The following is a 110,780-nucleotide window of genomic DNA, read 5'->3' as shown; positions in this document are numbered from 1 at the left end:
GCGCGGGTCATTGCATGGAACCGGCGCGGCTTGCCGGGGCTGGTTGCCGCCACGGCCATCGCCAGCTACTGGATGCTTCCGGTCGCACTGGATCTTGCCGTGCTCGATGCGCGCTGGTCCGTTGCGAAAGTGGCGAGCATGATCGCGGCTGGCGCCGCGCTCGGTATGTCCTGGCCGCGTGCCGGGATCGTGCTGCAGGCATTCTTCGCGATCAACTGGAGCGCGATGACGCTGGTGGCGGGACTGCTCTACCAGGACGCGCCGCAACAGCTTTGCAGCGTGTACCTGGCGGATCAGCAAGGTGCGGCAGGACGCGCGCTGGTTGTCTTTGCCGCGGCCGGGCTGGCGGCCTGGATGGTCTGCGTGATCCGCAGGCTCGGCCGCGACGAGGGCGGATTGCGGATCTGAGGGCCATCGATCAGCCGCGGGCGGCCTCGGCTTGCTGTCTGCGCAGGGCGATCGCCGGGTTCTGGTAGACCGCCGTCTTGAACGGTTCGAAGCCGACGCGCTCGACCACATCGATAAAGCGCTCTGCATCGCTGTCGCGCATGGCAAGGTAGCTCTGGATCAGTAGCTCGATGACCTCGGGGATCTCGTCGCGTGCGAACGACGGCCCGATGATGCGGCCGATCGCTGCGCCGGAAGGCCCGCCCTGGCGTCCGCCGATCGTGACCTGGTACCACTCTTCACCGGCCTTGTCGACGCCGAGGATGCCGATATGGCCCACGTGATGGTGCCCGCACGAATTGATGCAGCCGGAAATATTCAGGTCCAGTTCGCCGATCTCGTAGAGATAGTCGAGATCGTCGAAGCGCTGCTGGATTGCTTCGGCCAGCGGGATCGACACGGCATTTGCCAGCGAGCAGAAGTCTCCGCCGGGGCACGCGATGATGTTGGTGAGCAAGCCGATATTGGGCGTAGCCAGGTTCCACGTCTGCAGCTGTTGCCACAATTCATGCAAGCGCGTGCGGCGCACGTCGGCGATGATCAGGTTCTGCTCATGCGAGACGCGCAGTTCGCCGCTGCCGTAGCGGTCGGCGAGGTCGGCCGCGGCTTCCATCTGGTCGGCCGTGATATCGCCGGGCGGCGTGCCGGTTGCCTTCAGCGACACCGTGACGGCGGCATAGCCGGGAACGCGGTGCGCATGCACGTTGCTGCGCAGCCAGCGCGCATAGCGAGGATCGGCCGCGGCAAGCGATGGGTTCGGGTCTTCGTCGTTGGCTGCGGAAGGCGCGTAGTCCGGGGTGGTGAAGCGCATGGCGATCTCGCGCACGAAAGCGGCGTCGACCGTATCGGGACCGCCGCGGATGCCTTGCCAGTGTTCGTCGACCTGTTGCGCGAAGACTTCCGGCGTGAGGTCTTTCACGAGGATCTTGATGCGCGCCTTGTACTTGTTGTCGCGGCGGCCATGCAGGTTGTAGACGCGCAGGATGGCCTGCAGGTAGGTCAGCAGGTCGGACCAGTGCACGAATTCCCCGATCACCTTGCCGACCATCGGCGTGCGGCCCATGCCGCCACCGACCCAGACGCGGAAGCCCGTTTCGCCATCGCGCTCGACGGCCTGCAGGCCGATGTCATGCACGCCCACCGCGGCGCGGTCCGTGCTAGCGCCGCTCACGGCAATCTTGAACTTGCGCGGCAGGTAGGCGAATTCGGGATGGAGCATGGACCACTGCCGGATGATTTCGCACCACACCAGCGGGTTCACCACTTCATCGGGCGCAATGCCGGCGAAGTGGTCGGTAGTGGTGTTGCGGATGCAGTTGCCGCTGGTCTGGATCGCGTGCATCTGCACCGTTGCCAGTTCGGCCAGGATGGCCGGCGCGTCTTCCAGGCGCGGCCAGTTGAACTGCATGTTCTGGCGCGTGCTGAAGTGGCCGTAGCCGCGATCCCAGCGCCGCGAGATTTCCGCAAGCTTGCGCAGCTGCCGCGAGACCAGCATGCCGTAAGGGATGGCAACGCGCAGCATCGGCGCATGGCGCTGGATGTAGAGGCCGTTCTGCAGGCGCAGCACGCGGAACTCTTCCTCCGAAAGCTCGCCGTTCAGGAAGCGCGCGGCCTGGTCAGTGAACTGCGCAACGCGCTCGTCGACCAGTTGCTGGTCCGTGGAATCATAGAGGTACATGGGGGCTGGTCTCGCATCGCTCTGGGCCTACCACGCCGGCAGGCGTGGACCAGACTCAAGGCTAGCGATGAGCCCCTCCCGCGCACAGCAGCAGTCGGGTGCTTTTTTTGCCGTAGCAGTGCGGGAGTTCAGCCCCAGTGCCGCACGCGACCTGTATCCACGTGAACGAAATCCTCTTGCGCATAGAAGCCCACACCACCAACGCCGAGCGACATGGCGGCATCGCGCAAGTCCGCCAGCGCCACGCCGGGGAGGCGGATGTCGATGGCCTTGCCGTCCATATGCAGGCTGTGCTTCGCGACGCCGCCACCGCCCGTGCGGCGCAGCCGCGCGTTGGTGAGGGGACTGCGATAGCCCGAAATCACCTGGAACGGCGACTCGCTGCCGAGTGTCTGGCGCAGATCAAACAGCAGGCCAAACAATTGCGGATCGATCACGCCGACCTGGCCGGAATAATGGTCGCGCAGGAAGCGGTTGAGCGTGGTTTGTGCCTGCGGGAGCACCTGTTCGCCCAGCGCATACACCAGCGACAAGTGCTCGCCGGTATGCGTATGGTCGAATGACAGGCTGCGAGCGCCGGGCGCGGTGGCCAAGGCCAATTGCGGCGACAGCGCGGCCAGGCCGGCGCCAATCGCCAGGCCGCCCGTGTGTTGCAGGAAGCGGCGGCGCGAAGGATTGCGAGAGTGTTTCATGTCGGGTTCTGCGTTGGCGCGGGGCGGGCAAGGGCGTCCGGTGTAGCCGGTGCCGCGGCAGGCACACTGGCCGGCCGGCGCGCCGCGTTCTGCCGCAGCGCCTGGTCCAGCAGCTTGTCCTGGCCGTAAATGTCAGCCAGGAAGTATACCCGGCCATCGGCGCGGGCAATCGCGGTGCCATAGGCCAGCACCACGGGCAGCGGCTGCTGTAGCGCCACCGTGTTGGACTGGCCCTTGGTCATGGCCTGGCGAATACGTGCCTCGTCCCAGCCCGGCATGTCCTTGAGCACGAACTGCGCGAGCGCCACGGGCTCTTCCACGCGGATGCAGCCATGGCTGAAATCGCGCCGGTCGCGCTTGAACAATTGCGGCGTGGGCGTGTGGTGCAGGTAGATGTTCTGGTTGTTCGGGAACACGAACTTGATGTCGCCGAGCGCGTTCATCGGGCCGGGGCGCTGGCGAATGCGCATCTGGCCGTTCAGCACGGCCTCGAGGTTGGCATCGGACAGCGTGGTCACGGCCTTGCCGTTGGAGACGAACTCGAAGCCCTGGCGCGTGAAGTACCCCGGGTCGCGCCGCAGCCGCGGAATGGTCTCGGAGCGTGCGATCGACGGCGGCACGTTCCAGTACGGGCTGAACTCGATGTAGCGCATGTCCTCCTTGAACAGCGGCGTACGCGTGTCCAGCGCCTTGCCGACGATGACCTTCATCTCCAGCTTGATGTCGAGCTTGCCGTCGTTGTACTCATAGGCGCGCAGCATGAACTCGGGGATGTTCACGACGATCACGCGCGGTCCCTCGGCGAGCGGGGTCCAGCGCAGCCGCTCCATGGTCAGCTCGATCTGTCGCACGCGCGCCGCCGGCGGGGTGTTGAGCTGGGTCAGGGTGGCGGCGCCGATGGTGCCGTCCGCCTCCAGGCCATGGCGCGACTGGAAGGCCTTGACGCCGTCCACGACGGCGCCCGAATAGCGTTGCGGCACGGGCGCGTCGGCAGCCATGTCGCCAAGCGTCTTGAGGCGGCCAGCCAGTTCGCCAATGCCGCCGTAGGCCTGTCCGCTCGTCAGCTTGCCGCCAGGCAGCCCCGGTAGCGGATGTTCCCAGCCAGGTTGCGCCGCGAGCTTGCGATAGCGCGCCAGCGCATCGCGCAGCGTGCCGTAGAGCGGGAAGGACGGCGCGGCTTCGCGGATGGCGTCGGGCAGGCGATGGCTGGCCACGGCGGCGCGCAGGTAGCTGTCGGGATCGAACGGCGCCGACGCCGGCGCCGTGAAATTGGCGTGCACCTTGCGTGGATCGACGCGCCCGCTGTGCAGGTCCGACAGGTAGCGCCGCATGGCGTCGCTGAGCGCGTTGTCGAGTTTCTCCACGGCGTCCGGCGCCGTTTGCGGGTTGGTGGCGGCCTGCGCCAGCGCGCGTTTCAGGCCGTCGGCGTCGTAGTCCTTCGGCGTCAGGCCATCCGCCTCGGCGCCCGCCAGCGCCGCCACGGCGTGTTGGGCGTCGGGCGTCGGCCGTCCGCCGGCGAACCATAGCGGCTGCGCGCCAGCACTCGCGGCGCAGGCCAGCAGCCAGGCAGCGAGCGTGCCGCCGATCCAGTGGCGGGCATGGCGTGCGGGAATGGAGGACAGGCGCTTGCGAGGCGTGGCAGGTGTCATGGAGATCGGGTAGATGTGGCTTGCCCGCCTATCGTAGCCGAATAATGCGGGAATCCGGGCGGCCGGGACCGTGCAACAACACTCTTCAGCGCGTGCAAAACTGCTGAAGCCGCCCTTGTCACGGTGCCCCGGCACCTATGCAAACGCCCGCTGCGAGCAGCGGGCGTTGGGGCGAGGACTGCCTGGCGTCCGGTCCAGGGCTACTTGCCCAGTTCGTGGCCGACCACGCCGCCCACCACGGCACCACCCACGGTGCCGGCGGTACTGCCGTGCGTGAGTTCATGCCCCGCCACGCCGCCGGCTACCGCACCCGTCGCGGTACAGCCGGCCAGGCCCATGCCAGCGCTGATCACCAGCGCGATTGCAAGTTTCCACATGGTCATCTCCCGTACCGTGCACAGGTGACCCCAGCCACCCGCGCTTCTGACTACAGCTTAGGCAGGACGATCCAGCGGGCCTTTCAGGCGCTTGCCGATTGCGGTGTAGGAATTATCGGACGGCGGCAGGTGCCGTCCGCATCGCTCATTCCCCGGAGAAGCGGCGCAGGCGCTTGATCAGCGACGAGGTGTCCGCGCGGCCGCAACCCATCTGCTGCAGGTCGGCGTAGAACTGGTCGACCATTGCGGTGACGGGCAGGCTGGCGCCGTTGCGGCGCGCCTCGTCGAGGCAAAGGCCCAGGTCCTTGCGCATCCAGTCCACGGCGAAGCCGAAGTCGAACTTGTTGTCGATCATGGTCGGGCCGCGGTTCTCGAGCTGCCAGGAGCCGGCCGCGCCCTTGCTGATGACGTCGAGCACCAGCCGCATGTCGAGGCCGGCGCGCTCGCCGAAGGCGATCGCTTCGGACAGGCCCTGGATCAGCCCGGCGATGCTGATCTGGTTGACCATCTTGGCAAGCTGGCCCGCTCCTGCGTCACCGACGCGCGTCACGGCGCGCGCATACGCGCCGATGACCGGCTCGGCGCGCGCGTAGGCCTCGGCGTCGCCGCCGCACATGATGGTCAGGATGCCTTTCTCCGCGCCGACTTCGCCGCCCGACACAGGGCCGTCGACAAAGTGCAGGCCCCGCTCGCGCGCCGCCGCGTAGAGTTCGCGCGCCACATTGGCGCTGGCGGTGGTGTGGTCCACGAAGATGCAGCCGGTGGGCGCGGTGAAGAAGGCGCCGTCGGGGCCGATCAGCACCGAGCGCAGGTCGTCGTCGTTGCCGACGCACGAGCACACCACGTCCGCCTGCCTGACGGCCAGCGCCGGTGTTTCCGCCGCGTTGCCGCCAAATTGTGCGACCCAGGCCTGCGCCTTGGCGGCGGTGCGGTTATACACGGTGACTTCATGGCCCTTGGCGGCAAGATGGCCGGCCATATGGAAACCCATGACGCCAAGCCCGAGAAATGCGACGCGCATGCTGCGACTCCGTAACTGAGTGGATATTGTTGGATATTCGGTGACGCGCGGCGGCTGCTGGCGGCTCCTGTAGCAGGCACCACATGGAGACGCGCCGCGCGGGGAGGCATTGCCTCTGGCGCAGAGTATACGGCTGCCGCAGCGATTGTTGCCGGTCATTGCCGGTCGCTGCCGGTCGCTGCCGGTCGCTGCCGGTTGTTGACGGTTGTTGCCGGTCGCCTGGCAGAGGCGAATACCGCGCTATCCCTGGCCCAGGATTGCCTTCCTGACCAGTTCCGACTGCCGGTTGCAGTGCATTTTCGTCATCAGCATGGCGATCTGCTTGCGCACGGTATTGACCGACACGCCCACCGACGCCGCATGGGCGGCGGCGGTCTGGCCCGACGCCAGTGCGGCCAGCACCCGCGCCTCGGCCGGCGTGATGCGGAATACCGCGGCCAGGCGGTCGGGGTCGGGCGGCGCGCCAGCGGCGTGGCGGCGCTGCATCCGCAGCAGCACGCAGCGCTCGCCGGCGACGCTCAGGGAGGGCACGGCCACGGCCATGTCGATCGACACCGTGGCGCCGCCACCGGCGGAAACCGTCATGGCTTGCCGCATTCCGCTCTGGCTGGCAGCGGCGACCTGCCGCAGCAGCATCGCGCGGACGCGCGGGTCGGCATGCCAGAGCACGCCATGGCGCGGGGCGAACAAGGCGCTGGCGAAGATCTCGCGGGCCAGCGGCGATTCGCGGATGACCGCACCGCTGGCGCCGACCAGGCAGATGGCCTCCTCGAACGAGGAGAAGGCTTGTTCGAGGCTGGCGAGGTGGCGGTTCACGGCATGCTGCCCGATCCGCTGGGGCGTAGGGTCGTCCAGGGCATCCACCGCATCCCGGTGCGGCGCAACACGGCTTGTTTGCTCAATTCAAGGTCCCGTGATTGCCCAGGCGCGCGTGCCGGGCGGTTTCCTGTCATGGTGGGCGAAATTCGGCCAATGCCAAAGCCCCAAACGGGGGGATGGCGATTCTGGTTTGCTATACCGCGCCGGATCTGTGCGGCCGCATCGTCTCGGCCAGGGAGCGCGCGACGGGGGGGGGGCAGGCGTGCCGGGAGCCGTGGCCTGAATGTGGGTACCCCGCCCAGGCCGCTTCCGGCCGGCGCCTGCCTAGTCCGGCTTCACACCCGCGTCGCGAATCACCGTATTCCACTTCGCCGTTTCCGCCTTGATCCGCACACCGGTCTGCGCCGGGCTGGTCCACGTGGCGATGGCGCCTTGCTTGAGCAGCGCATCCTTGACCTCCGGCTCCGCCAGGATCTTCTTCAGGTCGGCGCTCAGGCGATCGATCACGGGCGCCGGCGTGCCGGCCGGCGCGACGATGCCGAACATGGAGCTCACCTCGAAGTCGTTCAGGCCCGCTTCGGCGGCAGTAGGCACGTCGGGCAGGGCGCTCACGCGCTGGGCCGAGGTCACCGCGAGCGCGCGGATCTTGCCACCCTTCACATAGGCCTGCGCGGCGGGCACCGTTTCCACCATGCTCAGTACCTGGCCGCCGATCAGGTCGGTCATCGCGGGGCCGCTGCCCTTGTATGGCACGTGCAGCATGTCCACGCCGGCCATGCGCTTGAACATCTCGCCTGCCAGGTGCTGCGGCGAGCCGTTGCCGGCCGAGCCATAGGTGATGGTGCCTGGCTTCGACCTGGCCAGCGACACCAGTTGCGGCAGCGTGGTCGCGTTGACGGAAGGGTTGACCACGAACACCAGCGGCACGGTGCCGACGATGGCCACCGGCGCAAAGCTCTTTTCGATGTCGTAGGGCACGCGGCTCTTGTACAGCGCGGCGTTGATCGCATGGCTGGTCAGCGCACCCATCAGCAGCGTGTAGCCATCGGGCGCCGACTTGGCGACCAGGTCCGCGCCGATATTGCCGGCGGCGCCGGCGCGGTTGTCGACCACGACCTGCTGGCCAAGCGTTGCCGACAGGCGCTGGGCCAGCGTGCGCCCGATCACGTCGGTGGCGCCGCCGGGCGGGTAGGGCACCACGAGGCGGACCGGCTTGTTGGGATAGTCGCCGGCAGCGGCCAGCGACGGGGCCAGCAGCAGGCTGGCGCACGCCAGCGACGACAGCAGCAGCGCGCGGCGCGGCGCGCGAACGCCCCGGCCGGGCATGGGGGAAATGCCGGACATGTGAGTCTCCTGTGCCGGGATCTTGTGGGAATCGGGGGGAAGCCGCGGCGACTCCTGGTGCCGCATCGCTGATGATGCCCGGCTCGTCATCGTGGCCAAGTGTAGGGTGGACCTCTTGATTGATGAATCAGAATTTTTCTATCGACTGATCTGGAAATTGGATTAGTCAACCTGGGCGCGCAACCCACTTGCAGCGTGGGTGCCAGGCCGGCTAAGCTGCGCGTCTCGATTATCAATAATCTTATTGGAGACGCAGGATGCCTTCCTCCCGAGACCCGAAGCAGTCGCCGGACACGCCCGCAAGCACCCAGGGCCTGGCCAAGGGCCTGACCAACTACGGCGACACGGGCTTCTCGCTGTTCCTGCGCAGGGCGTTCATCAAGGGGGCGGGCTTTACCGATGACGCGCTGTCGCGGCCGGTCATCGGCATCGTCAATACCGGCAGCAGCTACAACCCGTGCCACGGCAACGCGCCGCAACTGGTGGAGGCGGTCAAGCGCGGCGTGATGCTGGCGGGCGGCCTGCCGGTGGATTTCCCGACGATCTCGGTGCATGAGAGCTTCTCCGCGCCGACCAGCATGTACCTGCGCAACCTGATGTCGATGGACACCGAGGAGATGATTCGCGCCCAGCCCATGGATGCGGTGGTGCTGATCGGCGGCTGCGACAAGACTGTGCCGGCGCAGCTCATGGGCGCGGCTTCGGCCGGCGTGCCTGCCATCCAGCTGGTGACCGGGTCGATGCTGACCGGCGCGCACCGCGGCGAACGGGTCGGCGCCTGCACCGACTGCCGCCGTTACTGGGGACGCTACCGTGCCGACGAGATCGATGGCACTGAGATTGCCGACGTCAACAACCAGTTGGTGGCCAGCGTAGGAACCTGTTCAGTGATGGGCACGGCCAGCACCATGGCATGCGTGGCGGAAGCGCTCGGCATGATGGTGAGCGGCGGCGCGTCGGCGCCGGCGGTGACGGCGGACCGCGTGCGCGTGGCCGAGCGCACCGGCACCACGGCGGTCGCCATGGCCGCCGCGCGCCTGACTCCGAACCGCATCCTGACCGGCAAGGCCTTCGAGAACGCGTTGCGCGTGCTGCTGGCCATTGGCGGGTCAACCAACGGCATCGTCCACCTGACGGCGATCGCCGGGCGCCTGGGCATCGACATCGACCTGGCCGGACTCGATCGCATGAGTCGCGAGACCCCGGTGCTGGTGGACCTGAAGCCGTCGGGCCAGCACTACATGGAGGACTTCCACAAGGCCGGCGGCATGCTCGCGCTGCTGCGCGAGCTGCGTCCGCTGCTGCATCTGGACACGCTGACCGTCTCCGGCCGCTCGCTCGGCGAGGAACTGGACGCGGCCCCGCCGCCATTCGCGCAGGACGTGATCCGCACCGCGGCCAGCCCGATCTATCCGGCCGGCGGCCTGGCGGTGCTGCGCGGCAACCTGGCGCCGGGCGGCGCCATCATCAAGCAATCGGCCGCCAACCCGGCGCTGATGGAGCACGAGGGGCGCGCCGTGGTGTTCGAGAACGCCGAAGACATGGCGCAGCGCATCGACGACGACGCGCTGGACGTCAAGGCCGACGATATCCTGGTGCTCAAGCGCATCGGGCCGACCGGCGCGCCGGGCATGCCGGAAGCCGGCTATATGCCGATTCCGAAGAAGCTGGCGCGGGCCGGCGTGAAAGACATGGTGCGCGTGTCGGACGGTCGCATGAGCGGCACGGCGGCCGGCACCATCGTGCTGCACGTCACGCCGGAAGCCGCCATCGGCGGGCCGCTGGCGCTGGTGCGCAGCGGTGACCGGATCCGCCTGTCGGTGGCGAACCGCGAGATTGCGCTGCTCGTCGACGACGCCGAGCTGGCCCGCCGCGCGGCGGAGCAGCCGGTGGAGCGCCCGCGCGCCGAGCGCGGCTATCGCAAGCTGTTCCTGGAGACCGTGACGCAGGCCGACCAGGGCGTGGATTTCGACTTCCTGCGTGCCACGCAGACCGTCGATATCGTGCCGAAGCAGGGCTGAGCCATGGGCGCCACTACTGCGGCGGTCACCGATATCGAGGGCGGCGACGCGATTCAGCAGGTCGTCGAGACGCTGGAGGAAGACATCGTCTTCGGCCGCCTGCACCCGCGCGAGCGCCTGACCGAAGACGCGCTGATGGCGCGCTTCGGCCTGAAGCGCCACATGGTCCGGCAGGCGCTGGCCGAGCTGGAGCTGATGGGCGTGGTGGAGCGGCGGCGCAATGCCGGCGCGTTGGTGCGCGCCTTCGATGCGCACGAAGTGGTGGAACTCTACGCCCTGCGCGAGGTGCTGGAGTGCCATGCGGCGGCGCTGATCGCCATGCCGGTGCCACCGCAGCGACTGCAGTCCCTGATCGACGTGCAGCAGCGCCACGATGCCGCCGTGGCGGCCGACGATGCGCGCGCCGTCTTCCGCATCAACCAGCAGTTCCATCGTGAACTGTTCGCGCTGTCCGACAACGGCGTGCTGCAGCAGGCCATCGGCGAATACGCGCGGCGCACCCACCCGATCCGCTTCGGCTCGCTGGCCGCAGCCGCTTACCGCGAACGCGCCCGGCAGGAGCACTGGGCCATGATCGAAGCGCTGCGCGAAGGACGGCGCGACGACCTGGTGGCGCTATGCCGGCGGCACCTGCTGCCGTCGCGCGATGCCTATTTGGCGGCGGAGAGGGCGCGCGGGCAGTAAGTTGGCGTCGCACTAGCCCCGGTGAGCGTGCCGGTATTCGCCCGGCGTCATCGGCTGGACCTTGTTCCAGCAGGAACGGAAGGCCTGCACGCTCGCAAAGCCGCACTGGCCGGCGATGTCCTCGACCGGCAGCGAAGATGCCTCCAGCAGCCTGCGGGCCTTGTCCATGCGTAACGCAAGCTGGTACTGCTTGGGCGTCAGCCCGGTTTCCCTGGCAAAGATGCGCGACAAGTGCCTGACGCTGGTGGCGAAGGTCCCGGCGAAAGACGGATCCGACACACTGACAGACAAGTCCGTGGAGATGGCATCCTGCACCGCATGAACCAGCGCATTGCCGTGCGAGCGGGAGCGGAATTTCGAATCGAGCTCCGGATCGCTGCCGAAGCGCCGGAACGGCACCACATTCTCGCGCGCCACGCGGATCGCGGCCTCGTCGCCGTAAATGCCAGCCACGAGTTGCAGGGCCAGGTCGATGCCCGAGGCGACGCCCGCCGAAGTCCAGATATTGCCGTCGCTGACGAAGATGCGGTTGTCCACCACCGATGCGCCCGGATGCCGCGCGCGCAGCCTGCCGACATGGGCGTGGTGCGTGGTGCAGAGCCGCCCGTCGAGCAAGCCGGCATCGCCGAGCAGGTAGGCACCCGTGCAGACGGCGGCGATGGTAAGTCCGTCGTCCTCGCGTGCCGCCACGCCGCGCAACCAGTCCGCCGTATTGCGCCATGCGGGCGAGCGGGTCAGCGTGTCCGTCATCTTGCTGCCGATGGCCAGCACCAGGTCGCCTGGAACCAGCCGTGATGGCAACGGCCCGACCCGGCCAAGTTCGATGCCCTGGAATGCCTGCACGCTGGAATGCGGCCCGACGCAGCGCACGGCCAGCTTGCCGATGCCGAGTTCGGCAACCGTCGCAAGGATCTGCAGCGGTCCGGCCAGGTCCAGCATGTGAATCCCTGGGAGCATGAGGAAGTAGGCGGTTGGCATGGGGCGGGATCGGCCAGGAGAAGCTAGCCGAAATATTGCCACAGGCGTGGTTCTATCGCACCGTTTTCGACCATACATGATTCCGGAATGGCCGAAAATTTGCCATGGATGGCGGGCCCGTTGCTGGCGGATGGCCGCCGCACGCCATAGCATGGCAATCATCACCCACCGCTCGCAGCCCGGTAACCCCCGCGCCGTGTGCTATCCGGAGACCGATTCCATGTCTTGCCATTTCCCCACGCCGGCGCTGCCGGATTCCTTCCGGAGCCGTTGACATGGCGACCGCCCCGCTGTCCCGCGCAATCACGCTGCTGCTCGTCGCCACCGGCTTTGCGGTGATGTTCGCGTCGACCGCTGTAAAAGGCGTCTACCAGGTTTACTTCGTGCAACTTGCCACGCACTTTGGCCAGGGCCGTGCGCAGTTCGCGTGGTCGGGCGGGCTTTTCATGCTGGCCACCGGCTTTATGTCGCCCGTGGTGGGCGCACTGAGCGACCGCGTCGGGCCGCTGCGCACCGCGGCGATCGGTGCGTTGGCGGCAGGCCTTGCATATGCCGGCGCGGCCTGGTGGCACCAGTCGCTGGTCTGGTTCAGCCTTGCGTTCGGCATCGTCGGCGCTTTCGGGCTGGCGGCGATGACCTTCGTGCCGATGGGCGTGCTGGTAGACCGCCTGTTCGAGGCGCGCCGGAAAGGCCTGGCCTATGCCGTGGTGACCAACGGCACGGCGATCGGCTTTATCGTGCTGTCGCCGCTCTGGATCTGGCTGCAGCCACAGGCGGCGTGGACGACGGTGTTCGGCGCGGTAGGCATGGTCTTCGCAGTCCCTGTAGCAGGCACGCTCTGGCTGCTGTCGCGCTGGGAACCGCCCGCGCCGGCGGTTGCTGCGGCGCAGGCCTCGGCCTGGGCCATCGTGCGGCGTGATCCGGTGTTCTACGTGTTGGCCGCGGGGTTCTTCGGCTGCGGCGCGACCATGGCCTTCATCGACGTGCACCTGCTGGCGCACTGGCAGGATCTTGGCGTGCCGCGCCTGGAAATGGGCTACGCGCTGAGCGCGCTCGGGGTACTGGAACTGGCCAGCGGCATTGCCTCCGGTGCGCTGGCGCTGCGCTTCGACAAGCACCGGCTGCTGGCCGGCTTCTACGCCATGCGCTGCGCGGCGATGCTGTTGCTGCTGGTGCCGCGGGCGGGCGTGCTGCCGTTTGCGCTGCTGTTCGGCAGCAGCTACCTGGGCACGGTCATCCTGACGTCGATGTTCTGCTTCGAGCGCTACGGCAGCCAGGTCAAGGGCCGGGTGTTCGGATTGCTGTTCCTGGTCCACCAGGTCGGCGCGTTCCTGTCCGTGCAGTTGGGTGCGCGCTCGTTCGAGGCCACCGGCAACTACGTGCAGACGATCGCCGCGCTGGGCGTGGTGACCGGCTTTGCGGCCGTATGCGCGTGGCTGGGATTGCGTGGCGTTGCCGGCGTGCCGCCGGCCCTGCACGTCGCGGCAGGCGCCCGGCGCTGAGCACGGTGCGGAGATTCAGCCAATGTCCGCGATCCGACTTCTGTTTGTCGTTGCCTGCCTGCTTCCGCTCATGCTGGCGGCCCTGCAGGCGGGCCGCCGCACGGGCATGGTGGCGGCGTGGTCCGGTATCGCATTGCTGGCCGCGCTGCTTGGCCTGGTGGACGTGTCCGCCTACGTGCAGGCGCGCGTCGACGGGGTACTGTTCGCGGCAGCCTGTGGCGGATGACGGTGACCGACGCGCGGCAATGCAGCGGGGCGGCGTGACCGCCCCGTGCGGGCACGAGGTTCAGCCGATGATGTCGAAGTCGCCGAAATGTTCGTCGTTCAAGGTCAGGCCGAGGCCGGGGAGGTTGTCGTCCAGCTGCAGGTAGCCATTGTCCGGTGCCGGGTCGCCCTTGAAGATGTAGTAGAAAAGTTCATTGCCGACTTCCACGTCATGCACCGGGAAGTACTCCGACATGGGCGAAGCGGTGGAGGCCATGGTCAGGTGGTAGTTGTGCATCTGGCCGGCATGCGGGATCACCGGTACCGACCAGGCTTCGGCCATGGCGTTGATCTTCTGCGCCGCGGTGATGCCGCCCACGCGGTTGGTGTCGTACTGGATCACGTCCACCGCGCGGCGCTCGAGCAGGTCCTTGAAGCCGTACGAGGTGAACTCGTGCTCGCCCCCGGAGATCGGGAACGGGCTCAGCTTCTTCAGCTCGGCGTATCCCTCGATATCGTCGGCGATGACCGGCTCCTCCAGCCAGCGCGGGTTGAACTCGGCCAGGCGCGGCACCATGCGGCGCGCGTATTCGAGCGTCCAGCCCATGTAGCACTCCAGCATGATGTCGACGCCGTCGCCCACCAGTTCGCGCAGCAGGCGCACCTGCTCCAGGTTCTTCTGCATGCCGGCGGGGCCGTCCTTGGGGCCGTAGCCAAAGCGCATTTTCATCGCGGTGAAGCCCTGGTCCAGATAGCGCCGGGCTTCGCCCAGGAAGGCGTCGCGATCGTCGTTGTTGTAGAGCTTGGAGGCATAGCACCAGATCTTCTCCTTGGTGCGTCCCCCCAGCAGCTTGAACACGGGTTTGCCCACCGCCTTGCCCATCAGGTCCCACAGCGCGATGTCCACTGCCGAGATCGCGGCCATGCCGATGCCCTTGCGGCCCCAGGCATGGGTGCGGCGGTACATCTTCTGCCACAGGTATTCATTGTCGAACGGGTCCTGTCCGATCACGATCGGGGCCAGGTACTGGTCGATGACCTGCTTGGCCACGCGTGGCGCCAGCGCGCAGTTGCCGATGCCGACCAGGCCGATGTCGGTCTCGACCTCTACCACCAGCCAGCCATGGAAGCGGAACGAGCCCATGGCGTCGCCGCGGTCGAACAGGATGTCCGTGGCGTTGGTGCAGAAGTGGGCCTGCGGGGGCACGGTCTTGCCCTTCCATTCGAATACCCGGGCGCGGACGTTGGTGATCTTCATGATGTGGCTCCTTTTACGGCAGAAATACGGTTGGTGTCGGGCTGGCGTGCCGGCGCCGTGACTGCGCGCGCGAGTGCGCCCTCGGCCGCGGTCTCGGCGGCCATGTCCAGGTTTGCGTCGTGGCCGCGGGCCGGCGGGTATGCCGGCGCCGCGTTCGAAGGGCGGCCCTAGGCCGACCTGTCAGGATGCGTGCTCACTGCTGCGCGGCGGCACGTCGTTGCGCACCCATCGTGCAGGCAATCCGGAACGCCTGCAGAATCGCGCCGGGATCGGCCCGGCCTTGCTGCGTGATGTCGAATGCGGTGCCGTGCGCCGGCGTGGTGATCGGCACCGGCAGGCCGCCCTGGACCGTGACGCCGCGCGAGAAGCCCATCAGCTTGATGCCTATCTGGCCCTGGTCGTGGTACATGGTGACAATGGCGTCGAACTGGCGCTGCGCCGGTCCGCCTTGCACCTTGAGGAAAATGGTGTCGGCCGGGAAGGGCCCCTGCGCCGCCACGCCGCGTGCCTGGGCATCGGCCACGGCCGGCGCGATCACGTCGATCTCCTCGCGGCCAAAGGCGCCGTTGTCGCCGTTGTGCGGATTGAGGCCGCATACCGCGATGCGCGGCACGCGCATGCCGGCATTGCGCAGCGCCTGGTCGATCAGGTCGATCGCAGCGCCCACGCTGTCGCGCGTGATCATGCCCGGCACGTCCTTGAGCGCCACGTGCGAGGTCACGCGCGAGGTCCAAAGGCCATCCAGCACATTGAACTCGCAGAAGGCGCCGCGATGGCCAAGCTGCCCGGCAAACCAGTGCAACTCGTCGTTGTGGCCCATACCGGCGGCATGCAGCGAGCTTTTGTTGAGCGGGCCGAACACGATGGCGTCGGCGTGGCCGGACTGGGCGAGTTCCAACGCCAGCGCGAGCGTGCCCAGGCTGTAGCGGCCGCCTTCGGCGCTGGCGGCGCCGCGCGGATAGGCCGGCTTGCCTTCCAGTTCCCAGTGGTACAGGCGCGGGCCGGCGTCAGTGCCGTCGAAACCGAGGCGGCCGGTCTCGGGCAGTGCAAGGTCGACGCTGGCCAGCCGCAGGGCGTGGCGCCATTCGTCGCGATCGGCAATCAGCAGGATCTGCGCCTGCGCTGCGTTCGGGTCGGCCAGCAGCCGGGCAACCAGTTCAGGGCCGATGCCGGCGGGATCGCCGAGCACCATGGCGAGGCGGGGGCGTTGAGTCATGGCGGATGCGGTGAATGCGGGTTCAGTCGAGCTTGACGCCTAGTTCGGCGATCAGCTTGCCGTAGCGGGCATATTCGCTGCGCGAGAACGCGTCGAACTGGCTGGCATTGAGCGTGCCGGGCACCGCGCCGACATCATTCAGGCGGCGCACGGTGTCGGGGTCCTTCAGCACGGTGGCGAGCGCGGCGCTGATCTTCTGCAGCGTGGCGGCAGGCGTGCCAGCCGGCGCATAGACCCCATACCAGGCATTCATCTGGATGCCTGACACACCGGCTTCGGCCAGCGTGGGCACGTTTGGCAGCAGGGGCGAGCGCTGGTCCGCGGTCACTGCGAGCGCGCGCAATTTGCCGGACTTGATATGGCTGATCACCGAAGGCATGGTCTCGAAGCTCATGTCGACCTGGCCGCCCATCAGGTCAACCAGCGCGCTGCTGCTGCTCTTGTACGGCACATGCAGCAGCTGCCCATGGATCTGGCGGGCAAACGCCGCGCCGGCAAGATGCTGGGTGCTGCCGACGCCGGAGGAGCTGTAGCGGAACTTGTCCGGACTGGCCTGGATCTGGGCCACCAGCGCCTTTACGTCGCGAGCCGGCACCTGGTTGTTGACCACCAGCACATTGGGCACGGAGGACACCAGCGCGACCGGAGCCAGGTCCTTGAGCGGATCGAACTGGAGCTTGAGCAGGTGCGGCGCGATCGCCTGCGAGGTGACCACGCCCATCAGCAGCGTATTGCCGTCCGGCGCCGCCTTGGCGGTGATGTCGGCGGCAATGGTGTTGGAGGCGCCGGGCCGGTTGTCGACCAGCACGGGCTGCTTGAGGATGGCGGCCAGCTTGTCGGACACGATGCGTGCCATCACGTCGGTGCCGCCGCCCGGTGCCGCCCCGACCATCAGGCGCACGGGCCGGGAATCCTGTGCCTGGACTGCGCCCACGGCTGCGGTCAGGCCGATCAGTCCGGCGCAGGCGCCGGAGATCCATCGTTTCATGCTTGTCTCCATCCTGGTTGTCAGTCTTTGCTGCCTGGCCAAAATATACGGACAGCAGTGCTAATCAACTACTGAGCATTTTTGAATGGGTGATCACCTGTGGGAATACCTCTGCGCATTGCCGGCGGATTTCAGCAGGCCGATCAGTTCCCGTGCCGCCGCCGACAGCGTGCCGCCGCGCCGGGTGACGATGCCGAAGGTCTGGTGGCGCGACTGCAGCCGCACCGGCAGGATGCGCAGCATCTTCTTGTGGGCAAACAGCTCCGCCACGCTGGTGGGCAGCAACGACACCAGCCGTTCGCCGCGCTGGAGCAGGGAGACGGTCACGAACGTGGACGAGGTTGAGATCACGTTGGCGGGCAGGCTCAGGCCAGCCAGATCAAATTCGCGCTGCAGCAGTTCGTGCATCGGCATCTGTCCCGGGTAAACGATCCAGCGGTAGCCGGCCAGGTCGGCCAGTGCCAGGGTCTTCGCGCGAGGCGCCGGGCGGCCATGGCCCACTACCACCGACACCGGCTCTTCGCCTATGGGCTGGTAGTGGTAGCGGTCGGGCTGCCCGCTCACCAGCGCCCGGCCCAGCACCAGGTCGAGGCGGCCGTCGTCCAGCAGGTCGAGCAGGCGCACGCTGGTGTCCTCGACGAGGTGCAGCGCAAGCCTGGGCTGGGCGGCCTGCATGGCTTCTAGCGCCGGCACCAGTACGTCCGGCACCGCGCCCATGATGGTGCCCACCGCCAGATGGCCGCCCTGGCCGGAACGGATCTCGGCCATGTCCTGGCACAGGGCGCCCAGGTCGGTGACCATCAGCCGCGCATAGCGGATCACGCAATGGCCGAACGGGTTCGGGCGCATGCCACTGCGCGAACGTTCGAACAGCGGCGCATCCAGCATGCCTTCCAGTTCCTGCAGCGCCTTGCTGGCCGCGGACTGGGTCGTGGCCATGGCGGCGGCGGCCTGGTGCAGGCTCTTGTGTTCGTCCAGCGCGATCAGCAACTGGAGCTGCTTCATGCGCAGCCGTGACATCAGAACGTCGAGCGTGGTCTTCATGGGGCAGGGCGGGCGTGAAGGACGGGAGTGAAGGACGGGGGTGAAGGAAAGCGAGGGCGAGTCGAAAAAGCGATCACATAATGGAAACGATTCAATATACATCGCGGCCAGCCGCGCCGTATATTGGGCGCCTGCCGGCAGTTGCCGGCTCCCCTCAAGAAGGAGACCACATGAGCACGTCCGCCGCACGGCCGGCCCATCGCGGGGTATTCCCGGTGGTGCCCACCATCTTCGACGCGCACGGCGCGCTGGACCTTGACGGCCAGCGCCGCTGCATCGACTTCATGATCGATGCCGGTTCGCACGGCCTCTGCATCCTGGCCAATTTTTCCGAGCAGTTCGTGCTCGGCGACGACGAGCGCGGCCTGCTGATGAAGACCGCGCTGGAGCATGTGGACGGCCGCGTGCCGGTGATCGTCACCACCACGCATTTCAGCTCGCGCATCTGCGCCGAGCGCAGCCGGGCCGCGCAGGACGCCGGTGCCGCCATGGTGATGGTGATGCCGCCCTATCATGGCGCCACGATCCGCGTGCCGGAGCGCGGCATCTACGAGTTCTTCGGCGCGGTGTCGGACGCCATCGACATTCCCATCATGATCCAGGACGCGCCGGTCAGCGGCACCACGTTGTCGGCGCCGTTCCTGGCACGCATGGCCAGGGAGATTGCCAACGTCTCCTATTTCAAGATCGAGGTGCCGCAGGCCGCGGCGAAGCTGCGCGAACTGATCGAGCTGGGCGGCGACGCCATCGTCGGCCCGTGGGACGGCGAAGAGGCCATCACGCTGATGGCCGACCTGGAGGCGGGCGCCACCGGCGCCATGACCGGCGCCGGCTTTCCGGACGGCATCCGCCGCATCATGGACGCCTGGCAGGCCGGTGATGCCGAACTGGCGGCGCAGCACTACCAGCAATGGCTGCCGCTGATCAACCATGAGAACCGCCAGGGCTGGCTGGCCACGGCAAAGACGCTGATGCAGGCGGGCGGCGTGATTGCCTCGGACGCGGTGCGGCACCCGTTGCAGCCGATGCATCCCGCCACGCGCGAAGGGCTCCTCAGGATCGCGCGCCGGCTGGACCCGCTGGTGCTGCGCTGGGGGCGCTGAAGGCGCGCGCGGGACTAGGGGCAGGACTAGAGCAGGACTAGAGCGCGGAGGCAGCCCGCAAGGCATCGATGATGACGCTCATCGAGGCCGTGACGGAGCGGCCCCGCCGCGTCACGATGCCGTATGGCCCGAGCTTGCGCGGCAGCGGCAGCGGCAGCACGGCCAGGGCCTCCAGGCTGCGGTAATACGCCGCGACCGATTCCGGCAGCACCGCGATCAGTTGGCTGTCCGCCAGCAGCGACGTGGTCATCAGCACGGCGGCGGTTTCGATGGTGGAGGGCGGGGGCGCTACGCCCGCGTCCTCGAAGGAGCGGTCGAGCAGGGCCCGCATGGGGCTGGGGCGCGGCTGCATGATCCATGGATACCTGGTCAGCTCGGCGAAGGAAGGGCGTCGCCGGCGGACCAGCGGATGCTGCGGTCCGACCACGATCGCCAGTCCTTCCTCGCCCAACTGCTCGAAGTCGAGTCCGCTGCAGTCCCAGCCTTCGGGTACGCGGCCCAGCACGATGTCCAGCTGGTCGCGTTCCAGCAACTGCACCAGCAGGTCGCTGGTGTCGACCTGCACAACCACTTCGAGCTTCGGATGGTCGCGGTTGAGGCCGCGGATCACTTCCGCTAGCAGGCCCGGCGCCGGCGCCATGACCGCCCCCACGCGCACGCGGCCGATCTTGCCGGATTCCAGTGCCATCAGCTCGTCGCGCAGGCCGGCCATGTCGGCGAACACCAGCTTGGCATAGCGTGTCGCCGCGCCGCCGAAGCGCGTCGGCCGCAGCCCACGCGCATGGCGCTCGAACAGCGACACGCCCAACAGGTCTTCCATGTCCTGCAGCATCTTGCTCACCGCCGGTTGCGTCAGTGTCAATGCCTCGGCGGCCTGGCGCAGCGAGCCGCGTTCCTCGATGGCCAGCAGCAGGCGCAGGTGCTGCATTTTCAGGCGGCCGTGCAGGGTGGTGACGGAAGGGATCATCGGGAAGATAGCGGGCGTGGCGACTGCGGGGGCGGGGCGGGCGATCCGCGATTGTTTATCGCCGGCCGGAACAGCGTCAACTGTTGACCATGCGCCCGCTTTCTGCGCAGCGCCCGGAACCGGGCATCAACCAGGATCGCCCGGTTCCCCGCTGCCGGGGCTGTCCACCGGACCGGGCGCCGGCCGCGCGGATGGCGCGGCCGGCTTCTCGCGCAGCGAGTTCCACCGGGCCCGCCGCGTTCCTCCCGCGCTCAGGGGCGGGCGCACGAGGTTGGCCTGCCACGCGTGCTGCATGATCTGTTCGATCTGGTTGAACGCCTGCTTGGAAATCACGGCTTCCTCACGCATGGACGCCAGCGAGTGCTCGCCCTTGCGCAGCGCAAACAGCATTAGCAGGCGCCGCTCCAGCGCCACCGTGTAGTCGCCGAACTGCTCGCGCATCTGCGCGAGGCCTTCGCCGGCGGAGTGGAAGCGCTCTTCGAGCACGCCGTCCAGCACCGTAGTCATGCGCGCGCCGAACACCGGCGTGAGCAGCGAGCGGTTGTAGCGGCGCAGGCGGTCCAGCACGGTCTGCCGGCAGATCAGCAGCTCGAAGCGGTCGGCCAGCGCGCGCGCGAGCGGCCGGTCCAGGCCCAGCCATTTATGCAGGAAGAGCGCGATCCGGTAGCCCAGGTGGTACTGCAGGATGGCCCGCGCCGCGCGGTTGTAGCCGATGCGGCCTTGCTCGCGCGCGGCGTCGATCATGTGCGAGGTGTTGCGCATCATGGCGTCGAGGTTGGCCACCGAGATCACGCCATCGCCGTATTCGGGAATCAGCTCGCGTTCGCGCGTGGCCAGCGTGACCAGGCCGATGGTCAGGCGGTCGCGCTCGGACAGCGCGCTGTCGAAGTCGAACTCGGGCGAGCCCAGTTCGATGCCGCGCCGGTAGTGCTGCGCGACTTCGCGCGCGGCGGCCGGCGGCAGGTCGAAGGTGTCGGCCACGCGGCCCAGCATGGCCTCGACCTCCTCGGTCGACAGGCGGATGGCCTGCTGCTGCAGCGCGCGTTCCTGCGGCGACAGCTGGTTGAGGCCGAGCCGGTGGATCAGCCAGCGCAGCGTGGTGCCGTTCAGCAGCAGGCTGACCAGCACGAAGCCCGTGGCCAGGATGGCGACGAAGTGGCGCACCGGATGCGGCAGCGCGGTGTTCTCGGCGATGCCCAGCGCCAGCACCAGCGTGACCGCGCCGCGCAGGCCGCCCCATGCGATCGCCAGCTTGAACGGGCCACTGATCGGCGCGCTCAGCCGCAGCCATGACAGCACCGGCAGCAGGCCGAACAGGGTCAGCAGCCGCGCCGCCAGCGCGGCCACCACCAGCACCGCCAGAAGCCACCCGTGCTGGATCGTGACACCAGCGAGCAGCGACGGCACGCGCACGGCGGCGAGCAGGAAGACCACGGCGCCCGCGATGCCCGCGAACTGTTCCCAGATCATGCGCAGGTGACGCCAGTTGGCCGGCGTCAGGCGCGTCGGGCCGAGCGCGCTGACCATCAGGCCGGCACAGACCACGGCCACCACGCCGGACACGCCGAGCAGCTGCTCGGCCAGCAGGTACAGCGGGTAGGGCAGCGCCAGCGTCAGCGCGCTTTCGGCCATGGCCAGCCCCGCCAGGCGCGGCAGCAGCTCGGCCACCAGCCGGCCGGCCAGCGTGCCGCACAGCACGCCGCCGACGAACGACCACGCCAGCTCGCGCACGCCGGCGCCGAGCGTGGCCTGCGCGCCGTGGCCCGTGAGCATGGCAACGAGCACGCCGACGATGGCGATGGCCGCGGCGTCGTTCAGCAGGCTCTCGCCCTCGACCAGCCGGATCAGGCGGGCCGGCGCGCCCACGTCACGGAAGATCGCAATGACGGCCGCGGGGTCGGTGGTGGCGACCACGGCCCCGAGCAGCAGGCACGCCGCCAGCGGCATGCCGCTCGCGGCCGCGGTGGCCAGGCCGATCACGCCGGTGGCGACGATCACGGCGACCACGGCCAGCAGCAGGATCGGCGCCGCGTCGGGCAGCATGCTGCGCACGTCGGCGGTCAGCGCGGCATGGAATAGCAGCGGCGGCAGGAAGATCCACAGATAGGCCTCCGGCGGCAGTTCCGGGTCGATCAGCGGATGCAGGAAGTGCCGCGCGAATTCCGGATGCGCGGCATCGATGGCCACATACCCCGCGCCAATGGCGATGCCGATGGCCGACAGCAGCGTCGATTCCGGCAGCACGAGGCGCGCGGCGGCGACCTGCACTACGGCCACGATCGCCAGCAGGACGCCGGCCAGCACCAGGACGTCGACGAGCAGGCTCATGCATTCACCTCGGCACTGGCCGCTTCCGGCTGGCTGCGCAAGTGGGAGAGGTGCGCGCGCACGGCATCCGCAAGTTCCGCCGCGGCGGGCGACAGGCTGCGGTTGCGCGGTGTCACCAGCCCGATCGACCGCTCCGTCACTGGCCCAGTCAGCAGCCGCTCGACAATGCCAGGCTGCCGCACCGTGCCGGCGGCGATTTCAGGCAGCGCCGCCACGCCGAACCCGCATTCGACCATGGCGGCGATCGTGGCCAGGTGCTCGGCCTCGAACACCGGCTGGAAGCGGATGCGGTTCTGCAGGAAGGCCCACTCGGTGTACTGCCGCACGCTGCTCGGGTGCGTCATCGACACATGCGGCGCGCTGGCGGTGTCGGCCCAGCGCAGCGTGCCGCGTGCCAGCGGATGCGCGGACGGGATCAGCAGCACGAAGCGATCGGACAGCAGGGGCTCGTAGTGCAGGTCGGCCTGCTGCGGATCGGCCGCGGTCAGCGCGAAGTCGACATCGCCCGAACGCACCATGTCGAAGGCGGGTCCGGACAGGGTGTCGAACACCTTCAGCGCCACTTCGGGGCGGGCGCGGTGGTAGTCCATCAGCACGCGCGGCAGCATGCGCGCCGCCAGCGAGGGCAGCGCCGCCACGGCCACCTGGCCGCGTTCGGCGCTGGCAATGCCCGTGACCGCGTCGATCGCGCCCCGGAAGGCCGCCTGCAGCAGCGCGGCCTGCTGCATGAAGACCTGGCCGGCGGCGGTCAGCCGCACCGTGCGCGTGGTGCGGTCGAACAGGCGCACGCCGAGCGATTCCTCGATCCGCAGGATCTGGGTCGACAGCGCCGATTGCGACAGGTGCAGCTGCGTGGCCGCTTGCCGGAAATTGAGCGTGCGGCCAAGCACCAGCGTGGTCTCGATGTCACGCATCGACAGGTTGATCTTCATGGGCCGGGTCGGTGGATTGATCTCTAAAACAGATCATTTTATCCATAGAATCAACTTCATCAATCAAAGCGGCTTCTCTACACTGCTGCCATTCCCCATTACGGCGGTGGCCAGCGTGCCTGCCGCCTTCGCCATGCCAAACGACGCAATGCACAATCCTGCCCCCTCCGTCCCGCCTGGCCGCCCTGGCGCCGCCCATGCCGTGGTAGTCGGCGGCGGCACCATGGGGGCCGATGTCGCCGTGGTCCTGACCCGGGCGATGTGCCGTACCACCGTGATCGAGCCCGATCCCGACCGCGCCGGCGCGCTGCCGGGCCGCGTCGCCGCCAACCTGGCGGCGATCGGCCGCGCCGAAGGCGCCGAGCGGCTTGCGGTGGTGCCGGACCTGGACGCGGTGGACTGGCCGTCGGTGGATATGGTCATCGAATGCATCCCCGAGCGCCTCGAACTCAAGCAGGCGCTGTTCGCGGACCTGTGCGTCCGCGCGCGCCCCGATGCGGTGCTGACCAGCAACAGTTCCAGTTTCCCGATCAGCGCCATCGCCGAGGGTTTGTCCGGGCGCGAGCGGATGCTGGGCCTGCATTTCTTCATGCCGGCGCACCTGGTGCCGCTGGTGGAAGTGGTCATGGGCATGGGCAGCGACGAAGCCTGCGCCGATGCGCTGATCGCCTTCATGCGCCGCTGCGGCATGGTGCCGGTCAAGGTGCGCCAGGACCTGCCCGGCTTCCTGGCCAACCGGCTGCAGCACGCGCTGTCGCGCGAAGCGTTCAGCCTGATCGACCGCGGCATTGCGTCGGCCGAGGACGTGGATGCCGCGGTGCGCTTCGGCTTTGGCTTCCGCTTCCTGGCCGCGGGGCCGGTGCTGCAGCGCGACCATGCCGGCATCGATGTGCATGCCGCCGCCGGGGCTACCATGTACCCGACGTTCTGCAATGACGACCATCCCGCGCGCTGCCTGAGCGAGCGCGCCGCCGACGGCCGCCATGGCATGAAGCGCGGCGAAGGCTTCTACGCATGGACGCCCGAAACCATTGCCGCCGAACGCGCTCGCTACGACCGGCTGCTGCGCGCCGGCCTTGACCTGATTGCCCCCGAACTGCCCGAGATCCAGCCATGACGCAAGCCACCCAAGCCACCCAGGCCCCCATCCAGCAGCCGCTGGCCAGTTCGCCGCTGATCATCACCGTGGCGCCAAACGGCGCCTACAAGCGCGCTGCCGACCATGCCGCGGTGCCTTTGACCGCCGCCGCGCTGGCGGCCGACGCGAAGGCGTGCCTGGACGCCGGCGCGGCCATGATGCACATGCACGTGCGTGACGCAGAAGGGCGCCATTCGCTCGATGCGCAGACTTATCGCGAGGCGCTGGCCACGGTCAGGCAGGCCGTGGGTAATGACCTACTGGTGCAGGTCACCAGCGAGGCCGCCGGCGTGTACAAGGCCGCGCAGCAGATGGCGATGGTGCGCGAGCTGCGTCCCGAAGCGGTATCCGTGGGCCTGCGCGAAATCGCCGTTCCGGACGTGAGCGAGACCGAGCTGGCCGACTTCATCGGCTGGCTCGCGCGCGAGCGCATCATGACGCAGGTGATCCTGTATGACGCGGCGGATGTGCAGCGCTGGCAAGCCATGCGCGAACGCGGCATGGTGCCCCCTGGCGCGTGGTCGGTGCTGTATGTCCTGGGGCGCTATTCGGCGGGACAGGTATCGTCGCCGCGCGACCTGCTGCCGTTCCTGCAGGTTGCCGACGGAACCCTGCCGTGGTCCATCTGCGCGTTCGGCCGCGAGGAAAATGCGTGCGTGACCGCCGCGGCAGCGTTTGGCGGCCATGTCCGCGTGGGCTTTGAAAACAACCTGTACCTGCGTGACGGCAGCCTGGCGCCGGGCAATGCCGCGCTGGTCGAACAGGCCGCCCAGGGCGGGCTGATGCTGGGCCGCCCGCTCGCCACGGCCGCGGACGCCCGCCGCATCTATGGCGAGATGCGCTGAGCGCTGACGGCTCAGGCGCCGTCGGAAAAGGAATCGGGCGTGCGCGGACCGCTGCGCCCGCCGTCGGTGAACGGATCGGGGGTGCGCGGGTTGCTGCGCGCGCCATCGGTGAAGACATCGCGCGGGCCGTGGATGCTGCGTGCGCCATCGAGGAAAGGGTCGGGTGCGCGCGTATTGGCGCTCGCGGTCGTGGCCACGCTGGCAAGCGTGGCGGCCATTGCCGTGGCCATCAGGGTATGTTTGAGCAGTCGCATGGTGTATCTCCTTAGCCGGCCGGTCAGGGCTTGACCAGCCATGCGGCCAGTCTAGGCAGGCGTGCCGCACAGCAGCATGACTGCGCCATGACAATGGTGTCATGGGCCCGCGCCGGCGGGGCGCAGGCCGCGTTTCGCGGGACGCTTCGCCAAACACGGTAAAATCCCCGGAATCACACCGGCGCCGCCTGGCGCCGGTCTTCCATTGCACCGCCGGAATCGGAGACATTGCGGCGGGCTTCTCACACTACTCATGCCTGAGTCTGAATCAGCCAAGCTTGCCGCGATCACGTGGATTCGCGAGCAAATGGACAACTACGCCCTCACGCTTGACGACCTGATGGCCGCCGGATGCTTTGACGGAGTGCCGTCGGCCGGAGAGGTCGCGGCCGCGGATCCCGAGGCAACGCATCAACAAGCGCCCATCGACGCTGCTGCGGTGCAACCGCCGCCAAAGAAGGCCACTCTGCTTTACCGCAATGCAATGGGACAGAGCTGGGACGGTACCGGGGAGTATCCGGACTGGCTTCAACGCGCGGTGAACGCGGGCCAGTCGATCGATTTCTACCGCGTCGAGTGAGCCACCTGCCGTCCTGGCAGGCGCGCGGGACGTGTCAGGGCAGGGCGGGGAAACCGCTGAAAGGGCCGGCGAACGCGGCCGTGGACGCCATCGCGGCAGCATGCCCATAGTGGGCAAGTGCCGTGATCGGCAATTCTGTCAGCGCGCCCAGGGTACTACATCCTTGGCGCGCGACGCAGCGGCTGTGCGGGCCGCTGCTCTCGCCCTGGACGGGCTTCTCTTTCTCGGCGTTGCCGTCGCGGTCGTGCAGTTGCAGGGGCGCGCCGTCACTGTCCGGGGCGCTCATGACGCGAACGGCGCCATCCGCGCAATGCGGTGCCGGAACGAGTGCCGCTTCGGCGCTCGCCTTGGCCGCCGCATGACGCTCCGCCAGCGACAAGCCAGCGGCCTGCACCACGGCACAGGCTGGCGTCTCGGATGTCGCGTGGCTTGCACCGGGCAGGGCCGCCAGCGGAAGACACAGCAGGAAAAAGCGGAGAGTGAGGCGTTTCATCGAGGGAGCGTGGAACCAATAGGTGCGTTCGGTGTCGCTGGCCATTTTACCGGGCCCGCTGACGCGGATGCGTCACCTGCAGATGACATTTTTGACATCTTGCGCCGCGCACGGCCGGACTCGGCTAGCGTTATGCCTGCGGCGCAATGTTGCCCGCCGAAAGGACCCGCATGCGTATCCTGATTGTCGAAGACGAGCCCAAGGCGGGCGATTACCTGCAAAAGGGGCTGACCGAATCCGGCTTTGTGGTTGACCTCGCGCGGGACGGCATCGACGGCCTGACGCACGCGCGCGAGCAGCCCTATGACCTGATCGTGCTCGATGTGATGCTGCCCGGCCTGGACGGCTGGAGCGTGCTGCGCGAGCTGCGCCGCGAACGCGATACGCCGGTGCTGTTCCTGACCGCGCGCGACGAGCTGCAGGACCGCCTCAAGGGCCTGGAACTCGGCGCCGACGACTACATGGTCAAGCCATTCGCGTTCGCCGAACTGGTCATGCGCATCCGCACCATCCTGCGCCGCGGGCCGCTGCGCGAAAGCGAATTCATCGAGCTGGCCGACCTGCAGATCGACGCGATCCGCCGCCGCGTCACGCGCGCGGGGCAGAAGATCGACCTCACGTCGAAGGAATTCGCGCTGCTCTACCTGCTGGCGCGGCGCCGCGGCGAGGTGCTGTCGCGCTCGCTGATCGCCTCGCAGGTGTGGGACGTGAACTTCGACAGCAATACCAATGTCGTGGATGTCTCGATCCGCCGGCTGCGCGCCAAGGTGGACGACCCGTTCGAGCGCAAGCTGATCCACACGCGGCGCGGCATGGGCTATGTGCTCGACGAAGGCGAGCCGCGCCTGGGCGACGCGTGAAGCGCCTGACGTCCTCCCTCACGGCGCGGCTGACGCTGGCGTATGGCCTGGCCACGGCGGCGATCCTTGCAGGCGTCGCGGCCTACCTGTCGGGCGCGCTGTCGGCGCAGTTGCAGGGGCGTGACGAAAGCGAGCTGGTCGGCGAAGTGCTGCTGGTGCGCCACCTGCTGCGCGAGGTGAGCAATGAAGACGAGGTCCGCGCCGATACGCACCGGTTCGCCGATATCGCCATGGGGCATGAGGGTTTGATCCTGGTGGTGCGCACGCCGCAAGGCGAGCCGCTGGTCACGCTCAATCCGCGCAACGAGGCCATTCCGGCGCTACCGGTGCTGCCCGTCACCACGCAGCCGCAGAAGTCCATGCTGCAGCCCTGGCAGCCGAAGAGCGGGGCGGCGTCGTCAGCCATCGCGGCGCTCGGCCAGCTGGGCGATACCGGCCGTTCGGTGGAGATCGTGGTGCTGCGCGATGCCGGCTATCGCGTGGCGCTGATGCGCGAATACCGCCACCGCTTGCTCGCGGCAACGCTGTGCGGCGCGGCCGTGGCGGCGGCGCTGGGCTTCGTGCTGGCGCGGCGCGGATTGCGGCCGCTGCGTCGCATGGCGGCCGATGCGGCCGCGGTGACGACAAGCCGCCTGGCCACGCGCCTGGACGTCGGCAGCGCGCCGGCCGAACTGCGCGAACTTGCCGGCGAACTCAACGGCATGCTGGCACGCCTGCAGGACAGCTTTTCGCGGCTGTCCGCGTTCTCCGCGGACCTGGCGCATGACTTCCGCACGCCGATCAGCAACCTGGTCGGACAGACCGAAGTCACGCTGGCGCAGAGCCGCAGCGTGGCCGAGTACGAGGCCTTGCTCGAATCCAACCTGGAAGAATACGAGCGCCTGTCGCGCATGATCGAGAACATGTTGTTCCTGGCGCGTGCCGACCACGCCCAGGTCGCCATGGGCGTGCGCGCACTGGATGCGCGCGCGGAAATCGACAAGGTCGCCGAATACTTCGAGGCGGTCGCGGCGGACCGCAACGTGAGGGTGTCGGTGAATGGCGCCGCCAGCATTCACGCGGACCAGACGCTGTTGCGCCGCGCGGTCACGAACCTGCTCGACAATGCCTTGCGCCATGCTCCTGCAGGCAGCACGGTACGCGTAGAGGTTTCGCGTCGCGCGGGCGAAGAGGGCGGCGCCACCTCCATCCGCGTGGTCAATGCGGGGCCGGCAATCGCTCCCGAGGTGTTGCCGCATATATTCGGCCGCTTCTTCCGCGCCGATCCGTCGCGCCGCAATTCGGCGGCTTCCACCGGGCTCGGCCTGGCCATCGTCGATTCGATCATGCGCTTGCATGGTGGCCGCGCGCTGGTCAGCAGCACGGATGGCGAGACCGTGTTCGCGCTGCTGTTCCCGGCAGGGAACGAGCCCCGGCCACACGTGGCGGGTTGACACCATCGCGGCTTGTGTTGCCTCAGGCCTGCCTCACCACCTCCGCCACGCTAGCCACCAGCGCCGCGATCTTTTCATCCTCGCCGGACTCCCTTCGCCACATTACGCCCACGGGCGGCAGGTCCCAGCTCAGCGGGTGCGGCAGCGTCGTTGCGCCTTCAGCCTCAACCAGCTCGGCGGCGACGCCTCTTGGCACGATGGTGATGGCGCCCAGATGGCTGCGCAGCACGGTGGCCATGGTCTTGATCGAGTAGGTTTCGACGATCGGCGTAGGCTGCGCCACGCCAGCCACCGCGAACATGGTGTTGATGGTGCGGCGGATCGGCGTATTGGGCGGCGGCAGCAGCCAGTCGCGTTCGGCCAGGCGGCCCCAGTCCAGCGCGCTGCGCGCCAGGCGGGCCGCCGCCGGGCTTGGCACCACCAGCACCGGCTCTTCGCGGTAAAGCGGACGCTGCGCGATATCCTCGCCTGGCACATAGAACGTGCGCGCGATCACGCAGTCGAGTTCATGGGCGCGCAACGCGGCCACCAGTTCGTCCGTAGTGCCCTCGCGCACCAGGACCGAGATGCGGGGCGAGCGCGCCAGCCCGAAGGTGCAGGCGGCGTCGAGCACCGGCCGCGCGATGTACGGAATCACCCCAAGGCGCAGCCGCCCCGACAAGCCGGCCTCGATCACGGCAAGCTCGCGGCCTAGCGCATCCGCGTCGGCCAGCGCCAGCCGGGCGTGCGCCAGTACGCTGAGGCCGGTCGGCGTCGGCGCCAGCCCCTGGCGCGTGCGCGTGAACAGCGGCACCGCGAAGATGTCCTCGATCTCGCGCAGCATCTTGGTGACGGCCGGTTGCGACAGGTTCATCTCGGCGGCGACGCGCGAGACCGAGCGCTGCCTTTCCAGCGCCAGCAACAGCGGCATGTGCCGCAGGCGCAGCCGCGAAATGACGCGATGGACCAGGTTGTCGGAAGCGAGGGACATGGTGAGCGGCGGCGGGGTAGTCGTATAACCGATCGGTAATGCAATGATAACCAAAGACGTCATTGCGGTTATTTCATGATCCTATACTGGCCGGAATCCCTGGAGCCCCTGGAACCCATTTCATGTTCACTACCCGTCCGGAAATCGTCGGCACCTTTGGCGTGGCGGCATCGACCCACTGGCTGGCCACGCAGACCGCCATGGGCGTGCTGGAGCGTGGCGGCAATGCCTTCGACGCGGCTGCGGCGGCCGGCTTCGTCCTGCAAGTAGTGGAGCCGCACCTTAACGGGCCTGGCGGCGAAGTGCCGATCCTGTACTGGAGCGAGCGCGAGCGCCGCGTGCGCTCGGTCTGCGGGCAGGGCGCCGCGCCGGCGCTGGCGGATCCGGCGCAACTGCGCGCCATGGGACTCGAACTGATGCCCGGCATCGGCCTGATGCCCGCGACGGTGCCGGGCGCGTTCGGCGCCTGGCTGACCATGCTGCGCGACCACGGCACGTGGTCGCTGGCCGACGTGCTGGCGCCGGCCATCGGCTACGCGCGCGATGGATTTCCGCTGGTGCCGCGCATCTCGCGCGCGATCCTTGCCGTGCAGGCGCTGTTTCGCGACGAATGGCACAGTTCGGCTGAAACCTGGCTGCCCGGCGGCAAGGTGCCGCGCCCCGGCAGCCTGCATACGCTGCCCGCGCTGGCAGCGACCTACACGCGCATCGTCGACGAAGCGCAGCAGCGCAGTGACACGCGCGAAGGCCAGATCGACGCGGCCATGGACTGCTGGTACCGCGGCTTCGTGGCCCGCGAGATCGACAGCTATTGCCGCAACACGCACGTGCGTGACACCACCGGCGACAAGCACACGGGTCTGCTCCGGTACGACGACATGGCCGCATGGCAGCCTGACGTGGAAGCGCCCGTCACACTGGACTTTGGCCGCTATACCGTTGCCAAGTGCGATATCTGGAGCCAGGGGCCGGTGTTGCTGCAGCAGCTTGGCATGCTGCGGCAAGCGGACCTCGCACAGTACGCCCCGGACTCGGCGGAGTTCGTCCACCGGATTGCCGAAGCCTGCAAACTGGCCATGGCGGACCGGCTCGCGTGGTATGGCGATCCGCGCTTCGCGGCCAGCCCGCTTGCCGCGCTGCTGGACGGCGGCTACCTGGCCGGCCGCGCGCAGCGCATCGGCGAGCAAGCCTCGCGCTCGATCGACCCTGGCATGCCGGGCGGCATGGCCCCGCGCCTGCCCGACCTGGAAGCCGCGGTGCGCACGCTGCAGCGCGCCGACGTGCGCTTTGGCGTGGGCGAGCCGACCTTTGCCGAGCTGCCGCCGGTATCCGAGTGGGCCGAGCGCGAACTGTTCGTCGGCGACACCTGCCACGTGGACGTGATCGACCGGCACGGCAATATGGTGGCCGCCACGCCGTCCGGCGGCTGGCTGTCATCGAGCCCGACCATTCCAGCGCTGGGCTTCGCGCTCAACACGCGCCTGCAGATGACCTGGCTCGAACCGGGCCTGCCAAACTCGCTCGCGCCGGGCAAGCGGCCGTGCACGACGCTGTCGCCTTCGCTCGCGCTGCGCGACGGCGAGCCGTACATGGTATTCGGCACACCCGGCGGCGACCAGCAGGACCAGTGGTCGCTCGCGTTCTTCCTGCGCCACGCGGTGCATGGCATGAACCTGCAAGAGGCCATCGATGCGCCCGGCTGGCATATCGACCATTTCCCGGGCTCGTTCTGGCCGCGCCAGACCGTGCTCAACCGGATCACCGTGGAATCCCGTTTCCCCGAAGCCACGCTGGCCGCACTGCGCGACCGCGGCCACGAGGTGCGCGTGGGCGATCCGTGGTCCGAAGGGCGCATGTCCGCCTGCACGCGCGAACGCGACGCGCAGGGCCGCCTGGTGCTGCGCGCCGGCGCCAACGCGCGCGGCATGCAGGGCTATGCCGTCGGACGCTGAATCCGGCCATCCATCAACAGAAGAGGGCGCGTGCAGCGGCATGCTGGATCGCGCGAGACCGAGGAGAGAAAGACCATGACATCCATCCTGAAACGACTGCTGGGCGGCGTTGCCGCGCTGGCGTTTTGCGTCGCCGCGCAGGCCGCGGATGCCTACCCGCAGAAGCCGATCACGCTGATCGTGCCGTGGGCGGCGGGCGGTTCCACGGACATCCTCGCGCGCGTGCTGTCGGAGCACCTGACGCGCTCGCTAGGGCAGCCGGTGATCGTCGACAACAAGCCGGGCGCGTCGGGCAATATTGGCTCGGCCATGGTCGCGCGTGCCAAGCCCGATGGCTATACGCTGCTGGTCGGCTCGATGAGCACGCATGCCATGAACCCGGCGCTGATGCCCAACATGCCGTTCCGCGGCGTCGAGGATTTCACGCCGCTGCGGCTGCTTGCCTACGTCACCAACACGATGGTGGTGCACCCGTCAGTGCCCGCGCAAAACCTGAAAGAGCTGATTGCCTACGCCAAGGCCAACCCCGGCAAGCTGGCCTATGCGAGCGCCGGCCCTGGCTCCACCAATCACCTGAGCGCGGTGCTGTTCGAGCGGATGGCCGGCGTGCAGATGCTGCACGTGCCTTACAAGGGCGGTGCGCCTGCGGTGGTCGATACCGTCGCCGGCCAGACGCAGGTGCTGTTCTCCGCTGGCACGCAGACGCTGCCGCACGTGAAGGCAGGCAAGCTGCGCCTGCTGGCCGTGACCGAAGCGAAGCGCTCGCCGCTGTTGCCGAATACACCGACCGTGGCGGAGACCGTGCCCGGCTATGAACTGGCCGTCTGGTATGGCGCCTTCGGTCCGAGGGGCATGCCTGCCGACCTGGTCGCGCGGCTGAACCGCGAAATCAATACGGTCATGGCGCTGCCCGAGGTCAAGAAGCAGATGAACGCGATTGGCGTGGAGACTGCCACGTCGACCCCGCAGCAGTTCGGCACCATCCTGCGCAACGATGCGGACCGCTACGGCAAGCTCATCCGCGAACTCGGCATCCATGGGGAATGACGTGAGTGCCGCCCTGGATCACGCCGCGGACCTGCTGGTCTGCGCCAATGGCCTGTGCGATGCGCTGCAGCGCGCTGCCAGCCCGGCGGAAACGCTGGATGCAGTCGGCCAGGCGACGCTGCGGCTGCTCGGCCCGGGCCTGCTGACCATCAACGCGTGGCATGCGGGAACGGCGGAGATCGAGCGGATCTGGTCATCGGATCCCGCAGCCTATCCGCCGGGCGGGAAGAAGTCGAAGCCCGACAGCCCATGGCGCAGGCAATTGCTCGAAGCCGGGCAAGTCTTCGTCGGCGAGGGCGACGCGGCGCTGGCGGCCGTGTTCGACGATATCGCGCTGATCCGCTCGCTGGGATGCACGGCCGTCGTCAACGTGCCGCTGTGCAAGGCCGGGCAGGTTTTCGGCACGTTCAACTACCTGGCCGACCGTGCCGCCTGGGACGCCCGCGAAATCGCTGCGCTGCGCGTGCTCGCGAATCTTGCGGCGCCCGCGGTTCACGCCACCCTCTGATCGGTCCGTCCCATGCTGATCTAATTGACCGGATCCCGCACCAGCACACTGCGCACGCCTTCGCCGGCCCCCATCTGCTCATCGCGACGATGCGCAAGCCGGTACAGCACCGGCAGCACCAGGAGCGTCAGCGCCGTCGACGACACGATCCCGCCGATCACCACTGTCGCCAGCGGGCGCTGCACCTCGGCGCCGGTGCCCGTGGCAATGGCCATCGGGATGAAGCCGAGCGAGGCCACCAGCGCCGTCATCAGCACCGGCCGCAGCCGGCTCAGCGCGCCCGAATGCACGGCCTCGTCGAGCGCCAATCCTTCCTCGCGCAGGCTGCGAATAAAGGAAAGCATGACCAGCCCGTTCAGCACCGCCACGCCGGACAGCGCGATGAAGCCGACCGCCGCCGAGATCGACAGCGGAATGCCGCGCAGCCACAGCGCCAGGATGCCGCCCGTCAGTGCGAACGGAATGCCGGTGAACACCAGCAGGCCGTCCTTCAGGTTGCCGAACATCGCGAACAGCAGCACGAACACCATCAGCAGCGCCAGCGGCACGACAATCTGCAGGCGGTGGGTGGCCGACTGCAACTGCTCGAACGTGCCGCCCCAGGCGATCCAGTATCCCGTGGGAATCGTCACGCGCTCGGCAATTGCGGCCTGGGCATTCGGCACGAAGCTGCCGACATCGCGTCCGCGCACATTGGCGCTGATGACGATGCGGCGCTTGCCGTTCTCGCGCGAGACCTGGTTCGGGCCGGGCGCGATGTCGAACGTGGCGATCTCCCCCAGCGGGATATAGCTGGTGCGGGGCGCGGTGTCTGACGAGTTCATGCGCACGCCGTTGCCGGAGACGGGCCGCGTGTCGGGCGGCAGCGGAATCGGCAGGCGGCGCAGGGCGTCGACATCGGCGCGCACATCTTCGGGCAGGCGCACGGCAATGCGGAAGCGCCGATCGCCCTCGAACAGCGTGCCGGCATCGCGCCCGCCAATGGCGATGGCGACGGTGTCCTGCACATCGGTCATGTTTAGCCCGTAGCGCGCCGAGCGTGCGCGGTCGATCGCGACGGTCAGCACGGGCAGGCCGGTGGTCTGCTCGACCTTGACCTCGGCGGCGCCCGGAACCGATTGCAGGGCGGAGGCGATCTTCTGCGCCGTGGCTTCCAGCACCGCGTTGTCGTCGCCGAACAGCTTGACCGCGACATCGCTGCGCACGCCCGAGATCAGTTCGTTGAAGCGCAGCTGGATTGGCTGCGAGAACTCGTAGCGGTTGCCGGGGATGGTCTCCAGTTCCGACTGCATCTGCGCCAGCAACTGGCCGCGAGTCTTGCGCGGATCCGGCCATTCGCTGCGCGGGCGCAGCATGATGTACGCGTCCGATGCGTTGGGCGGCATCGGGTCGGCGGCGATCTCGGCGGTGCCCGTGCGAGAGAACACGCGTTCGACCTCCGGGAATTTCTCCTTCAGGCGTGCCTCGACCTGCTGCTGCATCGCCACTGACTGGCTCAGGCTGGTGCCGGGGATGCGCAGCGCCTGCACGGCGATGTCGCCTTCGTTCAGGTTCGGGATGAACTCGCTGCCAAGCCGCGTCGCGACCAGCCCGCTCAGCACCACGGCAACCGCGGCAAAGGTCAACACCACCGGCGTATTGGCGAGGGCGCGGCTCAGCGCGGGCGCATAGAGATTGCGCGCCCACTGCATCACGCGATTCTCCTTTTCCGCAACGCGCGCGCCGATGAACAGCGCGACGGCTGCGGGCACGAAGGTCACTGACAGCAACATGGCGCCGGCCAGCGCCAGCACCACCGTGATCGCCATCGGGTGGAACATCTTCCCTTCGACGCCGGACAGCGCAAAGATCGGCACGTAGACGATCATGATGATCAGCTGGCCGAACACGAGCGGGCGGCGGGCTTCCCGGGCCGCGGCAAACACCTCGTGCAGGCGTTCGCTGCGCGTAAGCGGGCGGCCGTGGTGCTGCTGCGCATGCGCCAGGCGCCGCACGCAGTTCTCGACGATGACCACCGCGCCATCGACGATGATGCCGAAGTCCAGCGCGCCCAGGCTCATCAGGTTCGCGCTGATGCGGTAGGTGGCCATGCCGGTGAAGGTGAACAGCATCGACAGCGGAATCACCAGCGCGGTAATCACCGCCGCGCGGATATTGCCGAGGAACAGGAACAGCACCGCCACCACCAGCGCAGCGCCTTCCAGCAGGTTCTTCTTCACGGTGGCAATGGCCTTGTCGACCAGCACCGTGCGGTCGTACACCGTCACCGCGCGCACGCCGTCGGGCAACGAGCGGTTGATCTCGGCCATGCGCGTGTCCACCGCGCGCGAGACCGCGCGGCTGTTCTCGCCGATCAGCATGAACACGGTGCCCAGCACCACTTCGCGGCCGTTGTCGGTCGCGGCGCCGGTGCGCAGTTCGCGCCCCAGGGCGACCTCGGCCAGGTCGCGGATGCGGATGGGCTGGCCCTGCGCGGTGCCGACGATCACGTCGCGGATATCGTCCATGGACACGACCTGGCCCGGTGCGCGCACCAGGTACTGCTCGCCGCGCCGTTCGATGTAGCCAGCGCCCACGTTGCTGTTGTTCTTCTCCAGCGCCAGCACCACGTCCTGCAGGCTCAGGCCGTACGACGCCATGCGTTCCGGGCTCGGCGCCACCAGGTACTCGCGCGCGAAGCCGCCGATGGTATTGATTTCCGTCACCCCGGTGACGGTGCGCAACTGCGGCTTGATGATCCAGTCCTGGATCTCGCGCAGGTCGGTCGGCGTGTAGTGCGTGCCGTCGGGCTTGCGCGCGTTGTCGTCGGCTTCGACGGTCCACAGGTAGATCTCGCCAAGACCCGTGGAAATCGGCCCGAGCTGGGGCGTGGTCCCGCCGGGCAGCTTCTCGCGCGCTTCCTGCAAGCGCTGGTTGACCAGCTGGCGTGCGAAGTAGAGGTCGGTGCCGTCCTGGAAAATCACGGTGACCTGCGACAGTCCGTAGCGCGACAGCGAGCGGGTCTGCTCCAGCCCGGGCAGGCCCGCCATGGCGGTCTCGACCGGGTAAGTGACGCGCTGCTCGGTTTCCAGCGGCGAGTAGCCGGGCGCCTCGGTGTTGATCTGCACCTGCACGTTGGTAATGTCGGGCACGGCGTCGATCGGCAGGCGGCTGTAGCTGTACAGGCCCAGCAGCGCCATGCCGAGCACGCCCAGCAGGACCAGCCAGCGCTGTTCGATGGCAAAGCGGATGATGCGTTCAAACATGTTCAGCTCCTGCCGGTCAGTGGGCGTGTTCGGCGCCGGCCTTGCCCTGCTCGGCCTTCAGCACGAAGCTGTTGCGCGCCACGTAGCGGGCGCCGGGCAGCAGGCCCTGCACGATCTCGATGCGCTTGCCGTCGCTGCGCCCCGTGGTGACCTGGCGCGCTTCAAAGCCGCCGGGAACCTCGACATAGACCATCGGCTGGCGGCCTTCGGTCTGCACGGCTTCGCTTTCCACCACCACCGGAACTTCCGTCTCTTGTCCGGCCACGCTGACGGTGACGAACAGGCCGGGGCGCCATGCCATGTCGGGGTTCGACAGTGTCACGCGCGCGGTCGCGGTGCGCGTCTGCTGGCCGAGCAGCGAGCCCACGTAGGACACGGTGCCGGCGGCGGTGCCGTCAAACGCGGTGGAAGCGATGCTGACCTTTTCGCCGAGGCGTACCTGGCTCAGGTCCTTGGGCGCGATCACGAACTCCGCCCAGACCGTGGCCAGGTCGGAGATCGTGAAGACGATGGTATCCGCCGCGACCGCTTCGCCAAGCGCCAGGTGCTTCTCGACGACGATGCCGTCGAAAGGCGCGCGCAACTCGAACTGGTTGAGCCCGGCCGCCGTCGGCCGCGCGCCGATGGCGGTGAGCTTCTGCGTGGCGTTGTGCACGGCGATCTCGGCTTCCTGCAATGCGGTGCGCGCGGCCAGGAAGTCCTGTTCGGCGGAGATCTTCTCTTCCCACAAGCGCTTTTCGCGCGCATAGGTGGTGCGGGCCAGTTCCAGCCGCTTCTGCGCGGCCAGCAGTTCGCTGCGCTGGTCGGAAAGCTGCGTGCTGGCCAGCACGGCCAGCAGGTCTCCCTTCTTTACGCGCTGGCCCAACACGGCGGGCACGGCTTCGGCAACCCCGGCCACGCGCGGCACGACGTGGGCGGTGCGGTCTTCGTTGAAGCGGATCTCGCCGGGAAACTGGACCGCGGCCTGCACGCGGCCGGGGCCGGCGGCGCGCAGTTCCAGCCCGGCATTGCGGATTTGTTCGGGCGTCATCGTGATACGGTCGGCGTCGTGGACGGCGGTGGCGGGCGCGGAGGCAGCGTCTTTGCCGACCTCCTTGCCCTTCGGTTTTGTTGCCTGCTCGCTGTGGTCGTGGCCGGCTTCATCGTGGCCGTCGCCGGTGCCGCGTCCGGCGAACAGCAGTGCGGCGCCGGCCAGCACGCCGGCCCCGATGATCGCGGCGATCGCGTTGCGTTGAGTCTTGGTGATTGCCATGGGGGAATCCTTGGTGGGCCGCTCAGCGGCCGAGCATGCGGTCGATAGCGGTGGCGGCCTGGTAGGTGGCGGCCACGGCGCCGAGATAGCGCACGCGTGCCTGCAGCAGCGTGCGCTGGGCGTCCAGCACTTCGAGATAGGCGAACTTGCCCGCTTCGAATCCTTGCGCCGCCGCCTGGTAGGCGCGCTGCGCGGCCGGCAGCACGGTCTGGCGCAGGGTCAGCGCGCTGTTGCGCGACAACGCCAGCTGGCTGGATGCCTGGCGCAAGTCGCTGGCCAGCCGCACGCGCGTGGCGCGGCTTTCGTCGGCGGCCTTGTCGGCCTGGCGGATGGCGGTGTACAGGTTGCCCTGGTTGCGGTCGAACAGCGGCAGCGGCAGCGAGACGCCGAGCACGGGGTAGTAACCGCGATCCGATGCATTCTCGCGCTTGGCGCCAACGCTCAAGGTCACGTCGGGATACCGCCGGCTGCGCTCGACGTTGACGATCGCCTGGCGCCGCGCCATCTCGCTCAGGCTGGCGCGCATTTCGGGCGCGGCATCGAGTGTTTCGTCGAGGGCGTTGGGCAACGGCCGCGATGGCAGGGCTTCCAGGTCGCCGCTTGCCGAAGAGAATGCCGGCGCCTGGCTGCCCCACTGCGCCGCCAGTTGCTGGCGCGAGGTTTCCAGCGTGGCGCGGGCCTCGGCCAGCTCCAGTTCGGCATTGGCCTGCTCGACTTCCGCACGCGTCTGCTCCACGGGCGAGACCTTGCCCGCGGCCACGCGCCGCGCCGCGGCCTGCATCCCGCGCGTGGCAATGCCCAGCGAGCTTTCGGCCAGGCCGACTCGCTCCTGCGCCACCAGTACCTGGAAGAAGGCGCCGATCACCGCGGCGCGCAGACCGGCCTCGGCGCTGCTCAGTTGCGCGGTGGCCAGTTCGCGGGCCTTCTGCGCGGCGTCGATGCGGGCCGAGCGCTTGCCGCCCAGCTCGATCGGCAGGCTCACCTGCGCGGTGGTGGTGCGCGACGCGCTGCGCGTGTCTTCCATTTCGTAGCCGATGACCGGGTTCGGAATGGTGCGCGCCTGCGTGATGGCGCCTTCGGTGGCGTCGAGTTCCCGGCGGGCGGCGGAAAGGGCAGAGTTGCGGGCCGTGGCCAGTGCGAGGGCGGCGTCCAGCGTCAGGATGCCCTGCGGTTCGGTCGTGTCGGGCGGTTCTGCGGTGCGCTGCAAGCGCGGTGCAGGCGGCATGGCCGCATCGGCGGCGGCATGCGCAAGCGGGGCGAGCAGTGCGGCTGCCAGTCCCAGCGGTATCACTACGTGTTTCATCGGGTATCACCAGATCGAAGCCAGGGAACACCGGCGCGATACCGTCACGCGCGCGAATGCGCACGCTGACGGCGGTCACGCCGCGAGATCCGTCGATCCGGGATGCCGGCCCTGCGCGGTCAGCGCGGGCGCGGCAAAGGCAGAGGATGGGCCATGGCCCCGAACCGGCGGATTACGCCAGTTGCAGCCACTGGGGCCGATCCGGTTCGCGCGCGGGTACCGACCCGTAGTTCACGGGCAACACGCGGTAGCGAACGGTAATGAAGTGGTAGGACACAGGCTGTGTCGCAGCCGGCACCATGACGTGCGAGCCGGCGAAATGGCATATCGCACAATCGGCATCCGGCAGTTTGGTGCTGCTCTTGCCGTGGGCGCCGGCCTCATGCTCATGCGCGTGATGGCCGAAATGCCAGCCCGGGGCGGCGCCGGTCTCCTGCTGCCGCAGCTGCTCGCGCCCGTGCTCGCAGAATGCGGCCGCGCTCGCCCAGGTGAACTGGAGCGGCAGCAAAATAGCGAACAGGAGGATCAGCAGGCGGCGCATGGCCGGGATTATAGCGGCGCACAGCAGCCCTCTGGCAAGCGCAGGCTGGGTCACCCTGACGCGAACGGGCCGCGTCGGCGTCATGCTTGACTCTGTAGCCGCTACAGGGTCTTCAATGACATCAGGTCAAACCAGCCGGAAAGAAGAAATGGCTCGCACGACACCTGAAGACGCCTTGCCACACGAACACACGCGCAACAAAACGGACGCTGGCCATGGTCACGCGCATGAGCATCACGACCATGATCATGACCACCAGCACGAGCATGATCATCACGAGCACGCGCCGCAACCGGCCGCGTGCTGCGGTGGCGGCTGCGGCACGGCGATCAGCGTCGCGCCCGTGGTGCCCGCGGCGATTCCGTCCGGCGCGCGCTCGGCCAGCTACCGGATCGACGCGATGGACTGCCCGACCGAGGAAACGCTGATCCGCAACAAGCTCGGCGGCATGGACGGCGTGGCGGCGCTCGATTTCAACCTGATGCAGCGCGTCCTGACCGTGCATCACACGCTGGCCTCGGCCGATCCTGTCGTAAAGGCGATCGCGAGTCTCGGCATGAAGGCGGAGCCGCTTGTCTCGGAGCAGTCTGCGCCGTTGCCCCTCGCGGAGCACAAGCCTTGGTGGCCGCTGGCGCTCGCCGGCGTGGCCGCAGTCGGGGCCGAGGCCACCGAATGGCTGGGGCTGTGGGATCCGTGGCTGCCGGCGCTGCTGGCCATCGCGGCCGTGGCCTTGGGCGGGCTGACCACCTACCGCAAGGGCTGGATCGCGCTGCGCAAAGCCAACCTGAATATCAACGCGCTGATGAGCATTGCCGTGACCGGCGCGCTGGTCCTGCGCGAATGGCCGGAAGCGGCGATGGTCATGGTGCTGTTCGCGCTGGCCGAACGCATCGAGGCCGCTTCGCTGGACCGGGCGCGCAATGCCATCCGGGGCCTGATGGCGATGGCGCCCGAGCAGGCCACCGTGCTGCAGGCGGATGGCAGCTGGGCTGCCGTGCCGGCGGCCGGCGTGGTCGTAGGGGCGCTGGTAAGGCTGCGCCCCGGCGAACGCGTCGCGCTGGACGGGCGCGTGGTGCGCGGCCAGTCCGCGCTGGACCAGGCGCCGATCACCGGCGAGAGCGTGCCGGTCGACAAGGCCGCCGGCGACGCGCTGTTCGCGGGCTCCATCAACCAGTCCGGCGAGATCGAATACGAAGTCACCGCGCCCGCCGACGATTCCACGCTGGCCCGCATCATCCACGCCGTGGAAGCCGCGCAGGCCAGCCGCGCGCCGACGCAGCGCTTTGTCGACCAGTTCGCGCGCCTCTACACGCCGACGGTGTTCGCCATCGCGCTGGCCGTGGCGGTGGTGCCGCCGCTGGCCATGGGCGGGCCGTGGGTGGAGTGGATCTACAAGGCGCTGGTGCTGCTGGTGATTGCCTGCCCGTGCGCGCTCGTGATCTCCACGCCCGTGACCATCGTCAGCGGCCTGGCGGCCGCGGCGCGGCGCGGCATCCTGATCAAGGGCGGGGTCTACCTGGAGCAGGGCAAGGACCTGTCATGGGTGGCGCTCGACAAGACCGGCACCATCACGCACGGCAAGCCCGTGCAGACGGACCAGGCAATGCTTGTCGATGACGCGCCCGCCGCGCGCCCAATTGCCGCGAGCCTGGCCGCGAGGTCCGACCATCCCGTGTCGAAGGCCGTTGCTGCTGCGGCGCAGGCGGATGGCGTCGGCTTGCTGGATGTGACGGAATTCGTGGCGCTGGCCGGACGTGGCACGCGCGGCCGTATCGATGGCGATGACTACTGCCTGGGCAACCACCGGCTGATCCACGACATGGGCGCGTGCTCGCCCGAACTGGAGGACCGGCTCGAAGCCCTGGAACGCGAGGGCAAGACCGTGGTGCTGCTGGCGCGCCTTGGCAAGGACGGCGCGGCAGTGGCGCAGGCCATGTTCGCGGTGGCCGACACCGTGCGCGACACCAGCCGCCAGGCCATCGCCGAGCTGCACGCGCTGGGCGTGAAGACTATCATGCTGTCCGGCGACAACCCGCATACCGCGCAGGCCATCGGTATCCAGGTCGGCATCGACGAGGCGCGCGGGAATCAGTTGCCGCAAGACAAGGCGGACGCCATCGCCACGCTGGCGGCTGACACGCATGCGGCACGCGGCAAGGTCGGCATGGTGGGTGACGGCATCAACGACGCGCCGGCCCTTGCGCGGGCCGATATCGGCTTCGCCATGGGCGCGGCCGGCACCGATACCGCGATCGAAACTGCCGACGTCGCGCTGATGGATGACGACCTGCGCAAGATCCCCGCGTTCGTACGGCTGTCGCGGCGCACGTCGCGCATCCTGTGGCAGAACATCACGCTGGCGCTGGGCATCAAGGTGGTGTTCCTTGCGCTGACGGTGGCGGGGATGGGAACGATGTGGATGGCGGTGTTCGCCGATATGGGGGCGAGCCTGCTGGTGGTGTTCAACGGGCTGCGATTGGCGCGGCGGTAGAAGGCTTCGGCGCCACAGAGGGAATGGTCAGGCCTGGCCGTTTGCTCCCCTCTCCCATGCAATGGGACAGGGGCCGGGGGAGAAGGCGGGAGCTTCCACGAAGTCCCTGCCCGGAATTTCAGGGCTGAATAATCAGCTCGCCGCTGCGTCCTTCAATCTCCCCCCACGTCACCGGCAACGCCGGCAGGGTATCGAGGTCGATGTGCCGGTAATACGCAGCCATCGACACCAGCTCATGCCCCTGCGCCCTCCAGCCTTGCAGCAGCCGACGGAACACCGGCGCCAGCTTGCCGCCTTCCAGCTCCGTATGCAGCGTGAAGACATGGTCGCGCATGCCGCCCGCGCCTTCCGTCAAACGCAGCACGGCCTCATGGACGTTGTCCTCGGTCAGGCCATCGACGCCGATCATTTCATCGAGCGTCGGCAGCGTGGTCGGCATCTGCACATGGCGGCAGGCGACCCCGCCGATGGTCGGGATGTATGGCGCCGTGCCGCGCCCGTCCGATGCATAGGCCATGCCCCAGTCGTCGATCTGCCGGAACGCCTCGTCGTTCATCTGCCAGCCGGCGGCGCCGTGCGTGGGCGGCGCTTCGCCGAAGATGTCGGCATAGCGGTCGAACGCGTTCTGCATCTGGCGACGGGTCCAGGCCGGGTCGCGCTCGCGCACGTTGTCCTGCCAGTAGACGTGGTCCCAGGTATGAATGCCGCATTCGTGGCCGGCCGTGCGCGCCGCGCGCATTTCGGCGGCCGCCTTGCGGCCGATGTCCGGTCCCGGCAGCAGCACGCCGTACATCAGCGTGCGCAGGCCGTAGTTGGACACCACCGAGGTGCGCGACACCTTCTTCAGGAACCCCGGCCGGAATACGCGGCGCAGCGCCCAGCCGGTGTGGTCCGGGCCCAGGCTGTACAGGAAGGTGGCCTGTGCCTGCACCGCATCGAGCATGGACAGCAGCGCCGGCACGCCTTCGCGCGTGCCGCGCAGCGTGTCGACGTCAACCTTGAGGGCGATTCTGGCCATGGGTCCCGGCTCAGTTGGCGCCGTCGACGAGGGTGCGCGCTTCCACCACCTTGTCGCGGTACGCTTCGAAGATCCGGCGCAGCGCCTGCTCCATCGTCACCTCGGGTTTCCAGCCCAGTTCCTGCATGGTGTTGTCGATCTTCGGCACGCGGTGCTGCACGTCCTGGTAGCCCTTGCCGTAGAAGTCGCCCGACGAGGTCTCGACGATCTGCGTCTTGCGCGCCTCTTCGGCGTACTCGGGGTAGTCGGCGGCCATCTTCAGCATCATCTCGGCCAGCTCGCGCACCGAGTGGATGTTGGACGGATTGCCGATGTTGAAGATCTTGCCGCTGGCGACGCCGTCCTTGTTCTCGATGATGTGCATCAGCGCCGAAATACCGTCGGAGATATCGGCAAACGCGCGCTGCTGCGCACCGCCGTCAACGAGCTTGATCGGCTCGCCGCGCACGATATGGCCCAGGAACTGCGTGACCACGCGCGAGGAGCCTTCCTTCGATTCGAAGATCGAATCGAGCCCGGCGCCGATCCAGTTGAACGGGCGGAACAGCGTGTAGTTCAGGCCCTGCTCCATGCCATAGGCGTGGATGACGCGGTCCATCAGCTGCTTGGAGCAGGCGTAGATCCAGCGCGGCTTGTTGATCGGGCCGTAGATCAGCGGCGAGGCTTCCGGATCGAACTCCTCGTCCGCGCACATGCCGTAGACCTCGGAGGTCGACGGGAACACCAGGTGCTTGCCGTACTTGACGGCGCTGCGCACGATCGGCAGGTTGGCTTCGAAGTCGAGCTCGAACACGCGCAGCGGGTTGCGCACGTAGGTGGCCGGCGTGGCGATGGCCACCAGCGGCAGGATCACGTCGCACTTGCGGATGTTGTACTCGATCCACTCCTTGTTGATGGTGATGTCACCCTCGAAGAAGTGCATGCGCGGATGGTTGACCAGGTCGCCCAGGCGGTCGGACGACATGTCCATGCCGTAGACCTCCCACGACGTGGTTTCCAGGATGCGGCGCGTCAGGTGGTGGCCGATGAAGCCGTTGACGCCAAGAATCAGGACCTTTTTCATCGGTTTTCCTCGTTGGATGGTTCGGTAAGAATGGTGGCCAGCGACGCAGCGGTGACCGGCGTGGACGCGGCGTCGAGCAGGGTGTCAATGCGCACCTGGCCGCCGTCGCCGCACAGGCCGACGATCTGGCCCTGGCTGACGTGCAGGCCGGGACGCCAGCCGGTCGGCAGCGTCGGCGCGGACAGCGGGCGGCGCGCCTGCGCCACGACGAAGCGCTGGCCGGCAAGTTCGGTGAACGCGCCGGGGTAGGGCGGCGCCACCGCGCGGATCAGGTTGTAGACCTCGGCCGCGGGGCGGCTCCAGTCGATGCGGCCGTCTTCAGGCCGGCGGCCCGAGAAGTAGCTGCCTTCGGCCAGCACGTTGGGCAGCTGCGGCGTGTTGCCCGCCATCATGGCCGGCAATGCGCGCCAGAGCGTTTGCTCGGCGGCTACGGTGACCTTCTCGAAGACCTCGCCGGCCGTGTCGTCCGGCAGGATCGGCACGGAAGTCTGGTCGACGATGTAGCCCGCGTCGGGCTTGGCGTCCATCGCGTGCAGCGTGGCGCCGGTCTCGGTCTCGCCGTGCAGCACGGCCCAGTTGACCGGCACGCGGCCGCGGTACTTGGGCAGCAGCGAGCCGTGCATGTTGAACGCGCCCTGCGGGGCCAGCGCCAGCACGCTGGCCGGGATCATCGAGCGGTAGTAGAACGAGAAGATGACATCGGGCCTGGCGTCGCGCACGGCCTGTGCGATCGCCGGGTCGGTCGGGTCCTCGCCGTACTGGAACGGGATGCCCAGTTCCGCCGCCGTATCGGCCACGCGGCGAAACCAGATGTTCTCGTCGGCGCGGTCGCGGTGCGTGATGACCAGCGCCACCTCCACGCCGCGCGCATGCAGCACGCGCAGGCAGCGGTCGCCGACGTTGTGGTAGCCAAAGACAACCGCGCGCATCATGCCTCCGTCCGTTGGCGGGCCGGGTCCGCTTCGAGCACGGCCTTGATGCGGTAGCGCGGGCGGTCGCGCACTTCCTGGTAGATGCGGCCGACGTATTCGCCCAGCAGGCCCAGGCCGAACAGCAGGATGCCGATCAGGAAGAAGTTCATGGCGAACAGGGTGAACACACCCTGCACTTCCGAACCGAACAGGAACCGGCGGATCAGCAGCACCACGAACAGCACGCCGGACAGCAGCGACAGCACCGTGCCGATGGCCGAGAACCACTGCAGCGGCACGATCGAGAAGCCAGTCACCAGGTCGAAGTTCAGGCGTATCAGCTGGTACAGCGAGTACTTGGATTCGCCGGCGTGGCGCTGCTCATGGCCCACCTCGATTTCCACCGGGCTCGACGCGAAGGTGTAGGCCAGCGCGGGAATGAAGGTGTTGACCTCGCGGCACGCGTTGATGGTGTCCACCACGTTGCGGTCATAGGCGCGCAGCATGCAGCCCTGGTCCGTCATGCGGATGCGGGTGATTCTCTCGCGCAGCCCATTCATGGCGCGCGACGCATAGCGGCGGAAGGCCGTGTCGTTGCGCTGGCGGCGGATGGTGCCCACGTAATCGTGGCCTTCGCGCATGGTCTGCACGAGGCGCGGGATTTCCTCGGGCGGGTTCTGCAGGTCGGCGTCCAGCGTGATGACGATCTTGCCGCGCGTGTGTTCAAAGCCGGCCAGGATGGCCATGTGCTGGCCAAAGTTGCCGTTGAACAGCACCACCCGGGTCACGTCCGGGCGCTTGTGGAACTGCGCGGCCAGCATCGCCGCCGAGCGGTCGGCGCTGCCGTCATTGATGAAAATGATCTCGTACGAGTCGCCAAGGCCGTCGAGCACCGGGTACAGGCGGTCGAACAGGGCTTGCAGCCCGTCCTCTTCGTTGTAGACCGGAATGACGACCGAAACCTCGACCGGACTCATTTGGAGAGACGTTTGCATGTTTCGCTAAGAGTTGCGCAGACCCGTTCCACATCGGTGGCCTGCATGGCGGGGAAGAGCGGCAGCGTGACGATGCCGCGCCCGATGCGCTCGGCGTGCGGCAGCATGCCTTCGCGCCAGCCAAGGGAACGGTAGTAGGTGAAAAGATGAATCGGAGGATAGTGCACGCCGGTGCCGATACCGCGCTCGCGCAGGGCCTGCATGACGTTTTGGCGCGCCTGGGGCGCACCGCCTTCCAGACGTTCGGTGGGCAGCACCACCTGGAACATGTGCCAGTTGGTGGTGGCCTGATGCGGATCGAGCGGCAGCGGCAGTTCGATGCCCAGTTCGGCCAAACCGGCATCGGCCGCGCAACGGAAATAGGTCTCGGCCAGTTCCGCGCGGCGTGCGGTGATGGCATCGAGCTTGCCGAGCTGCGCCAGGCCGATCGCGGCGTTGACGTCGGTCAGGTTGAACTTGCCGCCCGGTTCCTCCACGTCCATGCCATCCATGCCGGAGCGGATCACGCCCTGCAGCCGCAGGCGCTCGGCGCGCACGGCCTCTTCGGGCGTATTCATCACCAGGCAGCCGCCTTCGACGCTGGTGATGTTCTTGTTGGCCTGGAAGCTGAAGCTGACCAGGTCGCCAAAGGCGCCGATGCGCTGGCCTTGCCAGCGCGAATCGATGGCCTGCGCGGCGTCTTCGATCACGCGCAGCTTGTGCTTGCCAGCGATCGCGTAGAGCCGGTCCATGTCGACCGGCAGGCCGGACAGGTACACCGGCATGATGGCGCGCGTGCGCGGCGTGATGGCCGCTTCCACGGCGTCCAGGTCGATGTTGCGGGTGCGCGGGTCGATGTCGACGAACACGGGCTTCGCGCCGACCGCCAGGACCACGTTGGCGGTGGCGACCCACGTGATCGGCGTGGTGATGACTTCATCGCCGGGGCCGATGTCCGCGATGCGCAGCGCGATCTCCATCGTCGCCGAACCATTGGCGAAGGTGCGCACGGGACGGCCGCCGAAGAGCTGGGACAGCGCGTCCTCGAACGCCTGCATCTTCGGGCCGGAGGTGATCCAGCCGGAGGCCAGCACCTTGCCGACTTCGGCAATGGTGTCGGCGTCGATCTCGGGCCGGACGAAGGGAAGGAATTCGGAAGCGGCGGTAGCGGTCATCGGATAGCTTGCCAGTAAAGATGCAACACAGTGGGGCGCCGGATCACGAGCGCGCAATCAGGAATACGCCGGCCAGGATCAGCAGGATGCCGCACACGCGCAGCGGGCCGATCATCTCGCCGAACAGCCAGTACGCGGCAAGCGCGTTCACCACATAGCCGAGCGAGAGCATCGGGTAGGCAATCGACACGTCAACGCGCGACAGACCCACGATCCACACGCCCACGCTGACGACATAGAGCGTCAGCCCGGCCAGCACCGGCCACTGGGTCAGCACGCGCAGTGCCGTCACCAGCAGGGTGCTGCGCTCGATGGTGATGGCGCCGACGGCGTTGACGCCGGCTTTGAGCAGCAACTGCGCGGCGGCATTGAGCAGCACGCCGGTCAAGATAAAGGCAAAGGTCGATAGCGTCATGGCGCCCGGTTCAGTCCTTGGAGGGTTGCGGCCGGGCCTGTGCCGGCAGCGGGAAATTGGCAACGACGATGCGGCGCTTGTCCTCGGCGATCGTGTTCATGGGCACGCCGCGTGCGGTGAGGTCCCCGAACGTGTCGGCCGACATGATGGCGATGGCGTGCGGTCCTTGCTTCCAGCGCTCGACAAAGGCATCGACGGTCGGAATCCATTTCTGCGGTTCCCGGCCGACGCCGAACTCAAGCTCGTCGGGGTGCTCGACGAGGATGGTAGTCCGGCGCAGGTAAAACGGCAGCGTGTGGTCCAGCAGTCGCACGCTGTAGATCGGCATGTCGGGGGTCAGCACCGCGTTGATCGCCGGCACCAGATCGGCGCCCGAAGCCGGGCGGCCCATGGCTTCATGCCCGCGGAAGGCCAGTGTCGCGCACAGGAACATGGCCACAGCATAGGCGACGATGCTGGGGAACACGCCACGCGAGCGCACCAGGTGCCGTGCGAGCAACGTGCCCGCCAGCATGCAGGCAAAGGCCAGGCCGATCCACAGCGCGAATTCGCGGTAGACCACGTTGGGCGTGCTGGGCTTGTCCAGCGTTGCCACATAAGGGGTGGCCAGCAAGCCAAGCACCGCCAGCACCAGCATGAAATTCACCTGGCGCAGCCACGAGCGTTCCGTGGCGGTGTCGAGCGCCACGCCGGCCAGGATGCCCAGCGCCGGGAAGATCGGCACGATATAGCCCGGCAGCTTCGAGCCCGACAGGCTGAAGAAGATGAAGATGGCAATGGCCCAGATGGCAGCCAGCATCGCCGGCTGGAACGGCCGCGGGGCGCTGCCGCGCGCCACGCCGGCGCGTTCGCGCACGGCCTGCCACATGCCCGGAAAGGCGCCCAGCCACGGCAGGAAGCCCGCAACCAGCAGCGGCAGGAAGTACCATAGCGGGCCCTTGCGCGAATGCACGGTCGAGGTATAGCGCTGCCAGTGCTCGTGGATAAAGAAGAAATTCAGGAATTCGGGGTTGCGCTCGGACACCAGCCAGAACCAGGGCACGGTGACCACCAGCATCAGCACGATGCCGGACAACAGATGCAGGCGGCGCCAGAGGCCAAAGTCGCGCGTGACTAGGGTGTAGACCACGAGCACCAGTCCCGGCAGGGCAATGCCGACCAGGCCCTTGGTCAGGATGGCCACGCCCATGGCGACCCAGCAGGCCAGCATCCAGTTGCGGCGCGCGGCCGGCGTGGCGTCCGGGTGCTGGGCCAGCAGCATGAAGGCGAGCACGCAGGCCATGGCACCGGACAGCGTCATGTCGAGCGAATTGAAATGCGCGGCCACGTTCCACATCGGCGCGGCGACCAGCACCAGGCCGCTCAGCAGGGCCGCGCGCATGCCAAACCAGCGGTGCGCGGCGAGCATGGAAACCAGCAGACCGATGGCGCCGGACAGCGCCACGCACAGCCGTGCCTGCCAGTCGCCAATCCCGAACAGCGAATAGGACAGCGCTGTCACCCAGAGATGGAAGGGCGGCTTTTCGAAGTACTTGAGCGCCTGGTAGCGGATCGTGACCCAGTCGCTGGTGGCAAACATCTCCCTGGCAATTTCGGCGTAGCGGCCTTCGTCCGAGCGCAGCAGGTGGCGCATGTCGAGCGTGCCGAACCAGACCAGCAGGATGCCGAGGCTGATCGCGGCGATTACGCCAACTGACAGCCCGGCATAGCGCGCGGTCGATGAACTACGCATAGAACTCCCTGGAATGATCGACGGATGAATCGCTTGCGTCGCGTGGCGCGACTGGCGAAGCCGACCGTTGCGGGGCCCCGCGCTTCGCTGGCATCAGCGGTCCGCGCGGGCTCTGCATTCAGTCGCTTCCTTACTACGGTTTGTCCGGTCGAGGACCGTCCGCCATGCAGGCCTGCTCGCAGGTGCCGGGCATGGCGGGAAGTCGTCACAACGCGTGCCGGCGCGTGCCGGTGGACAAGCGCTGGCGACAGGCCTCGTTTTCGGGCCAAGTTGTGACGCAAGCGTATCTTGTTCGCGGTGCTCGTACCGTCCCTCTCGCGGGCGGCAATGGTAGCACGGGCGAGGGACCCACCCGCCTTCCGAAGCTATCCTGAGGCGCAAGGAACTGGCGATGGCACGGTCCGTCGCCGTCAGGCTGGTTGGGCAAAGGGGGTGCGGCGGGCACTGCGCAAGCGGAGCGCCACCCCAAGGAGCAGGATGCCGCACACAATGGCCCACGAGCCGATCATCCAGAGCACAGCGAGCGCCCCGGCCAAGGGTCGCCACAGCACCAAGAACGCGAACCCGATGCTGACCAGCCCGGTCAGGATCAGCGACCATTCGTTCGGGATCTCCTTGCGCAGGCGCACGGCCGCAACCATCTGCAGCACGCCCGTGGCCAAGGTCCACGCGGCAATATAGATCAGCAGGGACAACGCAGTAATCGTCGGGCTCAGCCAGGTGAGCGCGCCGACACCGAGGCCGAGCAGGCCCTGCAGCGCCAGGATCCAGCGGTCGCTGCTCTCGCGTTGCTTGCCGGAGATTGCCATCAGCAGTGCCATCAACCCGTCGGCTGCCACGAACGCGCCGAAGATGATGATCAGCGCGGCCAGCGTGGCGATCGGGGCGAAGAGCGCGCAGAGGCCGAAAACGAGCGCCAGCAGACCGCGCAGGGCAATCACCCACCATAATTTCGCGTAGTACTGAAGCATGGAATTCTCCTGCAAGGTGCCGGAACGCCGGAACGCCACGGGCCCGGCCCCGTGGAGCCGGATGGGACAGTGGGCGGGAAACGCGCTGGCGCTGGCACAGACCGCGTGCCGGCCAGGCCAGTCAGAAGCAGACGGCAAGACCATTCTAGACAGGGAATGATGTGAAGACAAAGGCGCAGCATGTTCGGCGAAAGGCGGCAGCGGTGGCATTGGCGCTGCTCTGGGCCGGCTGCGCCTGGGCGCAAGAGCGGCCCGCCGCCCCGGCACCCCACGCTTCCTTGCCACCATCGCCCGGCGCCGCGCTCTGCGACGCGCAGTGGTTCCGCTCGGGGTCGCACGTGCAGATGGAGGGGGACGGCGCGTTGCCGATGTCGATTACCATGACCTTGCGCGACGTCGGGCGCAGTGCCTCGGGCTGCCACGCCCAACTCGAAATCAACTCGAAATCGGCCATGTCCGCGCTGATGGGACCGCCTGTCGTCATGGATCAGGTGCATCAGGTCAATATTGACCGGCGCACGCCTGCCGACCAGACCAGCATTGAAAGCCAGCACGCCGTCATCAACGCGCGAGCGCGCTACGCGCGCATGTTTGGCGAGGCGGCGTTCAAAGGCCGTGGCGTGTTCAACTATGCCGGCATGAGCCTGCGCGAAGGGGCCACGCTCGAAGGCGAGACGTTCGAATCGAGCCTGTCGCTCAAGGTCTATCCGCTCGGCTCCGACGAGGTGGTCAGCACCATGCACGTGCCGCACGCCTCCATCCATATCAGTTCGCGCCAGGTTGGCCGCCGCCAGATGATCAATACCGTCATGGGCCGCAAGGAATGCCTGCCCGTCACCTATGACAAGCGCACGTCGCTAGGGCCGCTGCTGGTGGGGGAGGAAGTCGTGCAGGTCGAACCCACGGTCATGCATATCACCGACTGGTACTGTCCGGCCGAGGCCTTCGTGTTGCGTACCGAAGTCATGCAGGACGGCAAGGTGCAGCGCATCGACGTGACGGCGATGGAGCAGGATACGCAGGCACCGTAGCCTGCATCACCCCCCAGACGCAAAAAAGCCCGTGCTATGCACGGGCTTTTTTTGCATTGGTGCCGGGTATCAGCTGGCCGGTGCCGCTGGAGCCGCCTTCTTCTTGGCCTTGGTCTTGGACTTCTTGGCCGGCTTCTTGGCGTCCGGAGCCGGAGCGTCGGTCAGGTCGCTGCGCGTGCTCTTGTTGGCGCCCTGGCTGTACGGATCAAACTTGTCACCGGACTTGGCGCCCTCGGTGTACGGGTCGAATTTCTGACCAGACTTGGCGCCCTGCGTATACGGGTCGAACTTCTTGCCACCCGTTTGCGCCTGGGCGGCTACAGCAGCCGTGCCCAATGCGAGCACGATGGCAGTCGCAACGAACTTGTTCATGATTTCTCCTGAGTCCAGCCTGGTTATGCCACCCCGTTGGGCGGTTCTTCTCGGTTGCCCCTCTGGCGGGGACAACCGGTTTCAGTGTCGCCAAGCTATCGCCACGCTGTCAACTTGGTACCTACCCGGCGGTAAGCATTCATGGAAACCATGGATTGCCGTATCCGTGCGCCTATGCCGGAAATCACGGCGTCACTCCGTGGTGGTGTCGGACGGGTGCTTCCATGCCTCCCGCACCTGGTTCGACGGGGCCAGGGCGAGGTTGATGTTGCGGCTGCCGATGGGTTGCTGGAACCAGCGCTTCTGCAGAGACGCGATGCCCGGACCCGCGAACGTGGTGGCCAGGGTCTGGTCGACGACCTGTTTCCATTCCGGATCGGCCTTCGACATCATCAGTGCGTTCTGCTCGGTCGAAAGGGCGGGGCCGACGATCACCCACTGAGCCGGGTCCTTGGCGCGTGCGCGCAGGCCGGCAAGCAGGACGTCGTCCATCACGAAGGCTTGTGCGCGACCCGATTCCAGCAGCAGGAACGATTCGCCATGGTCCTTCGCGTAAATGTCGCGATAACCGTATTGTTGCTTCATGTGCCGCACATGGCGGTCGCCGGTCGAGCCGGCGCTGGTGACCACGGTCTTGCCGCGCAGGTCCTCGAACGACTGGATGCCGGAGTCGGCCCGCACCAGCATGCGCACGGTCGAGACGTAATGCGACACGCTGAACGCTACCTGCTTCTGCCGCTCCAGCGAGTTGGTATTGGGGGCGCAGTCCAGGTCCACCAGGCCATTGACCATTGCGGGGAAGCGGTTCTGCGGCGTGAGCGGCATCCAGCGCACCTTCAGGTCCTTCAGGCCCAGTTTCTGGCGGGTTGCTTCGGCTACGCGCAGGCACAGGTCGACCGCATAGCCGGCCGGCTTGCCCTTGTCATCGGCGAACGAGAACGGCAGTGCGGACTCGCGATAGCCGAGCACGATGGTGCCGCTGTCGCGGATCTTGTCGAGCACCGGACTTTCGGCGCGGGCGCCGAGCGGGGCGAGTGTGGCCAGCGACAGCAGCAGGGCGGCCAGGGGACGGAACAGCTTGCGAGGAGCGAACGAGCGGGCGAACGACATAGGGTGCGGGGAAGGCGTAGTCACGCCAGTTGCAGCAAAACCGGAAGGGTATACCCGCGCTCTGCCTGGAGGAACGACAACTTTTTCATAAGCAAATGCTTCGCCGTTAAGACATTGAACATGGCGATTCCGAAAAAGGCATACCTCGGTGATTTGTGTAACGATTACTCAAATTGTGACAAATGAGGCGCAAACAGATGCCGGGAAGGCGGTAAAATCGCCCCCATCGCATTTGTAACGTTCTTATAACAATCAATGAGCCCCCGTCCTTCGCGCCTCGCGTGCATTGACGCCCTCAAGGCCGTCAGCTCGCAACTGATCGTGCTCCATCACCTGGCGTTCTACGGCCCCATGTCCGATTCGGCCTATTCGCTGGCGCCGGATGTCCTTGACTGGCTGTCGCAATACGCCCGCATCGCGGTGCAGGTCTTCCTGGTGGTGAGCGGTTTCCTGGCGGCACGCAGCCTTGCGCCACAGGGCAGGCTGGTGATCCGGCAGCATCCGTTGACCGCGGTCTGGCGCCGCTACCAGAAGCTGGTCACGCCGTATGCGGCGGCGATCCTGGTCAGCATTGCGGGGGCTGCCATTGCGCGGACGTGGATGGTCCATGACTCGATCCCCGCGCCGCCGCACCTGATGCAGTTCCTTGCCCATGTGCTGCTGCTCCATAACGTGCTGGATGTCGATGCCTTGTCGGCGGGCGTCTGGTACGTGGCGATCGACCTGCAGCTGTTCGCGCTGCTGGTGACGGCGCTGTGGCTGGCGCGCAGCGTGTCGGGCCAGGGTGCCCAGGCGGGCGTGGTCGTGGTGTCGGCTCTGGCGGTGGCCTCGTTGTTCTGGTTCAACCGCGATGCCGGGTGGGATATCTGGGCGGTGTATTTCTTCGGTGCCTACGGCATGGGCACGCTGGCGTACTGGGCCTCCAATGCCGAACGGTCGGCCATTCCGCTCCTGTTGCTGGGGGCGCTTGGGCTCGCGGCACTGATCGTCGATTTCCGGCTGCGGATCGCGGTGGCGCTGGCCACGGCATTGCTGCTGGCGGTGGCCAGGCGCGGCGGCTGGCTTGAAAGCTGGCCGCGCGCGGCGGTGGTGGGCTTCTTTGGCCGGATCTCCTATTCGGTGTTCCTTGTGCATTTCCCGGTCTGCCTGATTGTGAACGCGGTGGTTTCCCGCCTGGCGCCGGGGAACCCGGTGCTCAACGCGCTGGGCATGCTGTTCGCCTGGCTGGCGAGCAATGTTGCCGGAACCTTGTTTTACCGCTATGTAGAAAGTGCCAGTCCGTTCGCCGCGCTGCGTGCGCTCGTGCCGGGCGGCCGCCGTGGCGCGCCGAAGGAATCGACCACCTGACCCTGGGGCCGGACCGCCGCACTCCCGCGCGGACCGCAACGGACATCAGCGGCACGTAGCCATCCCGGCACGTGCCGCTTTTTCGTGGTGCGTGCGCGCCGCGCGCGGCGATACCGCTTGCCCGTTCATGGTGCGGCGCGCGACCGTTGCCCGCGTGCGACGGCCCACGCAAGGGACGGCAACGGGCATTGGGGATGGCATGGAGATTGCCTAGTATGGAAGCGTAAACCTGACCGTTTGGTCAGGATTCCATCATGGAATCGAGGGCTGTCATGTCCGACCATATCGTCCTGACTTCGCACGCGCGCCGCGACAAACCGGCCGAGCCGATTCACTGGGGAGCGCCAACGGCAGCGGAACGCGGCCCGGTGATTGCGAGCCTGACGGACCCCGAGCGGCGCAATGTGATTGGCACGCATTCGGGCGCCTATGCCATCTACCGGGCGCTGGCCGTGGCTTCGGGCCGCCTTCAGCGCGACCACCGGCCGGACCTGACCGATACCGCGCCGGCCGAGGCAATCGGCCCGCACCCGCAGTGGGCGGATGCGGACAAGATTGTCTCGCTCGACCCATGGGGCCATCTCGTTTCCAGTGTCTTTGCCGACCGTATCGCCGCGGGCGTGGACATCCGCCCGACCATCGCCGTGACGCGCGCGCACATCAACATGCCGGAGCTGGCCTCGGCGATTGCGGCGGGGCGGCTCAGGCCTGATGGCGACATCCTCCACGCCAACGGCGACGTGAAGGTCACCAAGGCGGCAGTGGATCCGGTCTGGTACCTGCCCGGGCTCGCGCGCCGTTTCGATATCAAGGAAACCGTGCTGCGGCGCAGCCTGTTCGAGCAGACCAGCGGCATGTTCCCCGAGCTGGTGACGCGGCCCGACCTGAAGGTATTCCTGCCGCCGATCGGCGGCATGACGCTCTATTTCTTCGGCGATATCGCCAAGCTCGGCAAGCCCGACACCCACGTGGCCTGCCGCGTGCATGACGAGTGCAACGGCTCGGACGTGTTCGGCTCCGACATCTGCACCTGCCGCCCCTACCTCGCGCATGGCATTGAGGTTTGCATCGACATGGCCCAGCAAGGGGGCGTAGGCTTGGTGGTCTATAACCGGAAGGAAGGACGCGCGCTGGGCGAGGTGACCAAGTTCCTGGTCTATAACGCCCGCAAGCGCCAGGTCGGCGGCGACCGCGCCGAGACCTACTTCGCGCGCACCGAGTGCGTGGCCGGTGTGCAGGACATGCGCTTCCAGGAACTGATGCCGGATGTCTTCCACTGGCTCGGTATCCGGCGCATCGACCGCTGGGCGTCGATGAGCAACATGAAGCACGGTGCGCTGGTGGCCCAGGGTATTGAAGTGGTCGAGCAGGTGGCCATACCCGAAGCACTGATCCCGGCGGACGCGCGCGTGGAAATCGACGCCAAGGTGGCGGCCGGCTATTTCACGCACTACACGCCGCCTGACGCCAACGAACTCGCCCTGGCAAAGGGCAGGGGGTTGAACGAATGAGCACGTATCCCGAAGCGGACCGGCCGGGCGGATCGACCGACGGCCACGGCAGCGGCTGGTACAGTCCGGTGCCGGCGGGGCATCCGGCTGCAGCGCTGCTTTGTGCCGAGGCGGTCCGCACGCATTGCGCGGCCGTCACCGAGCACGTGGCGGCCGGCCAGTCCGAACTGTTCACCTGGCATCCCGACCGGGTCCATGCGATCGCGGACTATGTCGCCAGCACCATCCGCCAGCGCTATCCGGACCTGCGCGTGCCGTACCACAGCCGCTGGCGCCACTTCGAAAGCGGCGGCTCCGGCGAGCGGCTCGACCGCTGGCAGATCCTGTGCGAGCGCGCCGCGCTGAGCGGCCCCGAGCACCGCGAGGACCGCGCCCGGATCGGCATCGACCTGGTCATTCCCAGCGTGCTGCTGGATGCCGGTGCCGGCCCCGACTGGCGCTACCGCGATCCGGCCAGCGACCTGATCCTGACCCGCTCGGAAGGGCTCGGCGTGGCCAGCTTCGACCTGTTCGCGCGCGGCGGCTTTTCGGCCGAGCCGGGCGATCCGCTGCGCGCCGATGCCGAGCGGCTGATGCGCATCGACGCCTCGACCATCGCCACGGCCTTCCAGGTTGCACAGCACAATCCGCTGGTGGGCCTGGAAGGGCGCGCCGGGCTGCTGCGCCGCCTGGGTGAAGTCATGCAGGCCACGCCAGCCGTGTTCGGCTCGCCGGCGCGCCTGGGCAACCTGTTCGACTACCTGAAGGCCAATGCGGTCGATGACCGTATCGAGGCGAGCTTCATCCTGAGGACGCTGCTGGTGGCGCTCGGTCCGGTCTGGCCGGGGCGGGTGGTGCTGGAGGGGGTCTCGCTCGGCGATACCTGGCGGCATCCGGCCGCCCCCGGCGGGCTGGTGCCGTTCCACAAGCTGACCCAGTGGCTGACGTATTCGCTGCTGGAGCCGCTCGAGGACGCCGGCCTGATTGTCACGGGGCTGGCATCCCTGACCGGGCTGCCCGAGTACCGCAACGGCGGCCTGCTGTTCGACTTCGAGCTGATGGTGCCGCGCGACCCGGGATTCGCGGCCGTGGCGCACGAGGTGCAGGAGCCGGTCATCGTCGAATGGCGTGCGCTCACCGTGACGGGGCTGGATCTCGTGGCCGATGGCGTACGCCAGGCGCTCGGGTTGACCGAGGCGGCGTTCCCGCTGGCGCGCGTGCTCGAAGGCGGCACCTGGGCCGCGGGACGGCGCATTGCCGCCAAGCGCAGGCCCGGCGGGCCGCCGCCCTTCGCGATCTACAGCGACGGCACCGTGTTCTGAGCGCCGTGATTACGCCGTAGCGCTTGCCCGCCGGCCGATGCCGCCCGGCGGTGCAATCCCTGATTCACCCGCGATTCCCCGCCAGCCCGATTGCATAGGAGCGTCATCATGAACGACGTGTCTGCCGTCCCCGTGGCGCCGGCCGAAGCCGCCAACGCCCCCGCCGTCACCGCCCCCGTACTGGTAGTGGACCACCCGCTGGTCCAGCACAAGGTCACGCTGGCGCGCAGCGAGGAGACCACGACGGATAACTTCCGCCGGCTCGTGCGCGAGATCAGCCAGCTCCTGACCTATGAGGCGACGCGCGACCTGCCGATGGAGACCATCGCCATCAAGACACCGATTGGCCCCACGCGGTCGCCGGTGCTGGCGGGCAAGAAGCTTTGCCTGGTGTCGATCCTGCGGGCGGGCAATGGTTTCCTGGACGGCATGCTCGAACTGCTGCCCGCCGCGCGCGTGGGCCATATCGGCCTGTACCGCGACCCGGAAACGCTGGAGCCCGTCGAGTACTACTTCAAGATGCCCGAGGATATCCAGGAGCGGATCGTGATCGTGGTGGATCCGATGCTGGCCACGGGCAATTCGGCCATCGCGGCGCTGAACCGGCTCAAGGAGAGCGGCGTGACCATGCTCAAGTACGTCTGCCTGATTGCGTCGCGCCCGGGGCTGAACGCGCTGCAGGCCGCGCATCCGGACGTTGCCATCGTCACGGCGGCCATCGACGAGGAGCTGAACGAGCACGGCTATATCGTGCCCGGCCTTGGCGACGCCGGGGACCGCCTCTACGGCACGCGGTGATGGACGGGCCCGCGACGGCCACGGCGCGGCGCCTGCCGCTCGCGCGCGAAGCAAGCGGCGGGCGCATCCGGCAGGAGAACGAGGCCATGATCCTGCGCGCGGCCGAGCACGTGTTCGCACGTGCCGGATTCGCGGGGGCCACCATGGCGGAGATCGCCGTGCGCGCCGGCGTGCCCAAATCCAACCTGCACTACTACTTCCGCACCAAGCAGGCGCTGTATCGCGCGGTACTGGCGCACACGCTGCAATTGTGGCTGTCCGAGACCGAGGCCATCCGCGCCGAACTGCCGCCGCAGGTGGCGCTGGAAGCGTACATCCGCGCGAAGATGCGGCTGTCCGCCAGCCATCCCGATGCATCGCGCGTGTTCGCCAATGAATTGCTGCACGGCGCGCCGGAGATCGGCGAAGTGTTGCGCCATGCGCTGCGCGAACTGGTGGCGCACAAGGCCGCGGTCATCCGCCAGTGGATCGCCAATGGGCAGATGGCCAGCGTGGATCCGCAGCACCTGTTCTTCACCATCTGGGCGGCGACCCAGACCTACGCCGATTTCGAATCGCAGATTTGCGCCGTGCTGGGCGTGAGCCAACTGGGCCGGCGCGATTTCGAACTGGCCACCGAGCATCTGGTGACGCTGCTCTTGCGCGGTTGCGGGCTGGGGCCCGTGGCTGCGCCGCTTGTCCGGGGCGTGCCCACGCCGTAGGTGCCCTGCCTGCTCCGCATCGTCGCGCCGAGCCCGAACCCTGAACTACGAACCATCCGATCCTGGAGCGACCATGCTGGAACTGATCCTGCGCCACTGCACGCTGCCTGACGGGCGCCATGACATCGATATCGGCGTCGACAACGGCCGCATTGTCGCGGTGGAAGCGGCGCTCGCCGCGCAGGCCGCCACCGAGGTCGATGCCGCGGGGCAACTCGTGACGCCGCCGTTTGTCGATGCGCATTTCCATATGGATTCCACGCTGTCCTACGGGCTGCCGCGCGTGAACCAGTCCGGCACCTTGCTCGAAGGCATTGCGCTGTGGGGCGAGCTGAAGCCGCTGCTGACGCAGGAGGCGCTGGTCGAGCGCGCGCTGGCGTACTGCGACTGGGCCGTGGCCAAGGGGCTGCTGGCGATCCGTTCGCATGTCGACGTGTGCGACCCGCGCCTGCTTGCCGTGGAGGCGCTGTTGCACGTGCGCGAGCGCGTGCGTCCCTACCTCGATCTCCAGCTCGTGGCGTTCCCGCAGGACGGCGTGCTGCGCGCGCCGGGCGCGCTCGACAACCTGCGCTGCGCGCTCGACATGGGCGTGGAGGTGGTCGGCGGCATTCCGCATTTCGAGCGGACCATGGCGGACGGCTCGGCATCGGTGCGCGTGCTGTGCGAATTGGCCGCCGAACGGGGCCTGCGCGTCGACATGCATTGCGACGAGAGCGACGACCCGATGTCGCGCCATATCGAAACCCTCGCCAGCGAGACCGTGCGGCTGGGGCTGCACGGACGCGTCGCCGGCTCGCACCTGACGTCGATGCATTCGATGGACAACTACTATGTGTCCAAGCTTCTGCCGCTGATGCGCGAGGCGGGCGTCGCCGCGATCGCCAACCCGCTGATCAACATCACCTTGCAGGGCCGCCACGACAGCTACCCGAAGCGGCGTGGCATGACGCGCGTGCCCGAGTTGCTGGCGGCCGGCGTGCCGGTCGCGTTGGGGCATGACTGCGTGATGGACCCCTGGTACAGCCTGGGCAGCGCAGACATGCTGGAGGTGGCTCACATGGGCCTGCATGTGGGGCAGATGACCGGGCAGGACGCCATGCGCAGCTGCTTTGCTGCGGTGACGACCGCGCCCGCGCAGATACTGGGCCTCGATGGCTATGGCCTTGCGCCGGGCTGTCGCGCGGACCTGGTCCTGCTGCAGGCGCGCGATCCGGTCGAGGCCATCCGCTTGCGCGCGACGCGTTTGCTTGTTGTGCGCGGCGGCAAGACCGTGGCCAGCACGCCGCCGGCCACGGCTACGCTGCATTTGCCAGATCGACCGCCGCAGGTGGACTTCGTCGCCAGGCGCAGCGAGGCGGCGCGCGGGCGCTGACATGCAGAGATTTTTTACCGAAGAGTGTTGACAAGGTCTCTGGTGGTCAGCATAATTGCGTTCTTCGCATCGCAGCAGAAATGCAGTGAAACGAAGCCCAGATGGCGGAATTGGTAGACGCACTAGGTTCAGGTCCTAGCGGTGGCAACACTGTGGAGGTTCGAGTCCTCTTCTGGGCACCAAATTCAGAAAAGGCCCGCAGCAATGCGGGCCTTTTTCCGTTTACGGCTGGCTATTGGCGGGTGTCGGCAGGTGTCGCGGCGGATGCGGTCGCCGCGCGAGGGCCGCGCGGCTTGCTGGCGCTCAATCTTCGATGGCCTCTTCAGGTTCATCGGCGCGCCGCACGCAATTGCGGCCATCGGTCTTGGCGCGGTACAACGCGGCATCCGCCGCGGCAAACAGTTGCGGCCAATGGATAGCGCCGCTGCGGGCAGTCGCCACGCCAAAGCTGGCGGTGACCGGCAGCCGTGTACCGTCAGCCAGTCGGATCGGTTCGGCGCAGATCGCCGTGCGCAATACCTGCGCCATGGACGCCGCGTCTTCGGTCCCGGCGCCAGGGACGAGCACCGCGAATTCCTCGCCGCCAAAGCGCGCCAGCGCGAATGCGGGATCCACCCGGTCGCGCATCAGGTCCGCCAGCGCACGCAGCACCTCGTCTCCGGCGGGGTGGCCGTGCCGGTCGTTGATTTGCTTGAACCGATCCACGTCCATCAGGATCAGGCTCACCGTCTCCGGTCCGGCAGGATCGGACGGCTGCACGGCAACATGCTCCAGCGCGCGCCGGTTCAGCAGTCCGGTCAGGCTGTCGGTGCGGGCCAGATGTTCGAGCTGCTCGGTGAGCGACGCGCGCTCGCGCAGCTTGCGGCGCAGGATGTCGAGCGCATCGAACAGGCGGCGCATCTCGCGGCCGGTCGTTGGCACGCCAAAGCCCGGTCGGCTGCGGCCTTCGGCCAGCGCAATGACCGCATCGCGCGCATGCAGCAACGGCAGGAATACCGAGCGCTGTGCGAACACCAGCAGGTACCCAAGCACCAGGAGGATCAGCGCGGTCGCGCTGCCGGCGATTGCAAGGACGCGTAGCGCGCGCGTGCGGTCGACCTCGAAATGCGCGATTACCTCGTCCAGGAACGCGCGGCGCAGCCGCTCCAGTGGCTCCAGTGTCGGCACATAGCGGTTGGTGAATTCTGTCGGGGTCATCGAGTAATGCCCCGACAGGCGGCCTTGCGCCACCATGCTGTCGACCATGGACAAGCCGTGGCCGAAGAACTGGTGGCTCGCGTCGGCGTACGCCTGCTCGAGTTGCGGGGTGTCGCCATACATGTTGTAGGCCGGACCGGCGAGTTCCCATAGCTCCAGCAGCCGCCCGCGCGAGCGCGAGGTATCGGCGAGGCTGCGGATCGGGATCGGCTGGTGCGCGGCAACGGGCGCCATGATCTGGGAGGCCGCGCGGCCGCCGTACTCGCGCAAATCGCCGAGCATCTTGCCGGTGAGCGCGGGCGCGGCCAGGCCCGGGTGGCATGCCGACAACTGCCTGACCTGCCAGCCGATCAGCGGCTGCAGCGCATCGACGGCCTCGAACATGCCTTCGATGGCGTGCTGGAGTTCATCCATCTGCCTGTCTTCGCGCTGCCGGCTGGCCAGGGCATCGACCTCCGTGCGGGCCCGGCGCAGGCGCTCGCGCACGCGTTCCACCATCAATGGCGGCAGATGGTGCTGGTGCAGGCCCGCGGGCGCCGCCGGCGGCATCAGCAGCCGCGTGAGCGCGGCGTCGCTGCGAGCGCGGAATTCGCGCAGCCGGTCGCGCGCGGCACTTTTCTCCGCGGGGGCTTCGCCGAGCACACTGTTGGCGGGGCCGCGTTCGGCCGACAGCACATTGGCCGCGTCCAGCAGGACACGGTATTCCGAGATGTCATACAGGTTCTGGCGCGCCGCGGCGAAATCGCCATACGAATGCGCCATCAGCAGCGCAGCCAGGCCAACCGTACACAGCGCGGCAATGGTTGTCACGGCAGACAGCTTGCGCTTCAGGCTCCGGCTTCGGCCTGCTGCCAGCGGATGGCTGGCGCCGGTGTTCCCGGCAGGGCGAAGTCTTCGCCAGAACGCCATGGTGGTCTCCTCCCGCGCCTGTTCGGTCAGGAAGGCAGGCATAGGAAATCGTTGAGTTTTCGACATTATTGACGAAAACCATCAGGGCTTCGGGCAAAGCCGACGCCATTGCTCCACTAAACGGGACGACCGGGCGGCTGTCCGGAACGCAAGCTCAGCGGCCGCGCGAAAGCGGACATTCGCCGCTTTCCCGATGGCGGGCATATCGCCTATGCTCAAACAAATCGGGCAAGCTTGGATAACGTCCGAAGGTGGTTGCCATGACTGAGGTCTTGTCATCATCAAGAGAGAGGGAGGCAGGGGCATGCCCTGCGTGGCACGACTGTGCCGCGACACCGCATGGGGTGCGTCAACACCCCCTGCAATGCTGCTGCGTGCTGGCGATGCTGGTGTGTTCCGTGGCCAGGGCCGACGAGGGTGCCCCGGGCACCGATTCGATCCTCGGCTGGCAGCATGTGCAAGCGAGCGACTTTGGCGGGATGGCACCGGCACGTGGTTCTGCCTCGTCTGCCGTTGAACACAACGCGTACTCCCCGCGCATCGAGGTCACGACAGGTGCTGGGCCGGATGACGACGCGCCCGGCCTCGCGGCCATCGACGTCGATACTGAGCGCCTGCGCTACGGCCCGCGGCGGATCCTGGTTCATGTCGACGACATCACCACCGCCAGCGGCTTCGTGGACAGCCGCGTGCGCACCATGGCGGTGGCGCTGGACGCCGTCGTGCCGCATGCCGGTGGCCTGACCATCCAGCCGCGCGTGCAACTGGCGTATCAACCGGGCACGCCGGCCACGGGCACGCAGGCGCCCGACATGCTGGGCGATTCCAGTGCCACGGGCTTCGGCGTTCGGCTCTACGGCGCCCAGCCGACCCGGCTCGCGGGCGTGTACCCGTTCGTCGAAGCCGACTGGTGGCAGGACAGCCGCAAGCAGACCATCAACATCAACGGCACGAAGATCGATACGGACCTGCTGCGCGGCCTGTTCTCGTTCAATATCGGCGCGCACGGCAATACCGCATCGGGCGTGAAGCTCTGGTTCAAGGTGAAGGCGGGGCGGAATGCCGGCGGCACCGTGGGCGCGCGCTATCGCTGGTAGCCGTCATTGCCGCACAGTCGATTGGCCTGCTGATTGAAAATTTTTCGCGGAAGGGGCTTGCACAAAACCCAAACTGGGTTACAATCTATGTCTCGCGTGCGGCTGTAGCTCAGTTGGATAGAGTACTTGGCTACGAACCAAGGGGTCGTGGGTTCGAATCCTGCCAGCCGCGCCACCTATGTAGAAAGAAAAGGGCTTCCGGAACCGGAAGCCCTTTTTCATTTCCGGCGCACGCATTCGTTTCATCGCGTCATGCAACGCTTGTTGGGCCCGGGGAGTGTCAACTTGTTCCGTTGCGATTTCAGGCGTGCGCCTTCGAGCCATGCAACTGCATCACGGCTGGACCGCTACGCCGTAGCTTGCACGCCGCCCGCCGGGATGACTGGCGCCGTTGCTCGAGTTCGCAGCGAACCTCGGCCATTTTGGCGAGCAATTCCAACGCTTGCGCCGTTCTGCATGGTGCGTCATTTGGCACTACAGTGAATGAACTTCGGCGATTCAGCCCGGGTTCCCATTTCAGCCAGTGACGAAGACCTCGCACCGATGCCCGTACCGACTCCCTTGCCCTTCACGCCCACCCGCCTGACGTTGCGGGATGGCCGCCATATCCTGCTTCGCGAAATCTGCGATCAAGACCGCTCGGGGTTGCTCGCCGCGTTTTCGCGGTTGTCGGCCGACGCCCGCTACACCCGCTTCATGGCGCCCATGCGGGAGTTGCCCGAGGCCATGCTGGAGCATGCCACGCACCCCGAGCCGGACCATGAATGCGCGCTCGTCGCCTGGAGCGAGGCGGAAGTCGGGGAACAAAGCGGCCGTCTGGTGGGCGGTGCGCGTTTCGTGGCCGCGCCCGGCAGCGATGTCTGCGAGTTCGCCATCACGCTCGATGACGACTGGCATGGCGCGGGCCTGGGGCGCATCCTGATGTCGTCGCTGATCGAGACGGCGCGTGCGCGTGGCTATGCGCGCATGGAGGGATTCGTGCTGGCCATGAACACGCCCATGCGGCGCCTGGCGCGCCGCCTTGGTTTTTCCGATGTCGGGTGCCCCGATGACGCGACCCTGCGCATCGTCACATTGCAGCTGGACCAGCAGGCCGATGCCGCAGACGCTGGATGAAGTGGATGGTGACGGGGCCGTAGTGAACGGAGGGAGGTCGCGATGTCTGTATTGTTGCTCGGCAATATCGAGCCCGGCACGACCGAAGACGAGATCCGCGCATTCCTGGTCAAGTACGGATTGCCGGCATTCGATGCCCTGGAGCACGTGCCCGGCGATGGCAGCAATCCCGCGGTCATGCTGACATTCAGCGCACTGGACCCGGCCACCCTGCGCAAGCTGCTGACGCGGATTCACGGCATGTTCTGGAAGCGCCGGCGCCTGAGCGCGCTGGCGATGACGGAACGCTACATCTGAGCGATGCGCGGCGGCCGCCGCGCATCGTCATCATCGTCCTCGATGCCGCATGGTCAGAGTTGCGCGGCGTGGTGCCGGATGTGGTCGGCGATAAAGGTGCTGATGAAGTAATAGCCGTGGTCATAGCCGGCATGCCGGCGCAGCGTCAGCGGCTGGCCCGCCGCCGCGCAGGCGGCCTCGAACGCCCCGGGATGGAGCTGGCTCGCCAGGAACTGGTCCGCCAGGCCCTGGTCCACGAGGATGCCGGCCGGGAAGGGCGCTGCCTTCTGGGCCGCCATCAGCGCGCTGGCATCATGTTCGGCCCAGCGGCCGCGGTCCGTGCCGAGATAGCCGGTGAACGCCTTCTCTCCCCACGGGCACTGCATCGGCGCGGCGATGGGCGCGAACGCCGACACCGAACGGAAGCGCCGCGGATGCCGCTGAGCCAGCACCAGCGCGCCGTGTCCGCCCATGGAGTGACCGAAGATGCCGACGCGGTCCGGATCGACCGGCAATTCGCGGCTCGCGAGATCGAACAGCTCCTGCGCGACGTAGCTTTCCATGCGCCAGTGCGTGTGCCACGGCGCCTCGGTCGCATCGACATAGAAGCCCGCGCCCACACCGAAGTCCCAGGCATCCGCCTCGCCCTGCATGCCGGCGCCGCGCGGACTGGTGTCCGGCGCAACCAGGACCAGGCCGTGCTCGGCGGCAAAGCGCTGCGCACCGGCCTTGATCATGAAGGTTTCCTCGGTGCAGGTCAGCCCCGCCAGGTAGAACAGCGCCGGCAGCCTGGCGCCGGGCTGCGCCTGCGGCGGCAGGTACACCGAGAAGCGCATCGGCAGGCCGATGGTGGTCGAGGCGTGCCGGTAGAAGCGCTGCACGCCGCCATGGCAGCCGTGTTCGGACAACAGTTCCAGAGTCACGGCCGGCTCCTCAGTACAGCACCACCGAACGAATCGACTCGCCGCGCTTCATCAGGTCGAAGCCTTCGTTGATGCGGTCCAGCGGCAGCGTGTGCGTGATCAGGTCGTCGATATTGAGCTTGCCATCCATATACCAGTCGACGATCTTCGGCACGTCGGTGCGGCCGCGCGCGCCGCCGAAGGCCGAGCCTTTCCATTCGCGTCCGGTCACGAGCTGGAACGGGCGCGTGGAGATCTCCGCGCCGGCCTCGGCCACGCCGATGATGATCGATTTGCCCCAGCCCTTGTGGCAGCACTCCAGCGCCTGGCGCATGACCTGCGTGTTGCCGATGCATTCGAAGGAATAATCGGCGCCGCCGTCGGTCAGCTGGATGATATGGTCGACGACGTTGCCCACGTCCTTCGGGTTGACGAAATGCGTCATGCCGAACTTGCGCGCCATGGCTTCGCGCGCGGGGTTCAGGTCGACGCCGATGATCTTGTCGGCACCGACCATCTTCGCGCCCTGGATCACGTTCAGGCCGATGCCGCCGAGGCCGAACACCACCACGTTGGCACCGGCTTCCACCTTGGCCGTGAAGATGACCGCGCCCACGCCGGTCGTCACGCCGCAGCCGATGTAGCAGACCTTGTCGAACGGCGCGTCAGGGCGGATCTTCGCGAGCGCGATCTCCGGTACCACGATGTGGTTCGCGAACGTCGACGTGCCCATGTAATGGAAGATCGGCTTGCCGTCGATCGAGAAGCGCGAAGTGCCGTCCGGCATCAGGCCCTTGCCTTGCGTCGAGCGGATGGCCTGGCACAGGTTGGTCTTGCGCGACAGGCAGAACTTGCACTGGCGGCATTCCGGCGTGTACAGGGGGATCACGTGGTCGCCCGGCTTGAGCGAAGTCACGCCCGGGCCGACGTCGGTAACGATGCCGGCGCCCTCATGGCCCAGGATCGCCGGGAAGATGCCTTCCGGATCGGCGCCGGACAGCGTGTAGTAGTCGGTGTGGCAGATGCCGGTGGCCTTGATTTCCACCAGCACTTCACCGGCGCGGGGGCCTTCCAGGTCCACCTCTTCGATGGTCAGCGGGGCGCCGGCTTTCCAGGCGATAGCGGCTTTGGTCTTCATGGAATCCTCCTGGGAAAGAGAAAGTGGTCGGCCCGCCTGGGCCGGAGGCATGACTATACGGCCTTACGGGGAGACACAGGCATCACTTCTTCGATGTGCCTGGCCGCTGATCGGCCGCATCGTGCGAGATGCCCTACGAAAGTGGGGTGAGCAATCGCCGGATCGTTCCGTTGCTTGCTTGCTGGAGACATTGGCGCTCGCGGTTGCATCCCGTCCCAATGACCCACCCGTTGCCCCCACATCGCAAATAGTAATGAAGACTCTGACCCTTAACCAACGGCTCTGGATTCCCTTCGGCCTGATCTGGATCGCCATGCTCGGCATCTGCACGTTCGAGGCGTTCGCGACGCGCGCGGAGATGTTCGCCGGCCGCCAACGCGAGATCCAGAGCGTCGCCGAGGCCTCGGTCAGCTTGATCGCGTCCGTCGAGAAAGAGGCTGCCAGCCAGGGCATGTCCCTTGAAGACGCGCAGAAGCTGGCCAAAGAGCGCCTGCGCCCGCTGCGCTTCGGAACCGACGGCTATGTCTCGGTCACGGACTTCTCGGGCCGCTCGCTGATGCACCCGTTCAAGCCCGAGAACGAAGGCAAGAACCTGACCGGGATGAAGGATCCCAACGGCGTGGCCATCTACGTGGAAATCGCGAAGATCGCCAGCGGCCAGGGCTCGGGCTTCCTCAACTACATGTGGCCGAAGCCGGGCGCGAGCGCGCCGCTGCCCAAGGTCAGCTATATCAAGGCCTTCAAGACGTGGGAGTGGGCCGTCACCACCGGCGCCTATGTCGATGACATCGAGGCGGCATTCCGGCAGGCACTATTCCACTCCTTACTGATGCTCGTGATCGTGGGCGGCGCGGCGACCCTGCTGGCCGCCTGGCTGCTGCGCGGCGTGCGCCGCGACCTCGGCGGCGAGCCCGCCTATGCCGCATCGGTCGCCAACAGCATCGCGGATGGCGACTTCACGCGCCAGATCGACCTGCGCCAGGACGACACCTCCAGCCTGCTCTATGCCATGCAGCGCATGCAAGGCAAACTGGCCGGCACCGTGAGCGGCATCCGTGCCTCGGTCGATTCGGTGGCCACGGCCACCGCGCAGATCGCCGCGGGCAATTCGGACCTGTCCTCGCGTACCGAGCAGCAGGCGGCCTCGCTGCAGGAGACGGCAGCCAGCATGGAAGAGCTGACCACCACCGTGCAGCACAACGCGGACAGCGCGCGCCAGGCGAGCGGACTGGCCGACAATGCGTCGGAGATCGCCAATCGCGGCGGCGAGGTGATGGAGCAGGTCATCGCCACCATGACGCAGATTGCGGACAGCTCTGGCCAGATTGCCGACATCATCGGCGTGATCGAAGGCATCGCATTCCAGACCAATATCCTGGCGCTCAATGCCGCGGTGGAAGCGGCGCGCGCGGGCGAGCAGGGGCGCGGCTTTGCCGTGGTGGCGGGCGAGGTGCGCAGCCTGGCGCAGCGTTCGGCTGGCGCGGCCAAGGAAATCCGCACGCTGATCAGCACGTCGGTCGATCGCGTGCGCAGCGGTTCGGACCTGGTGACGCGCGCGGGCGCGACCATGACGGAGATCACGCAGTCGATCCGCCGCGTGACGGACATCATGGGCGAGATTGCGGCGGCGTCCGTGGAACAACGCACGGGCATCGAGCAGGTCAACCAGTCGGTCGCGCAGATGGACCAGGTGACCCAGCAGAATGCCGCGCTGGTCGAAGAAGCCACGGCGGCGGCCCACTCGCTGGAAGAGCAGGCGGCAGCATTGCGCCAGGCCGTCGCGGCGTTCCGGATTGCACGGCATGACGGCGGCAATGCCGGCGCGCCGCGCAGGCCCGCTGCGGCTCTGCGCCAGCCAGTCGCGCAGAAGGCGCAGCCACTGCGCGCGGCGCGCGCTGACAGTGCCGGCGGCGAAGACTGGGAAAAATTCTGAACGCTGCAGATTAACGCGGCTGGGCGGCCGACGATGTGGCATTGCGGGTCGAGCCGGCCGAGCCCGCGCCCGTCTGCGCGAGCTGAAGGTCATGCCGGCGCCCCAGCCACCAACCCAGCAAGGCCCACGCCAGGGCCAGCGCGGCACCGGCCAGCGCCACCGTGGCGGCATGGCCGGAGATCGCGTCGATCGCTGTCTTCACCCACGCGCTCACTGCATCGCCCGCGCGGTACACCGCGGTGTCGATGACGTTCTTGGCCTTGTACTTGGTTTCCGGGTCCACTACGGTGAACAGCATTTCCCGGCCTGGCCGTAGCAGCGCGTACTCGCCGACGCGGCGCAGGATCATCACGCTCGCCAGCACGCTGAAGGTCGGTAACATCGCCAGCATCAGGAACCCGGCTACGACCGCGAGCGGCACCATCGTCAGCAGCGCAGAAACCCCGTAGCGCCGCGCTACGCGGCCCGAAAAGAACAGTTGGACGATGATCGTCAGCGCCTGCACGACGGCGTCGAGCGCGCTGAAAACCTGCGTCTGCCGCGCGCGCTCCGGAAACGACTCCGCCACCAGGCGTGCCTGCTCGAAATACAGGAAGGTGCTGGCCGTGGCCAGCAGGATCACGAACAGGCTGATGCCCAGCAGGTAGCGCGATCGCATCACCAGCGACAGGCCGGCCCACAGTCCGCCGCCGACAGGGTGTGCCGGATCCGCGGCCACGGCGTCGCCGGGTTTGGCCACGCCAGCGCCGGCGCGGCGGCGCCAGCCGAACAGCCACCCCACGCCCGGCAGCGTGGCGGCCAGCAGGGCAGCGGACAGCAGCATCAGCCCGGTAAGCCCGATATGCACCACCAGCCAGCCGCCCATCACCGGGCCGGCCAGGCCGCCCGCGCTGGCGCCGGCGGCCAGCAGCGCGAACAGCCGCCGGGCCTGCTCGGGCCGGAACACATCGGCCATCAGGCTCCATGCCACGGACACTACGAACAGGTTGAAGACCGACAGCCAGACATAGAACACGCGTGCCAGCCAGACGCTGTCCGGCACCGCGCGCGTGGCCACGGCAAAGCCGACCAGGTTGGCAATGAAGAAGCCATAGACCCAAGGCACGAAGCGCCGGCGCGGCAACCACGCGCAGCATGCGCCATAGAGCGGAATGGCGGCCAGCATGACCACGAACGTAGCCGTGAACAGCCATTGCAGGTTCTTGACGCCGCCGGCAATGCCCATGGTCTCGCGCACCGGGCGCAGCATGAAATAGCTGGCAAACAGGCAGAAGAAGAACAGGAAGCCGGCGACGACGGCACCCGTTTCGCCGGGGTGGAGGCCAAGGCCATGGCGCAGCCGGGCAAGCGTCCCGGTGGCGGCCTGGCCCGGATGGTGGTCCATGGGCTAGGCGAGCAACGCCGCGATACGCTCGCGCAGGCCGGCATCCGGCATGCGTCCGAGCGCGGCGCCCAAATTGTCCGCCATGTTCCGGGGCTTGGATGTGGCGGGAATGGCCGCGGTCACGGCCGGATGGCTGACCACGAACTTCAGGAAGAGCTGGCCCCAGGAGTGGCAGTCGATTTCCCCGGCCCACGGTGGCAGCGGCCTGTCCTTGACCGCGCGGAACATGCGGCCGTCCTGGAACGGCCGGTTGATCAGCACCGCCACGCCGCGCGACTGGCACAGCGGCAGCAGCGTACGCTCAGCGCCGCGCTCGGCGAGCGAATAGTTGACCTGCACGAAGTCGACGCGTTCACTGCGCACGATCTGCGCGAGCGTCTCGTGGGCGTCCTCGCGATAGTGCGTGATGCCGAGGTAGCGGATCTTTCCCTGTTCCTTGAGTTGCCGCAGCCAGCGCAGGTTCTCGCGCCAGTCGATCAGGTTGTGGACCTGCAGCAGGTCGACCTTGTCGGTATGCAGGTCGGCCAGCGAACGCGCCCACTGCGCCTGGGCCGGTGCGCCGGCGGGGGCCGACACCTTGGTCGCCAGGAAGACCTTGCCGCGCGCGCCGGCGCTGCGCAGCAGGTCGCCCGTCACGGTTTCCGCGCTGCCGTAGCTCGGCGCGGTGTCGATGATCGAGCCCTGGTTCTGCAGCAACAGGCCCATGACTTCGGCAAGCGGCGCGCGCTCATCGGCGCCGGTGCCGACGTTGAAGGTGTCGGCCGTGCCCATGCCGATCACGGGGAGCGCCTCGGTGCTGCCGGGGATGGTCCGCCGCATCGGCGCCGCTACCGTGGATGCCGCGGCGGTGCCGGCGCTGGCCGCAAAACCGGGCACGGCGGCCAGCCCGGCGGCTATCGCGAGAAATGAGCGGCGGTCGATCGACATGGATGGATTTCCACGCAAAAGGCACTCACTGACCATAATCCTCCGGGTTTGCCTTGTAAAGTATCAGGCCTGCGTACGCACCCCACTCCGGGTGGGGCCGGATTGCAAAAACTACCTGCTGCCCGAACAATCCGGCCGATAAGGGGAGTCGGCCGCAATGGCCCGCAATGGCCCGCAATGGCCCGCAATGGCCCGCCGGGGCCAGGCGTTGCCAGGCGCGGCCGGGTTTGGCCCCTCACCCAGAATCAAACGGGAGACAGGCAACATGCGTACCCGGGGCGCAATCACCGGCGCGGGCCCGGCCGTGCTGCTGCCTGGCCATCTGCTGCAGCATGCCGAACTGGCCTATGTGTGCGCATCGCAGGCGGCGTCGCGCATGCTTGCGGAAAACTATGTCGGCCTGCCGTTCGGGCCGCTGGCCGCGTGAACATGGCCAGTCCTTTCCTTCAACGTTGGCTTCCCTGTGCGGGGTATCGACCACGATGACAAGTCTTCTGGGCGTGCTGTTTGACGGCCTGGCCTACGGCAGCCTGCTGTTCCTGATCAGCGTCGGCCTGTCGGTGACGATGGGGCTGATGAACTTCGTCAACCTCGCGCATGGCGCCTTTGCCATGCTGGGCGGCTATGTGGCCGTGCTGCTGATGAACCGTGCCGGCGTGCCGTTCCTGCTGGCGCTGCCGGCCGCCTTCGCGGGCGCGGCGGCGGTGGGCTGGGTGCTGGAACGCACGCTGTATCGCCGCCTCTACCAGGCCAGCCATCTCGACCAGGTGCTGTTTTCCATCGGCCTGACCTTTATGGCGATGGCCGGCGCTACTTACCTGTTCGGCCCGGGCCAGCAACCCGTGGAACTACCTGAGATGCTGCGCGGCCAGGTGCGCGTGGGTGGACTGGAACTCGGCGCATACCGCCTGTTCCTGATTGGCGTGGTGTTGGCGATTACCGCGGCGCTTGGCTGGCTGGTTGCGCGCACGCGTTTTGGCGCGCAAGTGCGGGCCGCCGTCGATCACCAGCAGGCCGCGCGCGGCCTCGGCATCAACGTGGGGCGCGTGTTCAGCCTGACCTTCGCGCTGGGCTCCGGGTTGGCGGGGCTGGGCGGCGGGCTAGGCGTGGACGTGCTGGGTCTGGACCCGGCGTTCCCGCTCAAGTACATGGTGTATTTCCTGCTCGTGGTCGCCGTGGGCGGTGCCGGGTCGATCCGCGGTTCGCTGCTCGCGGCGCTGGTGCTCGGCGTCGCGGACGTGGCCGGCAAGTACTACGTGCCGGCCGTCGGCGCCTTCGTCATCTACGCGATGATGGTGCTGCTGCTGGTCCTGTTCCCGGCCGGACTGTACGGGAGACGCGCATGAAGACGCTGATGCGGTCACTGCGGCCACCCGCTGCCCCGCGCGAGGCCGGCACCCCGGCGCCCGCCGGGCGCAAATTGCCGGACGGGCGCTGGCATCCGGCCGAGTTCGTGTTCTGGCTGCTGCCAGTGTCGGCCTTCTTTGCGTTGCCGGACTACCTGATCCTCGGCAGCCAGATCCTGATCACCGGGCTCTTCGCCTTGTCGCTGGACCTGATCCTGGGCTATGCGGGCATCGTTTCGCTGGGGCACGCGGCATTCTTCGGCCTCGGTGCCTATACGGCCGGGCTGCTGGCCGCGCATGGCTGGGGCGAGCCACTCAGCGGCCTGCTGGCGGCCGCCGCCGTGGCGGGCGCGGGCGGCTGGCTCTGCAGCTTCCTGGTGGTGCGCGGCGGCGACCTGACGCGGCTGATGGTGACGCTGGGCATCGGCCTGATGCTGTTCGAGGCGGCCAACAAGGCCGCCTTCGTCACGGGCGGCGTGGATGGCTTGTCCGGCGTGGCCGTGGATCACCTGTTCGGGGTATTCGAATTCGACCTGTTCGGCAAGACCGCCTACCTGTACAGCCTGGCGGTGATGTTCGTGCTGTTCCTGCTGTTGCGGCGCCTGACGCAATCGCCGTTCGGCCTGTCGCTGCGCGGCGTGCGCGAAGGCGTGCGGCGCATGCCGGCTCTCGGTGCGGACGTGCCGCGCCGGCTGCGCGCGGTGTTCACGCTGTCGGCGGCGATTGCCGGCGTGGCCGGTGCGCTGCTGGCCCAGACCACGCAGTTTGTCGGCATGGACGTACTGGGTTTTCCACGTTCGGCCGAGCTGCTGGTCATGCTGGTGCTCGGCGGCGCCGGACGCTTGTATGGCGCGTTGGCGGGCGCGGCGCTGTTCATGATTGCCCAGGATGTGCTCGCCGGCATCAATCCGGTGTACTGGCAGTTCTGGATCGGCCTGATGCTGGTGGTGATGGTGCTGTTCGCGAAGGGAGGCATCATGGGGGCGGTCGATGCGGCGCGTGCGTGGCTGGCCGCGCGCGCGGGGCAGCAGCCCGAAAGCGGTGCGCAATGAGCGGGCTCTTGCGGACCGAAGGCTTGTCGCGCCAGTGGGGCGGGTTCGTGGCGAACAGCGACATCTCGCTCAGCTTCGCGCCCGGCGCGCGCCATGCGCTGATCGGCCCGAACGGCGCGGGCAAGACCACCTTCATCAACCTGCTGACCGGAGCGCTGGCGCCCACGTCCGGGCGCATCTGGCTCGGCGGGCAGGACATCACCCGCTTGCCCCAGCATGCGCGCGCGCGCCTGGGCATGACCCGGACCTTCCAGATCAACACGCTGTTCCCGGGGTTGACCGTACTCGAATCGGTGGTGCTGGCCGTGGCCGAGCGCACCGGCGCGGCGCGCGAGTGGTCGCGCACGGTGGCGTCGCAGCGCGCGCTGGTGGACGAAGCCATGGCGGTGCTGGCCAACCTGAGGCTCGAGAACGAAGCGGATGTCGAGACGCGCCGCCTGCCGTATGGCAAGCAGCGGCTGCTGGAGATCGCACTGGCACTGGCCACGCGGCCATCGATCCTGCTGCTCGATGAACCCGCGGCGGGTATTCCGTCAGCGGAAAGCGCCGAGCTGTTCGCCGTCATCGCCGCGCTGCCGCGCGAGATCACGATCGTGTTCATCGAGCACGACATGGACCTGGTGTTCCGCTTTGCCGAGCGCATCACGGTGCTGGTGGGCGGCAAGGTGCTCACCGAAGGCACGCCGGCCGAAATCGCCGCCGATCCGCGCGTGAAAGAGGTCTACCTTGGGGAGTCGGCACATGGCTGAGTTGCTGCGGGTGGAAGCGCTGAGCGCGGGCTACGGCGACGCCGTGGTCATCGACGGCATCGACCTGGCCCTGGATGCCGGGGACAGCCTGGCGCTGCTGGGCCGCAATGGCGTGGGCAAGACCACGCTGCTCGCGACGCTGATGGGCTTCACGCGCGTGCGCCGCGGCACGCTGCGCTGGCAGGGGCGCGACCTGGCACGGCTGCCGCCGCACCAGCGCGCCCAGGCCGGCATTGGCTGGGTACCGCAGGAGCGATGGGTGTTCCCGTCCCTGACGGTGGAAGAGAACCTGAGTGCCGTGTCGCGGCCCGGACACTGGACGCTTGCGCGCATCTACGATCTGTTTCCACGCCTGCAGGAGCGCCGGCGCAACCTGGGCAACCAGTTGTCGGGCGGCGAACAACAGATGCTGGCGATTGCGCGCGCGCTGATGCTCAATCCTGCCTTGCTGCTGCTCGATGAACCGATGGAGGGCCTGGCCCCCATCATCGTGCAGGAGCTGCAGCGCGTAATCGGCACGCTGATCGGGCAGGGCGGGATGGCGGTGATCGTGGTCGAGCAGCATGCGCGGCTGGCGCTGGCCATGACACGGCGGGCCATGGTGCTCGACCGGGGCAGGGTGGCGCATGCGTCGGACAGCACCGGCCTGCTGGCGGACAAGGAACGCCTGGACCGGTTGATGGGCGTTGGGTAGCGGCCTTGCGGGTGGCCGGGCGGCCGGCGCAAATGTATCAAGGGCGTTCACGATGGTTTGCGGAAACCCGAACTGCCGCTATGCTGCGCAATCTGTGCCGGCCAGTTCCGTTCGGCGCCCCCGCAGGACCGTGACGCGGCAGCAGATCCGATCCCGAGACCCGATATGACGCTTTACCAGATCAAACCGAAGTTCCAGGCCTGGCTGCGGCCCACCGTGGAGCGGCTTGCCGCCGCAGGCGTGACGGCCAACCAGGTGACGCTGGCGGCAGCGGCCGGCTCGCTGGTCGTCGGCGCGCTGGCCGGCGGACTGGCGTGGCTGCCCGGCGTATTCCTGCTGATGCCGCTGTGGCTGTTTGCGCGGATGGCGCTGAACGCGATCGACGGCATGCTGGCGCGCGAACACGGGCAGCAAAGCGTGCTGGGCGCGTACCTGAACGAACTCGGCGACATCGTTTCGGACCTGGCGCTGACCATCCCGTTCGCCTGGGCCATGCCGTCATCGGGCGGCGAGGTCATGCTGTTCGCCATCCTGGCCGTGGTGTCCGAGTGCGCGGGCCTGGTCGGTCCGCTGGCAGGCGCCACCCGGCGCTATGACGGCCCGCTTGGCAAGAGCGACCGCGCGCTGGTTCTCGGCGCGCTCGGCCTCTGGGTCGGCTGCGGCCTGGGCCTGGCGACATACGGCCATTGGTTCTGGATCCTGCTGTCGCTACTGTCCGTGGCGACCATCATCAACCGCGTTCGGCGCGGCGTGCAGGAGGCTCGCGAGAGCCAGGCCCGCCAGTCGGCTTCCTGACCTGTGGAGACGCGCCGCGTGGAACGTACCCCGATCGAATCGCGCTTTGCCACCCATGACGGGCAGGAACTGTTCTACCGGCACTGGCCAGCCGCGAGCGGAACGCCGCGCGGGGCCGTGCTGCTGTTCCATCGCGGCCACGAACATTCCGGCCGCGTCGCGCACCTCGTCGAGGAACTGAACCTGCCGGACCACGACTTCTTTGCCTGGGACGCGCGTGGCCACGGACGCTCGCCCGGCGAGCGCGGCTACAGCCCGGGGCTTGCCTGTTCGGTGCGCGACATCCAGACCTTTGTCGACCATATCGAAGCCGCGCACGGCATTGGCGTGGAACGCCTGGCGGTGGTCGCCCAGAGCGTCGGCGCGGTTCTGGCCGCGACCTGGGTGCATGACTACGCGCCGCGCATCCGCTGCCTGGTCGCCGCCTCGCCGGCGTTCAAGGTCAAGCTCTACGTACCATTCGCGCGTCCCGGCCTGAAGCTGATGCATCGGCTGCGCGGCAAGTTTTTCGTCAACAGCTACGTCAAGGCAAAGTTCCTGACGCATGATCCGCAGCGCGTGGCCAGCTACGACGCCGATCCGCTGATCACGCGGCCGATCGCCGTCAACATGCTGCTCGAGCTCTACGATGCGGGCGAACGCGTCGTGGCCGATGCCGGCGCCATCACCGTCCCCACGCAGTTGCTGATTTCCGGGGCGGACTGGGTCGTGCATCGCGGTCCGCAGGACGCGTTCTTCGACCGCCTGGGCTCGCGCGTGAAGGAGCGCATCGTCCTCGACGGCTTCTACCACGATACGCTCGGCGAGCGCGACCGGGCATCCGCCGTGGCCGCGGCGCGCAAGTTCATCGTGCGCGAATTCGATACGCCCTCGGCGCCCGTGTCGCTGCTTGGGGCCGACCGCCGCGGGCCCTTCAAGGATGAGTCGGACCGGCTCGCCGTGCCGCTGATGGCGGCAAGCCCCGCGGGCATCTACTGGGGCACGGTGCGCGCCGGCCTGCGCCTGGGCGGCATGCTCTCCGAGGGTGTCCGGCTGGGCCACCAGACCGGCTTCGATTCGGGTTCGACGCTCGACTACGTCTACCGCAACAAGGCGACGGGCCGCTTCGGCATCGGTCAGCTCGTGGACCGCAACTACCTGGATGCCATCGGCTGGCGCGGCATCCGGCAGCGCAAGCTGCATGTGGAGGAACTGATCGGCGAGGCCATTCGCCGCCTGCAGGCCGCGGATGCGCCGGTGCGCATCGTCGACATCGCGGCGGGCCATGGCCGCTATGTGCTGGAGGCGCTGACGTCGCAGCGCGGCAGCATCGACTGCAATGCGGTGGAGAGCATCCTGCTGCGCGACTACAGCGATATCAACATCGAACAGGGACGAAGCCTCATCCGCCGCAAAGGGCTTGATCCGATTGCGCGCTTCGAGAAGGGCGATGCCTTCGATGCCGACAGCCTTGCCGCGCTGGACCCGGCACCGACCCTGGCCATCGTATCGGGCCTGTATGAGCTGTTCGGCGACAACGCGATGGTCGGGCGTTCGCTGCGCGGGCTGGCGCAGGCGGTGCGGCCGGGTGGCTATCTCGTCTATACGGGCCAGCCGTGGCACCCGCAACTCGAGTTCATTGCGCGGGCGCTGACCAGCCACCGTGCCGGATCGGCATGGGTGATGCGCCGTCGCTCGCAGGCCGAGATGGACGAACTCGTCCGCGACGCCGGCTTCGAAAAGCTCGCCCAGCGCATCGACCCGTGGGGCATCTTCACGGTCAGCCTGGCGCGAAGGAAGGGCGAGGGGCGCTGATGCGGGGCGACGGCGCACACCTTGGCCCCGCGGCGCAGGATCGGAGTCCGGCGCCCGCGCCGGGCCGGCCCTGGGGCCTGGCCGTGGGTTTGCTCGCCGGCATGGGTGTGCTGTTCTTCTCCAGCTACGGCCTGGCCAACTGGCTGGCCAGCCAGCATGCGGACGTGCCGTACTTCCACTTCGGCTGGGAACGCGGGATTCCGTTCGTGCCGTGGAGCATCGTGCCGTACTGGTCGATCGACCTGCTCTACGGACTCTCGTTCTTCCTCTGGTCGACGCGCGCGGACCTGCTGACCCACGTGAAGCGGCTGCTGGCGGCGCAGCTTGTCTCGGTGGCCTGCTTTATCGTATTTCCACTGCGCTTCGCCTTTGCACGTCCCGAAGCGGACGGGCTGCCGGGGCAGCTGTTCACGCTGCTCGGCGGATTTGACAAGCCGTTCAACCAGGCGCCGTCGCTGCATATCAGCCTGCTCGTGATTCTTTGGGTGGCCTACGCCGCGCACCTGCGGGGCGGCTGGCGCTGGCTGATGCACCTGTGGTTTGCGCTGATCGGTGCGTCGGTGCTGACGACCTACCAGCACCATTTCATCGATGTCCCGACTGGCTGGCTGGTCGGGTGGTTATGCGTATTTGCGTTTCCGCTTGAGCCGGCAGAGACTGCCGGCTCACCGGATGCCCGGCTTGCGCGCCGCTACGGGATGGCTGCGATGCTGCCGGGGCTCACCGCCGTCGCGGCCTTGAGCGTGTCGGTTGTGGCTGCTTTCATGCTGGCGTGGGCGGCCATTGCGCTGGGCTGCGTGGCCGTGATTTACCGTGCCGGCAGGCCGGGAGCATTCCAGAAGCGCGTCGATGGCACGCTCCCGATGTCGGCCTGGTGGGTACTGTGGCCCTATGTGCTCGGGGCCTTCGCCAACTCGCGCTGGTGGACAAGGCGCGAGCCCGCCGTCAGCCGGTTGACCGACGGCGTCTGGATCGGCCGCCTGCCCGGTGAGGCAGAGCTGCGCGAATCGGGCGCCGATGCCGTGCTCGACCTGACGGCGGAATTGCCTCGGCTGGTGACAGGCGTCTTGTACCGCTGCGTGCCGGTGCTGGACCTGACCGTGCCATCGCAGGCGCAATTGCATGCCGGCGTCGAGACCATCGAGGCCTGGCGGCAGGCAGGGCGCACGGTGCTGGTCAGTTGCGCGCTTGGCTACTCGCGCAGCGCGCTGGTGGCTGCCGCATGGCTGGGCGCGCATGCGCAGCTGCGTGATGCGCAGCAGGTGCTGGCCCTGTTGCGCCAACGCCGGCCCGCAGTGGTGCTGGGCCCGCAGAGCGCGGCGGCCTTGACGCGCTTCCTGCAAACCACCGTAGCCGGCCCCCAGGTTTCCGACTCGCAAGGAGCCGACCATGCTGTCTGAAGATTCCCGTCCCGAGCCCGATCCCGGTACAGCGGCCTGGGTGGCGCGTATCACCGCTGCCGCCATGCACGCCGCCGCCCGGCTGAATGGCGCCGGGCTGGTCCTGGCGATGGCCAACCTGCTGCTTGCCGGTCTGTTCGCGCCCGCCGCGCTGGTCTACCTGATCCTCGGGCTGGTGGTGGCGCTCATGGGTGCCGGGCAACTCTGGCTGCTGGTCCGTATCGAGCTGGACCGCCGCCTGTTCGAGGCGCTTGCCGTCGCGGCCGACACCGCCGAACTGGGCGCGCTCGACCAGGCACTGTCCGCCCTCGGCTGGCAGGCGCCTGGACGCGCGGGCCGCTCGCTGGCGGAGCGCTCGCGCGCGACGCTGCGTTTCCTGAAGTTCGCCGGCGCACTGGCGGCGACCCAGTTGCTGCTCGCGCTTCTTTTGTTGCTATTGAGATGACTTCGCCATGACGTGGCTTTCACGACTGGTGGCACGCGCCATCATCCTGTTTGCACAGATGCTGACCGGCATGCAGGCGCGCTGGAACGGCTGCCTGCCCGCAGCCGTGCAGCGGGTCTATTTTGCCAACCACAGCAGCCATGGTGACTTCGTGCTGATCTGGGGCTGCCTGCCGCCGGACCTGCGTGCGGTGACCCGGCCCGTGGCAGGCGCGGACTACTGGGAAGCCTCGCCGGTGCGGCGCTTTATCGGGCGCGATGTCTTCCGTGCCCTGCTGATCGACCGCACCGGCGGGCGCGATGGCGCCGGCCCCGACCCGGTGGCGCAGATGGAGCAGGCGCTACGCGCGGGCGCCTCGCTGATCCTGTTTCCCGAGGGCACGCGCAACACCACCGACGACCGCCTCCTGCCGTTCAAGAGCGGCGTGTTCCACCTGGCCAGGGCATGCCCGGACATCGAGTTCGTGCCGGTATGGATCGACAACCTCAACCGCGTGATGCCGAAGGGCGAGATCATCCCCGTGCCGCTGCTATGCACCGTGACCTTTGGCGCGCCGCTGCGGCTGCAGCCCGAAGAACCGAAAGAATCGTTCCTGTCCCGCTGCCGGCAGCAACTGCTCGCGCTGGCACCGGTGCTGGAGTAAGACCATGTCCAATATCCAGGTTATCCACGACACCCGCATGCTGTTTGGCGGGGTGCTGTGCGTATTGCTGCTGGCCTCGCTGGTGACCGCGCTGCTGCGCTGGCGCGTGGCGGGCGGCGCGCCTCATACGGTGATCGACAACCTTGCGGCACGGGTCTCGGCGTGGTGGTGGATGGTGGCGATCCTCGGCATTGCCTTCGCCATGGGGCGCACGGCGATCATCGTACTCTTCGGCTTGTTGTCGTTCTACGCGCTGCGCGAATTCATCACGATCACGACGACCCGGCGCGGCGACCATCGGGCCATGGTGGCCGCATTCTTCGTCTTCCTGCCGGGACAGTACCTGCTGGTCTATACCGGCTGGTACGGGCTGTTCTCGATCTTCATCCCGGTCTATGCCTTCCTGATCCTGCCGATCCTCTCGGCGCTGTCATCGGAGACGACGCGCTTTCTCGAACGGTGCGCGGGCGTGCAGTGGGCGGTGATGATCTGCGTGTTCTGCATCTCGCACGTCCCCGCGCTGCTCACGCTGCCGATTCCGGGCTACGAGGATCGCAACCTGCTGCTGATCGCGTTCCTCGTCATCGTGGTGCAGGGCAGCGACGTGCTCCAGTACGTCTGGGGCAAGCTGCTCGGCAAGCGCAAGATCGCACCGCTGCTGTCGCCGTCGAAGACGGTCGAAGGCTTTGTCGGTGGCGTGGCCAGCGCGACGGCGCTGGGGGCCTCGCTGTGGTGGATCACGCCATACGGCTCGCCGCTGACGGCCGGCGCAATCGCGCTGGTCATCGCGCTGATGGGCTTCCTCGGCGGCCTGGTCATGTCGGCGATCAAGCGCGACCGCGGCATCAAGGACTGGGGCCACATGATCGAAGGCCACGGTGGCATGCTCGACCGCCTGGACTCGGTGGTGTTCGCCGCCCCGGTGTTCTTCCATGTCACGCGCTACTGGTGGGTGCCCTGAGCGGCGCGAAGGTGGGACCATGGGGCGGCGAGGGGTTTACTTTCCCGAGTCCTTGACGTCGGCGAACTTGTCGAACTCGATGTTGTACAGCTCGCTGCCGCGCTTCTCCACCTTGCGGATGTAGACGGTCTGGACGACGTCGCGCGTGGCCGGATCGATCAGGATCGGCCCGCGCGGGCTCATGATCTTCATGCCCTTGAGCGCGCCGATGATCTTGTCGCCATCGGCCGCGCCGCTGGTTTTCTTCAGTGCCTCGTAGATGGCGGCCATGCCGTCATAGGCCGCGACGGTCATGAAATTCGGGCGGCCCGCGCCGGGATTGGCAGCGGAATAGGCGCTCAGGAACGCCTTGTTCTCGCGCGAGTCGTGCGCCATCGAATAGTGGAACGAGGTGATGACGCCGAGCGTCGAATCGCCCATGGCGGGCAGCACGTGGTCGTCGGTCAGGTCGCCGGTGGCGATCACGCGGATGCCGGCCTCCGCCAGCCCGCGCTCGCGAAAGCCCTTCATGAAGGCCACGCCCTGTTCGCCGGCCGGCAGGAACAGGAAGACCGCCTCGGGCCTGGCGTCCTTGATGCGCTGGATGAACGGCGCGAACTCCGGGTTGCGCAGCGGCACGCGGATCGATTCCACGACCTGCCCGCCGCCGCCGATGAAGTTGGTCTTGAACGCGGTTTCCGCATCGATGCCCGGCGCATAGTCGGCTACCAGCGTGACCACCTTGCGCACATTGTTCTTCACGGCCCACTTTGCCATCGGCGCGGAGATCTGCGGCAGCGTCATCGACACGCGCGCAATGTAGTTCGACTTGGTGGTGATGACGGACGACGCCGCATTGAAGATCACCATCGCCTTCCTTGCCTGTTCGGCGACGGGCGCCACCGCCAGGGCTTCCGGCGTCAGGCCGAAACCGGCCAGGATGTCGACCTTGTCGCGCACCACCAGTTCCTGTGCGAGACGCTTGGCGACGTCGGGCACCGGGCCCGTGGTGTCCTTCATGATGACCTGCACCTTGCGGCCCGCCACGGTATCGCCATGGAGCGACTGGTAGGCCTTCACGCCGGCTTCCATCTGCTTGCCGTAGTCGGCGAAGCTGCCTGAGAAGGGGGCGATCAGGCCGATCCTGACCGGCTCGGCGGCAAGGGCCGGGGCCGACAGCAGGGCGACGGCGCCGCAGGCCGCAATGGCGCGCTGCAATAGCGGGAAGCTCATGGATTCTCTCCTCGAATCAGGGCGTGTGCGGCACTTGCGGCCGCATCGAGGAGGCAGTGTAGGAGGGTGCCCGGGCCAAGGCAATCCCGATTGATACGGGTGCCCTGGCCCGATTCAGGCGGTTCAGACGACGGTGGCGAGCGCCAGCGTCAGCAGCAGGGCGATGACCGAGATCAGCGTTTCGCAGACCGACCAGGTCTTGAAGGTCTGGGTCACGGTCATGTTGAAGTACTCCTTGACCAGCCAGAAGCCGCCATCGTTCACGTGCGACAGGATCAGCGAGCCGGCGCCGGTGGTCAGCACCAGCAGTTCGGGTCGGGTGCCCGGCACGCTGGCCGCGATGGGTGCGACGATGCCGGCGGCGGTGGTCATGGCGACGGTGGCCGAACCGGTGGCGATCCGGATCATGACGGCCACCAGCCAGCCCAGCAGCAGCACGGAAACGTGGGCGTTGGTGGCCACGTCGACGATTGCATTGGACACGCCCGAGTCGCGCAGGATGCGGCCGAAGCCACCACCCGCGCCAACCACCAGCGTGATGATGGCCGTAGGCGCCACGCACTCGTTGGTGAACTTAAGGATCGCCTCGCGGTTGAAGCCGCGTGCCTTGCCGAAGGTGTAGAAGCTCACCAGCGCGGCGATCAGCAGCGCCATGACCGAGTTGCCGATCAGCTTGAGGAAGTCGTTGGCGAAAGTCTTGGGCGTGGTGAACAGGTCGGCCCAGCTGCCGATCAGCATCAGGATCACGGGCAGCAGGATGGTGAACACCGTAATGCCGAAGCCGGGCAACTGGTGCGAAGCCTTGACGCCTTCGTCTTCCTCGGTGAACTGCGCGGCCAGCGGATTGACGTCGGGCAGCTTGACGTAGCGGTCCATCAGCTTGGCGAACAGCGGGCCGGCAATGGCCGCGGTCGGGACCCCCACGATCAGCGCGTACATGATGGTCTTGCCGATATCCGCGCCGTATGCCGTTACGGCCAGGAGGGCAGCGGGGTGCGGCGGGATCAGGCCGTGCACGACGGACAGGCCGGCCACCATCGGGATGCCGACCAGCACCATCGACGTGCCGGTGCGCTTGGCCACGTTGAAGGCAATCGGGATCAGCAGCACAAAGCCGACCTCGAAGAAAACCGGCAAACCGACGATAAAGGCGATGGTCACCATTGCCCAGTGGACGTTCTTCTCGCCGAAGAAGTCAATCAGCGTGCGCGCGATGCGTTCGGCGCCGCCGGACTCGGCCATCATCTTGCCGAGCATGGTGCCCAGGCCGATCACCAGGGCAATATGGCCCAGCGTGCCGCCCACGCCGGCTTCGAACGACTTGATGATGTCGCCCATCGGCATGCCGACGGCGAAGCCGAGCAGGACAGAGACGACAACCAGGGTGATGAAGGGATTCAGCTTGAAGCGCGCGATCAGTATGACCAGGGCGATCACTGCGATCAGCGCGTACACCAACAGTGTGGTTCCGGTGACGGCACCCATGTTGTCTCCTTTGTGTGGAAAATGGCCGCTTGTGGCGGCAGTATTTGTAGTTCAGTTCATGTCCCGCCCGGATTGCGGGCGGGGAAAACGCAATCAGGCAATCAGCGGGCAATCAGCGGGCGATCGGCTCAGGCCGCCGGCTTCTTGTACGCGATGCAGTCCACTTCGACCTTGCAATCCACCACCATGCTGGACTGCACGCAGGCCCGGGCGGGCGGGTTGGCGCCGAAGTATTCCTTGAAGATCTTGTTGAACGCGGCGAAGTCGCGCGCGTCGTCCAGCCAGACGCCGCAACGCACCACGTGCTCGGGGCCGTAGCCGGCCTCGGCCAGGATGGCCAGCACGTTCTTGATGGCCTGGTGGGTCTGCGCAATGATGCCGCCGTCGATCAGTTCGCCATTGACCATCGGCACCTGGCCGGAAACATAGAGCCAGCCGTCGGCCGCCACCGCACGGGCAAACGGCATATGCTGGCCGCCCTGGCCGGTGCCGCCTTCTACGCCAAATCGCTTGATATCCATGAAAACTCCTGAAATCGGTGAAACAAAAAAGGGGAGATCAAACCGCCGGCCGGGAGCCGCGCGGCAGGAACCGGCCGGCGCGCACGCCGGTGGGCTGGCGCTGCTGCCAGGACAGCTCGCCGTTCACCCAGACCGCGGCAATGCCTTCGGCCGGTTGCATCGGATCGGTAAAGCTGGCCGCGTCGCGGATCGTGTTGGCGTCGAACAGCACCAGGTCGGCCCAGTAGCCTTCGCGCACGAAGCCGCGGCCGGTCAGGCCGAAGCGCTCGGCGGACATGCCGCTCATCTTGTTGACGGCCACCGCGAGCGGGAACAGTTCGCGGTCGCGCGCATAGTGGCCAAGCACGCGCGGGAACGCGCCCCACAGGCGCGGATGCGGCAGCGGGTCGTTGGGCAGGCCGTCGGAGCCCACCACGGTGGCCGGATGGCTCAGGATGCGGTCGACGTCGGCGTCCTCCATGCAGTGGTAGACGGCGCCGGCCGGCATCAGGCGGCGCGCGGCCTCGTGCAGGTCGACCTGCCATTCGGCCGCGATATCGGCCAGCAGGCGGCCGCCCATTTCCGGCGCGCCTTCGGACCACGTCACCATGATGTCGAAATCGCTGGTCACCTGCTTCAGGTCCAGCGTCGACGAACTCGCGGTGTAGGGGTAGCAGTCGCAGCCCACGGGCTGCCAGCGCTGGGCGGCGTCCAGCGCGCCAAGAACTTCCGAGCTGCGGCCCCAGTTGGGCACGCCGGCGCATTTCAGGTGCGAGATCACCACCGGCACGCGCGCATGGCGGCCAATGCGGAACGCTTCGTCCATTGCGTCGAGGATCTCGGCAAACTCGCTGCGCAGGTGCGTGGCGTAGAGCGCGCCGGCATTGGCGAGCGGCTCGGCCAGGGCCAGCACTTCCTCCGTGGTCGCCGAGAAGGCGTTGGCATAGGCCAGCCCGGTGGACAGGCCCAGCGCGCCATGCTGCAGGGCTTCTTCCAGCTGTGCGCGCATGGCGGCAATTTCGGCGGGCGTGGCGGCGCGGTCCAGCTTGTCCATCTGGTTGCTGCGCAGCGCGGTATGGCCGACCAGTGCCGCGACGTTGACGGCCGGCCGCGCGGCATCTACGGCTTCCACATACGAGCGGAAGTCCGGATAGCGGAAGGCGTCGGCATGCCCGAGCAGGTTCATCGGATCGGGCGGATCGCCCGACAGCACCACCGGTGCCGCGCTGATGCCGCAGTTGCCGACGATCACCGTGGTCACGCCTTGCGACAGCTTGGGCGTCATCTCGGGCTGGCGGACCACGTTGGTGTCGTCATGCGTGTGCACGTCGATAAAGCCGGGCGACAGGACCAGGCCGTGGCCTTCGACCACGTGCGCGGCGGTGTCGGGCTCGATGGCGCCGGCCTCGTCGATGCGCGCAATCAGGCCGTCGCGCAGGGCCACGTCGGCCATGCGGGCCGCGGCCCCCGAGCCGTCGAGCAGCGTGACGCAGCGGATCAGGGTGTCGAACAGGTGTGGCATAGGTTCAGTCTCCCAGCGGCTGGCGGCCGTCCGGGCCGGCGCCTGTGTCCTGGCCGCGCTCGCCGCCGGGGCCGCGGTGAGCGTCGAGCACGTATTTCAGGCGGCGCAGCCGTTCCTTGCTCTGGTCCGGCTGCAGCAGCGCGCACTGCGTGGCCAGCACGTCCAGCACCAGCAGCATCGCGTAGCGCGAGGCCGACGGCTTGAAGATGAAATCGGTCTCCAGCGTTCGCACGGGCAGCAGCACGTCCGCACGCGCGGCCAGCGGCGAGCCCAGCGCGGTCACGGCCACCAGCGTGGCGCCGTACTCGCGCGCGATATCGCAGCTCGCCAGCATTTCCGGGACGCTGCCGCTGGCGGAAAACGCAAGCACCACGTCGTCGCGGCCGAGCGTTGCCGCCACCATCTTCTGCAGCAGCGCATCCTGGTAGCTGGCCACCGGCTGGCCAAGCCGCGCCAGGCGGTGGCGCGCCTCGTCGGCCATGAAGGACGAGCCGCCGCCCATGCCAAAAGCGTAGACCATGCGTGCGCCCAGCAACAGGCGCGCGGCCTGATCGATGCGGTCGGCATCGATCAGCTTGCGGTTGACTTCGAGCGCGCCCAGCACGTCGGCATGGATGCGGTCGGCCAGGGTGGCGGGGGTGTCGGCCGGCGCCGGCGCGCCATCAGGCTGCAGGAAACGCATGCCGACCGCGGTAGCCTGGGCCAGCCGCAGCTTGAGGTCGCGCACATCGCGACAGCCGATCGCCTTGGCAAAGCGGGTTACGCTGGCTTCGCTCACGCCGGCCTTGCGCGCCAGCTCGTTGATGCTGGCCGCCGCCGCGCCGGCAAGGTCTTCCAGCACGATTTGCGCCACTTTCTGCTCGGCCAGCCGCAACGCGGGGCCGCGCTCGGCAATGCGGGTCAGGATGTCGAAGGGCGCGGTCATGGCTCGGAAAGGTCTTGGGGCCGGCGAAGGGCTATAACTGATAGTGCCCGTCCGGTTGCGAGCCACCAGGCTCGCCATCCGGGAACGGTGTGTTACTTTATAACAAGGATGAAATATCGTAATTTCAGGGATATCATTACGTCAATCAGATTTTTTCAGGGTGATGACAGGCATGCGTGAAACAAAGTACCAAGCCGGCACGATCGATCCGCTCAACAAGGCGCTGGGCCGGCTGGAGGCCCCGCTTGCGCCCGAAGACGCCGGCCAGACCGGCTGGGGCCTGCTGCAGGAAGAGCTAAGCCTTCCTGCGGCGGTGCTTTACGAGGAGCGCCTGTCTCATAACCTGCAATGGATGCGCCGCTTCATGGATGAATACGGTGTGCAGCTTGCACCGCATGGCAAGACGACCATGGCGCCCAAGCTGTTTGCGCGCCAGCTTGGGGCGGGCGCCTGGGGCATTACGCTGGCGACGGCGCACCAGACCGCCGCGGCCCATGCCCACGGCGTGCGCCGCGTGCTGATGGCCAATCAGCTGGTGGGCCGCCGCAACATGGAGATCATTGCCGACCTGTTGCGCGATCCTGGCTTCGAGTTTTTCTCGCTGGTCGATTCGGCTGACCTGGTGGACCAGCTCGGCGCATATTTCCGCGAACGCGGCCAGACGCTGCAGGTGCTGCTGGAGCTGGGCGTGGAGGGCGGACGCACCGGCGTGCGCGACGCCGCGCAGCAGGCCGACGTGCTGGCGGCGCTGGCGCGCTGGCCGGACGCGCTGTCGCTGGCGGGCGTGGAGATCTATGAAGGCGTGCTGAAGGAGGAGGCGGAGATCCGCCGCTTCCTGCAGCGCACCGTGGCGGTCACGCGCGAGATTGCGCAGCAGGGCCGCTTTGGCCGCAGCCCGGTGGTGATGTCGGGAGCCGGCTCGGCCTGGTACGACGTGGTGGCGGAAGAATTTGCCCGCACCGATATCGGCACGCCGATCGAGGTGGTGCTGCGCCCCGGCTGCTACCTGACCCACGACGTGGGCGTCTACAAGGCTGCGCAGGAACGCATCCTGGCAAGCAACCCGGTGGCGCAGAAAATGCGCGAAGGCCTGCTGCCCGCGCTGCAACTGTGGGCCTATGTGCAATCGGTGCCCGAGCCCGACCGGGCCATTATCGGCATGGGCAAGCGCGACGCCGCGTTCGATGCCGGCATGCCGATTCCGGCGGTGATCTACCGCCCGGGCAGCGCCGCGCCGGTGGCCGTGCCCGCGCACTGGGAAGTCACGGGCATGATGGACCAGCACGCATACCTGCAGATCCGCGCGGGCGACGATATCCGGGTCGGCGACATGATCGCCTTCGACATCTCGCACCCGTGCCTGACTTTCGACAAGTGGCGCCATATTCCCGTGCTGAACGGCGACATGCGCGTCATCGACATTGTCCAGACCTTCTTCTGAGGCGAGCGCGCCATGAGCATCGATATCCTGGCCTATGGCGAGCCGCTGGTGGAGTTCAACCAGCAGCCCGACGATCCGACCCGCTACCTGCAGGGCTTTGGCGGCGACACTTCGAACTTCTGCATTGCTGCCGCCCGGCAGGGGGCGACCACGGGCTACATCACGGCGGTGGGTGCCGACAGCTTCGGCGAACGCCTGATGGCGCTGTGGACGCACGAGCGCGTGGACACGCGTTACGTCCGGGTGGACCCGGTTGCGCCGACCGGCGTGTATTTCGTCAGCCATGACAGCCATGGCCACCGCTTCGACTACCTGCGCGAGGGTTCCGCCGCGGCCCGTTACCATCACGAACAGCTGCCGCTGGCCGCGATCGCGCAGGCCAGATTCCTGCACCTGTCTGGCATCAGCCTGGCCATCAGCACCAGCGCCTGCGATGCGGGACTGGCCGCGATGGAGCATGCGCGCAAGGCCGGCGTGAAGGTGTCGCTCGATACCAACCTGCGGCTGCGCCTGTGGTCGCTGGCGCGGGCGCGCGGCATCATGCGCGAGGCGTTCTCGCTCACGGACGTGTGCCTGCCGAGCTGGGACGACATCACCGTGCTGACCGGTCTCGATGACCGCGACGCCATCGTCGACTACCTGCTCGGCTGCGGCGTTGGCCTGGTGGCGCTCAAGCTCGGCGAAGAGGGGGCCTACGTGGCCACGACCGAATCACGCACGCTGGTGGAGCCGTTTGCCGTCAAGCCGGTCGATGCCACCGGGGCCGGCGATTGCTTTGGCGGCAGCTTCATTGCGCGGCTTGCAGCGGGTGCCGATCCGTTCGAGGCTGCCCGCTTTGCCAACGCGGCTGCCGCGCTGTCCACCACGGGCTATGGCGCAGTGGCGCCGATTCCATCCGCGGAAACCGTGCTAGCCAGGCTGGCGCAGTCGGTGTCCGTGATTGCCTGATTGATGCATGGATCGACTGATCCACGGATATTCTTTCTTCTCTGCAACCATCCAGACTGCCATGCAAGTTCAACCTTCCCCGCTGCTCGCGCGGCTGGCCAATGTGCCGGTCATTCCTGTACTGGAGTTCGGCTCCGTAGACGAGGCCCTGCACGTCAGCGAAGCGCTGGTGGCCGGCGGGCTGCCGCTGCTTGAAATCACGCTGCGCACGCCGGTGGCCATGGACGCCATGCGTGCCGTGGCGGCGAAGATCCCGGGTGCGTGCGTGGGTGCCGGCACGGTACTGACCGTGGAGCAGCTCCATGCAGTGCGCGATGCCGGCGCGCAGTTTGCCGTGTCGCCTGGCCTGACGCCCGCGCTGGCGGCAGGGGCGCAGGGAGCCGGCATTTCGCTGCTCCCCGGCGTGGCCACGGCCAGCGAGGCGATGGCCGCGCTGGAAGCCGGCTTCACCTTCCTGAAGTTCTTCCCGGCGCAGGCCGCGGGCGGCGTGCCGATGCTCAAGTCGCTGTACGGGCCGCTGTCGCAACTGCGTTTCTGCCCGACAGGCGGCATTGACGCGGCGCTGGCGCCGAGCTACCTCGCCTTGCCGAACGTGGCGTGCGTGGGCGGTTCCTGGGTGGTGCCCAAGGACGCCGTCGCCGCCGGCGACTGGGACCGCATCCGCAAGCTGGCCGAACACGCCGCGTCGCTGCGGCTGCCCTGAGATTCGGACACCACAGCTTCCGGCATGAAAGCAAAACGGCACGCATTGCGTGCCGTTTTGTCCTTTGCGCCGAGCCTTTCCAAAAGGCCTTGGCCTCTTACTTGTGGCTGTCTGCCGCGCCTTCCAGTTTCTGGCCGCCGCGCTGGAGATCCTGGCCGAGTCCGGCCATGGTATTGCAGCCAGCCAGCAAGGTCGCGAACAGTACGCACCAGATCCAACCTTTTTTCACGCCGGGCTCCTTTGAGTTCATGGACATTTCCGGGCAGATTTTACCCGCCGGTGCCGCTTGGCATCACATTGATGTGTGGCAATTTGTAAATCGTACCCGGCCGCGTCGCGCATTACGCGCATCACGCGGCCGGCCCCAGCAATTCCCGGGCGCGCTGCTGGATGGCCCAGTGTGTCTGTGCCAGCCAGTTGGCAGGAAACGGCTGGGCGAGCAAATAGCCCTGGACGCTGTGGCAACCCCAGCCGTGCACCTGTTCCAGTTGCTTGCGCGTTTCCACGCCCTTGGCGCAAACCATGGCGCCTGCCTTGCGCGCCAGGGTGCAGGCAGCATGCAAGCCCGCCGCTGCATTGGCGGGCTGGTGGGCGTGGCCGAGGCTGCGCACATCGAGCGTGACACGGTCTGGCCGCAGCCGGCCAAAGGTCTCAAGGCTTTCCGGGCGGTCGTTGAAGTCGCCGAGCGCAAGTTGCAGGCCGCGCCGGCGCAGCGCTTCGAACCGGCCGATCAGTTCCGCGTCATCCGGCACGTTCGTGGATGGCACTTCGATGCAAAGCCGTTGCGGTGCGATGGCCCCGGTATCGAGCGTGCGCGCAAGCGCATCGACCATGTCCAGTTGATGCAGTTGCGCACTGGAGGCCAGCAAGGTGAACTGCAGCGGGCCAATATCCGCCGCCGCGCGGGCCAGCGGCGCCAGGCTGCGAAGCAGCCAGTTGCCCACCGGTCCCATCAGCCCGAGACTATCCAGCGCTGGCAGGAAGTCCTGCGGCGCGACCCTGCCGAGTGCGGGATGGCGCCAGCGCAGCCGCACCGAGTAACCGCTGATCCGTGCGCCCTCGAAATCGGCGCGGGGCTGCAGGTGCAGGCCCAGTTCGCCGCGTTCCAGCGCGTGCGGCAAGGCGGTGAGCACCTGATCCTCCGCGGGCGGCCCGGCCCGCGCGGCGCTGGCCAGCCCGTCTCCCCCCTGGCGGCAGATCCGCAGCATGGCGTCGATGGCATGCTGCAGGCTGCGTTCGGCGGCTACGTCGGGGTGGTTGAGCGACACGCCAACGCTGCAGGACAGGAACGGCTCGGCGCCGTCGAGCGTGAAAGGGCGGGCCAGTTCATCGGCCAGGCGCTGTCCCAATCGGACCGGGTCCGGCGTTGAGGCCGGCAGCAAGGTAAGCACGGCAAGATCGGCCGAACCCAGCCAGTACACGCGGGCTTGGGGATGAAGCCAGCGCGTCAGTCGCGCCAGCACGAGCTGGCGCAGCCGGGCCGCCCCTTTGGGCCCGAGCGATTCGCACGCGCTGGCAAAGCGATCCAGTCGAATGGCGAGAATGACTAGTTGCGCGCCGCCGGAAGATGCGCGGCAATCCGCCAGCGCAGCCACGAATGCGGCCGGCTGGACCATGTCGTACGCATTGCCGGCACGTTGACCGGCGCTGTTGTCGGCGTCGTCTTGGCGCATGCGGTCAATATGCCGGCGTCAGCCGGTGGTTTCCTCTTCGGGGCCTTCGGACGGCGGCACGCGCGAGGCCAGGACCTTGTCGATGCGCTTGCCGTCCATGTCCAGGATTTCAAAGCGCCAGTCTTGCCACTGGACGCTGTCCGCGGTTTGCGGCAACCGGCCGAGCAGCAGCAGGAGCATCCCGGAGAGCGTGTGGTAGCGCTCTTTCTCTTCCTCGGGCACCTGGCGCAAGCCGATGCGGTCCTTCAGTTCGGGGATGGGGATCAGGCCATCGAGCAGCCAGGAGCCGTCTTCACGCTGGATCGCCCATTCCTCGTCCACGCTATCGGGCTTGAATTCGCCGGTGATGGCTTCGATCAGGTCCTGCAGCGTGACCAGCCCGAGCACCTCGCCGTACTCGTCGATCACGAACGCAATCTGGCCACCGGAGCCGCGGAAGTTCTCCAGCAGTTCCATGCCCGTGACGCTCTCGGGCACGAAGACCGCCGGCTGCACCACGGTCATCAGGTCGGCTTCCTCGCCGCGCAGGCGGCGGGCCAGCAACTGGCGCGCACTCACCACGCCAACGATGTCGTGCATGCCGCCGCGCACGACCGGAAAGCGGGAATGGTCCGATTCCTCGATGCGCTTGAGGTTGTCTTCCAGCGGCACTTCGACGTCCAGGTACACCACGTCCCCGCGCGGCACCATCAGCGAAGCCAGCTGGCGGTCGTCGAGGCGGAACACATTGCGCACCATGGTGTGCTCGTGATGCTCGATGACGCCGGCCTCCGAGCCCTCGACCAGCAGTGCATGGATTTCTTCCTCGGTCACGCCCGGGCCGCGATTGGTATTGACGCCAAGCGCACGCAAGACCAGGCGTGTCGACCCGGACAGCAGCTTGACGAACGGCGTGCTTGCCACGGCGAGCCAGGCAATCGGCCGTGCCGCCAGCCGGGCGATGGCCTCGGGGGCCAGCTGTCCCAGGCGCTTGGGCACCAGTTCACCCAGCACGATCGAGAAATAGGTCAGGCCAGCCACGACGATGGCCGTTGCCACGTAGCCCGCAGTGGGCTGTGTCAGCCCGAAGCCCTGCAACCATACGCCCAGCGGCTGCGCCAGCGTGGATTCGCCCACCACGCCGTTGAGCACGCCAATCGACGTAATGCCGATCTGGACGGTGGACAGGAAGCGGGTCGGGTCTTCGCCAAGCTTGACAGCCTCGATCGCTCCGCGGTCGCCTTCTTCAATCCGGCGCTGCAGACGCGCCTTGCGGGCGGTGACCAGCGCGATTTCGGACATGGCGAACAGACCGTTGAGCAGAATCAGCGCCAGCAGTATGGCAATTTCCATCAGGGGGCGCGCCCTTCGCGCGCGGGAATCAAAAGGTCTAGCATACCATTCGCCTGTTACAACCTGTCTCGGGGTGATGTGGACTGCGCCCATGCAGGTGTGGCAAAGATCGTGGCTATTTGCGATTTGTTACTGGCGCAAGCAAGCCGGTCCGTTATCCTCTGTCTGACAATAATCTCCACAAAAGGAAAAACATAATGTTCCGAGGACTTGCGCTGCTATTGGCGAGCACGGCATTGCTGGCCGGCTGTGTGGTCGCGCCATACGACGACGGTTACGGTGCCGGGCACGGTGGCTGCCCGCCTGGCCAGGCCAAGAAGGGAAACTGCAGGGTGGATCAGTACGGTAACCAGAGCTTCTGTCCTCCGGGGCAAGCCAAGAAGGGCAACTGCTGACGCGCGGTTGTCCCCCTGCGCTCGGGCGCTGGGGCGCCACGAACATGCCGCCGGATCCATGGTGTCGGCTGATGAGGTTGTTCCGCATTGGCATCGGGCGTCCGTGAATCTTGCTGATTACCTTCAAGGTAGTCGCCGGGCAACGTGTCTCATGCTGTAATACGTCACATGGAGACGCTCACGCCCGGTTCCGAAACCGCCCTCGATTTTCCCGGCCTGCTGCGATACTGGCGCGGCAGGCGCGGCTATAGCCAGCTTGCACTTTCGCTGGCGGCGGGGGTGTCGCAGCGCCACATCAGTTTCCTCGAGTCCGGCCGCTCCAGGCCTAGCCGCGCGATGGTGCTGGCGCTGGCCGAACGGCTCGGCGTGCCGCTGCGCCAGCGCAACCGCATGTTGCTGGCGGGCGGTTTTGCTCCGGGATATAGCGAACACGCGCTCGCCTCTGCGCCTCTGCAGATGGTCCAGCAGGCCATTTCGCTGATTCTTGCGAAGCAGGAGCCGTTCCCGGCCGTGGTGCTCGACCGCTTCTGGAACCTGGTCGACGCGAACCCGGCCTATCGCCGCATGTTCGATGTGCTGCTCGACGGCCGAGTGCCTGCGGCGCTGGAGGAGGGCGGCGAGCGCATCAACCTGATGCTGACCGTGTTCGATCCGCAGGGCTTGTGGCCGGCGATCGAGAACGCCCGGCAGGTAGGCCGCTACCTGCTGCGGCGGGTCTGGCAGGAGCTCCAGGTCCAGGCGAATGACCAGTCCGCGCGCGAAACCTTCGCGCGCATCGCAGCCTGGCATCCGGACATGGTGAGCCCGGCCGGTGCGCTGCTGCCTGATGAGGACGCGGCCGAGGGACCGCCACCGCCAGTGCTGCCGGTCACGCTGTGTGCCGGAGCGTTCCGCGCCTCGTTGTTTTCCACCATCACGACGCTTGGCATTCCGCAGGACGTCACGCTGCAGGAAATGCGCATCGAGTGTTTTTTTCCGGCCGACGAGGCCACGCGCGAGGTGTTCGAGACGCTGGCGCACGATTCGCCTCCGCGGCGTCAGAAGCGGTAGCGCAGGTACACCGTGCTGAAGCTGGTGCCAGGGTTGGGCTCCTTGATCCCGGCATTCGAGATGTGCTGGTAGCGGTAGCCGACCGCGAACTGCTGCGCCTTGCCGAACGCCACGCCGACACCTGCGTATTCCGAGAACTGGAAGGCGGTGGAGTACACGTGATCGTCGGAAGTTCGGGTCTCGGTCAACAGGCGCACGCCAAGCGACAGTTCCAGGAACGGCACCCAGCTATAGCGCTTCCACTGCAGCCTGGCCACGGGCGAGAAGCCGAACTCCCACGGGTTGCGGGGGTTGTTGCTGCTGGTGCTATGCCAGCGCGCGACATTGACCTCCCAGAGCACGTCGGCCAGCAGGCCTTGCGGGTTGCCCCAGGCAAAGCCGGAGTCCCACTGGAAGGCGGCTTCGATTTTCTGGACGTCATGGTTGGTATCGACGCCATAGCCGATCTGGACCGCAGGGATCGGTGGGGCCGCCTGGGCCAGGCCGCTCCCCAGGGCTATGCCCGAGACGGCCGCGATCAGGGCCGCCCGCCTCAAACATCGTGTCCGCGAAGACTGGTGGCGCAGGGGTGCAGTCGCGGAACAGCCGGGGCGGGCATCGGGCAGCGATCGCATAGGTTGGCTCGTTATTGTCTGGCTCGTTATTGTCGGGGGACGGCCCCGGACCGTGCCGCATAAGCGCGTCCGGGACCGGGCGGTGACGCGCACAGTCACTTTTTCATCACACCTAAGGTAGTTGTAGTACACGGCGGGCCACGTTGCACGCCGAAGAAAAAAGAACAGTCGTGCTACCATCACCCCGCCGGCACTTTTCGCGCCTTGCTATCGAGGCTCGGGCGCGGACGTCGGCACCGTTACGTCTTCAGGGCGGGGTGAAAGTCCCCACCGGCGGTATGCCGCAGCGTACGTTTCCGTACGATGCGGCGAGCCCGCGAGCGCCTGCATATTGCGTGCAGGGTCAGCAGACCTGGTGCGAGGCCAGGGCCGACGGTCATAGTCCGGATGAAAGAAGATGGGCGCAAGCCTGCCTGCCGTCTCGGGCGCAAGGGCATCGAGGTCACGCTTGCCGCGGCCGGACGCATGGGTCCGCGCACGGGTGCGTGCCGTCGTGCCGCATGCTCGCCGGGGTTGCCAGCGCGCTTCCGTTGATCCTCCCCTGGAACGCCCACTGATCAGGTAGCAAGGAGCGTTTCATGTCAAACCTTTCCAACGAATCCGATTCCATCACGCTTGCGTCCGACGCGGACGAGCGTCCTTTGGCCCTGCGCATTGCGCAGGCGCTCGACGCCATGCGCGAAGGCCGCCCGGTTGTGCTGCTCGACGACGACGATCGGGAGAACGAAGCCGATCTCATCCTGGCCGCCGAGTGCCTGACGCCCTTCAACATGGCCATGATGATCCGCGAATGCAGCGGCATCGTGTGCCTGTGCCTGACTGCCGGCAAGGTGCGAGAGCTTGGGCTGCGCCCCATGGTGGAAAACAATCGCAGCCAGTACGGAACGGCGTTCACCGTGTCGATCGAGGCGCGCGAAGGCGTTACTACCGGCGTGAGCGCAGTGGACCGCATCACGACCATTCGCGCGGCAATCGCGGACGATGCCGGGCGCGATGCCCTGGTCAGCCCGGGCCATGTGTTCCCGCTGGTCGCCGTGGATGGCGGGGTCCTGGTGCGGCGCGGGCATACCGAAGGCTCGGTGGAACTGGCCCGGATGGCCGGCCTGTCCCCCGCCGCGGTCCTATGCGAACTCATGAATCCCGACGGCACCATGGCGCGCCGGCCCGAGGCGCTGGCGTTCGCTGAAATGTACCGGCTGCCGGTGCTCACGATCGCCGATCTGGTTGCCTGGCGCGAGATTCACGGTTGATTGCGGACGATGCGCGCTTGAATTCGCGCCGCGCGGGTCGGCAAGCGCGGTGGCATATGCGACAATGCGGCTCGTTTTTCCCGTCAATTCGAGGGTGATTCAATGATTTTCCGCATTGTCCGATGCGCTGCCGTGCTGTGCGGCTGCGCCATGGGCCTGAGCGCCCACGCTGAATCCGGGATGGGCTACGAGAGCCGTCCCGCCGCTGCCACCGGCCTGTACCAGTGCCCGCAGGCGTCCGGAGACATGGTCTTCCGCGCCACGCCACGGGAAGGCTGTACCGTTGCCGCTGCGCCGGAAGCGGCGGCACCGGATCCGCAGCGCTGGCTTCCGCTGATGGGCGCCAACGGCGTGATTTCGTACTTCGACCAGGTTGCCGTCAAGCGTGCCGGGCCGGAGGTCGGCGTGGTGGTGATGCGCAATGCGCCGACCGGGGTGATCCGCACCACGAATGGCGAACCTATCCGGTCGTCGCTCAAGCGCATGGTGCTCAACTGCGCATCGTCGATGGTGGCCGTGGTGGAGCAGACGCTCTACAGCAAGCGCTTCGCACGCGGCGAGGCGCTCTACACGATCCGCTCGCCGCAAGCTACGCGGTTCCAGCCGGCGGCCACCGGGTCGGTGGCCTCGGAGCTGATGCGCCGGCTGTGCCGTTGACGACCTGCCGGACTTTATTCAGCGACCTGGCGTGACTTCCACTGGCCGTCCTTCTGCTTGCAGAACCAGCCGCTCCAGTGCTCTTCGGCGGTGCCGCGCTTGAGGTCGGTCTTGAGCCTCCGGCATGACTGGCCCTGGTCGGTCTTGCTCATGACCGGCGTCAGCGTGCCGTCCACGGGCAGGCGCTTGCCGCTGGCCGGAAACTGCCAGGTGATCGACTGACCGTCAGCGGTGTCGTTCAAAGCCTTGCCGATCGACTTGGCGAACGATGCCGCTTCATCCTTGTTCAGCTTGCCGATGATGGTGCCCGACAGGTAGTTGTCGAAGTAAGCCTGGGCGGGAGCGGACACGGCGAACATCAGCGTGGCGCCCAGGGCGCTGACCAGGGCAACGGTGGGGAGGCGTCGGGCTTGCCGAGACAGCATGGTCGTTCCTTTTCGGTTCGTTGGCGCGGCGTGCCGTCGCGCGGGCCAGTGCATTGTAAGCCCAACCAGCGCGCCGATGACGACTGGCGGCGCCTCTTGCGACGCTTGCGCAGGGGCGTGGTTGACAGGGGATTTTCACTGGCCTAGCGTTGATTGTTGCCACGGATGCTTGCACGACGCCATCCGCATCGACAGGCAAACGGGGCACAACGCGCAATCACCGCGAGAGGAGTCCCCATGAAGCTGCGCCACCTTACCCTCGGCCTGGCCTTCGCCGCCGCGTTCGGCGTCGTGCATGCCCAATCCCCGGCTGCGAAGAGCGGAAAGTTCGACCCGTACACGGACGGCGCCAAGGCTGGCAAGTTCGACCCCTACACCGACGGCGCCAAGACCGGCAAATTCGATGTCTACACCGAAGGCGCGAAGTCCGACAACGTGACATCGTTGGCCCCCGGCGCGCGTACCGACCAGCTTCAGCCGATCGACGATGCCAAGCGGGTCGGCAAGGCTGACCCGTACACGGACGGCGCCAAGGCCGGCAAGTTCGACACCTACACCGACGGTGCGAAGCAGTAGCAGTAGCGCCTCGTAGCTGGCCGGGGCCCACGCCGCGCGGTAGTTGCTGCTGTCCGCACGGTGTGACGCGGACGTCCGCGACGATGGCGCGATGCGCCTTTGCCGCGGCAGGGGTTTCATTTTGTTGCAAACCTTGCGTGATCGAAACGTGACTTTTTCGTCTCGAATTGTTAAGGTTTATTGCACTTCGCACCCAAAGCGAGACCGGGCCGGCTGGCTCGGTTTTTTTCGTGCCCGGGCCGGCCGTGACCGTCGTGTCAGGTCTGTCTCTTGCTTGGCGGACCCATGAGTCGCCCGCCAGGCTGTCCGCCATTCCGGCCGCAAGAGCCGGTTGCACCGTCCACATTTCCAATCTGGGCATTCATGTCATCAAACGCCACGCTACGCCTGTCCGCCCCTTCGCCTGCACGGCCTTCCGACAGTGTCCGCTGTCGCGGTGCATCGGCCGGCACGCGTGCGCGCGTGGCTCGGTGGCTGGGTGGCGGCGCCCTGGCAATGCTTGCCATGGCGGCGCATGCCTTCGATTTCGATACGGTCGCGGCGCGGGCACGCCAGCTGGCGGCGTCTCCGTACAAGGCCCCCGCACAGAACCTGCCGCGTGAACTGCGCGAGCTGTCCTACGATCAATACCGCGAGATCGAATACAAGCCCGAGCGCTTTGCGTGGCGCAATACGCGCCTGCCGTTCGAGCTGTCTTTTTTCCATGAGGGCATGGTGTTCGACCAGCCCGTGCGCATCCACGAAGTGGTCAGCGGCAGCGTGCGCGAGTTCCGCTTCGATCCGGCCGCGTTCAACTACGGGCCGCACAAAGTCGATGCCGCGCGGATCAGGGGTTTGGGCTTCGCCGGTTTCCGCGTGCTGTATCCGCTCAACCAGGGCAAGCGCAAGGACGAACTGGCTTCGTTCCTCGGCGCGAGCTACTTCCGTGCGCTCGGCAAGGATCAGTGGTATGGGCTCTCCGCGCGCGGACTTGCAGTGGACACCGGGCTCAATTCGGGCGAGGAGTTCCCGCGTTTCGTCGAGTACTGGATCGAGCGGCCCTCGGCTTCGGACAAGCAGCTGACGATCTACGCGCTAATGGATTCGCGCCGCATCAGCGGTGCCTACCGCTTCGTCATCAAGCCCGGCGAAGAGACCGCGATGGAGGTCAAGTCCCGCCTGTTCCTGCGCGAGAACGTGACCAAGCTTGGCCTGGCGCCGCTCACCAGCATGTACCTGTACGGCGAGAACCAGCCTTCGTCGCAGTCCGACTTTCGTCCGGAAGTCCACGACTCCGACGGGCTTTCGATTCATCTCGGCACCGGGGAATGGGTCTGGCGGCCGCTGGTCAATCCGAAGCGCCTGCTGGTGACGTCGTTTTCCGCGACCAATCCGCAGGGCTTCGGGCTGATGCAGCGCGACCGCAGCTTTGCCAGCTACCAGGAGATCGGCGCGTGGTATGAGCGGCGGCCGAGCGGCTGGGTCGAGCCGCGCGGGAACTGGGGCTCGGGCAGGGTAGAGCTGGTGCAGATCCCGACGCCCGACGAGACCAACGACAACATCGTCGCCTACTGGGTGCCCGACAACCCGCCCAAGCCCAGGCAGCCGTTTGACTACGAATACCGCCTGATGTGGCAGAAAGATGGCGAGCAGATGCCGCCGCTGTCGTGGGTCACGCAGACGCGCCTGGGGCAGGGCCTCACGCGCAAGCAGGACGACACCAGCTTCTCGCTGGTGGTGGATTTCGAAGGCCCCGCCTTCCGCAAGCTGCCGGCCGATGTGCGCATCGACCCGGTGGTGTCGGCCGATGCCAATGCCGAATTGATCAAGACGTCGGTGCAGCGCAATGACGCCACCGGCGGCTGGCGCATGACCATGGTGATGCGCCGCAAGGATGTCAACAAGCCGGTTGAGTTGCGCGGCTATCTTCGCAACGGCAATACAACCTTATCCGAGACGTGGAGCTACATCTTACCCCCAGGCTAAAGCAGCGACCGGCCCAGGCGGCGGCATGCGAGCGCTATGTCGACCGCCTGCCCGTATCCTCTGAATTGCGCACGGAATTGCTGGCCGATCCGCCTGCGACCGTAACCGCCGCAACCACCGGAATCGCCATCGATCCACGCGATGCCCAGGCTGCGATCGAGCAACTGCAATCCAGGCTATCGGCGCGCGAACCCGCCAAGGGTGAATCCCCCGCGCCAGGCGGGTCGACCTACGCTTCCGTAGCGCGTCGTTTCTCGCTGGCCTACGGCAATCCGCAAGCCGCCGGCGAGCCCTTGCTCAAGCGCAGACCCGACGGCACCGTCCATGTCGATACCGGACCGGAGCCGGAACGCAGCTCGATGGTGCCGCGCCAGTGGCCGCCGCATATCGTCACGGGCTGGCTGCGCAACACCTGGCGCCGCATGCTGGGCCGCCCGCAGGTTCCCGAAACCTGGGACACCCTGCACGACGGCCCCGATGCCGAAGGCAAGTGGCATCCCGCCGGCTCGCACCGGCGCTGGTTCCTGCTGGGGCTGGTGATCGCGCAGACGGTGCTGGCCACGTACTTCATGACCAAGGTGCTGCCCTACCATGGCGCCGACCCGCTCGAGATCGCGATCCTGGTCTTGTTCGCGGTGCTGTTCTCGTGGGTTTCGGCCGGCTTCTGGACGGCCATGATGGGTTTCCTGGTGCTGGCGAAAGGCGGCGACCGGCACCTGATCTCGCGCTCGGCCGCACCCGATGCACCGCTTGCGCCCGATGCGCGTACGGCCGTCATCATGCCGATCTGCAATGAGGATGTGACCCGCGTCTTTGCCGGCCTGCGCGCGACCTACGAATCGCTCGAGCGCACGGGCCATCTGGCCAATTTCGATTTCATCGTCCTGTCCGACAGCGGCAATCCGGACCTGCGCACGGCCGAGGTCGACGCCTGGATGGAAGTGTGCCGCGCGGTCGGCGGTTTCGGTCGCATCTTCTATCGCTGGCGCCGTCACCGCGTCAAGCGCAAGACCGGCAACGTGGCCGACTTCTGCCGTCGCTGGGGCCGCAAGTACCGCTATATGGTGGTGCTCGACGCCGACAGCGTGATGAGCGGCGATTGCCTGGCCACGCTGGTGCGCCTGATGGAGGCGAATCCGGGTGCAGGCATCATCCAGACCGCACCGCTGGCAGTGGGGCGCGAAACGCTCTATGCGCGCGTACAGCAATTCTCCACGCGCGTGTACGGTCCGCTGTTCACGGCGGGGCTGCATTACTGGCAACTGGGCGAATCGCACTACTGGGGCCACAACGCGATCATCCGCGTCAAGCCCTTCATGGAGCACTGCGCGCTGGCGCCGCTGCCCGGGCGCGGGCCGCTGTCGGGCGAGATCCTGTCGCACGACTTTGTCGAAGCCGCATTGATGCGTCGCGCGGGCTGGGGCGTGTGGATTGCGTACGACCTCCCGGGTTCGTACGAGGAACTGCCGCCGAACCTGCTGGACGAGGTCAAGCGCGACCGCCGCTGGTGCCAGGGCAACCTGATGAATTTCCGGTTGTGGCTGAAGCAGGGCTTTCACGTGGTGCACCGCGCCGTGTTCCTGACCGGGATCATGGCCTACCTGTCGGCGCCGCTGTGGTTCCTGTTCCTGTTGTTGTCCACGGCGATGCTGGCCCGCCATGCACTGGTGCCGCCCGAATACTTCACGCAGCCTTACCAGTTGTTTCCGACCTGGCCCGAATGGCATCCGGAGAAGGCGCTAGCGCTGTTCTCGGCCACTGCCACGCTGCTGTTCCTGCCCAAGCTGGCCAGTGTGCTGCTGCTGGTGCGGCAGGCCCGCCAGTATGGTGGCTTGTCGCGCCTGGTGCTTAGCATGCTGATCGAGGTCGTGCTGTCCGCGTTGCTGGCGCCGACCCGGATGCTGTTCCACACCAAGTTCGTCGTGGCGGCCTACAGCGGCTGGGGGATTTCCTGGAAATCGCCGCCGCGCGAGGACGCGGAGACCTCCTGGGGCGAAGCGCTGCGCCGGCATGGATGGCACACGATGCTCGGGCTCGCGTGGGGTGCGCTGGTGTACTGGCTGAATCCGTCGTTCGTGCTGTGGCTGTTGCCGATCGTAGGTTCGCTGGCGTTGTCGATTCCGCTGTCGGTCATGTTGTCGCGGGTGTCGTTCGGCCGCGCATCGCGCGAGGCCGGGCTGTTCATGATTCCCGAAGAAGCCATGCCGCCCAGGGAAATCGTCGAGACCCAGCAACACGTGGAGCAAGCGGCCGAGACGCCCGACTTCGTGGATGCCGTGGTGGATCCGGTGACCAATGCGCTGATGTGTGCCACGGCATCGGCCCGTGTCGTGCAGCCGGCATCCGTGAAGGAGCGTCACGCCGCACTGGTGCAGCACGCACTGACGAGCGGCCCGCGCGCGCTGACGGCGTCGCAGCGGCATATCCTGCTGGGTGATCCGTTTGCGCTGTCAAGGCTGCATGAACTGGTCTGGGGATCGCCGCTGGCCGATGCCGGGTGGAAGGATATCCGCCTGCTGGCCCGGCGCGCCCCGAACGTGCTGCCGCTGCGTCCGCGCGCCGCGTGATACGGAGCCGGGGCGCGGTACGCCCGCGCGGCGCATCGAAGTTGCGCCGCGGTCCTCAGCGCAGGGCCGCGGTGCAGATCGGCGCGTTGATGTAGACGTCGCCCACGCGGCGTTCGCCGCGATCGTTCCGTGTCATGTAGCGGAACATCATGCTGACGCCAAGCTTGGTCAGGATTTCCACGTCGCGGTTGGCGCAGATATTGCGCTGCAGCGGCGCCGCGTAGTTGACCTCGAAGCTTGCAAGATCCAGCATCGGCCCACGGTAGTTGGTCAGCTCGAGCTGGAACAGGACGTGTTTGCCCGGCGTCGACTGGCAGCGGCGCAGCCGGGTTTCCCCATCGATTTCTATCGGCAGTGCATCGTTGAGCTGACGGCACGCGCGCGCGAGCACGCTGTCGGGCCGATTGGTATTGCGCAGCAGTTCGGGTACGCCCGCGGCGCCGGTATTCTGCCCGGTGGCGGCGCCCTTGAGCATGCGGGACAGTGCGTCGGCTTCATCGAATACGGGGGCGGGCGCCGTGGCCGAGGCGGGCGTGCGCAGCGGTGTCGGCGCGCTTTGCGCCGGCCCGGGCCGCAGCAGTACAGCCGCGAGAGCGGCTGTGCCTAGCGTAGCGGTGAACGGCGTGTGTCGTAGTCTCATGCAGGATAACGTTGCCGGGGCAAGCCTGTCGCCCCTCTCTGCGCGGCCGCCGGTCTGTCGCATGGACAGGGCCAACAGGCTCGCATTGTACCCTCCACCCCCATTCGCGTGAAAGCAGCGCCACACGTTAACTCGTGCGCGGCTTCGCAAAATTGCCAGTCAGTCCAATACTGCCAAGATTAGGATATTTGTCGAACCCGATGTTGGCGGGGCATGGCAAGGCGCCGCCGCGGCGGGGCGGCAGATGTTACCGGCAGCGAAATTTGTCATTCCAGCCAGTTTTGTCATGCTGTGCAACAATTCGCGGTCTGGCGGCTGGCTGGCACGCCGCCGCCGGCACGGACTTCCGGAATTCACACTGATGCCTCAATCCTCCAGCAGCCACAAGGCTGCGCGCTTTCCCGTCTGGCTGCTGATCTGTGCTTCGCTGACGGCCATTGCGCCGTTGTCGATCGATATGTACCTGCCCAGCTTCCCGGCGCTGTCCGCGGACCTGCACGTGGATATCGGCCAGGTACAGCTGACGCTGGGCACTTTCCTGGTCGGGCTGGCACTCGGGCAGGCATTCTACGGACCGATCAGCGACCGCTTCGGGCGCAAGCCGCCGTTGTACGTCGGACTGGCCCTGTACGCGCTGGCCGCGGCGGGCTGCGCCATGGCGCGCAGCGTCGAGTCGCTGATGCTCTGGCGTTTCCTGCAGGCGCTGGGCGGCTGCGCCGGCATGGTGATGGCCCGCGCGGTGATCCGCGACCGGCTCGAGGCCCACGAATCGGCCCGGGCCTTCTCGTCGCTGATGCTGGTGATGGGGTTGGCGCCGATCCTCGCGCCGATCATCGGCGGAGCCATCCTGACGACGCTGGGCTGGCGCGCCATCTTCTGGCTGCTGACGCTTGCGGGCCTGCTGATCCTGGCGCTGGTGCACTTCCGCATGGAAGAGTCGCTGCCGCGGGAACGCGCCGCGCGGCTGCATCCCGGTACGGTCGCAGCCAGCTATTTCGAGTTACTGCGCGACCGCGAGTTCCTGGGCTATTCGCTGGCAGCCGGATTCGGGCAGGCCGGCATGTTCGCCTATATCGCCGGGTCGCCGTTCGTGCTGATCGAACTCCACGGCATCGACCCCTCGCACTATGGCTTTGTCTTCGGTGCCAATGCGTTCGGGCTGATCGCCATGTCGCAACTGAACGCGCGCCTGGTGCAAGGGCGCACGCTTGACCGGGTGCTCGGCCGCGCGGTGCTGGCACCGTGTGCCGCGGGCCTGATGCTGGCGGCCGCGGCGCTGGCCGGCGTACTGGTGCTGCCCGTGCTGCTGGCCGGGTTCTTCGTCTTTATCGGATCGCTGGGCTGCATCACGCCCAATGCGTCGGCGCTGGCGCTGACGCATCAGGGGCATCGCGCCGGCACGGCCTCCGCGCTGATGGGCACGCTGCAGTTCTCGCTCGGCACCGTGGCCGGCGCCGCCGTCAGCCTGTGGCACGATGGCACGGCCCTGCCGCTGGCAGTGGTGATGGCCGCGTGCGGTATCGGTGCGGTAGCGCTGCGCGCCTGGGGGAGCGCGCGGCCGTCTGCAACGGCGGTAGCCTGAGCGTCAGGCCGCGGCGTTTTTCACGACCACCATCTGCGCCGGCATGGGCGCGGCGTAGCCCGCCTGGCCAAAGCTTTCGCGGATGATGCGATTGGTGTCGAAATACACCTGCCAGTAGTGGTCGTTGTGGCAGTAGGGACGTACCGCCAGGACCGGCCCCACCAGCGTGAATTCCAGGATCTCGACGTCGACCGGAGGATCGGCCAGGACGTTCGGAATCGCGCCGATACGCTCCTTGAGCAGCGTCATCGCCGCGGCGGCGTCGGTACTGCCGGCGAGCTGGGCCTTCAGTTCGACGCGGCGGAACGGGTTGATGCTGAAATTCTGGATGGTGTCCGAGAAGATCTTGTTATTGCCGATCACCGTCAGCACGTTGTCCGGCGTGTCTAGCGTCGTGGCGAACAGGCCGATCTCGCGCACCGTGCCGGTGACCCCGCCGATGGTCACGAAATCCCCGACCTTGAACGGTCGCAGCACGACCAGGAACGCGCCGGCCGCGAAGTTGGCCATCAGGCCCGACCAGGCCATGCCGATGGCCACGCCGGCTGCGGCAATCAATGCCGCGAAGGTCGTGGTCTGGATGCCGAAGTAGCCCAGGATGCCGATCACCAGGACCACATTCAGCGCGACCGTTACGATCGAGCCGACGTAGCGCAGCAGGGTCGGATCCACCTGCTGCTTGCCCAGCCCGCCCTGGACCATGCGCACCACCACGTGGATCAGCCAGCGGCCGATGATCCAGAAGGCCAGCGCGGCCAGGATCTTGACCCCGAACTCCGTGGCATAGGCAATCACCACGATCCTCAACTTTTCCAACGTTGACGCATCCATCGGCATTCCCCTGGTCGATTGGCCGGCAAAGGGCCGGCACCAAACGAAGAACTGCGAAGACTGGCTGGCAAATCTTGCACGCTGGCGCGTCGCAAGATGACGGGCACGGCAATTATTGCCATGCCGTCCGGGGAAGTTCAAGAAAAGAATTGTCAGGAACGGCGCCTGCGCGCGCGTTCCTGCGGCGGGCTTACCAGTTGGTTTCGCGCTCTGGCGTGGCCGAGATGCGATGCAGCGTCAGGTCGGCGCCGTTGAATTCGGCTTCCGCATCGAGGCGGATGCCGACCAGCTTCCTCAGGGTGCCATAGACGATAGTGCCGCCCGCCAGGGCGATCACGATGCCGAGCAGCGTACCGATCAGCTGCGCGCCCAGCGAAACACCACCGATCCCGCCCAGCGCGTGCTGGCCGAAGATGCCGGCCGCAATGCCGCCCCAGGCGCCGCACAGCCCATGCAGCGGCCACACGCCGAGGACATCATCGATGTGCCATTTGTTTTGCGCGAGCGTGAACAGGTGGACGAACAGCACACCGGCCACTGCGCCGGTGATCAGCGCGCCGAGCGGATGCATCAGGTCGGAACCCGCGCAGACGGCGACCAGGCCTGCCAGCGGGCCGTTGTAGGCAAAGCCCGGGTCGTTGCGGCCGGCCCACCAGGCGGCCAGCGTGCCGCCGGCCATGGCCATCAATGAATTGATGGCGACCAGCCCGCTGATCTTGTCCACGGTCTGGGCGCTCATGACATTGAAGCCGAACCAGCCTACCGCGAGCACCCATGCACCGAGTGCCAGGAACGGAATGTTCGACGGCGGGTGCGCGCTGATGCGGCCATCCTTCTGGTAACGGCCGCGGCGCGCGCCGAGCAGCAGTACCGCGGGCAGGGCGATCCAGCCGCCGACCGCATGGACCACGACCGAGCCGGCGAAATCATGGAACGGGGCGCCGGTCAGGCTGGTGATCCAGTCCTGGATGCCGAAACGATGGTTCCAGGCAATGCCTTCGAAGAACGGGTAGACAAAGCCCACCAGGACAAAGGTCGCGACCAGTTGCGGATTGAAACGCGAACGTTCCGCAATGCCGCCCGAGATAATCGCGGGAATGGCCGCGGCAAAGGTCGCCAGGAAAAAGAACTTGACCAGTTCGTAGCCGCTCTTTTGCGCCAGCGTATCGGCGCCTGCCATGAACTGCACGCCGTAGGCGACGGTATAGCCGATAAAGAAATAGGCAATGGTGGAAACCGCGAAGTCCACCAGGATCTTCACCAGCGCGTTGACCTGGTTCTTCTTGCGCACCGTGCCCAATTCCAGGAAAGCGAAGCCGGCGTGCATGGCCAGCACCATGATTGCGCCAAGCAGGATAAACATGGCGTCGGTGCCAGTCTTCCAATTGTCCATAGGTCCCTCATGCTCAAAATGGGAGCATGGGTATGCAAAAACCATTCCAGAACTGGCCGCATACTGGTGCCATTTGCACCGCCATGGTGGAATCCGCACCGGATATCCGCAGGGGCGGCCCGGATTCCAGGGGGCGAGGTGGTGCAGATCTTCGATAACGAAAGGAGCCAGATCGTCCGTGCGCGCCAGAATGATGCAGCCGGCAGGGGCTTTTATGAACCTTGACGGTGCATTGCACCATAGCGGTGAATGATGGGTGCTGCACCACGATGCCTTGCTAGGGGGCGACAGGCCGGAACCGCCCGCTTGCGCTCCAGTCCGAAATAACGCAGAGAAAGACGCCGGAACAGAGCGGGAAATCGCCCGCTAACCGGCCTCAAGCAAGGATTTCCGGGTTTTTTCGTTGCATTGGTGCCACTGGGGATTGCCCAAGGCGCGAAGGGCAGATTAGACTGCGCCGATCGATGCAATGCCTGCTGGCAGATACATCGGTGACGACGACCAACAAGGGAAATCAGCCATGAATAAAGGTGAACTGGTATCGGCCATCGCCGCGGAAGCAGAACTGAGCAACGCCGCAGCCGAGCGTGCGCTCAACGCAGCGCTGGACAGTATCAAGAAGGCAGTGGCAAAGGGTGATTCGGTAACGCTGGTGGGTTTTGGCAGCTTCAGCTCGGGTAAACGCGCCGCACGCACGGGCCGCAACCCGCGCACGGGCGAAACGATCAAGATTCCGGCCGCGAAGACCGTCAAGTTTTCTGCTGGACAAGGTTTCAAGGACGCCGTGAACAAGAAGAAGTAAGCGGTTTGCGTCCGGAGTAGCGAGAGAGCGGCCTGTCGGGCCGCTTTTTTATTGGCCGCGCGCGTGGCGCTCCGGCCATATCAGGCGCCTGCCCAGGCCACATCAGCCCCGGCGCCCCCGAGCGCCGGTTTACGGGTTACACTGCCGCGCCTCGGCCCCCGCAACTTGCACCACCATCATGAACGACCAGTCCCACCAGCTTTCCATGACCGTGCTGATGACGCCGGACATGGCCAATTTCTCCGGCAACGTGCACGGCGGCACCATCCTGAAGTACCTGGACATGGTGGCCTATGCCTGCGCCAGCCGCTACGCCGGCCGGTACGTGGTCACGCTGTCGGTGGATCAGGTGGTGTTCCGCCAGCCCATCCACGTCGGCGAGCTGGTGACCTTCCTGGCCGCGGTGAACTTCACCGGGCGCAGCTCCATGGAAATCGGCATCAAGGTGGTGACCGAGAATATCCGCAGCAAGCTGGTGCGCCACACCAACAGCTGCTATTTCACGATGGTGGCGGTCGACGACAACGGCGCGCCCGCCGAAGTGCCGCCGCTGGAGCCGCGCGACGAAGTCGAGCGCCAGCGCTTTGCGGCGGCCCAGCAGCGCCGCGAACTGCGCCAGGAAATGGAAAAGCGCCGCGACGCCATCAAGGTGACCGGGAGCTGATTTGGCCATGGCGTGCATGCTTTCCCTGCTTGCCGGTGCCTGCCTGACGGCGGGCGGCGCCCATGCGCTGGCCGAGGAAATCGGCAGCGTCAATACCAATTTCCGCATGACCGGCTCGGACAAGGTGGTCATCGAGGCGTATGACGACCCGATGGTGCAAGGCGTGACCTGTTACGTGTCACGCGCGCGCACCGGTGGCATCAAGGGTACGCTGGGCATGGCGGAAGACCCGCCCGAGGCGTCGATCGCGTGCCGCCAGGTGGGGCCGATCTCGTTCAAGGCGCCGCTGCGCCAGCAGGACGACGTGTTTTCGGAGCGCATGTCGATCCTGTTCAAGACCCTGCATGTGATCCGCGCCGTCGACCGCAAGCGCAATACGTTGGTCTACCTGACGTATTCCGACCGCATCGTCAGCGGCAGCCCGCAGAACAGCGTGACGGCCGTGCCGGTGCCCGCCGCGACCGCCATTCCGGTCAAGTAAGCGCGCGAACGCCCGGCTATCCGGGTTGCCGGGCCCCGCTCATGCTTCTGGCCCGAACAGCTTGCGCAGGTTCGACTTCAGGATCTTGCCATTCGCGTTGCGCGGCAGCAGGTCGGGCAGCACGAGGATCCGTACCGGCACCTTGAACGCCGCCAGCCGTTCCGCGACAAACGCCTGCAGCTCGGTTTCGGTCGCGTCCAGGCCGGGCTTCAGGCTGACCACTGCCCCCGGTTCCTCGCCCAGCACCTTGTGCGGAATGCCGACCAGGGCGGCATCCATGACCGCCGGGTGCTCGTACAGCGTACTTTCCACCTCGATGCAGTAGATGTTCTCGCCGCCACGGATCAGCATGTCCTTCATCCGGTCGACGATGTAGAGAAAGCCCTCGTCGTCGATCCTGGCGATATCGCCGGTGCGCAGCCAGCCATCTGCAAAGGTCTGTGCGGTGGCCTCGGGCTTGTTCCAGTAGCCTCGCACCACGTTCGCGCCACGCACCATCAGCTCGCCGGCTTCACCGGTTGGCAGCGCGTGTCCGCGCCCATCCACGACCTTCATTTCGCCAATCGGCAGGGCCGGACCACTGCTGTCCGGACGCACCACGTATTCTTCCGCGCTGTGGCTCGTGAACGTGGCGGAAGTTTCGGTCATGCCCCAGCCGATCCCCGGCGCCGACTGCGGAACGGTTTCGCCGATGCGACGAACGAGTTCCGGCGAGGCCGGCGCGCCGCCGTAGCTGATGCTCTCCAGCGACGACAGGTCGAAGCGGGCGCGCTCCGGGTGCTCCAGCAGCTGCCAGGCGATGGTGGGCACGCCGCCAGCCGTGGTGCAATGCTCGCGTTCGATCAACTCGAGCGCGCGCAAGGCATCCCAGCGATGCATCAGCACGATCTTGCCGCCGCTCGCCAGCGCATTGTTCAGCACGGCCATGCAGCCGGTCACGTGGAAGAACGGCACGGACAGCAGCGCGGCCTTCTGTGGTGCCGCGGGGTCGGGTGCGGGAATCGGCTCGCCGCGGCGCAACAAGTTGCGCAGCGGGCTGAACAGGCCGGCCACGGCGACGCTGGTGGCATTGCGATGCGTGCCCAGCGCGCCCTTGGGTTTGCCGGTGGTCCCCGAGGTATAGAAGATCGTTGCGTCGTCTTCCGGCGTGATGTCCACGTCCGGAAGCGGTAGCTCGGGCAGCGTTGCCCAGGTCGCGGAGTGGCCGGTCACGGATTCCAGCGGCACGACCTTCGGATCTGCCTCGAGCGAGCCCGCGCGCGATACGTAAATGCGCTCCAGTCCGGGGCAGCTGGAAAGATGCCCTGCCAGCCGATCCAGCCGTTCCGCGTCGACGATGGCCACGCGGCTGCCTGAATCGGCCAGTCCATATTCAAGCTCGGCGCCGGTCCACCATGCATTCAGCGGCGTGACGATGGCGCCCGTCAGCAGCGCGCCGTAGAACGCCACCGGCCACTCGGGCAGGTTGCGCATGGCGACTGCCACGCGGTCGCCGGGTCGGACGCCGTCACGCGCGAGTGCCTGCGCGACATGCAATGCCGCGCGCCGGAAGGCTGCATAGGTGACGCGCTCGTCTTCATACACCAAGAAGGTGCGTTCGCTGAAGGCTTGTGTGGCCTGGAACAGGTCGCGCAGCGTGGGCGGCGCGTTTTTCCAGACCGTAGTGGGAATGCCGCGAATGACGCGCGTTTCCGTTTCGAACGGAGCGCCCGGCGCGGTAAGCCGGGCGTGGGCCGCGGCCAGTGACATGGCGGGCCAGCTGGCGGACGGCTCGAAATTGCTGGACATGACTGCCTCCCGGACTGCAATGCAGGTAGGGGACGGCGCAACACGCCGTCCTTCAGGGGAAATGCAGGAAATGCAGGAAATGCAGAGTCACGGGGCTAGCGCGCAATACGGCCGCGCCGCCTTGCGTCAGGGCCTCAGATCGTGACGCCGCCGTCAACGACCATGGCCTGGCCCGTCATGAAGGTGCTCGCGGCCGAGGCCAGGAAAACGGCCGCGCCGGCGATCTCGACCGGTTCGCCGATACGGCGCAGCGGCGCACCCTGGGTCGATTGCTTGTAGCGCTCGGGGTCTTCCCACAGCGCGCGTGCGAAGTCGGTCTTGATCAGTCCGGGCGCAATGCAGTTCACGCGCACATTGTACGGGCCGAATTCCACGGCGAGGTTGCGCGCGAGCTGGAAGTCGGCGGCCTTCGAGATGTTGTACACGCCGATGGTCGGCGAGCCGCGCAGGCCGCCGATGGACGAGACGATGATGATCGATCCGTCCTTGCGTTCGATCATCTGCGGCGCGACCATCTGGATCAGCCAGTGGTTGGAGATGACATTGTTGTCCAGCACCTTGCGGAACTGGTCGTCGGACACGCCGCTCATCGGACCGTAGTACGGGTTCGACGCCGCATTGCAGACCAGGACATC

The 110,780-nt window shown here is 67.3% G+C and carries 103 protein-coding genes, 2 tRNA genes and 1 riboswitch (2 of these 106 running past the window's edge); of the genes, 53 read left to right on the top strand and 52 right to left on the bottom strand.

Going from position 1 to position 110,780, the window contains the following annotated elements; translation table 11 throughout:
* A protein-coding gene (locus ACIGJC_RS23605; protein ID WP_483711830.1) for a hypothetical protein crosses the window boundary here: on the top strand, window positions 1-408 show its 3' portion. 168 nt of this gene lie to the left of the window's left edge; 408 of the gene's 576 nt are visible here — the last part of the coding sequence; its start codon lies beyond the left edge, outside the window; the stop codon is at window positions 406-408.
* Between the two features lie 10 nt (window positions 409-418).
* Here ACIGJC_RS23605 and ACIGJC_RS23600 read toward each other — a convergent pair whose 3' ends face one another.
* From ACIGJC_RS23600 to ACIGJC_RS23570, 7 genes are all read right to left on the bottom strand, one after another.
* Window positions 419-2,125: a nitrite/sulfite reductase gene (locus ACIGJC_RS23600; RefSeq protein ID WP_483711829.1), complete on the bottom strand. Its 1,707-nt coding sequence runs from the start codon at window positions 2,123-2,125 to the stop codon at window positions 419-421.
* A 128-nt stretch (window positions 2,126-2,253) separates the two neighbouring features.
* Complete coding sequence (locus ACIGJC_RS23595; protein WP_483711828.1) at window positions 2,254-2,817, bottom strand: YcbK family protein; 564 nt, start codon at window positions 2,815-2,817, stop codon at window positions 2,254-2,256.
* Window positions 2,814-4,466, bottom strand: a complete 1,653-nt coding sequence (locus ACIGJC_RS23590) for a L,D-transpeptidase family protein (protein WP_483711827.1) — start codon at window positions 4,464-4,466, stop codon at window positions 2,814-2,816. The genes ACIGJC_RS23595 and ACIGJC_RS23590 overlap by 4 nt, the downstream gene beginning before the upstream one ends.
* A gap of 200 nt (window positions 4,467-4,666) precedes the next feature.
* Window positions 4,667-4,843 (bottom strand): glycine zipper 2TM domain-containing protein, encoded by a 177-nt coding sequence (locus tag ACIGJC_RS23585; protein WP_211946512.1) that lies wholly within the window; start codon window positions 4,841-4,843, stop codon window positions 4,667-4,669.
* Between the two features lie 145 nt (window positions 4,844-4,988).
* Window positions 4,989-5,864 carry an NAD(P)-dependent oxidoreductase gene (locus ACIGJC_RS23580; RefSeq protein WP_483711826.1) on the bottom strand — a complete coding sequence of 292 codons (876 nt, stop codon included), beginning with the start codon at window positions 5,862-5,864 and terminating at the stop codon, window positions 4,989-4,991.
* Between the two features lie 240 nt (window positions 5,865-6,104).
* Window positions 6,105-6,680 (bottom strand): helix-turn-helix transcriptional regulator, encoded by a 576-nt coding sequence (locus ACIGJC_RS23575; protein ID WP_483711825.1) that lies wholly within the window; start codon window positions 6,678-6,680, stop codon window positions 6,105-6,107.
* A 327-nt stretch (window positions 6,681-7,007) separates the two neighbouring features.
* Window positions 7,008-8,027, bottom strand: a complete 1,020-nt coding sequence (locus ACIGJC_RS23570; RefSeq protein WP_483711824.1) for a tripartite tricarboxylate transporter substrate binding protein — start codon at window positions 8,025-8,027, stop codon at window positions 7,008-7,010.
* A gap of 257 nt (window positions 8,028-8,284) precedes the next feature.
* Here ACIGJC_RS23570 and ACIGJC_RS23565 point away from each other — a divergent pair, with 257 nt between their 5' ends.
* Window positions 8,285-10,048, top strand: coding sequence for an IlvD/Edd family dehydratase (locus tag ACIGJC_RS23565; RefSeq protein WP_483711823.1), 1,764 nt, complete (start codon window positions 8,285-8,287; stop codon window positions 10,046-10,048).
* Between the two features lie 3 nt (window positions 10,049-10,051).
* Window positions 10,052-10,732, top strand: a complete 681-nt coding sequence (locus ACIGJC_RS23560; RefSeq protein WP_483711822.1) for a GntR family transcriptional regulator — start codon at window positions 10,052-10,054, stop codon at window positions 10,730-10,732.
* A gap of 12 nt (window positions 10,733-10,744) precedes the next feature.
* On the opposite strand, the gene ACIGJC_RS23555 is transcribed toward ACIGJC_RS23560, so the two are convergent.
* A complete protein-coding gene (locus tag ACIGJC_RS23555; RefSeq protein ID WP_483711821.1) occupies window positions 10,745-11,710 on the bottom strand; it encodes a GlxA family transcriptional regulator in 966 nt (321 codons plus the stop codon).
* Between the two features lie 275 nt (window positions 11,711-11,985).
* On the opposite strand from ACIGJC_RS23555, the gene ACIGJC_RS23550 reads away from it, so the two are divergent.
* Together ACIGJC_RS23550 and ACIGJC_RS23545 are read left to right on the top strand one after the other, a co-directional pair.
* Window positions 11,986-13,212 carry an MFS transporter gene (locus tag ACIGJC_RS23550; protein WP_483711820.1) on the top strand — a complete coding sequence of 409 codons (1,227 nt, stop codon included), beginning with the start codon at window positions 11,986-11,988 and terminating at the stop codon, window positions 13,210-13,212.
* Window positions 13,213-13,234: 22 nt separating this feature from the next.
* Entirely contained in the window at window positions 13,235-13,438 is a 204-nt protein-coding gene (locus ACIGJC_RS23545; RefSeq protein WP_483711819.1) for a hypothetical protein, read from the top strand.
* A gap of 60 nt (window positions 13,439-13,498) precedes the next feature.
* On the opposite strand, the gene ACIGJC_RS23540 is transcribed toward ACIGJC_RS23545, so the two are convergent.
* From ACIGJC_RS23540 to ACIGJC_RS23525, 4 genes are all read right to left on the bottom strand, one after another.
* Window positions 13,499-14,674, bottom strand: a complete 1,176-nt coding sequence (locus ACIGJC_RS23540) for an L-rhamnonate dehydratase (protein ID WP_483711818.1) — start codon at window positions 14,672-14,674, stop codon at window positions 13,499-13,501.
* 193 nt (window positions 14,675-14,867) lie between these two features.
* Window positions 14,868-15,890 (bottom strand): 4-hydroxythreonine-4-phosphate dehydrogenase PdxA, encoded by a 1,023-nt coding sequence (locus ACIGJC_RS23535; RefSeq protein ID WP_483711817.1) that lies wholly within the window; start codon window positions 15,888-15,890, stop codon window positions 14,868-14,870.
* Between the two features lie 22 nt (window positions 15,891-15,912).
* Window positions 15,913-16,878, bottom strand: coding sequence for a Bug family tripartite tricarboxylate transporter substrate binding protein (locus tag ACIGJC_RS23530; protein WP_483711816.1), 966 nt, complete (start codon window positions 16,876-16,878; stop codon window positions 15,913-15,915).
* A 93-nt stretch (window positions 16,879-16,971) separates the two neighbouring features.
* Window positions 16,972-17,922 carry a LysR family transcriptional regulator gene (locus tag ACIGJC_RS23525; protein ID WP_483711815.1) on the bottom strand — a complete coding sequence of 317 codons (951 nt, stop codon included), beginning with the start codon at window positions 17,920-17,922 and terminating at the stop codon, window positions 16,972-16,974.
* Between the two features lie 170 nt (window positions 17,923-18,092).
* Between ACIGJC_RS23525 and ACIGJC_RS23520 the strand changes: the two genes are divergently transcribed.
* Window positions 18,093-19,025 carry a dihydrodipicolinate synthase family protein gene (locus tag ACIGJC_RS23520; RefSeq protein WP_483711814.1) on the top strand — a complete coding sequence of 311 codons (933 nt, stop codon included), beginning with the start codon at window positions 18,093-18,095 and terminating at the stop codon, window positions 19,023-19,025.
* Window positions 19,026-19,062: 37 nt separating this feature from the next.
* On the opposite strand, the gene ACIGJC_RS23515 is transcribed toward ACIGJC_RS23520, so the two are convergent.
* The 3 genes from ACIGJC_RS23515 to ACIGJC_RS23505 form a co-directional block, all read right to left on the bottom strand.
* Entirely contained in the window at window positions 19,063-19,992 is a 930-nt protein-coding gene (locus ACIGJC_RS23515; RefSeq protein ID WP_483711813.1) for a LysR family transcriptional regulator, read from the bottom strand.
* Between the two features lie 126 nt (window positions 19,993-20,118).
* Window positions 20,119-22,320: a cation:proton antiporter gene (locus ACIGJC_RS23510; RefSeq protein WP_483711812.1), complete on the bottom strand. Its 2,202-nt coding sequence runs from the start codon at window positions 22,318-22,320 to the stop codon at window positions 20,119-20,121.
* Window positions 22,317-23,252, bottom strand: coding sequence for a LysR family transcriptional regulator (locus tag ACIGJC_RS23505; RefSeq protein WP_483711811.1), 936 nt, complete (start codon window positions 23,250-23,252; stop codon window positions 22,317-22,319). The genes ACIGJC_RS23510 and ACIGJC_RS23505 overlap by 4 nt, the downstream gene beginning before the upstream one ends.
* A gap of 148 nt (window positions 23,253-23,400) precedes the next feature.
* On the opposite strand from ACIGJC_RS23505, the gene ACIGJC_RS23500 reads away from it, so the two are divergent.
* Complete coding sequence (locus ACIGJC_RS23500) at window positions 23,401-24,369, top strand: 3-hydroxyacyl-CoA dehydrogenase family protein (RefSeq protein ID WP_483714365.1); 969 nt, start codon at window positions 23,401-23,403, stop codon at window positions 24,367-24,369.
* The gene (locus tag ACIGJC_RS23495) at window positions 24,366-25,235 is read left to right on the top strand and encodes a beta-keto acid cleavage family enzyme (protein WP_483711810.1); all 870 of its coding nucleotides are present in this window, start codon (window positions 24,366-24,368) and stop codon (window positions 25,233-25,235) included. The genes ACIGJC_RS23500 and ACIGJC_RS23495 overlap by 4 nt, the downstream gene beginning before the upstream one ends.
* A gap of 11 nt (window positions 25,236-25,246) precedes the next feature.
* On the opposite strand, the gene ACIGJC_RS23490 is transcribed toward ACIGJC_RS23495, so the two are convergent.
* On the bottom strand, window positions 25,247-25,489 hold the full coding sequence (locus ACIGJC_RS23490) for a hypothetical protein (RefSeq protein ID WP_483711809.1): 243 nt from the start codon (window positions 25,487-25,489) through the stop codon (window positions 25,247-25,249).
* Window positions 25,490-25,742: 253 nt separating this feature from the next.
* Here ACIGJC_RS23490 and ACIGJC_RS23485 point away from each other — a divergent pair, with 253 nt between their 5' ends.
* Window positions 25,743-26,069, top strand: coding sequence for an H-NS family nucleoid-associated regulatory protein (locus tag ACIGJC_RS23485; protein WP_483711808.1), 327 nt, complete (start codon window positions 25,743-25,745; stop codon window positions 26,067-26,069).
* A gap of 34 nt (window positions 26,070-26,103) precedes the next feature.
* Here the strand turns inward: ACIGJC_RS23485 and ACIGJC_RS23480 are convergent, their stop codons facing one another.
* Window positions 26,104-26,607 (bottom strand): hypothetical protein, encoded by a 504-nt coding sequence (locus ACIGJC_RS23480; protein ID WP_483711807.1) that lies wholly within the window; start codon window positions 26,605-26,607, stop codon window positions 26,104-26,106.
* A gap of 125 nt (window positions 26,608-26,732) precedes the next feature.
* Between ACIGJC_RS23480 and ACIGJC_RS23475 the strand changes: the two genes are divergently transcribed.
* Complete coding sequence (locus tag ACIGJC_RS23475; RefSeq protein WP_483711806.1) at window positions 26,733-27,422, top strand: heavy metal response regulator transcription factor; 690 nt, start codon at window positions 26,733-26,735, stop codon at window positions 27,420-27,422.
* Window positions 27,419-28,855, top strand: coding sequence for a heavy metal sensor histidine kinase (locus ACIGJC_RS23470; protein ID WP_483711805.1), 1,437 nt, complete (start codon window positions 27,419-27,421; stop codon window positions 28,853-28,855). Before ACIGJC_RS23475 ends, ACIGJC_RS23470 begins: the two co-directional genes overlap by 4 nt.
* Before the next feature lie 22 nt (window positions 28,856-28,877).
* Here the strand turns inward: ACIGJC_RS23470 and ACIGJC_RS23465 are convergent, their stop codons facing one another.
* Entirely contained in the window at window positions 28,878-29,825 is a 948-nt protein-coding gene (locus ACIGJC_RS23465) for a LysR family transcriptional regulator (RefSeq protein ID WP_483711804.1), read from the bottom strand.
* A 122-nt stretch (window positions 29,826-29,947) separates the two neighbouring features.
* Here ACIGJC_RS23465 and ACIGJC_RS23460 point away from each other — a divergent pair, with 122 nt between their 5' ends.
* From ACIGJC_RS23460 to ACIGJC_RS23450, 3 genes are all read left to right on the top strand, one after another.
* Window positions 29,948-31,777, top strand: a complete 1,830-nt coding sequence (locus tag ACIGJC_RS23460; protein WP_483711803.1) for a gamma-glutamyltransferase family protein — start codon at window positions 29,948-29,950, stop codon at window positions 31,775-31,777.
* A 75-nt stretch (window positions 31,778-31,852) separates the two neighbouring features.
* A complete protein-coding gene (locus ACIGJC_RS23455; RefSeq protein WP_483711802.1) occupies window positions 31,853-32,824 on the top strand; it encodes a Bug family tripartite tricarboxylate transporter substrate binding protein in 972 nt (323 codons plus the stop codon).
* Window positions 32,814-33,332 (top strand): GAF domain-containing protein, encoded by a 519-nt coding sequence (locus ACIGJC_RS23450; protein ID WP_483711801.1) that lies wholly within the window; start codon window positions 32,814-32,816, stop codon window positions 33,330-33,332. Before ACIGJC_RS23455 ends, ACIGJC_RS23450 begins: the two co-directional genes overlap by 11 nt.
* Before the next feature lie 20 nt (window positions 33,333-33,352).
* Here the strand turns inward: ACIGJC_RS23450 and ACIGJC_RS23445 are convergent, their stop codons facing one another.
* The 4 genes from ACIGJC_RS23445 to czcI form a co-directional block, all read right to left on the bottom strand.
* A complete protein-coding gene (locus ACIGJC_RS23445) occupies window positions 33,353-36,577 on the bottom strand; it encodes a CusA/CzcA family heavy metal efflux RND transporter (protein ID WP_483711800.1) in 3,225 nt (1,074 codons plus the stop codon).
* A gap of 16 nt (window positions 36,578-36,593) precedes the next feature.
* Window positions 36,594-37,829 carry an efflux RND transporter periplasmic adaptor subunit gene (locus tag ACIGJC_RS23440; RefSeq protein WP_483711799.1) on the bottom strand — a complete coding sequence of 412 codons (1,236 nt, stop codon included), beginning with the start codon at window positions 37,827-37,829 and terminating at the stop codon, window positions 36,594-36,596.
* Between the two features lie 22 nt (window positions 37,830-37,851).
* Window positions 37,852-39,132 (bottom strand): TolC family protein, encoded by a 1,281-nt coding sequence (locus ACIGJC_RS23435; RefSeq protein ID WP_483711798.1) that lies wholly within the window; start codon window positions 39,130-39,132, stop codon window positions 37,852-37,854.
* Window positions 39,133-39,304: 172 nt separating this feature from the next.
* Window positions 39,305-39,673 carry a cation efflux protein, CzcI family gene (czcI, locus tag ACIGJC_RS23430; protein ID WP_483711797.1) on the bottom strand — a complete coding sequence of 123 codons (369 nt, stop codon included), beginning with the start codon at window positions 39,671-39,673 and terminating at the stop codon, window positions 39,305-39,307.
* Between the two features lie 148 nt (window positions 39,674-39,821).
* On the opposite strand from czcI, the gene ACIGJC_RS23425 reads away from it, so the two are divergent.
* On the top strand, window positions 39,822-42,164 hold the full coding sequence (locus tag ACIGJC_RS23425) for a heavy metal translocating P-type ATPase (protein ID WP_483711796.1): 2,343 nt from the start codon (window positions 39,822-39,824) through the stop codon (window positions 42,162-42,164).
* 118 nt (window positions 42,165-42,282) lie between these two features.
* Here ACIGJC_RS23425 and ACIGJC_RS23420 read toward each other — a convergent pair whose 3' ends face one another.
* The 8 genes from ACIGJC_RS23420 to ACIGJC_RS23385 all read right to left on the bottom strand — a co-directional run bounded on the left by ACIGJC_RS23420 (window position 42,283) and on the right by ACIGJC_RS23385 (window position 50,423).
* Window positions 42,283-43,182: a polysaccharide deacetylase family protein gene (locus tag ACIGJC_RS23420; RefSeq protein ID WP_483711795.1), complete on the bottom strand. Its 900-nt coding sequence runs from the start codon at window positions 43,180-43,182 to the stop codon at window positions 42,283-42,285.
* Window positions 43,183-43,192: 10 nt separating this feature from the next.
* Window positions 43,193-44,245: a bifunctional UDP-4-keto-pentose/UDP-xylose synthase gene (locus ACIGJC_RS23415; RefSeq protein WP_483711794.1), complete on the bottom strand. Its 1,053-nt coding sequence runs from the start codon at window positions 44,243-44,245 to the stop codon at window positions 43,193-43,195.
* Entirely contained in the window at window positions 44,242-45,174 is a 933-nt protein-coding gene (locus ACIGJC_RS23410; protein WP_483714364.1) for a formyltransferase, read from the bottom strand. Before ACIGJC_RS23410 ends, ACIGJC_RS23415 begins: the two co-directional genes overlap by 4 nt.
* Window positions 45,174-46,151: a glycosyltransferase gene (locus tag ACIGJC_RS23405; protein WP_483711793.1), complete on the bottom strand. Its 978-nt coding sequence runs from the start codon at window positions 46,149-46,151 to the stop codon at window positions 45,174-45,176. Before ACIGJC_RS23405 ends, ACIGJC_RS23410 begins: the two co-directional genes overlap by 1 nt.
* A complete protein-coding gene (locus tag ACIGJC_RS23400) occupies window positions 46,130-47,305 on the bottom strand; it encodes a DegT/DnrJ/EryC1/StrS family aminotransferase (RefSeq protein ID WP_483711792.1) in 1,176 nt (391 codons plus the stop codon). The genes ACIGJC_RS23405 and ACIGJC_RS23400 overlap by 22 nt, the downstream gene beginning before the upstream one ends.
* Before the next feature lie 43 nt (window positions 47,306-47,348).
* Window positions 47,349-47,720, bottom strand: coding sequence for a DMT family transporter (locus tag ACIGJC_RS23395; protein ID WP_483711791.1), 372 nt, complete (start codon window positions 47,718-47,720; stop codon window positions 47,349-47,351).
* Window positions 47,721-47,730: 10 nt separating this feature from the next.
* Window positions 47,731-49,452, bottom strand: coding sequence for a glycosyltransferase family 39 protein (locus tag ACIGJC_RS23390; protein WP_483711790.1), 1,722 nt, complete (start codon window positions 49,450-49,452; stop codon window positions 47,731-47,733).
* 410 nt (window positions 49,453-49,862) lie between these two features.
* Window positions 49,863-50,423 carry an HdeD family acid-resistance protein gene (locus tag ACIGJC_RS23385; protein ID WP_483711789.1) on the bottom strand — a complete coding sequence of 187 codons (561 nt, stop codon included), beginning with the start codon at window positions 50,421-50,423 and terminating at the stop codon, window positions 49,863-49,865.
* A gap of 278 nt (window positions 50,424-50,701) precedes the next feature.
* Here ACIGJC_RS23385 and ACIGJC_RS23380 point away from each other — a divergent pair, with 278 nt between their 5' ends.
* Entirely contained in the window at window positions 50,702-51,454 is a 753-nt protein-coding gene (locus ACIGJC_RS23380; protein ID WP_483711788.1) for a hypothetical protein, read from the top strand.
* A 69-nt stretch (window positions 51,455-51,523) separates the two neighbouring features.
* Here the strand turns inward: ACIGJC_RS23380 and ACIGJC_RS23375 are convergent, their stop codons facing one another.
* The gene (locus ACIGJC_RS23375; protein ID WP_483711787.1) at window positions 51,524-51,826 is read right to left on the bottom strand and encodes an amino acid ABC transporter permease; all 303 of its coding nucleotides are present in this window, start codon (window positions 51,824-51,826) and stop codon (window positions 51,524-51,526) included.
* 192 nt (window positions 51,827-52,018) lie between these two features.
* Window positions 52,019-52,936 carry an amino acid ABC transporter substrate-binding protein gene (locus tag ACIGJC_RS23370; RefSeq protein WP_483714363.1) on the bottom strand — a complete coding sequence of 306 codons (918 nt, stop codon included), beginning with the start codon at window positions 52,934-52,936 and terminating at the stop codon, window positions 52,019-52,021.
* A gap of 255 nt (window positions 52,937-53,191) precedes the next feature.
* Between ACIGJC_RS23370 and ACIGJC_RS23365 the strand changes: the two genes are divergently transcribed.
* The 7 genes from ACIGJC_RS23365 to ACIGJC_RS23335 all read left to right on the top strand — a co-directional run bounded on the left by ACIGJC_RS23365 (window position 53,192) and on the right by ACIGJC_RS23335 (window position 60,148).
* Entirely contained in the window at window positions 53,192-54,283 is a 1,092-nt protein-coding gene (locus ACIGJC_RS23365; RefSeq protein ID WP_483711786.1) for an acyltransferase family protein, read from the top strand.
* 272 nt (window positions 54,284-54,555) lie between these two features.
* Complete coding sequence (locus ACIGJC_RS23360) at window positions 54,556-55,794, top strand: GTP cyclohydrolase II (RefSeq protein WP_483714362.1); 1,239 nt, start codon at window positions 54,556-54,558, stop codon at window positions 55,792-55,794.
* Window positions 55,791-57,095 carry a URC4/urg3 family protein gene (locus ACIGJC_RS23355; RefSeq protein WP_483711785.1) on the top strand — a complete coding sequence of 435 codons (1,305 nt, stop codon included), beginning with the start codon at window positions 55,791-55,793 and terminating at the stop codon, window positions 57,093-57,095. Before ACIGJC_RS23360 ends, ACIGJC_RS23355 begins: the two co-directional genes overlap by 4 nt.
* 108 nt (window positions 57,096-57,203) lie before the next feature.
* The gene (upp, locus tag ACIGJC_RS23350; RefSeq protein ID WP_483711784.1) at window positions 57,204-57,893 is read left to right on the top strand and encodes a uracil phosphoribosyltransferase; all 690 of its coding nucleotides are present in this window, start codon (window positions 57,204-57,206) and stop codon (window positions 57,891-57,893) included.
* Complete coding sequence (locus tag ACIGJC_RS23345; RefSeq protein WP_483711783.1) at window positions 57,893-58,594, top strand: TetR family transcriptional regulator C-terminal domain-containing protein; 702 nt, start codon at window positions 57,893-57,895, stop codon at window positions 58,592-58,594. Before upp ends, ACIGJC_RS23345 begins: the two co-directional genes overlap by 1 nt.
* Window positions 58,595-58,667: 73 nt before the next feature.
* Window positions 58,668-59,966: an amidohydrolase family protein gene (locus ACIGJC_RS23340; protein WP_483711782.1), complete on the top strand. Its 1,299-nt coding sequence runs from the start codon at window positions 58,668-58,670 to the stop codon at window positions 59,964-59,966.
* A 95-nt stretch (window positions 59,967-60,061) separates the two neighbouring features.
* A tRNA-Leu gene (locus ACIGJC_RS23335) sits at window positions 60,062-60,148 on the top strand.
* Between the two features lie 121 nt (window positions 60,149-60,269).
* On the opposite strand, the gene ACIGJC_RS23330 is transcribed toward ACIGJC_RS23335, so the two are convergent.
* Complete coding sequence (locus ACIGJC_RS23330) at window positions 60,270-62,114, bottom strand: GGDEF domain-containing protein (RefSeq protein WP_483711781.1); 1,845 nt, start codon at window positions 62,112-62,114, stop codon at window positions 60,270-60,272.
* Between the two features lie 302 nt (window positions 62,115-62,416).
* Here ACIGJC_RS23330 and ACIGJC_RS23325 point away from each other — a divergent pair, with 302 nt between their 5' ends.
* From ACIGJC_RS23325 to ACIGJC_RS23310, 4 genes are all read left to right on the top strand, one after another.
* Entirely contained in the window at window positions 62,417-63,169 is a 753-nt protein-coding gene (locus ACIGJC_RS23325) for a hydrolase (protein WP_483711780.1), read from the top strand.
* A gap of 98 nt (window positions 63,170-63,267) precedes the next feature.
* Window positions 63,268-63,344 (top strand) — tRNA-Arg (locus ACIGJC_RS23320).
* Between the two features lie 368 nt (window positions 63,345-63,712).
* Window positions 63,713-64,285, top strand: coding sequence for an N-acetyltransferase family protein (locus tag ACIGJC_RS23315; RefSeq protein WP_483711779.1), 573 nt, complete (start codon window positions 63,713-63,715; stop codon window positions 64,283-64,285).
* A gap of 42 nt (window positions 64,286-64,327) precedes the next feature.
* Window positions 64,328-64,582 carry an RNA-binding protein gene (locus ACIGJC_RS23310; RefSeq protein WP_483711778.1) on the top strand — a complete coding sequence of 85 codons (255 nt, stop codon included), beginning with the start codon at window positions 64,328-64,330 and terminating at the stop codon, window positions 64,580-64,582.
* Window positions 64,583-64,635: 53 nt separating this feature from the next.
* On the opposite strand, the gene fghA is transcribed toward ACIGJC_RS23310, so the two are convergent.
* Together fghA and ACIGJC_RS23300 are read right to left on the bottom strand one after the other, a co-directional pair.
* Complete coding sequence (gene fghA, locus ACIGJC_RS23305) at window positions 64,636-65,478, bottom strand: S-formylglutathione hydrolase (protein WP_483714361.1); 843 nt, start codon at window positions 65,476-65,478, stop codon at window positions 64,636-64,638.
* 16 nt (window positions 65,479-65,494) lie between these two features.
* Window positions 65,495-66,601 carry an S-(hydroxymethyl)glutathione dehydrogenase/class III alcohol dehydrogenase gene (locus tag ACIGJC_RS23300; protein WP_483711777.1) on the bottom strand — a complete coding sequence of 369 codons (1,107 nt, stop codon included), beginning with the start codon at window positions 66,599-66,601 and terminating at the stop codon, window positions 65,495-65,497.
* 253 nt (window positions 66,602-66,854) lie between these two features.
* Here ACIGJC_RS23300 and ACIGJC_RS23295 point away from each other — a divergent pair, with 253 nt between their 5' ends.
* Window positions 66,855-68,534 (top strand): methyl-accepting chemotaxis protein, encoded by a 1,680-nt coding sequence (locus ACIGJC_RS23295; protein ID WP_483711776.1) that lies wholly within the window; start codon window positions 66,855-66,857, stop codon window positions 68,532-68,534.
* Window positions 68,535-68,544: 10 nt separating this feature from the next.
* Here ACIGJC_RS23295 and ACIGJC_RS23290 read toward each other — a convergent pair whose 3' ends face one another.
* Together ACIGJC_RS23290 and ACIGJC_RS23285 are read right to left on the bottom strand one after the other, a co-directional pair.
* Entirely contained in the window at window positions 68,545-69,918 is a 1,374-nt protein-coding gene (locus ACIGJC_RS23290) for an NTP/NDP exchange transporter (RefSeq protein WP_483711775.1), read from the bottom strand.
* Window positions 69,919-69,921: 3 nt separating this feature from the next.
* Complete coding sequence (locus ACIGJC_RS23285) at window positions 69,922-70,845, bottom strand: aldo/keto reductase (RefSeq protein WP_483711774.1); 924 nt, start codon at window positions 70,843-70,845, stop codon at window positions 69,922-69,924.
* 265 nt (window positions 70,846-71,110) lie between these two features.
* Here ACIGJC_RS23285 and ACIGJC_RS23280 point away from each other — a divergent pair, with 265 nt between their 5' ends.
* The 11 genes from ACIGJC_RS23280 to ACIGJC_RS23230 all read left to right on the top strand — a co-directional run bounded on the left by ACIGJC_RS23280 (window position 71,111) and on the right by ACIGJC_RS23230 (window position 80,724).
* On the top strand, window positions 71,111-71,272 hold the full coding sequence (locus tag ACIGJC_RS23280) for a hypothetical protein (RefSeq protein WP_483714522.1): 162 nt from the start codon (window positions 71,111-71,113) through the stop codon (window positions 71,270-71,272).
* A 55-nt stretch (window positions 71,273-71,327) separates the two neighbouring features.
* A complete protein-coding gene (locus ACIGJC_RS23275) occupies window positions 71,328-72,191 on the top strand; it encodes a branched-chain amino acid ABC transporter permease (RefSeq protein WP_483711773.1) in 864 nt (287 codons plus the stop codon).
* A complete protein-coding gene (locus ACIGJC_RS23270; RefSeq protein WP_483711772.1) occupies window positions 72,188-73,243 on the top strand; it encodes a branched-chain amino acid ABC transporter permease in 1,056 nt (351 codons plus the stop codon). The genes ACIGJC_RS23275 and ACIGJC_RS23270 overlap by 4 nt, the downstream gene beginning before the upstream one ends.
* A complete protein-coding gene (locus ACIGJC_RS23265) occupies window positions 73,240-73,992 on the top strand; it encodes an ABC transporter ATP-binding protein (RefSeq protein WP_483711771.1) in 753 nt (250 codons plus the stop codon). Before ACIGJC_RS23270 ends, ACIGJC_RS23265 begins: the two co-directional genes overlap by 4 nt.
* Complete coding sequence (locus ACIGJC_RS23260; RefSeq protein ID WP_483711770.1) at window positions 73,985-74,686, top strand: ABC transporter ATP-binding protein; 702 nt, start codon at window positions 73,985-73,987, stop codon at window positions 74,684-74,686. Before ACIGJC_RS23265 ends, ACIGJC_RS23260 begins: the two co-directional genes overlap by 8 nt.
* 165 nt (window positions 74,687-74,851) lie before the next feature.
* Complete coding sequence (locus ACIGJC_RS23255) at window positions 74,852-75,481, top strand: CDP-alcohol phosphatidyltransferase family protein (protein ID WP_483711769.1); 630 nt, start codon at window positions 74,852-74,854, stop codon at window positions 75,479-75,481.
* An 18-nt stretch (window positions 75,482-75,499) separates the two neighbouring features.
* Window positions 75,500-77,275, top strand: coding sequence for a bifunctional alpha/beta hydrolase/class I SAM-dependent methyltransferase (locus ACIGJC_RS23250; protein WP_483711768.1), 1,776 nt, complete (start codon window positions 75,500-75,502; stop codon window positions 77,273-77,275).
* Window positions 77,275-78,675, top strand: a complete 1,401-nt coding sequence (locus ACIGJC_RS23245) for a phosphatase PAP2/dual specificity phosphatase family protein (RefSeq protein WP_483711767.1) — start codon at window positions 77,275-77,277, stop codon at window positions 78,673-78,675. Before ACIGJC_RS23250 ends, ACIGJC_RS23245 begins: the two co-directional genes overlap by 1 nt.
* Window positions 78,665-79,120 (top strand): hypothetical protein, encoded by a 456-nt coding sequence (locus ACIGJC_RS23240; RefSeq protein ID WP_483711766.1) that lies wholly within the window; start codon window positions 78,665-78,667, stop codon window positions 79,118-79,120. Before ACIGJC_RS23245 ends, ACIGJC_RS23240 begins: the two co-directional genes overlap by 11 nt.
* A gap of 7 nt (window positions 79,121-79,127) precedes the next feature.
* Complete coding sequence (locus tag ACIGJC_RS23235) at window positions 79,128-79,763, top strand: lysophospholipid acyltransferase family protein (protein WP_483711765.1); 636 nt, start codon at window positions 79,128-79,130, stop codon at window positions 79,761-79,763.
* Window positions 79,764-79,767: 4 nt separating this feature from the next.
* Entirely contained in the window at window positions 79,768-80,724 is a 957-nt protein-coding gene (locus ACIGJC_RS23230) for a phosphatidate cytidylyltransferase (RefSeq protein WP_483711764.1), read from the top strand.
* A gap of 36 nt (window positions 80,725-80,760) precedes the next feature.
* Here the strand turns inward: ACIGJC_RS23230 and ACIGJC_RS23225 are convergent, their stop codons facing one another.
* The 5 genes from ACIGJC_RS23225 to ACIGJC_RS23205 all read right to left on the bottom strand — a co-directional run bounded on the left by ACIGJC_RS23225 (window position 80,761) and on the right by ACIGJC_RS23205 (window position 86,368).
* The gene (locus ACIGJC_RS23225) at window positions 80,761-81,936 is read right to left on the bottom strand and encodes an ABC transporter substrate-binding protein (protein ID WP_483711763.1); all 1,176 of its coding nucleotides are present in this window, start codon (window positions 81,934-81,936) and stop codon (window positions 80,761-80,763) included.
* Between the two features lie 123 nt (window positions 81,937-82,059).
* Window positions 82,060-83,421: a GntP family permease gene (locus tag ACIGJC_RS23220; protein ID WP_483711762.1), complete on the bottom strand. Its 1,362-nt coding sequence runs from the start codon at window positions 83,419-83,421 to the stop codon at window positions 82,060-82,062.
* Between the two features lie 128 nt (window positions 83,422-83,549).
* Window positions 83,550-83,942, bottom strand: a complete 393-nt coding sequence (locus ACIGJC_RS23215) for a RidA family protein (protein WP_483711761.1) — start codon at window positions 83,940-83,942, stop codon at window positions 83,550-83,552.
* A gap of 37 nt (window positions 83,943-83,979) precedes the next feature.
* Window positions 83,980-85,443, bottom strand: a complete 1,464-nt coding sequence (locus ACIGJC_RS23210) for an N-acyl-D-amino-acid deacylase family protein (RefSeq protein ID WP_483711760.1) — start codon at window positions 85,441-85,443, stop codon at window positions 83,980-83,982.
* A 4-nt stretch (window positions 85,444-85,447) separates the two neighbouring features.
* Entirely contained in the window at window positions 85,448-86,368 is a 921-nt protein-coding gene (locus tag ACIGJC_RS23205) for a MurR/RpiR family transcriptional regulator (protein ID WP_483711759.1), read from the bottom strand.
* Window positions 86,369-86,540: 172 nt separating this feature from the next.
* On the opposite strand from ACIGJC_RS23205, the gene ACIGJC_RS23200 reads away from it, so the two are divergent.
* The 3 genes from ACIGJC_RS23200 to eda all read left to right on the top strand — a co-directional run bounded on the left by ACIGJC_RS23200 (window position 86,541) and on the right by eda (window position 89,460).
* A complete protein-coding gene (locus tag ACIGJC_RS23200; protein ID WP_483711758.1) occupies window positions 86,541-87,809 on the top strand; it encodes an amino acid deaminase in 1,269 nt (422 codons plus the stop codon).
* Window positions 87,810-87,821: 12 nt separating this feature from the next.
* Window positions 87,822-88,757: a sugar kinase gene (locus ACIGJC_RS23195; RefSeq protein WP_483711757.1), complete on the top strand. Its 936-nt coding sequence runs from the start codon at window positions 87,822-87,824 to the stop codon at window positions 88,755-88,757.
* 61 nt (window positions 88,758-88,818) lie between these two features.
* Window positions 88,819-89,460, top strand: coding sequence for a bifunctional 4-hydroxy-2-oxoglutarate aldolase/2-dehydro-3-deoxy-phosphogluconate aldolase (gene eda / locus ACIGJC_RS23190; RefSeq protein ID WP_483711756.1), 642 nt, complete (start codon window positions 88,819-88,821; stop codon window positions 89,458-89,460).
* Between the two features lie 97 nt (window positions 89,461-89,557).
* Here eda and ACIGJC_RS23185 read toward each other — a convergent pair whose 3' ends face one another.
* From ACIGJC_RS23185 to ACIGJC_RS23175, 3 genes are all read right to left on the bottom strand, one after another.
* A complete protein-coding gene (locus tag ACIGJC_RS23185; protein WP_483714360.1) occupies window positions 89,558-89,689 on the bottom strand; it encodes an entericidin A/B family lipoprotein in 132 nt (43 codons plus the stop codon).
* A gap of 121 nt (window positions 89,690-89,810) precedes the next feature.
* Window positions 89,811-91,133, bottom strand: a complete 1,323-nt coding sequence (locus tag ACIGJC_RS23180; protein ID WP_483711755.1) for an EAL domain-containing protein — start codon at window positions 91,131-91,133, stop codon at window positions 89,811-89,813.
* Between the two features lie 18 nt (window positions 91,134-91,151).
* Complete coding sequence (locus tag ACIGJC_RS23175; RefSeq protein WP_483711754.1) at window positions 91,152-92,465, bottom strand: hemolysin family protein; 1,314 nt, start codon at window positions 92,463-92,465, stop codon at window positions 91,152-91,154.
* Between the two features lie 197 nt (window positions 92,466-92,662).
* On the opposite strand from ACIGJC_RS23175, the gene ACIGJC_RS23170 reads away from it, so the two are divergent.
* Both ACIGJC_RS23170 and ACIGJC_RS23165 read left to right on the top strand, forming a co-directional pair.
* On the top strand, window positions 92,663-92,860 hold the full coding sequence (locus ACIGJC_RS23170; protein ID WP_483711753.1) for a hypothetical protein: 198 nt from the start codon (window positions 92,663-92,665) through the stop codon (window positions 92,858-92,860).
* 168 nt (window positions 92,861-93,028) lie between these two features.
* On the top strand, window positions 93,029-93,910 hold the full coding sequence (locus ACIGJC_RS23165; RefSeq protein WP_483711752.1) for a helix-turn-helix domain-containing protein: 882 nt from the start codon (window positions 93,029-93,031) through the stop codon (window positions 93,908-93,910).
* Here ACIGJC_RS23165 and ACIGJC_RS23160 read toward each other — a convergent pair.
* On the bottom strand, window positions 93,898-94,446 hold the full coding sequence (locus ACIGJC_RS23160) for an acyloxyacyl hydrolase (protein ID WP_483711751.1): 549 nt from the start codon (window positions 94,444-94,446) through the stop codon (window positions 93,898-93,900). The two genes, ACIGJC_RS23165 and ACIGJC_RS23160, sit on opposite strands and share 13 nt — an antisense overlap.
* A 317-nt stretch (window positions 94,447-94,763) precedes the next feature.
* Window positions 94,764-94,927: riboswitch (FMN riboswitch) on the top strand.
* A gap of 175 nt (window positions 94,928-95,102) precedes the next feature.
* Between ACIGJC_RS23160 and ribB the strand changes: the two genes are divergently transcribed.
* Window positions 95,103-95,774: a 3,4-dihydroxy-2-butanone-4-phosphate synthase gene (gene ribB, locus ACIGJC_RS23155; RefSeq protein WP_483711750.1), complete on the top strand. Its 672-nt coding sequence runs from the start codon at window positions 95,103-95,105 to the stop codon at window positions 95,772-95,774.
* A gap of 102 nt (window positions 95,775-95,876) precedes the next feature.
* A complete protein-coding gene (locus ACIGJC_RS23150; protein WP_483711749.1) occupies window positions 95,877-96,431 on the top strand; it encodes a surface-adhesin E family protein in 555 nt (184 codons plus the stop codon).
* Window positions 96,432-96,445: 14 nt separating this feature from the next.
* Here the strand turns inward: ACIGJC_RS23150 and ACIGJC_RS23145 are convergent, their stop codons facing one another.
* On the bottom strand, window positions 96,446-96,856 hold the full coding sequence (locus ACIGJC_RS23145; protein WP_483711748.1) for an RT0821/Lpp0805 family surface protein: 411 nt from the start codon (window positions 96,854-96,856) through the stop codon (window positions 96,446-96,448).
* 237 nt (window positions 96,857-97,093) lie between these two features.
* On the opposite strand from ACIGJC_RS23145, the gene ACIGJC_RS23140 reads away from it, so the two are divergent.
* The 3 genes from ACIGJC_RS23140 (at window position 97,094) to mdoH (ending at window position 101,964) form a co-directional block, all read left to right on the top strand.
* A complete protein-coding gene (locus ACIGJC_RS23140) occupies window positions 97,094-97,432 on the top strand; it encodes a hypothetical protein (protein ID WP_483711747.1) in 339 nt (112 codons plus the stop codon).
* A 363-nt stretch (window positions 97,433-97,795) separates the two neighbouring features.
* The gene (locus ACIGJC_RS23135) at window positions 97,796-99,397 is read left to right on the top strand and encodes a glucan biosynthesis protein G (RefSeq protein ID WP_483711746.1); all 1,602 of its coding nucleotides are present in this window, start codon (window positions 97,796-97,798) and stop codon (window positions 99,395-99,397) included.
* Entirely contained in the window at window positions 99,370-101,964 is a 2,595-nt protein-coding gene (mdoH, locus tag ACIGJC_RS23130) for a glucans biosynthesis glucosyltransferase MdoH (RefSeq protein ID WP_483711745.1), read from the top strand. The genes ACIGJC_RS23135 and mdoH overlap by 28 nt, the downstream gene beginning before the upstream one ends.
* Window positions 101,965-102,019: 55 nt before the next feature.
* Here the strand turns inward: mdoH and ACIGJC_RS23125 are convergent, their stop codons facing one another.
* Window positions 102,020-102,604 (bottom strand): hypothetical protein, encoded by a 585-nt coding sequence (locus ACIGJC_RS23125; RefSeq protein ID WP_483711744.1) that lies wholly within the window; start codon window positions 102,602-102,604, stop codon window positions 102,020-102,022.
* Window positions 102,605-102,965: 361 nt separating this feature from the next.
* Between ACIGJC_RS23125 and ACIGJC_RS23120 the strand changes: the two genes are divergently transcribed.
* On the top strand, window positions 102,966-104,186 hold the full coding sequence (locus ACIGJC_RS23120) for a Bcr/CflA family multidrug efflux MFS transporter (protein WP_483711743.1): 1,221 nt from the start codon (window positions 102,966-102,968) through the stop codon (window positions 104,184-104,186).
* A 3-nt stretch (window positions 104,187-104,189) separates the two neighbouring features.
* On the opposite strand, the gene ACIGJC_RS23115 is transcribed toward ACIGJC_RS23120, so the two are convergent.
* Window positions 104,190-105,017 (bottom strand): mechanosensitive ion channel family protein, encoded by an 828-nt coding sequence (locus ACIGJC_RS23115; RefSeq protein ID WP_483711742.1) that lies wholly within the window; start codon window positions 105,015-105,017, stop codon window positions 104,190-104,192.
* Between the two features lie 190 nt (window positions 105,018-105,207).
* The gene (locus ACIGJC_RS23110; RefSeq protein WP_483711741.1) at window positions 105,208-106,410 is read right to left on the bottom strand and encodes an ammonium transporter; all 1,203 of its coding nucleotides are present in this window, start codon (window positions 106,408-106,410) and stop codon (window positions 105,208-105,210) included.
* Between the two features lie 520 nt (window positions 106,411-106,930).
* Between ACIGJC_RS23110 and ACIGJC_RS23105 the strand changes: the two genes are divergently transcribed.
* From ACIGJC_RS23105 to ACIGJC_RS23095, 3 genes are all read left to right on the top strand, one after another.
* Window positions 106,931-107,212, top strand: coding sequence for an HU family DNA-binding protein (locus ACIGJC_RS23105; RefSeq protein ID WP_008651272.1), 282 nt, complete (start codon window positions 106,931-106,933; stop codon window positions 107,210-107,212).
* A 178-nt stretch (window positions 107,213-107,390) separates the two neighbouring features.
* Window positions 107,391-107,876 carry an acyl-CoA thioesterase gene (locus ACIGJC_RS23100; protein WP_483711740.1) on the top strand — a complete coding sequence of 162 codons (486 nt, stop codon included), beginning with the start codon at window positions 107,391-107,393 and terminating at the stop codon, window positions 107,874-107,876.
* A 7-nt stretch (window positions 107,877-107,883) separates the two neighbouring features.
* Window positions 107,884-108,357: a CreA family protein gene (locus ACIGJC_RS23095; protein ID WP_483711739.1), complete on the top strand. Its 474-nt coding sequence runs from the start codon at window positions 107,884-107,886 to the stop codon at window positions 108,355-108,357.
* Window positions 108,358-108,396: 39 nt separating this feature from the next.
* Here the strand turns inward: ACIGJC_RS23095 and ACIGJC_RS23090 are convergent, their stop codons facing one another.
* Both ACIGJC_RS23090 and ACIGJC_RS23085 read right to left on the bottom strand, forming a co-directional pair.
* The gene (locus ACIGJC_RS23090) at window positions 108,397-110,145 is read right to left on the bottom strand and encodes a class I adenylate-forming enzyme family protein (protein WP_483711738.1); all 1,749 of its coding nucleotides are present in this window, start codon (window positions 110,143-110,145) and stop codon (window positions 108,397-108,399) included.
* 134 nt (window positions 110,146-110,279) lie between these two features.
* Window positions 110,280-110,780, bottom strand: the 3' portion of a protein-coding gene (locus ACIGJC_RS23085; protein ID WP_483711737.1) for an SDR family oxidoreductase. 264 nt of this gene lie beyond the right edge of the window; the window shows 501 of its 765 coding nt (coding positions 265-765); its start codon lies beyond the right edge, outside the window; it ends in the stop codon at window positions 110,280-110,282.

This window comes from Cupriavidus sp. C3SS-1 (genome assembly GCF_057073755.1).
This window is presented reverse-complemented; position numbering and strand designations above follow the sequence as displayed.

Bases quoted from the DNA above. Each gene is read 5' to 3' on its own strand.
- ACIGJC_RS23600 (WP_483711829.1), bottom strand. From the start codon at position 2,125: ATGTACCTCTATGATTCCACGGACCAGCAACTGGTCGACGAGCGCGTT.
- ACIGJC_RS23595 (WP_483711828.1), bottom strand. From the start codon at position 2,817: ATGAAACACTCTCGCAATCCTTCGCGCCGCCGCTTCCTGCAACACACG.
- ACIGJC_RS23590 (WP_483711827.1), bottom strand. From the start codon at position 4,466: ATGACACCTGCCACGCCTCGCAAGCGCCTGTCCTCCATTCCCGCACGC.
- ACIGJC_RS23585 (WP_211946512.1), bottom strand. From the start codon at position 4,843: ATGTGGAAACTTGCAATCGCGCTGGTGATCAGCGCTGGCATGGGCCTG.
- ACIGJC_RS23580 (WP_483711826.1), bottom strand. From the start codon at position 5,864: ATGCGCGTCGCATTTCTCGGGCTTGGCGTCATGGGTTTCCATATGGCC.
- ACIGJC_RS23570 (WP_483711824.1), bottom strand. From the start codon at position 8,027: ATGTCCGGCATTTCCCCCATGCCCGGCCGGGGCGTTCGCGCGCCGCGC.
- ACIGJC_RS23565 (WP_483711823.1), top strand. From the start codon at position 8,285: ATGCCTTCCTCCCGAGACCCGAAGCAGTCGCCGGACACGCCCGCAAGC.
- ACIGJC_RS23560 (WP_483711822.1), top strand. From the start codon at position 10,052: ATGGGCGCCACTACTGCGGCGGTCACCGATATCGAGGGCGGCGACGCG.
- ACIGJC_RS23555 (WP_483711821.1), bottom strand. From the start codon at position 11,710: ATGCCAACCGCCTACTTCCTCATGCTCCCAGGGATTCACATGCTGGAC.
- ACIGJC_RS23550 (WP_483711820.1), top strand. From the start codon at position 11,986: ATGGCGACCGCCCCGCTGTCCCGCGCAATCACGCTGCTGCTCGTCGCC.
- ACIGJC_RS23545 (WP_483711819.1), top strand. From the start codon at position 13,235: ATGTCCGCGATCCGACTTCTGTTTGTCGTTGCCTGCCTGCTTCCGCTC.
- ACIGJC_RS23540 (WP_483711818.1), bottom strand. From the start codon at position 14,674: ATGAAGATCACCAACGTCCGCGCCCGGGTATTCGAATGGAAGGGCAAG.
- ACIGJC_RS23535 (WP_483711817.1), bottom strand. From the start codon at position 15,890: ATGACTCAACGCCCCCGCCTCGCCATGGTGCTCGGCGATCCCGCCGGC.
- ACIGJC_RS23530 (WP_483711816.1), bottom strand. From the start codon at position 16,878: ATGAAACGATGGATCTCCGGCGCCTGCGCCGGACTGATCGGCCTGACC.
- ACIGJC_RS23525 (WP_483711815.1), bottom strand. From the start codon at position 17,922: ATGAAGACCACGCTCGACGTTCTGATGTCACGGCTGCGCATGAAGCAG.
- ACIGJC_RS23520 (WP_483711814.1), top strand. From the start codon at position 18,093: ATGAGCACGTCCGCCGCACGGCCGGCCCATCGCGGGGTATTCCCGGTG.
- ACIGJC_RS23515 (WP_483711813.1), bottom strand. From the start codon at position 19,992: ATGATCCCTTCCGTCACCACCCTGCACGGCCGCCTGAAAATGCAGCAC.
- ACIGJC_RS23510 (WP_483711812.1), bottom strand. From the start codon at position 22,320: ATGAGCCTGCTCGTCGACGTCCTGGTGCTGGCCGGCGTCCTGCTGGCG.
- ACIGJC_RS23505 (WP_483711811.1), bottom strand. From the start codon at position 23,252: ATGAAGATCAACCTGTCGATGCGTGACATCGAGACCACGCTGGTGCTT.
- ACIGJC_RS23500 (WP_483714365.1), top strand. From the start codon at position 23,401: ATGCACAATCCTGCCCCCTCCGTCCCGCCTGGCCGCCCTGGCGCCGCC.
- ACIGJC_RS23495 (WP_483711810.1), top strand. From the start codon at position 24,366: ATGACGCAAGCCACCCAAGCCACCCAGGCCCCCATCCAGCAGCCGCTG.
- ACIGJC_RS23490 (WP_483711809.1), bottom strand. From the start codon at position 25,489: ATGCGACTGCTCAAACATACCCTGATGGCCACGGCAATGGCCGCCACG.
- ACIGJC_RS23485 (WP_483711808.1), top strand. From the start codon at position 25,743: ATGCCTGAGTCTGAATCAGCCAAGCTTGCCGCGATCACGTGGATTCGC.
- ACIGJC_RS23480 (WP_483711807.1), bottom strand. From the start codon at position 26,607: ATGGCCAGCGACACCGAACGCACCTATTGGTTCCACGCTCCCTCGATG.
- ACIGJC_RS23475 (WP_483711806.1), top strand. From the start codon at position 26,733: ATGCGTATCCTGATTGTCGAAGACGAGCCCAAGGCGGGCGATTACCTG.
- ACIGJC_RS23465 (WP_483711804.1), bottom strand. From the start codon at position 29,825: ATGTCCCTCGCTTCCGACAACCTGGTCCATCGCGTCATTTCGCGGCTG.
- ACIGJC_RS23460 (WP_483711803.1), top strand. From the start codon at position 29,948: ATGTTCACTACCCGTCCGGAAATCGTCGGCACCTTTGGCGTGGCGGCA.
- ACIGJC_RS23455 (WP_483711802.1), top strand. From the start codon at position 31,853: ATGACATCCATCCTGAAACGACTGCTGGGCGGCGTTGCCGCGCTGGCG.
- ACIGJC_RS23450 (WP_483711801.1), top strand. From the start codon at position 32,814: ATGGGGAATGACGTGAGTGCCGCCCTGGATCACGCCGCGGACCTGCTG.
- ACIGJC_RS23445 (WP_483711800.1), bottom strand. From the start codon at position 36,577: ATGTTTGAACGCATCATCCGCTTTGCCATCGAACAGCGCTGGCTGGTC.
- ACIGJC_RS23440 (WP_483711799.1), bottom strand. From the start codon at position 37,829: ATGGCAATCACCAAGACTCAACGCAACGCGATCGCCGCGATCATCGGG.
- ACIGJC_RS23435 (WP_483711798.1), bottom strand. From the start codon at position 39,132: ATGAAACACGTAGTGATACCGCTGGGACTGGCAGCCGCACTGCTCGCC.
- czcI (WP_483711797.1), bottom strand. From the start codon at position 39,673: ATGCGCCGCCTGCTGATCCTCCTGTTCGCTATTTTGCTGCCGCTCCAG.
- ACIGJC_RS23425 (WP_483711796.1), top strand. From the start codon at position 39,822: ATGGCTCGCACGACACCTGAAGACGCCTTGCCACACGAACACACGCGC.
- ACIGJC_RS23420 (WP_483711795.1), bottom strand. From the start codon at position 43,182: ATGGCCAGAATCGCCCTCAAGGTTGACGTCGACACGCTGCGCGGCACG.
- ACIGJC_RS23415 (WP_483711794.1), bottom strand. From the start codon at position 44,245: ATGAAAAAGGTCCTGATTCTTGGCGTCAACGGCTTCATCGGCCACCAC.
- ACIGJC_RS23410 (WP_483714364.1), bottom strand. From the start codon at position 45,174: ATGCGCGCGGTTGTCTTTGGCTACCACAACGTCGGCGACCGCTGCCTG.
- ACIGJC_RS23405 (WP_483711793.1), bottom strand. From the start codon at position 46,151: ATGCAAACGTCTCTCCAAATGAGTCCGGTCGAGGTTTCGGTCGTCATT.
- ACIGJC_RS23400 (WP_483711792.1), bottom strand. From the start codon at position 47,305: ATGACCGCTACCGCCGCTTCCGAATTCCTTCCCTTCGTCCGGCCCGAG.
- ACIGJC_RS23395 (WP_483711791.1), bottom strand. From the start codon at position 47,720: ATGACGCTATCGACCTTTGCCTTTATCTTGACCGGCGTGCTGCTCAAT.
- ACIGJC_RS23390 (WP_483711790.1), bottom strand. From the start codon at position 49,452: ATGCGTAGTTCATCGACCGCGCGCTATGCCGGGCTGTCAGTTGGCGTA.
- ACIGJC_RS23385 (WP_483711789.1), bottom strand. From the start codon at position 50,423: ATGCTTCAGTACTACGCGAAATTATGGTGGGTGATTGCCCTGCGCGGT.
- ACIGJC_RS23375 (WP_483711787.1), bottom strand. From the start codon at position 51,826: ATGAACAAGTTCGTTGCGACTGCCATCGTGCTCGCATTGGGCACGGCT.
- ACIGJC_RS23370 (WP_483714363.1), bottom strand. From the start codon at position 52,936: ATGTCGTTCGCCCGCTCGTTCGCTCCTCGCAAGCTGTTCCGTCCCCTG.
- ACIGJC_RS23365 (WP_483711786.1), top strand. From the start codon at position 53,192: ATGAGCCCCCGTCCTTCGCGCCTCGCGTGCATTGACGCCCTCAAGGCC.
- ACIGJC_RS23360 (WP_483714362.1), top strand. From the start codon at position 54,556: ATGTCCGACCATATCGTCCTGACTTCGCACGCGCGCCGCGACAAACCG.
- ACIGJC_RS23355 (WP_483711785.1), top strand. From the start codon at position 55,791: ATGAGCACGTATCCCGAAGCGGACCGGCCGGGCGGATCGACCGACGGC.
- upp (WP_483711784.1), top strand. From the start codon at position 57,204: ATGAACGACGTGTCTGCCGTCCCCGTGGCGCCGGCCGAAGCCGCCAAC.
- ACIGJC_RS23345 (WP_483711783.1), top strand. From the start codon at position 57,893: ATGGACGGGCCCGCGACGGCCACGGCGCGGCGCCTGCCGCTCGCGCGC.
- ACIGJC_RS23340 (WP_483711782.1), top strand. From the start codon at position 58,668: ATGCTGGAACTGATCCTGCGCCACTGCACGCTGCCTGACGGGCGCCAT.
- ACIGJC_RS23330 (WP_483711781.1), bottom strand. From the start codon at position 62,114: ATGCCTGCCTTCCTGACCGAACAGGCGCGGGAGGAGACCACCATGGCG.
- ACIGJC_RS23315 (WP_483711779.1), top strand. From the start codon at position 63,713: ATGCCCGTACCGACTCCCTTGCCCTTCACGCCCACCCGCCTGACGTTG.
- ACIGJC_RS23310 (WP_483711778.1), top strand. From the start codon at position 64,328: ATGTCTGTATTGTTGCTCGGCAATATCGAGCCCGGCACGACCGAAGAC.
- ACIGJC_RS23300 (WP_483711777.1), bottom strand. From the start codon at position 66,601: ATGAAGACCAAAGCCGCTATCGCCTGGAAAGCCGGCGCCCCGCTGACC.
- ACIGJC_RS23295 (WP_483711776.1), top strand. From the start codon at position 66,855: ATGAAGACTCTGACCCTTAACCAACGGCTCTGGATTCCCTTCGGCCTG.
- ACIGJC_RS23290 (WP_483711775.1), bottom strand. From the start codon at position 69,918: ATGGACCACCATCCGGGCCAGGCCGCCACCGGGACGCTTGCCCGGCTG.
- ACIGJC_RS23285 (WP_483711774.1), bottom strand. From the start codon at position 70,845: ATGTCGATCGACCGCCGCTCATTTCTCGCGATAGCCGCCGGGCTGGCC.
- ACIGJC_RS23280 (WP_483714522.1), top strand. From the start codon at position 71,111: ATGCGTACCCGGGGCGCAATCACCGGCGCGGGCCCGGCCGTGCTGCTG.
- ACIGJC_RS23275 (WP_483711773.1), top strand. From the start codon at position 71,328: ATGACAAGTCTTCTGGGCGTGCTGTTTGACGGCCTGGCCTACGGCAGC.
- ACIGJC_RS23270 (WP_483711772.1), top strand. From the start codon at position 72,188: ATGAAGACGCTGATGCGGTCACTGCGGCCACCCGCTGCCCCGCGCGAG.
- ACIGJC_RS23265 (WP_483711771.1), top strand. From the start codon at position 73,240: ATGAGCGGGCTCTTGCGGACCGAAGGCTTGTCGCGCCAGTGGGGCGGG.
- ACIGJC_RS23260 (WP_483711770.1), top strand. From the start codon at position 73,985: ATGGCTGAGTTGCTGCGGGTGGAAGCGCTGAGCGCGGGCTACGGCGAC.
- ACIGJC_RS23255 (WP_483711769.1), top strand. From the start codon at position 74,852: ATGACGCTTTACCAGATCAAACCGAAGTTCCAGGCCTGGCTGCGGCCC.
- ACIGJC_RS23245 (WP_483711767.1), top strand. From the start codon at position 77,275: ATGCGGGGCGACGGCGCACACCTTGGCCCCGCGGCGCAGGATCGGAGT.
- ACIGJC_RS23240 (WP_483711766.1), top strand. From the start codon at position 78,665: ATGCTGTCTGAAGATTCCCGTCCCGAGCCCGATCCCGGTACAGCGGCC.
- ACIGJC_RS23235 (WP_483711765.1), top strand. From the start codon at position 79,128: ATGACGTGGCTTTCACGACTGGTGGCACGCGCCATCATCCTGTTTGCA.
- ACIGJC_RS23230 (WP_483711764.1), top strand. From the start codon at position 79,768: ATGTCCAATATCCAGGTTATCCACGACACCCGCATGCTGTTTGGCGGG.
- ACIGJC_RS23225 (WP_483711763.1), bottom strand. From the start codon at position 81,936: ATGAGCTTCCCGCTATTGCAGCGCGCCATTGCGGCCTGCGGCGCCGTC.
- ACIGJC_RS23220 (WP_483711762.1), bottom strand. From the start codon at position 83,421: ATGGGTGCCGTCACCGGAACCACACTGTTGGTGTACGCGCTGATCGCA.
- ACIGJC_RS23215 (WP_483711761.1), bottom strand. From the start codon at position 83,942: ATGGATATCAAGCGATTTGGCGTAGAAGGCGGCACCGGCCAGGGCGGC.
- ACIGJC_RS23210 (WP_483711760.1), bottom strand. From the start codon at position 85,443: ATGCCACACCTGTTCGACACCCTGATCCGCTGCGTCACGCTGCTCGAC.
- ACIGJC_RS23205 (WP_483711759.1), bottom strand. From the start codon at position 86,368: ATGACCGCGCCCTTCGACATCCTGACCCGCATTGCCGAGCGCGGCCCC.
- ACIGJC_RS23200 (WP_483711758.1), top strand. From the start codon at position 86,541: ATGCGTGAAACAAAGTACCAAGCCGGCACGATCGATCCGCTCAACAAG.
- ACIGJC_RS23195 (WP_483711757.1), top strand. From the start codon at position 87,822: ATGAGCATCGATATCCTGGCCTATGGCGAGCCGCTGGTGGAGTTCAAC.
- eda (WP_483711756.1), top strand. From the start codon at position 88,819: ATGCAAGTTCAACCTTCCCCGCTGCTCGCGCGGCTGGCCAATGTGCCG.
- ACIGJC_RS23180 (WP_483711755.1), bottom strand. From the start codon at position 91,133: ATGCGCCAAGACGACGCCGACAACAGCGCCGGTCAACGTGCCGGCAAT.
- ACIGJC_RS23175 (WP_483711754.1), bottom strand. From the start codon at position 92,465: ATGGAAATTGCCATACTGCTGGCGCTGATTCTGCTCAACGGTCTGTTC.
- ACIGJC_RS23170 (WP_483711753.1), top strand. From the start codon at position 92,663: ATGTTCCGAGGACTTGCGCTGCTATTGGCGAGCACGGCATTGCTGGCC.
- ACIGJC_RS23165 (WP_483711752.1), top strand. From the start codon at position 93,029: ATGGAGACGCTCACGCCCGGTTCCGAAACCGCCCTCGATTTTCCCGGC.
- ribB (WP_483711750.1), top strand. From the start codon at position 95,103: ATGTCAAACCTTTCCAACGAATCCGATTCCATCACGCTTGCGTCCGAC.
- ACIGJC_RS23150 (WP_483711749.1), top strand. From the start codon at position 95,877: ATGATTTTCCGCATTGTCCGATGCGCTGCCGTGCTGTGCGGCTGCGCC.
- ACIGJC_RS23145 (WP_483711748.1), bottom strand. From the start codon at position 96,856: ATGCTGTCTCGGCAAGCCCGACGCCTCCCCACCGTTGCCCTGGTCAGC.
- ACIGJC_RS23140 (WP_483711747.1), top strand. From the start codon at position 97,094: ATGAAGCTGCGCCACCTTACCCTCGGCCTGGCCTTCGCCGCCGCGTTC.
- ACIGJC_RS23135 (WP_483711746.1), top strand. From the start codon at position 97,796: ATGTCATCAAACGCCACGCTACGCCTGTCCGCCCCTTCGCCTGCACGG.
- ACIGJC_RS23125 (WP_483711744.1), bottom strand. From the start codon at position 102,604: ATGAGACTACGACACACGCCGTTCACCGCTACGCTAGGCACAGCCGCT.
- ACIGJC_RS23120 (WP_483711743.1), top strand. From the start codon at position 102,966: ATGCCTCAATCCTCCAGCAGCCACAAGGCTGCGCGCTTTCCCGTCTGG.
- ACIGJC_RS23115 (WP_483711742.1), bottom strand. From the start codon at position 105,017: ATGGATGCGTCAACGTTGGAAAAGTTGAGGATCGTGGTGATTGCCTAT.
- ACIGJC_RS23110 (WP_483711741.1), bottom strand. From the start codon at position 106,410: ATGGACAATTGGAAGACTGGCACCGACGCCATGTTTATCCTGCTTGGC.
- ACIGJC_RS23105 (WP_008651272.1), top strand. From the start codon at position 106,931: ATGAATAAAGGTGAACTGGTATCGGCCATCGCCGCGGAAGCAGAACTG.
- ACIGJC_RS23100 (WP_483711740.1), top strand. From the start codon at position 107,391: ATGAACGACCAGTCCCACCAGCTTTCCATGACCGTGCTGATGACGCCG.
- ACIGJC_RS23095 (WP_483711739.1), top strand. From the start codon at position 107,884: ATGGCGTGCATGCTTTCCCTGCTTGCCGGTGCCTGCCTGACGGCGGGC.
- ACIGJC_RS23090 (WP_483711738.1), bottom strand. From the start codon at position 110,145: ATGTCCAGCAATTTCGAGCCGTCCGCCAGCTGGCCCGCCATGTCACTG.